This is a genomic window from Mesorhizobium sp. B2-7-3, assembly GCF_006440715.1.
GTDB lineage: Bacteria > Pseudomonadota > Alphaproteobacteria > Rhizobiales > Rhizobiaceae > Mesorhizobium > Mesorhizobium australicum.
In genome coordinates, this window is record NZ_VFTY01000005.1 from 336652 (window position 1) to 451020 (window position 114369).

A 114369-nucleotide genomic window follows, 5' to 3' on the forward strand; every position below is an offset into this window, starting at 1 on the left:
GAGGTCGTTCGAGAGCCCGCACATGGCCGAAGAAGCGGCAAACACCAGCAAGGCAAAGCAATAGACGTTGCGCAGGCCGAAACGGTCGGCCGCCCAGCCGCCGAGTGGCATCGAGATGATCAGGCTGGCGACGTAGACGGTGATCAGCAGGCCGAGCTGGCTTGGCGGACGGCCAAGGCTTTCGCTGATGCCCGGCAGCGCCGTCACCACGACATTCTGGTCGAGGCTGGTCATGAACACGCCGCAGGCGACCGTCAGCGGCAGCAGGAGCACGGCTCTGGCCGGCACATCGGCGCGATCGGTAGCGCCGGTGGATAGTTCAGCGGTCATGGGGATGTTCGAACCAAATATGCCGACTCTAAACGGGGATTTTCACCCCTCGGGCCGGTTGGACGACCACGTTTTCCACCTTGGGCGCCTTCGGCAGGATTCTCTAGCGGCAGAACCAGCCGGCATTGAGGCCAGAGGCCGCGGCTCTAAGACCGCATGCCTACTGCACCTCGTAACCGACTTCCTCGCTGGCGTGGCAGAGCGCCTTCCAGAACGAGCGCGCGAAGGAGCGAAAGACATAGATGTCGAACTGGTCGGTGCCGGTGCGCTGGATCTGGGCGAAGACATCGTGATGCGTTGTCGAGCGGCCGGCGCCGACCGGAAAGGCAGGCAGGGCGAAGTCGATGGCGAAGAATTTCGACAGCACCCATTCGGCTTTCGGCCCGGCAATGCGGATCGCGGTGCGGCCATGCGACAGGTCCGTCACCGTGCCGATCGCCGGCGTTACCGCCTTGGTCAATGCTAGGGCCAGTCCTTCGGCTTCATCGGTCACCGTGAATTTTCCCGGCGCGAAGCCGAATACCGCTTTCACGCCGTCGCTCGAGCCGCCGCCGGCGCCATCGGGCAGAGCAAGCCCGGTGACGGTGCGGATGGCCTCCATCAGTTTCTTCTCCTCGCCTGGCCATGCCGCGAGTTGCACGATCGAGCCCGGCCTGGTTTCGGTGAGCAGGATCTCGACGCCATGTTCGAAATTGCCGTGCGAGCCGACATGGAACTCCGGCTCGAGGGGCGATTGACGCTCAGCCATGCATGCGGGTCCCTTCCGGATCGTAGAAGTGGTTGGAGACGATCTCCACGGGCCCGAAGCGGTTGCGCAAGGGATCGGAGACATGCGCACGCGTGCCGTTCCTGGCCTTGCCGCCCTTGACCAGCGCCAGCGCGATATGCTTGCCGAGCGCCGGCGAATAGCAGCAGGCGGTGATGTGCCCGATCGAGCCGTGCGGATTGGCTTCGTCGACGTCCTCGACAATGTGCGCGCCGCCATTGAGCGGCCGGTTGTCGAGCGCGATCAGGCCGACCAGTTCCAGCCGCTCGGACGCGACGAGACCTTCCCGATCCATCATCGCGGAGCCGATGAATGGCTTCTTCTTCGACAGCATCCAGTCGAGATGCAGGTCTCGCGCGGTGGTGCGGCCATCAATCTCGGCGCCGGTGACATGGCCTTTCTCGATGCGCATCGTGCCCAGCGCCTCGAGGCCGTAGGTAACCAGCCCGAACGGCTTACCGGCCTCGACCAGTGCTTCCCAGACATGGGTGCCATGGCCGGCGCCGGAATAGACTTCGAAGGCCATTTCGCCGGAGAAGGAAAGCCGGCAAATCATCACCGGAACGCCTGCGATCTCGCCGTGCACGATGCCCATGAAGGGCAAGGTGGCGTTGTCCACGGCAGTGCCGGTGACGCAGGCTGCCAAAATCTGCCGCGCTTTCGGGCCGCCGATGGCGGCTCCCGCCCATTCGTCGGTCACCGAGGTGACGTGGACCTTGAGTTCCGGCCAGATCACGTCGAGAAAATATTCCAGATGCTGCATCACCTTGCCGGCATTGGCCGTGGTGGTGGTCATCAGGAAATCCTGTTCGCCCAGGCGCCATGTGGTGCCGTCGTCGAAGGCAAAGCCGTCCTCGCGCAGCATCAGCCCGTAGCGCGCCTTGCCGACGGCGAGCGTCGAAAACATGTTGGTGTAGACACGGTCGAGGAATGCGGCGGCGTCGGGACCCTGCACGGCGATCTTGCCCAGCGTCGAGACATCGACGATGCCCGCGGTTTCGCGCGTCGCCTTGGCTTCGCGCACATAGGCCTGTTCGACGGTTTCGCCCGAAAGCCCGTAGATCATCGGCCGGTACCAGAGGCCGGCGGAGTACATGGTCGCGCCATTGTCGACATGCCAGTCATGCATCGGGGTCAGCCGCTCGGGCTTGAGATCGCCGAAGCGCTCCGCTGCCAGCGAGCCGATCGACACCGGCGCGAAAGGTGGCCGGAAACGGGTGGTGCCGACTTCCGGGATCGGTTTGCTCAGCGCTTCCGCCATGATGGCGAGGCCGGGGACGTTGGAGCTCTTGCCCTGGTCGGTGGCCATGCCGAGTGTGGTGTAGCGCTTCAGGTGCTCGACAGAGACGAAGCCTTCGCGATGCGCCAGGCGGACATCCTCCGCCGTGACGTCGTGCTGGAAGTCGACGAAGCTCTTGCCGCTGCCCTTGACTTCGAACACAGGCGCGGGATCTGGATCTCCGGGAGCTGCCTCGACAGTGGGCAGTGCCGTCGGCGTGGCGGTGCCGCCACTCGCGGCAAGGCCTGCGGCGCGCCCTTCGGCGATTGCCTCTCCCGTCGAAAAGCTGCCGGTGAACGCGCCGGCGCCGATCCAGCTTTGCGTCGGCTTGGGCGGCAGGAAGGCCTGCCGGGCCGCGTTCCATTCAGCCTTGGCGCCGGCCTGGCTGGCCAGATGGATGGTCGGCGACCAGCCGCCGGACATCAACAGGCAATCGGCATGGATGCTGCGCGCGTCGCCGCTCAGCGCGCCCGCGACCATGTCGAAGCGCTGAACCTTGAGGCCGGACAAGGCCTTGCCGCCTTCCGTGGCGACCACCGCATGGCCGGAAAGCAGTTCCGCCTCGGCTTCGCCGGCCAGGACGCCCATCTCGGCGGATGGTTGCGGGCGCACGTCGACGATGGCAACGATCGCCGCACCCGCCTGCTTCAGCGCCAGCGCCGAGCGGTAGGCGCTGTCATTGTTGGTGAACAGCACGACCCGTTGGCCCGGCAGCACGCCGAATTCGTTGGCGTAGCGCTCCGCCGCATGCGCCAACATCACGCCGGGCCGGTCATTGCCGGGAAACACCAGCGGCCTTTCGAAGGCGCCGGTGGCCAGCACGACGGATCCGGCGCGGATCGCCCAGTAGCGATGGCGCGGCTCCCCCTTGGCGGGCTGCGCCTTGTGGTCGCTGACCCGCTCGAGCGCGGCAAGCGTATTGTTGTCGTAGTAGCCCCAGACAGTGGTGCGCGGCAGAAGCCGGACATTGTCTCGCGCCTCAAGCTGGGCCACGGTGCGCCGCACCCAATCAGCGGCGGGTGCGCCATCGATGGTTTCACCGGACCAGTTGGCCGATCCGCCGAAACGCGGCTCGAGATCGGCCAGGATGACGCGGGCGCCCTGGTCGGCGGCTGCCTTGGCGGCCATCAGGCCGGCCGGTCCGGAGCCGACCACAAGCACGTCGCAAAAAGCGTTCATGCGCTCGTAGCGGGCCGGGTCCTTTGCCGATCCGGCGCTGCCGAGGCCGGCGGCGCGGCGGATGAAATGCTCGCAGAACATCCAGAAGCGCGTGCCTTTCAGCGGGCCGACAACCGGTCCCATGAAGGTCTTGTAGTAAAACCCGGCCGACAGCAGTTTTCCGCCGAGCTGGTTGACGGCATGGATGTCGAAGGCAAGCGAGGGCAAACGGTTCTGGCTGACGGCGACCAGCCCGTCATGGATCTCGACCATGGTTGCCGGAATGTTGGGTTCGCGCACTTCGCCCTTCAGCACCGTGACCAGCGCGTTGGGCTCCTCGACGCCCGCGCTCAGCAGGCCGCGCGGCCGATGGTATTTGAAAGAACGCCCGAACAAGGTGACGCCATTGGCCAGCAGCGCGGACGCCAGCGTGTCGCCGCCATGCCCGGTATAGGCAACGCCGTCGAAGGTGAAGCGGATCGTCTTCAGCCGGTCTATGCGGCCGCCCGTGTCGGTGCGTCGCGGGCTCATGGCTTGTCCTCCGCCTTGCGGTGCGCGGCCGAGCTGTGATCGCCACGCGCGAAGGCGACACTGGAAATCTCATGCGTCAGCGTGTTGCGCACCACCCTCAGGTGAGCCCGGCAGCCGCCGGAATGCTGCCAGATCTCGTTGTGGTCGCCGGCCGGGTTCAGCCGGTCGTAGACATAGGCATTCCAGGCCTCGAAATTCTGCGAGGCGGGGTCGGGACGTTCGCGGTTGCCGTCACCCTGATAGGTGAACTCGATGACATCGCGCGGGCCGCAATAGGGGCAAGTGATCAGCACGGAATGTTCCTAATGAAGCCTTGTCTAGTGGAGCCTCGGGTTTGCACCCTGGCCCTTGTCGTCGATCACCAGCCCGCGATGAAAGCGGTCCAGCGTGAACGGGGCGTTGAAATCGTGAGGCTGATCCTTGGCGATGGTCCAGGCAAAGCACCAGCCGGAAGCGGGCGTCGCCTTGAAGCCGCCATAGCACCAGCCGCAATTGAGATACATGCCAGGTAGGGGCCCCATGGTGATGATCGGCGAGCCGTCCATCGACATGTCGCAGACGCCGCCCCAGGAGCGCAGCATGCGCACACGCGCAAGGCCCGGGAAAAGCGCCAGCATCTCGCTCATCACCTCATCGACGATGGGCAGGTTTCCGCGCTGGGCGTAGCTGTTGTAACCGTCGATGTCGCCGCCATAGACAAGGCCGCCCTTGTCGGACTGCGACATGTAGAAATGGCCCATGCCGAAGGTCACGACCGTGTCGATGAAGGGTTTCAGTGATTCGGTGACGAAGGCCTGCAGCACATGGCTTTCGATCGGCATCGTCTCGACGCCGGCCAGTTGCATGACCCGTCCGGTGCTGCCAGCCACCGCGACCGCGACCTTCTTGGCCCTGATATCGCCGCGCGAGGTGGCAACGCCGGTAACCCGGTCGCCGTCGCGCAGGAAGCCGGTGACCTCGCAATTCTCGATGATGTCGACGCCGCGCCGGTCGGCGCCGCGCGCATAGCCCCACGCGACGGCGTCGTGCCGGGCGGTGCCGGCCCGCCGCTGCATCAGGCCGCCGACCACGTTAAAGCGTGCACCGTTGGAGATGTCGAGCGCCGGGATCAAGCGCTTGATCTCGGCTGGTGTCATCAATTCCGCATCGACGCCGAGATGGCGCATCGCGTTGCCGCGTCTTGCGTAGTCGTCGAACTGAGCCGGCGTGTGCGCCAGGTTCAGGCAGCCGCGCTGCGAGAACATGACGTTGTAATTGAGCTCGTGCGACAGGTTTTCCCACAGCTTCATCGAATGTTCGTAGAAGCGGGTGTTGGCGGGCAGCAGGTAATTTGAGCGAACGGCCGTGGTGTTGCGGCCGACATTGCCGGAGCCCAGCCAGCCTTTCTCCAGCACCGCGACATTGGTGATGCCGTGTTCCTTGGCTAGATAGTAGGCGGTCGCCAGCCCATGCCCGCCGCCGCCGATGATGATGACGTCGTAGGATGCCTTCGGATCCGGCTTGCGCCAGGCCGGCTTCCAGTCCTTGTTTCCCTTGAGCGCGTTCGCAAGCAGCGAAAAGGCCGAGTACTCTGCCATCATTGTCATCCGGTTCGGGCGATGCGGCAGACTATAGAGCAGGGGGCTGATACAAAGCCAATATTGCGCCATCGCCTTTCGACTGGCCGACGCTCGATGAGCGCGATCGTCGCGGTGACTTGCCCCATGATATGGCCGTCTTTATCAAGGACAGGCTTTTTGAATGCCTTTGCCGTCCGCGAGTCGCCAATCCATCATGTTTTTTCGATTGCTTCGCCTTATCCTGGTCCTGGCGCTTGTCGTTTCGGCGCCGCTGTCGTTCGAGGCGGCGGCGCAAGGCGTTGGCCAGGCGCCCGCCGGATTGGTCGCCGATCAGCAAAAGATCATTCAAGGCCTGACGACCAAGGCCGACAATTTCGAGAAGCAGATACAGCAGGATGGCGAGGACGACAGCAACCTCGTCGACATCCGCCTGCAACTCGAGGAATTGTCACGGCAATCGCTGACCAGCGCGCTGGCGTTCCGCACACGCCTGGGCGAAATCAACAGCAGGCTCGAACAGCTCGGGCCGCCGCCCGCCGCCGGCCAACCGGCTGAGCCCGACATCGTCAGCGCCGAACGCGAGGGGCTGACGTCCGAAAAGGCCGAGATCAACGCGGTCATCGCGCAAGCTCAATCCTTGTCGATCCGCATCAGCGGGCTGATCGACAAGATCGGCAACATGCGCAGCGCGCTGTTCCGCAATCTTTTGACGAAGCGCTACGTGCTCTCGGACGCGCTGAGCCCGCAGGTGTTTTCCGATGCGCGCGACGAGTTCGGCAATTTCTACAAGGCGGTGTCGTCCTGGCTGAGCTTCGCCATCAAGTTCAAGTTTCAGGCTATCCTGGCCGCCACCTTCATGGCGCTCGGCCTGGCGCTGGTGCTGCTGGTCGGCGGGAGGCGCCTGTTCGGGCGGGTGTTCGAGGCCGATCCGACCAATGAGGACCCATCCTATCTCAGCCGCCTGTCCGTGGCCTTCTGGTCGACCTTGCTGCCGACGCTGGCTGTCGCCGCCTTTCTCGGCTCGACGATCTTCTTTTTCAATTATTACAACGTGCTGCGCGGCGATATTGGCCTCTTCCTCAATGCGTTGGCCACGGTCATCGGCGTGGTGTTCTGTGTCAATCGGCTGACCAACGCTGCACTCGAGCCGCGTTTGCCCAACTGGCGGCTCATCCCCGTCGAAACCGGGCCGGCGCGCTGGCTGGTCCGCCTGACCACCGCCATGGCCGTGGTCATCAGCTTCAACACCTTCCTGTCGGTCGTCAACGACAAGATGGGGTCGCCGCTGTCGCTGACCATCGCGCGCAGTTTCGTGGCCACCATCATCGTCGGCGTCATCCTGATCCTCATGGCGATGCTGAGGCCGTTCAGGGCGCGTGACGGAAGCTGGCGCCCGTGGCCGGCCTGGCTGCGCTACACCTCGCTCGGGCTGGGGCTTTTCACCATCATAGCGGCGCTGCTCGGTTATATCGGCCTTGCCCTGTTCGTCTCGCTGCAGGTCGTGGTCACCGGCACCGCGCTGATAACGGCCTATATCGGCTTCCTGTCGGCGCAGGCGATCGGCGAGGAGGGCGCTTTCGCCAACACCTCGGTCGGGCGTTGGCTGTCGGCCAATTCCAGCTATGAAGATACCGCACTCGACCAGCTCGGCCTTGTCGTCAGCATCGCCATCAACGTGATGATCATGCTGGTGTTTCTGCCGTTGATCCTTTTGATGTGGGGCTTCCAGCTCGGCGACATCGAGGCGTGGGCGTACAAGCTCGCAACCGGAATCAATATCGGTTCGGTGACCATTTCGGTCACTGGCATCCTGTCGGGCATCGTCGTCTTCGTTATCGGCTATTTCCTGACGCGCTGGTTCCAGGGCTGGCTCGACGGCTCGGTCATGGCGCGCGGCAAGGTCGACACCGGAGTGCGCAACTCGATCCGGCTGGCGGTCGGCTATGCCGGCGTTGCGCTCGCCGCACTGGTCGGCATCTCTGCGGCCGGCATCGACCTCTCCAGCCTGGCGCTGGTCGCGGGTGCGCTTTCCCTCGGTATCGGCTTTGGCCTGCAGAATGTGGTGTCGAATTTCGTCTCCGGCCTGATCCTTCTGGCCGAGCGGCCGTTCAAGGTCGGCGACTGGATTGTGGCCGGCGACGTCAGCGGCACGGTCAAGAAGATCAGCGTGCGTGCCACGGAGATCGAGACTTTTCAGCGGCAGTCGGTGATCCTGCCCAATTCGAACCTGATCAACAACGCCGTCGGCAACTGGACGCACCGCAACAAGCTCGGCCGCATCGACATCAAGGTGGGCGTCGCCTATGGCAGCGATGTCAAGCAGGTCCACGCGGTGCTGCTGGATATCGCGCGCAGCCATCCGCTGGTGCTGAAGAACCCCGAGCCTTTCGTCTTGTTTTCCAATTTTGGACCCGCCGCGCTCGAATTCGAGATCCGCGTGTTCCTGGCCGATGTGATGAACGGCAACATCGTGCAGAACGACGTCCGCTTCACCGTGCTGGAAAGATTCGACGACCAGCATATCGAAATCCCGTCCACGCCGCGCGCGGTCGTCGAGGCCAAGAAGCACGTGGCATGGCCGACCGACGACGACAAGATCGAGGTCGATTTCGCCGAACGGGAAGAGGCCAAGGCGCAAGCCGAGGCCGAAGCGAAAAAGCTGCCGAAGCAGCGCAAGTCGAAGAAACCCGATCCGGACTAGGCTCTGGATCCTCCTACCGGGCTGCCATTGCCGAGACGCATTGCCGCGCGGCCAGATTGACAGGGTGGGTATGTGCGAAAGCCAAAGCCAATTGCGGCATGAATGCGGCATTCAGTTGCGGTTCAGCTTCCATCTCATATAAGCTCCCATGCAAAGGCGAGAATGCCTTGTGGAAATGCAACAGAGGCGGTGGGAACACCGATATTGCAAATGTGGAAGTCTCTCGTCGCTGCCGTGGCCTTGCTAGCCGTGAGCGGCTCGGCCCATGCCGCCAGCGCGGTCAACAAGGACGCCGAGACGCGCACGCTGGTCGTGACCGAGGGCGGCAGCAAGACCGAGCTTGCGCTGGCTGGCGGTGAAACCGTCGAGTTCTGCCAGAATGGCTGTTTTGTCACCTTGCCCAATGGCGACCTTGAAGCCCTGACCGGTTCGGAAACCGTCGAGATTTCAGGCGGCGTCGCCCGCATCAAGTAATCTCGGTGTGATGATTGGAAAGGCCGGGCGTTTGCTCGGCCTTTTATTGTTTCCGGTAGCTGTTGTTTAACAATGACGATGGAAATACCGCGGCGGCAGCCCTTTGCAACCGTACGTTTTAATGTTCGCTAGGCGATCCCCCGCTATACCAGCATCAAGACGCCGAAACACGGCGCCCAACGGGTTCCGGTTTCCGGATCAGACGCTGGCAGGGCAGGACGGGCATGGACGCGCGGTCGGACAGGAACGCAATACCGCTTGCGGTCGATCTCGACGGCACGCTGATCGCGACGGACCTTTTGTGGGAAGGATTGTTCATCCTCCTCAAGAAGAACCCGCTCTATTTCTTCCTGGTGCCTTTCTGGGCGGCCGGCGGACCGGCGCGGCTGAAGCAGGCGATCGCCCAACGCATCGACATCGACCCCGCCACGCTGCCCTATCGGGCGCCCCTGCTCGACCGGCTCCGCACCGAGCACGCCGAAGGCCGCAAGCTCGTGCTGGCCACCGGCACGCCGCGCAAGTTCGCCGACGCCATTGCTGTCCATCTCGGCATTTTCGACCGGGTACTGGCCACCGACGGTCTCGACAATCTCACTTCGGGAAAGAAGCGAGCCTCCCTCCTTGCGGCCTATGGCGATGCCGGTTTCGACTATGCCGGCAACAGCCGCCATGACCTCCAGGTGTTCGACGCGGCACGCAGCGCGATCGTGGTGGCCCCGGACCGTCATGCCGCGCGCTGGCAGGCGGCGCATGGCGCCGAAACGATGCCGGCGCCCAAGCCGACGTTGCGGACCATCGTCAAGATGCTGCGCGTCCATCAGTGGCTGAAGAATTCGCTGATCGCCGTGCCGATGATGCTGTCGCACGAATATTTCAATTCCAACATGATCTGGGAATGCCTGCTGGCGTTCGTCTCGTTCAGCGCGGTGGCGTCGGCGATCTATATCCTCAATGATTTCTTCGACCTTGCGCTCGATCGCAAGCATCTGACCAAGCGCAACAGGCCGTTCGCCAGCGGTGCGCTGTCTATTCCGTTCGGCCTTGGCGCGATCGCGGTGCTGCTGGCGATCGGCGTCGGCACCGGGCTGTTCCTGTCGCCTGAATTCCTGGCTGTGCTCGGCGGCTACATGGTCGTTACCACGGCCTATTCGCTGTCGTTCAAGCGCATGCTTCTGGTCGACGTGCTGACGCTTGCCGGCCTCTACACCATTCGTGTGCTCGCCGGCGCGGCCGCCACAGGCGTCGACGTCTCGTTCTGGCTGCTCGCCTTCTCGATCTTCTTCTTCCTGTCGCTGGCGCTGGTGAAGCGCTTTGTCGAATTGCGCACCACAGCCATTCCGCCCGGCGAACGCATTGCCGGCCGCGGCTATCGCACCGAAGACCAGGAGATTGTCGCCCAGGCCGGCATGGCTTCGGCGTTCTCCTCGGCGCTGGTGCTGGCGCTCTACATGGACAGCGTCGCGGTGCGCGAACTCTATCCGCATCCCTGGCTGATCTGGCCGCTGGCGCCGATCGTGCTTTATCTCACCATGCGTGTCTGGATCCTGGCGCGCCGCGACGAAATGCATGACGACCCGGTCGTCTTCATCATTCGCGACTGGCGCAGCCAGATCGTGGTGGCGATCGGCGCGGTGCTGCTGGTCATCGGAGGCTGGTAGGCATGGCGGAACGCTTCCAGAGCTTTGGCCTTGCCACGCCGCCAGCGGCAAGGGCGATCCACGCCGATGACGCCATTGCGCTGCTGAAGAGCGGCCAGGCCAGGCAAGCGTCGCTGCTTGCCTATGGCAACGGCCGATCCTACGGCGATTCCTGCCAGAACCAGCTCGGCACCGTCATCGACATGCGGCCCCTGAACCGCATTCGCGGCTTCAACGCCGAGAGCGGTCTGCTCGAAGCGGACGCCGGGGTGCTGCTCGCGGATGTCATTGCACATGCCGCGCCTCACGGCTTCTTCCCGGCGGTGGTGCCCGGCACACAATTCGTCACGCTCGGCGGCGCCATTGCCAACGATGTCCATGGCAAGAACCATCACCGGCGCGGCACGTTCGGTTGCCATGTGGAAAGTTTCACGCTGCTTCGGTCGGATGGACACAGCTATCGCTGCTCTGCGACCGACAATCCGCGCCTGTTTCGGGCGACCGTCGGTGGCATGGGGCTCACCGGACTGATCCTGTCGGCTACGATCCGGCTGATGCGGGTTCCGTCGCTCGATATCGTGGAAAAGACGACGCGGTTTCGCGACCTCCGCGAATATTTCGACCTTGCCGAAGCGGCGGACCAGGCCAATGAATATGCCGTCGCCTGGATCGACCAGCTCGCCGGTGGCCGCAACAGCGGACGGGGGCTGCTGTTTACCGGCAACCACGCCGAGCACGGTTCGCACGCGGCCGCGCCTGCGAGCGCGAAATTCTCCGTTCCGCTCCAGCCGCCTTTCAACGTGCTCAGCCGGCCGTTCCTGACTGCTTTCAACGCCGCCTACAGGTGGAAAAAGGGGCAGGCCAAGGCGCCGCGCAAGGTCGAATACCAGGGCTTCTTCTTCCCGCTCGACGGTGTGCGCGACTGGAACAGGCTCTATGGACCGAAGGGGCTGTTCCAGCATCAGAGCGTGGTCCCGGAAGAGGCCGCGCGCACAATCGTGCCGGCACTGCTCACGGCGGCTAGGCAGGCCGGGCAGGGGTCGTTCCTCACCGTCTTGAAGCGCTTCGGTGGGGTCCGCTCGCCGGCGCTGCTGTCGTTCCCTCGTCCGGGTTACACGCTGACGCTGGACTTCCCCAACAGGGGAGCGGCGACACTTGCCCTGCTCGGCGAACTCGACCGCATGACGATCGCGGCTGGTGGGGCGGTCAACCCTTACAAGGATGCGCGCATGAGTGCTGCAACCTTCGTTGCTTCGTTCCCAGAGTGGCCGAGGCTGGAAGCGCTGCGCGATCCCGCCTTCATGTCCGACTTCTGGGCGCGCACGGCCGGGATTGTCGACCCGCGGCGGCGCGATGCAGAGGCAGCCGAATAGGTAAACTTAGAATGAATCGTGGTTTACGAAAGTTTAACATCCAGATTTACCCAAAAATGTCTTGTGGGTTCACGAAATCTTTTCAGATTTGTATTAGCTGATATCACAGGGTGGCGGGCTACATGAAATATATCGTCTTCATTTTGTTTACGGTCATGACAAATGCCGCTGCGCAGCTGATGCTGAAGCAAGGCATGATGTCGCTCGGACCGATTTCATTCGAGGGCACCAATCCGCTGATCAAGCTGTTGCAGATCGTCTTCAGCCCCTGGGTCTTCCTTGGCCTGTGCACCTTCGTCATTTCGATGGCCTCGCACCTCTACGTGCTTTCCAAGGTCGAGCTTTCCTTCGCCTATCCGTTTCTGAGCCTGGCTTATGTCGCGGTCGCGATCTTTGCCTATTTCGTCTTCCGAGAAGACCTGAATGGCTGGCGCATCGCCGGCATTGCCTGCATCTGCGTCGGCACGGTGCTGATCGCGCAAAGTGGGCGAGGGCATGAAGATCAGAGCGCTTCCATCACGCCCGACAAGATACAAGCAAACGAGATCGTTCGATGAGACATGTGATTTTCGGGGGTGACGGCTTTGTTGGCCGTCACCTAGCGCCGAAGCTTGTGGCCGACGGTGAAGAGGTTGTCGTCGCCGACATCGTCAGGAGCGACCTTGCGCATTACCGCACTGTCCGCTTCATCAAGTGCGACGTCACCGACCAAGGCTCGGTTGCCGCGGTCGGGCTGAAGGCCGACGACATGGTCTACAATTTGTCGGCCAAGATGCTGTCGCCGATCCAGGTGCGGGCGAAGCGGCACGACTTCTTCTTTCCGGTCAATTTCCACGGCACCGAGCACATCCTGGAGGCCATGGACAAGGCTGGTGCCCACAGGCTCGTCCACTATACGACCGATATGATCTATGGCCACACCGTCACCCAGCCGATGACCGAGGAGCACCCGGTCGCGCCGCTCGGCGAATATGGCTGGTCGAAGCAGAAGACCGAGGAACTGGCCGGCGAATGGCGCAAGCGCGGCATGTCGATCTCGCTGTTTCGCCCGCGCCTGATCATCGGGCCCGGCCGCCTCGGCATCCTCGAAAAGCTGTTCAAGCTGATCGACTGGAACTTTCCAGTGCCGATGATCGGTTCGGGCCGCAACCCTTATCAGTTCATCTCGGTGTTCGACTGCGCGGAGGCGGCGCGCGCCGCGTGGAAGGCCGGTGTGCCGAACGAGGCTTATAATCTCGGGTCGCTCAATCCGCCGCCGGTGAAGAAATTGCTTGGCGACCTGATCCGGCATGCCGGCTCGAAGTCGATCCTGCTGCCTACCCCCGGCTGGGCGGTCAAGCGCACGCTCGACCTGCTCGACCTCTTCAACATGCCGATCATGGATCCGGAGCAATATCTGATCGCCGACGAGGACTGCGTGCTCGACGTGTCCAAGGCCGGGCGGCAGCTCGGCTGGGTGCCGCAATACCGCGACGAGGACATGCTGATCGCCGCCTACAGCGAATACCGCGCCAAGAAGGCCGGGCAAGCCGTCGCCACCAAACATGTGCCCGCCGAATAGGGGCGCGCCGAACAGTTTATTGCGCACGACGCCAGTCGCGGGCGCGAACAGGAGATTGAAATGACCGTCATGGCCAAGCCGGAACAGACGAATACGCGCACCCTGGTCAGCGCGCCGACACTGTCGCCCGCCACCATCGCCAAGCCCGACCTGATCGCCGTCGAGCAGGCCAAGGCGATGGATATCGCGGAGATGACCGAGCTGTTCAAGGCGCATCTCAACCCCGGCCAGCTGCATTTCATGAAGCTGCTCGGCTTCCACAAGATCAAGATCGAACGTGCAGAGGGCATGTTCTACATCGACCAGAACGGCCGCAAGATCCTCGATTTCTTCGGCGGCTTCGGGTCGCTGGCCTTCGGCCACAACCATCCGCGCATTCTGGAAGTGCGCAAGAAATTCCAGGAGGAGAAGCGGCAGGAAATCGCCATCGCGTTCATGTCGCAATATGCCGCCGCGTTGGCGCACAACATCGCCAAATGTTCGCCTGGCGATCTCGACATGGTGTTTTTGGGCTCGTCGGGCTCGGAAGCGATGGAGGCGGCGGTGAAGCTTGCCGAGCGTGCCGCCGGCCCGAAGCGGTCGAAAATCGTCTATGCCGAGAATTCATTCCACGGCAAGACCAAGGGTGTGCTGGGCATCACCGACGGCCAGCTCTACCGCGCCGACTTCAGGATGGCCGACAATACCGTCCGCATTCCCTTTGCCGATATCGAGGCCGTCGAGCGCCTGTTCCGCTCCGATCCGGAGATCGGCGTCATCGTGCTGGAAACCATCCAGGGCGGCGGTGGCATCATCCAGGCGCCGACCGAATACTGGCGGAAGCTGCGGGCGCTGTGCGACCAGTATGGCGTGCTGTGGGTCGCCGACGAAGTGCAGTGCGGCTATGGCCGCTCGGGCCGCTTCTATGCCTTCGAGCATCACGGCGTCGTGCCCGACGTGACGGCACTGGCCAAATCGCTGGGCGCCGGCAAGGCCGCTGTCGGCGCGATGATTGCGCGCCGCGAAATCTACATGAAGGCCTACGGCACGCCGAAGACGGCGATGATCCACGCCATGGCCACTTTCGGCGGCATGGGCGAGGCGTGTGCCACGGCGATCGAAGGCATCAACGTGCTTTACGACGAGGGGCTGATCGACAACGCCGCCGTCACCGGCGAGTACCTGCTGCAGCGGCTGCAGGCACTCAGGGAAAAATACCCGAAGATCATCAAGGACGTGCGCGGCAAGGGTTTCATGGTGGGGCTGGAGTTCCACGACTTCTCGCAGACCTTGCCGATGGTGCTGCGCCCTATCGTCAGCGTGCTCGACGACAAGCTGAAGGGTTCGCTGTCCGGTTTCGTCGGCGCGCTGCTGCTGCGCGACTACGACGTGCTCGTCGCCTTCACCGAATACAACCGCAACGTCATCCGGCTCGAGCCGCCGCTGATCTGCCAGCGCGAGCATGTCGATCGCTTCGTCGATGCCTTCGACAGTCTCTTGTCGCGTGGCATCGTGGCGATCGTGAAGGATTTCGTCAAAAGCCAAGTCCGTTGAAACGAACGTTCGCCGAGAAGACATGCTGACCAAGTCGCCCGCTCCGCAAAGTCCACTCGACCGGCTCGCCGAGGCCGGTCTGGCGTGGGGCGAGGGGACCTACGCGTGGCTGGCGGCTCCGATCGGTGCGGCTGCCTTCGCCCTCTATATGCTTTTGACGGCGTTCACGGCCTGGGTGATGCCCGACGCCAACTGGGACATGCTGCCCTATCTCGCCATATCGGAGGAGGGCACCTACCCCGATGCGCAGGCACTGCATGACTATGCCTACAACACCGTCAAATCGGGTGTCTCGGCGGGCGACTACAAGGCGCTGACCGACGATGGCGGTGGCTTCCGCAGCCACATGACGCAGAACGCCGCCGACTTCCATTCGTTGCTCGGCATGTACCGGATCAAGTTCCTCTATGCCGAAATCCTGTCGACGCTGAGTTCCGTCATGTCGCCGGTCGAGGCGATGCGGCTGGTGCAGGTGTTTTCGGTCCTGCTGTTCGGCGCGATCACGCTGCTCTGGCTGCGTGCGGAAAAGGCACTGGCGTTGGCACCGGTGGTCGGCGCGGTGCTGATCATGGCCGATTTCGGCGACGCCGCGCGCGCTTCGACACCGGACCTGCTTACCTCGGCACTGCTGCTAGGCGGTCTCTTCGCTTATGTCCGAGGCCGCGAGGTGGCGACGGCGATCCTCCTCTTCCTCGCCTTCATGGTGCGGCCGGACAACATAGTTTTCCTCGCCGTTTTCGCTGTGCTGCTGGTCCTGTTCCGGCAGAAGGCCTGGGGCGTGCTGGTCGGCTTTGCCGCTTCGCTCGCCGCGTATTTTGCCATTTCGCACTGGGCCCATCATCCCGGCTGGTGGCCGCATCTGTGGTTTTCCAGCATCGGGCAGCACTACAATATGGACGGGTTTGAGCCGGCTTTTTCCGTCATTGCCTATCTCCGGGCGTTTGCCGCCTCGCTGCTGCGCGCCGTCAACCTGAACAGCTGGGTCGGGGTCTCGGTTCTGGCGCTGGCCGGGTGGTTTGCGGCCAACCGCGCCGGCTTCAGGCTCGGCCGCCGCGCGGGCATTCTGTTTGCTGCGCTGGTGCTCGGTGCGCTCGCCAAATTCAGCGTCTTCCCGATCCACGACACGCGCATTTATTTCCCGCATCTGATCCCGCCATTCCTGCTGCTGGCACCGCCCTTCATGGCGTTGTGGGCGGCGGTCACCGGCCAGCACCGCGCCGCCCTGCACGTCATACCAGGAGACAAATCATGAGTTCAGTTTCCAACCTGGCGCGCATTGCCCTGTCGCTCGGGCTTCCCGCCGGCCTGCTCGATCGCGGGCCGTCGCTGCGCGGCACCAAGTTCCTCGCCAAGGCCGCGCTGAAGGCACGCTTCGGTGATAGCGGCCGGCCATTCCAGATGGTCAATGTCGGCGCCTGCGATGGCGCGCTGTTCGATGACGTGACGCCCTGGCTGCACCGCATTCCGAAGGCCCGCGCCATGCTGGTCGAGCCGATCCCGTACAACCAGAAACGGCTGCGCGCCAATTACCCTGACACGGACCGCTTCGTCATCGAACCCGTCGCGGTGACGAGAACAAAAGGCACGATCACCGTCCACACCTTTGACGCTGCCGCACTCGAAGCCGGCACGCTGCCGATCGAGTTCATCGGCTGCTCGTCGGTGACCGACACCAACCTGATGTCGGGCAAGAATGCCTGGGGCGAGGCCGACGCCAATTTCAACAAGTTCGCGCCGCATCTGAAAGACATCGAGGTGCCGTCGGAGACCTTGCAGACATTGCTCGACCGCAACGGCATCACCCATATCGACGCCTTCCTCGTCGATTGTGAAGGCGCCGACTGGATCGTGTTCGAGCAGCTCGACCTCAAGCGCTATCGTCCCGGCATGATCAAGGTCGAGGTTGGTGCGCTGCTCGCGCCGGAGATCGGACAGGTGGTGGTCAAGCTGAAGACGGCGGGCTACCAGGTCGGCTTCCAGGCCGAGGACGTCTGGGCTTTCGCCTGACGGGTAGATGTTTTCCTGATTTGGGGAGGGGTCGCGCGGCATCTGTGGCGTGTCGCAAACAGGCGGTAGCGCCGTCCCCGTCGCCTGCATATTGTGCGCCGATCAGACGGGCGCCGACGCCGCCCGCAACAGCATTCTGGAGTCGCGGGCAATGGCAGAGTTTCCGAAAAAGGCGAAGGTCGTCATCATTGGCCTCGGCGGCATTGTCGGCGCATCGATCGCCCATCATCTGATCGAGCGCGGCTGGGACGACATTGTCGGCATCGACAAGTCGGGCATCCCGACCGATATCGGCTCGACCGCGCACGCTTCCGACTTTTGCTACACCACCAGCCACGATTTCCTGTCGTGCTGGACGACGCTCTATTCCATCGATTTCTACGAGAAGATGGGTCATTACGCGCGCGTCGGCGGCCTCGAGGTCGCCCGTGTCGGCGACGACGGCCGCATGGATGAGATCAAGCGAAAGATCGCCTCGGCCAAGGCTTTCGGGACGCGCGCCCGTTTGATCGACCCCGCCGAGATCAAGGAAAAATTCCCGCTCATCGAACAGGATCTGGTGCAGGGCGGCCTGTGGGATCCGGACGCAGGCCTCGTCATTCCGCGCTCGCAGACCGTTGCCGGCAAGCTGGTCGACCAGGCGGAAGCGTCCGGCAAGCTCAAATCCTTCGCCAACACGCCGGCGAAGTCGCTCGTGGTCAAGGACGGCCGCATCAGTGCCGTGGTGACCGACCGCGGCACGATCGAGGCCGACTATGTCATCGTCTGCGCCGGCATCTGGGGCCGGCTGATCGCCGAGATGGTCGGCGAGGACCTGCCGGTCATGCCGATCGACCATCCGCTGACCTTCTTCGGCCCCTATACCGAGTTCGCCGGCACCGGCAAGGAGATCGGTTGGCCTCTGCTGCGCGACCAGGGCAACTCGGCCTATATGCGCGACACCGGCGACCCCAAGACCGCCGAAGGCGGGCAGATCGAATGGGGTTACTACGAAGAGACCAATCCGCGCCTCTGCCATCCGCGCGACCTGCTGGAGAAGGACCAGGCACGGCTGTCGCCGTCGCAGCGCGATCTCGACATGGAGCAGATCCTGGCGCCGCTCGAACGCGCCATGGAACTGACGCCGATCCTGGGCGAACTCGGCTATAACGAAAGCCATTCCTTCAACGGCCTGCTGCAGGTGACGGCCGATGGTGGCCCGTCCATGGGCGAGAGCCAGAAGGTGAGGGGCCTGTGGTACGCCGTCGCCATCTGGGTCAAGGACGGCCCCGGCATGGGCAAGCTGATCGCCGACTGGATGACGGATGGCCGCACCGCGATCGACCACCACGCCATCGACTATGCGCGCTTCTATCCGCACCAGACCAAGGAACAATTCATCTGGGATCGCTGCACCGAGACGGCGATGAAGGTTTACAACCCGGCGGTGCATCCGCGCGAACCCTTCTCCAAGGCCCGCAACATCAGGCGCTCGCCGTTCTGGGAGCGTGAAAAGGAACTCGGCGGTTATTTCATGGAGCTGGGCGGCTGGGAGCGTGCGCACGGCTATGCCGCCAACGAGCATCTGCTTGAGAAGTATGGAAACCGCGTGCCGGTGCGCGAGAACGAATGGGACAACCGCCATTTCTGGCGCGTCTCCAACGCCGAGCATCTGGCGATGAGCGAGGATTGCGGTATCGTCAACCTCTCGCATTTCTCGATGTATGACATCGAAGGACCCGACCATGTCGCGCTGCTGGAATGGCTGTGCGCGGCCAAGATCGGCGGCGACAACAACATCGGCAAGGGCATCTACACCCACTTCCTCGATGAGCAAGGCATGGTGCGCGCCGACTTCACGGTGATCCGCATGGCCGACCGCTGTCGGCTGATCGACGGCGCCGACGCCGGGCCGCGCGACTACCAGTACATGCGCCGCACGGCTCAGGACAAAGGGTTCGACGTCACCATCACCGACGTGACCGAGAAGTACGTCACCATCGGCATCTGGGGGCCGAATGCCCGCACGACGTTGCAAAAGGTGGTCGAGAACCCGGATGGGCTTTCGCCGGAGAATTTTCCGTTCGCGGCGATCAAGCCGGTCCGGATCGGCGGCAAGGATGTCACGGCGTTCCGTATCTCCTATGTCGGCGAGCAGGGCTGGGAACTGCATATGCGCTACGAGGATGGTCTCGCCGTCTGGGACGCGCTGCGCTCGACCGGTGTCATGCCATTCGGCGTCGAGACCTACGCCAATACGCGCCGCATGGAGAAGAGCCTGCGGCTGCAGAACGCCGACCTCTTGACCGAGTATAATCTGCTGGAAGCCGATCTCGCCCGCCCGAAGGTCAAGGAGAACGATTTCTGCGGCAAGGCCAAGCACTTGGAGTATCGTGAGCGCGCGCACCAGCCGGCGATGCTATGCACGCTGGTGATGACTGAGAACAGGGATTCCAGTGGTGTCGCCCGCTATCCCGTCGGCATCATGCCGGTGATGGACCCCGAGAGCGGGGAAACACTGGTCGACGAACTCGGCCGCCGCTCCTTCACGACATCGGTCGCCTATGGCCCGACGATCGGCAAGAACATCGCGCTCGCCTATCTGCCCTGGGCCTATGCCCAGGAAGGCCGCAGGCTCAAGGTCGAGTATTTCGGCGAGACCTATCCGGTCGAGGTCGCCAGTGTCGGCTACAAGCCGCTTTACGACCCGGAGAATCTCAAGCCGCGGAGCTGAGCCTTCGCCAAGAATTTCCCGCGTGTTCGGATGAGCCCGGCCCAGGTCGGGCTTTTCTCTTTTTCAGCTGTCGATTCTGGCTTACCCTCGCGGCATGTCTGGTTTTGGCACTGCAAGACATCTGCTTTCGAGCGTCGTCGCGCTGGCGCTGACGCTCTGGCCGACGACAATGTCTCGCGCAGACGAGCCGGTGGATGTCGAACTGGTGCTGGCGGTGGACGTGTCGCTGTCGATGTCAGCCGACGAGCTCGAGATCCAGCGTCATGGCTACGCGGCGGCGCTGACGCACGACAATGTGCTGCAGGCGATTACCGATGGCGCCTATGGCAAGATCGCCGTCACCTATGTCGAATGGGCCGGCACCAACTGGCAACGCGTCATCGTGCCGTGGACAGCGATCGCGACCCGGGCCGATGCGGAGCGGGTGGTGGCGCAATTGTCGGCTCAGCCGCCCAACAGCGCGCGGCGCACCTCGATCTCCGGCGCGCTGGAGTTCGGCAGTGACCTTTTCGCCGAAAGCGGCTACCAGGGAACCAAGCGCGTCATCGACATTTCGGGCGACGGGCCAAACAACCAGGGCGCGCCGGTCAATCTCGCCCGCGACGGGGTGGTCAGGCAAGGCATAGTCATCAACGGCCTGCCGCTGATGACCCGAGGCGGCTTTTCCGGCGTCTATGACGTCAACGATCTCGATCGCTACTACAGCGACTGCGTCATCGGCGGTCCCGGCGCCTTCATGATCCCGGTCAACGACTGGAGGCAATTTCCCGAAGCCATCCGCCGCAAGCTGGTGCTGGAGCTCGCCGGCCCGGCGTCACGGCAATGGGCGGCGGAGGCGGCGGATCATCCGCCAGTGGTGCTGGCGCAGGACAAGCCCATCGCCGACTGCCAGGTCGGCGAGAAAATGTGGCGCAACCGCAACTGGATGCCCGACGCCAGATAGCGCTATCCCAAACCGGATTGCCGGCTGCTTTGCGCGCAAACACGGTCCTGTTGATTGACAAGCCCGTCGGCCTCTGTGAACAATTTCCCGCAGAAAAACAAAAGGGGAACCGATATGAACAGAATAGTCGTCCTTGCCGCGACATTGACACTTGCCGCGGGCTTGTCCGCGCCGGCGATGGCCGCCACATCGCTCACCATCGGCATCAGCGGATGGACCGGATTCGCGCCGCTGACACTCGCCAAGCAGGCAGGGCTGTTCGAGAAGCATGGGCTCGACGTGACCTTGAAGAAGGTGCCGCAGGCCAGCCGTCCGCTCGCCATCGCCAGCGGCGACCTGCAATGCGCCGCCACCACGGTCGAGACCTGGCTGGTCTGGAACGCCAGCGGGGTGACCACCAAGCAGATTTTTCAGCTCGACAAATCCTATGGCGCCGACGGCATCGTGGTGCGCAACGACATCAAGACAGTCGCCGATCTCAAGGGCAAGACCGTCGCTTCCTCGGCGCCTGGAACGTCGCCCTACTTCCTGCTGGCTTGGGTGCTGAACAAGAACGGCATGTCGACCAAGGATGTCACGGTCGTCAATCTCGAACCCGACGCGGCGGCGCAAGCCTTCCTCGCCGGCCAGAACGATGCGGCCGTCACCTACGAGCCCTTCATCTCGGCCGTGCGCGACAAGGCCGACCAGGGGCATATCCTGGCGACCACGCTCGACTATCCGATGGTTCTCGACACGGTCGGCTGCACGCCCGAATTCCTCAAGGCCAATCCCGACGCCGCCAAGGCGCTTGCCGACAGCTATTTCGACGCCCTCGACATGATCAAGAAGGAGCCGCAGAAATCCTATGAGATCATGGGCGCTGACGTGAAACAGTCGGCCAATGAATTCGAGGATTCGGCAAAGTACCTGAAATGGGCCGACAAGGCCGAGAACAAGCAGTTCTTCACCAAGGAATTCCAGGACTTTTCCAAGACCGCCGGCGATCTGCTGCTGCAAATGGGGCTGATCAAGGAGGCACCCGACGTCGCCACTCTGGCCGACACCAGCGCCGTGGCGAATTGACGGTTCAACCCTTGGGCACCGTGCGGTGGCGCAGAGCGCCGCCGCCTTGCCGCTGACAAAGGACGAAGATGCGCCCCTTGCATCCTGTCTCTCCGAGCCTGCGAACAGTGCTCGGTATCTCCTTCTTCGTGCTGTTCGTGGCCTTCTGGGCCTGGATCACGCTTGGCGGCCACGTCAACCGCATCTTCCTCGCCGATCCGCTGTCGATGCTGCGGGATGGCTGGCGGCTGCTGGTCGAGGATCGTTTCTGGCTCGACATACTGATCACCATCTGGCGGGTCTTCGGCGGCTTTGTACTGGCCTCGGTCGTCGCGGTGCCGCTCGGCATCGCCATGGGCGCCTGGAAGCCGGTGGAAGCGTTTCTGGAGCCCTTCGTCTCCTTCGCCCGCTATCTGCCGGCGTCGGCCTTCATTCCGCTGCTCATCCTTTGGGCCGGCATTGGCGAGCTGGAAAAACTGCTCGTCATCTTCGTCGGCTCGGTGTTCCAGATCATCCTGATCATTGCCGTCAAGGTTGGGGCCACGCGGCGCGACCTGGTCGAGGCCGCTTATACGCTGGGCTCGACCAACAATGGCATCGTCAGGCGGGTCATCATGCCGGCCAATGCGCCCGAGATCGCCGAGACGCTACGGCTGGTGCTCGGCTGGGCATGGACCTATGTCATCGTGGCCGAATTGATCGGCTCATCGTCGGGCATCGGTTACATGATCATCAACAGCCAGTCGCGGCTGGCGACCGGGCAGATCATCTTCGGCATCATCGTCATCGGCCTGATCGGGCTGTTGTCCGATTTTGCGTTCAAGGCGTTCAACCGCTGGCTCTTTCCATGGAGCCTGGCGTGAGCAAGCTTCTTATCGAGGGTGTCTCGCGAACCTTTGCCGGCGTGCGGGGTGGAGAACCCGTCAAGGCGCTGATGCCAATCGACCTGGCGGTGGCGGCCAACGACTTCATCACCGTTTTGGGACCGTCAGGTTGCGGAAAGTCGACACTGTTGAGGATCGTCGCCGGGTTGGAGGCGCCAAGCGAAGGCCGCGTTCGGCTAGACGGCAAGACGGTGACGCGGCCCGGGCCGGACCGCGGTATGGTCTTCCAGTCCTACACGCTGTTTCCATGGCTGACGGTCGCCGAAAACATCGGCTTCGGCCTGCGCGAACGGGGGATGGCCGAAAAGGAGCGGGACGACATTGTCGCTTCCTATGTCGATCTCGTCGGGCTGAAGGGGTTCGAGAACCATTGGCCGAAACAGCTTTCAGGGGGCATGCAGCAGCGCACGGCGATTGCCCGGGCGCTGGCCAACGATCCCGAAATCCTGTTGCTGGACGAGCCGTTCGGGGCGCTGGACAACCAGACACGCGGGCTGATGCAGGAATTGCTGCTCGGCATATGGGAACGGCGCAAGAAAACGGTGCTGTTCGTCACCCACGACATTGAGGAGGCGATCTTTATGGCCTCGCGCGTGATCGTGATGACGGCGCGGCCCGGCCGCATCAAGTCGGATGTCTCCATCGACCTGCCGCATCCCAGGCACTACACGCTGAAGACCAGTGCCGAATTCTCGGCGTTGAAGGCGCGGCTGACCGAGGACATCCGCGTCGAGGCGATGCGGACGGCGCAAGTTCGGTCGGCCGAGACCTGATCCGGGATCAGGCTGCCAGCAATTGCTTGCGGTCGACGCGTTCCTGCTGCGGCGAGCGGGCGTAGAGCTCGCGGTAACATTTCGAGAAATGCGAGGCCGAGACGAAGCCGCAGGCGACCGCCACCTCGACCACCGGCAGCGACGATTGGATCAAGAGATGCCGGGCGCGGTCGAGGCGGATTTCGAGGTAGTAACGGGCAGGCGACCGTCCCATCTCGGTGCGGAACAGGCGCTCGATCTGGCGGCGCGACAGGTCGACATGGTCGGCGATCTCGATCAGCGACAGCGGCTCGGATAGATTGGCCTCCATCAGCTCGATGATGGTCAGTACTTTCGAGTTCTGCACGCCGAGGCGGGCGCGCAGCGGCAGGCGCTGGCGGTCGGTCGGACTGCGCACACGATCGGTCAGCACCTGCTCGCACACGCGGTTGACGAGGTTCTCGTCGAAATCGTCGCCGATCAGCTTCAGCATCATGTCGAGCGCGGCGGTGCCGCCGGCGCAGGTGTAGATGTTCTGGTCGATCTCGAACAGGTCGGCAAAGACATTGGCCTTCGGGAACGCTTCGGAAAAACCGGGCAGGTTTTCCCAATGGATGGCGCAGCGCTTGTTGGACAGGAGCCCGGCGGCGGCGAGGATATGCGCACCGGTGCACAGGCCGCCAACGGCAACGCCGCGATTGTATTCCTCGCGCAACCAGGCAAAGGCCGACTTGTTCTGGTAGCGCTCGACATTGGTGCCACTGCAGACGATGGCCATGTTGGGGCGATCCGGCCCCGCCATCTTCTTGCGTTCCTCCTCCAGCGAGGTGTTGACCGCACACTCGACGCCGTTCGAGGCGCGCACCGGCTTGCCGTCGATGCTGGCGAGGCGCCAGCGATAGGCCTCGTAGCCGAGCATCCGATTGGCCGAGCGCAGCGGGTCAAGCGCTGTCGCAAAAGCGATCATGGTGAAATCGGGGATAAGGAAGAACACAAACGATCGCTTGATCGGATGCTTGACGGCGTTCACGGGGAACCTCATCTGGCCATGACGCGAACAGGATGTCGCGAATAGCATAGCGTCATCAGGAAAAACCATTCCTGTCAATCGTCTAGACGGCTTTGGGAAGATTAAATTTGCGACATGGGTCGCAAATGGGCAATCGCCGCGTGGTGCTGCTCGAACCAGGCCACCGTCAGGTTGTGAAAGGCGATGGAAGCGCAACAAAATAAACGCCGCCTCGGCGGGGGACCGAGGCGGCGGCAGTCAACCCTGAAGCCGCGGCAGGGGCGCGGCTCTGGAGGTGTCTTATATTTTCGATTTCTACGCAGTTCCGGCCGGGAAAATACGGTTTTCCTGGAACCGCGCTCGTTCAGGCGACGAAGCCGAGACGTGCCGCGGCCATGGCGCCGGTCTGGCCGGGCATGGTGTTGGCAAGACGCTGACGCTCGAGAGCGGTGGTCAGGTTCATTTCGCGGCGGGCGAAGAGGCGGGCAAAAAGCTTCATGATCATCTCCAATCGGTTGCTCGCGCATTGGCCCGAAAATCGAATTGATTTTCGGAAAGCACGATGCGCAGACTCAAAGTGTTAGAGCGTACTTTGTGCGTCCAATAGGACGCACGTCGCTCTAAACGGGTCGCCTTCGCTTGATGGAGTGGGGCAGCTCGTTTGCTGACGGTGATATAGGCTTGTGTGAGCAGGAACTAAATCGCAAAAGCGAAGCGCTTGATATGAAAAGCGACACCGGATGCGACATATTTTGGCAAGCTACGAGCAATATGCCTAGGATTTATGAATATTTACAAAGAGTTAATCAAAAAATCGAGCTGCTATGCGGCTTGCTCATATGCGCCATGCAGCGGCGGCATGGCTCATGAATTCGTTTGAATACAAATAAAATAGAGAAGGCCTGCCGGGCGGGCTGCGCGGCAGGCCTTCAGCACGGGGTACACACGATTTACTTTGCTCCAGCCCAGGATCCGACGCCGCTGCGAATGCCGGTCTTGGCGTCGGAAGCTTCCGGCCAGCCGATATCCTTCTGCAGCTCGATCGGCAGTGAACGGATGGCGCGTTCGGTCTGGTAGCGGGTGCGGGCCGCGTTGAATTCGGTCGCGATGCGGCCGAGGGACGATAGGATAGACATTTCGATCTCCTTTGCTACGGCACGGCAAGCGCCGGCAATGCGTTACGTCAGGTCTGTTTCAGCTTCATTTCACGTCGATGCAGGTCTGCGCCGTGGTCGTTTCGTGGCCGCTTTTGGCAGCATACTGCTTCGATGGAGTTGACTATGCTCCCGGTCTGATGTTCAATCAAACGAAATGGAATGATGTTTTGTATCAGAAAAATTGAAGGTCGATCGTCATGAACGCCCCACTCAATCACCCGCTGCCGCTGCTCGACCTCGACGTTTTGCGCACCTTCGTGGCGATTGCCGAGACCGGCAGCTTCACCACCGCGGCCAATGCGGTGTTCCGGACGCCGTCGGCCGTCTCCATGCAGATCAAGAAGCTGGAGGATATTCTCGGCCGCTCGGTGTTCGCGCGCGACGCGCGTTCGGTGACGCTGACCACGGACGGCGAAATGCTGCTCGGCTATGCCCGGCGGCTTTTGTCGATCAACCGCGAGGTGGTGTCGAAGTTCATCATCCCCGATATTGTCGGGGTGGTGCGGCTCGGCTCACCTGACGACTATGGCGAGCGCGTGCTGCCGCATGTGTTGAAGCGTTTCGCGCAGTCGCATCCCTCGATCGCCGTCGACGTCACCATCGACCAGAGCAGCAATCTGCGCCGGCGCATGGATGACCGGGCGCTCGACATCACGCTGTTGACCAATTCGTACAAGACCAGCGCGCTCGGCGCCGAGGTGCTGTTGACCGAGCCGATCGTGTGGGCCGGCGCCAAGGGCGGCTGCGCGCATCTGCGCGAACCGCTGCCGGTTTCGCTTTGGGAAGAGGGCTGTGCCTGGCGGGCCGGCGCGCTCGAGGCATTGGGCCGCGAGGGCCGCAACTATCGCGTCGCTTATATGAGTGCCCATACCGCAGGCCAGCGCGCCGCGATCATGGCCGACCTCGCGGTCGCGCCGCTGCCGAGATCGTTCCTGGGCAACGACATGGTCGAACTCTGCCCTAAGGACGGAATGCCCGATATCGGCACTTACAATCTTGCCATGGTGGTGGCGCCGGACGCCAGCGCGCCGGTCAAGGCCGTCGCCGACCACATCCGCGCGACCTTCGAAGTGTTCAGGGAAACCGGCAAGTTCTGATCGATGTCGTGGGGCCGAGTTTCAGTGCTCGGCGATCTCGTCACGTTCGCCGAGCCGATTGATCGTCTGGCCGAAATGGTTGGTGTGCTGGGATGAAGCTTTGGTCGACGACTTGACCGTTTCCCTTTCAGCCCGAGTGTAGGCGTCGTCGGTGAGAAACGCGACGATGTGCTGACGCGCGCGCCGCGCTTCCGGCATGTCAATCAGCGGCCAGACGTGGAACATGCCTTCCTCGTAGATCAGCTCCACCTCGACACCGGCGGCGCTGGCTTTTTGTGCAAAGATGAGATTGTCGGGCGTGAGAAGATCGCGGGAGCCCGTCAGGAGCAGTGTCTTCGGCAATACCGACAGATCGCCATAGACCGGGCTGATACGCCAGTCTGTCGGATCCAATCCGGCACTATAGAGCCGGATTGCCTCACGCCCGCCGGCGATGCCCAACCATGGATCATTCCGCTCCGCCTCAAACACTTCGGGGTTCGCGAGCGAGACGTCGAGGCCGGGTGAAATCAGCACATGGCGCGACGGCACCGGCAAACCCTCGTCCGCCGCCATCATGGTCAGCACCACGGCCATGTTGCCGCCGGCGGAATCGCCCATGAAGACGATATCTTCCGCCTCTGTCTCATCGAGCATCTGGCGGTAGACAGCGCCGACCATGCCGAACATGGCGTGGAAATCGTGTTCCGGGGCGATAGGGTAGATCGGCACGGTGATGCCGTAGCCCAGCCGGTCGGCCATGTCGGCGATCAGATACCAGTGATAGGGCGTGATCTCAAAGACATAAGCGCCGCCATGCAGGTAGAGTATCCGCTTGTGCTCTCCGGCCTTGGGGGCGATTTCGTAGACCGGAAAACCGTCCACGCTGCGCGTCTGGATTTCGAAACGCTGATGCAGCGCGGCCGGCGGATGGTGATCCTCTGTCTTGCGCGCGGCGGCGATCCAGCGCTGCAGGTTTTCCGGGCTGGAAAAGGCTTGCTTGCGGCTGTGCCTGAGCACGAAGGACACAACGTGGCTTTTCAAACTTGGCATGCGAATACACGAACTTCGGCTGCAGCCGACTAAGAGAACTCCCCCTTGTAACGAAGATCGTGCCTTGGCCGAGAATGTCAAGATTTACGGCGTGCCCACACGCTGGTGTGATCCGCGCGTCGTCGGCGCCGCGGCAAAAGTGCCGTGCGCAATCGGTTGCTGGTGGCCATCGGGGATGTGTGGGATCCCCGGTGGACGCCGAGCAATTTGTATTTGTCGGCGAACGTCGTCACCGCGTAGAGCCTAGCAGCAGCGAGGCGAGTGTGGCCTGCGGATCGTTCGGCGGCGATGCCGGCCAGCCGATGTCCTTCTGGACATGCGCCGGCAAGCTGTTCAGCGCGCGGATCGATTTGTTCCTGGCGTGGGCTTGCCTGATGGCCACACCCAAGCGGCCGAAATTTTCGAACATCGTCATTGTCATCTCCCCTGAAGAACGGCGATGGCCAAGGACTGTCCTCAGCCGCCGTTCGATGTGCGGGTAAATGCGCTGTGCATGTATCTGCTGGATTTCGCGAAAACAGCGTTTCGGTTTCCGGATCGGACGATCCGGAAACATTTGCATACAAATAAATCGAGGGAGTGGCCGGCGCGTCTATTCGCGGCTGCGCCGAGCAGCATGGCCTTCGCGGGAGCGCCGGCGCGGTGCTGCATCTCCGGCGATGCCATCCTCGCTCACCGTCTTGCGCGGCGGCAGCTTCACCGCCGCCGCCAGTTTCGGGAACGGGTCGACCTTGTTGGGCAGCGCCATGGCGTAGACGAAGTGCTCCTGGAATTTCGGCTCGAGCGCCGTCTCGATCTTTTCGATCTGGCTCACCGTCTCCTCGATCTCGCGGCGATAGCCGCGATTGAGCAGCGCCATGCGAGCACCCGCGCCGGCGGCGTTGCCCACGGCCGAAACCTTGTCGAGGTCGCAATCGGGGATGAGACCTAGCACCATGGCGTATTTTGGATCGATGAAGGAGCCGAAGGCACCGGCGAAGTGGATGCGGTCGACATGCTCGGTGTTCTGTTTTTCCATCAACAGCTTGGTGCCGGCATAGAGCGCCGCCTTGGCCAACTGAATGGCACGCACGTCTGTCTGGGTGATGGTGATCTTGGGTTCGCCTTCCTTCAGCACGTAGGAGAAGGTGCGGCCGTTGGCGACGACACGCGGCGAGCGCGCGGCAAGCGATCCGTCGACGACGCCATCCTCGGAGATGATGCCGGCGAGATACATTTCGGCGACGATCTCGATGATGCCGGAGCCGCAGATGCCGGTGACGCCGGTCGCCTGCACGCTGTCGAGGAAGCCGGGCTCGTCGGACCACAGTTCCGAGCCGATGACGCGGTATTTCGGCTCCAGCGTGTCTGGATCGATGCGCACGCGCTCGATGGCGCCGGGCGCGGCCCGCTGGCCACCGGAGATTTCGGCGCCTTCGAAGGCCGGACCGGTCGGCGAGGAGGCAGCAACGACCCGTGTACGGTTTCCGAGTACGATCTCGGCATTGGTGCCGACGTCCACGATCAGCATCATCTCGTCCTGGCGATGCGGCCCTTCCGAGAGCGTCACAGCGGCCGCGTCGGCGCCGACATGGCCGGCGATGCAAGGCAACATGTAGAGCCGTGCGCCCTGGTTGAGCTTCAGCCCGATGTCGGAGGCCTTGATGCGAACGGCGCCCGAGACGGCAAGCGCGAAGGGCGCGCCGCCGAGTTCGGTCGGATCGATGCCGAGGAACAGGTGATGCATGATCGGATTGCCGACGAAGACGGAATCCAGGATGTCGTTGCGCTGGACATTGCCTTCCGCGCAAACCTTGTCGACGAGGCCGGAGATTGCCTCGCGGACAGCAACCGTCATGCCTTCGCGGCCATCCGGGTTCATCATCACATAGGAGACGCGGCTCATTAGATCCTCGCCGAAGCGGATCTGCGGGTTCGACGTTCCGGACGAGGCGGCGACGCGGCCCGACAGCAGCGACACCAGATGCATGGCGATGGTGGTCGAGCCGATGTCGCAAGCCAGGCCATAGGCCTCGTTCTTGAGGCCCGGCCACAGCGCGATGACGCGCGCTGTCTCGGTGTCCGTATCCTTGTAGATGGCGGCGGTCGCCGTCCAGTTGCCCTTGCGCAAAATACCTTGCACCTGCGGCAGCAGATAAAAATCGAAGTCCAGGCTTTTGAGGTTCCAGTCCTTCATCAGGGCGATCTTCAGGCGGTCGAGATCGCCAAGCGGCTTGTGCATGTCTGGTTCTTCGATCTCGACGTAGCACATGCGGATCGCAGAATCGCGGGCGATGACCCTGGTGTCGGCATCCTTGCGGATGGTCTGGGCGTTGATGACCGTGTCCTGCGGCACGTCGATGACGAGATCGCCGAGAATCTGGGCGGAGCAGGAGAGGCGGCGCCGTTCGGGCAGGCCGCGCACACGTTCATAGCGCTCTTCCTTGGGGCCTTTGGGCGATATGTGGTCGTTTGAGGAGGTGATCTTGTGCTTGGCGAAATTGCCTTCCTGCACCTCGATCTGGCAGCGCCCGCAAGTGGCGCGTCCGCCGCACACGCTCTCGACATAGACGCCGAGCTGGCGCGCGGCGTCGAGCACGGGCGTGCCGACAGGGAACCGCCCGCGCTTGCCTGACGGCATGAACAGCACGAGCGGATCGGTTATGTTTGCAGGCGAATTCACGATTGCGCGCTTATCCCCGGCCCATGCGGGCTTCACGGCCACCGCGTCGGCGGCCGCCATTGCCGCCGCCTTCGCCCGGTGTATTGACCGCTGTCGGCGCCGCCACCGCGTGGCCGCCTTCGGCCGGCTTGTAATCCTTGTAGGTCTTGATCCATTTGGTGCAGTTCTCGTCGGTGCCGTTCAGCACGTTGGCGCCGCGCACCGCTTCCATTTCCTGCGGGCGCACCGGGTTCATGATCGCCGAGGTCATGCCGGCGCCGATCACCATCGGGATGAAGGCGGCGTTGATGCCGTGGCGGTGCGGCAGGCCGAAGGAGATGTTGGAGAGGCCGCAGGTGGTGTTGACCTTGAGCTCTTCGCGGAGCCGACGCAGCAGGGCGAACACCTGGCGGCCGGCATCGCCCAGCGCGCCGATCGGCATCACCAGCGGATCGACGACGACGTCATGCGCCGGGATGCCGAAATCGGCGCAGCGCTGCACGATCTTCTTGGCGACGGCAAAGCGCACGTCCGGATCCATCGAAATGCCGGTCTCGTCGTTGGAGATGGCGACGACCGGCACATTGTATTTCTTGATCAGCGGCAGGATGGCCTCGAGCTTTTCCTCCTCGCCGGTGACGGAATTGACCAACGGGCGGCCCTTGGCGACTTTCAGCGCGGCCTCGATCGCGGCGGTGACGGAACTGTCGATCGACAGCGGCAGATCGACCAGGCCCTGGACGATCTCCAGCGTCTGCACCAGAAGGCCAGGTTCGGTTTCGTTCGGGTTGACCGAGGTGACGCCGGCATTGACGTCGAGCATGGTGGCGCCGCAGGCGGCCTGCTCCAGCGCGTCCTTGATGACGGTCTCGAAATTGCCAACCACCATCTCGGCGGCGAGCTTCTTGCGGCCGGTCGGGTTGATGCGTTCGCCAATCACGCAGAAAGGCTGGTCGAAGCCGATGATGATTTCTCGTGTCGCCGAGGCGACGATGGTCCGGGTCATGAAATCTCTCCGTCGTGATATAAAGAGTTCTTTATATCGTTATCTCTTGTCGATCAAGCGAATGGTCGCTCTCCGCGCAAGTCAATGCGCGGTCTTCACCATGTCCACCTGGGTTTCGGTAATGTCGTCGTGCAGGATGCGGTCCAGCCGGTCGGCGACCATCTGGTCGTCGCGGCGGATCTCGCGCTTCCACGGCTGGCGGCCCTTCAGCACGCCCGATTCATCGACGATCTCGGCGACATATTCCTCCTGGCGATAGGCCATCACATGGATGCCGGAGACACCGGGAATTTCCTTCACCTCGTTGATGATGTCGGTGCAGAGCTGCTTGCCTTCCTTCTTCTGGTCCTGGGCACCCTCCAGCCGCTTGATGATAGCGTCAGGGATATGAATGCCCGGCACGTTGGAGCGGATCCATTTTGCCGTCTTGGCGGAAGCGAGAGGGCCGACGCCACACAGGATGAACACTTTCTCGGTGTGGCCGAGATCACGTGCCTTCTGCATGAAGGTCTTGAACATCGGCACGTCGAAGCAATACTGCGTCTGCACGAACTGCGCGCCGGCGGCGATCTTCTTGCCGAGATGGATCGGGCGAAAGTCGAAAGGCGGCGCGAACGGATTGACGGCAGCGCCCAGGAACAGCTGCGGCGGCGTCGTCAGCTTGCGGCCGGACAGAAACTTGCCGTTGTCTCGCATGATGCGGCAAGTTTCCAACAGCGACATGGAATCGAGGTCGAACACCGGCTTGGCGCCCGGCTGGTCCCCGGCCTGCACGCCGTCGCCGGTCAGGCACAGCATGTTGGCGACGCCCATCGCGGCGCCGCCCAGCACGTCGCCCTGGATGGCGATGCGGTTCTTGTCGCGGCAGGCGATCTGCATGATCGGGGCGTAGCCCATGCGGGTCAGAAGTGCACAGATGCCGACCGACGACATATGGCAATTGGCGCCGGACGCATCGACGGCGTTGATGGCGTCGACCCAGCCGTCGAAGATCTTCGCACGGTTGTAGACATCCTCCGGATCGGCGCTGTCGGGCGGGTTCAGTTCGGTCGTCACCGCAAACTCGCCGCGCCTGAGCACGCGCTCCAGCCGGCCGCGCGAGGTGTGGCCGGGCAGGGGATCGAGCGGCAAATGGATGCCGGCCGGATTTTCGTCGAGCTGGCGGCCGGTCACGCGGAGGCTCCGGTCTTCGCGGCAGCGGCGGCTTCACGGGCTGCCGCAGCCTGCGCGGTCACCCGCAGCCAGGCAGAGGTTTCGCGCAACGACTGGTCGACCGGCTTCTGCACGGTGAGGATCCTGTCGGAGTTGACCATGTTCTGCGAACCTTCCCAGGCCTTGACCCAGACGCAGGGCATATCGGGTTCGACCTCGCAATTGCCGTTGGCGCGCACGCCGCCGCAAGGGCCGTTGCGCAACTGCTTGGGGCAGTTCATCGGGCAAGACATGCCGGTCGAGGACAGGATGCACTGACCGCACATGCGGCAGTCGAACATGAAGCCTTTTACGCGCTTTTCGACGAACTTGATTGGAGCCTCGACGCGGCCATAGCCGATACCCTTCCACAACGGGTGCAGCAGCAAGAAGGTGTCGGCGAAGCGGGCGTAAAACCATTCGAGCAAGCGCGAATGCCTGATCGACCACAGCCGTATCGCGAAGGAGCGCTGTACGCGCCGCTGCGGCGAGACATCGGCCGGCTTGTAGTCGGACTTCGGCGCCGCCTTCTTGACCTGAGTGGCCTGCGTAATGGCCACGCCTTCCTTGCTGACGGGAGTGGTTTCAGACATTTTCTTTGCCGCCGGCCTTGACCAGAGCGACCAGCCGCTCGCGGTCGTATTTCGCGTCGATCTCGTTGAAAGCCTTTTCGACCTCGGCTTCGAGATCGTCACCGACCGGAACTGGATCAGCCTTGCGCCATTCGGCCAGATAGTCGTCCGTGCCGCCGGCGCCGGTGCGCATGGCGCACATGTCGATCGCCTCGGTGAAGCGCAACGGCAGTTCGCGCTTGGCGTTCTGCCGGCCCTTCTTGACGATGACCTGGGCAGGAATGTCGCGCCAGTAGACGACGATAAGATCGGCCATGAATTCTCGCTCCTCGATCCCCGAGCATTGCCGCAAGCGCAGTTGGCCCGCTTGTTATGGGACGACGCGCGCGCATTCAAAAGCGACGCATTTGGATGTCGTAAAATGAAAGGTGCGTTTATTCGTTTGCGACCCATGCCGCGACGGGGTCACTGCAGCGGTAATGGCGGCGGAATTTGCGCTGTTCCGGACACTGGATGCGTTACCAAATGCCGGTTCTCAGCCCTGTCCAGACGTAGAACCAGATCGTCGGGTGGTACCACTGCTTCGATGGCAGCCCTGGATCGAACGTTGCAAGTTTTCCGGCCAGCGCGTCGCTGACCGCCTCGACGCAGATGTCGCGCGAAAACGCCGCCTGGCGCAGCGCATAGCTTGAGATGGTGTCACCTTGTTTCGGCTTGCCGCGCACCTGCTTCAGCACGCCACCAGTGTCGACGCCCGCATCGACCAGATGGACGGTGGTGCCGAAATTCTGCGGATCGCCTGAGGTCAACGCCCAATAGCCGCCATTCATGCCGCGATATTTCGGGGTGATGCCGGCATGATAGTTGAGCACCGGACACGGCATTTTGGCCAGCATCTCCCTGGAAATCAGCCGGCAGCCGTTCAGCAGCACGACGCCGGGCTTGATCGTCTCGATTGCCTGCAGACATTCCGGCCCGTTGGCGGATGCCACATGGATGATGACCTGGCCTTGCCGCGGTTCCGTTTCAAGCTTCTCCTCGGCAATCAACCGGGCGGCGTGTTTGACATTAAGCCGTTTGCCGAGCCTGCTCAGCACCATCGTGCCGAGCTGGCCGATGGCAGAGATCCAGCCCTGGCGTCGGGCGCGGCCCCGCAGCAATTGCTTTTTAGATTCAGGGGTTTCGAGGATGACGCTGACAGGGCCGACGCGGTCGGCGAGGTCGTTGATCATGGCCCAGACATGCGCGCCGCCACCGGTGACGACCACAATAGGTCGCGGATTTGGTTGCGACGCTGCCATTGATCTTTCCGTGCTCCAAGGACCGGCTGATGTGGCCGGACCTTAGGGCGGGCGGGTTAATCCTTGGTATGCCGGAAGCCTTACCAACCCATGAAGACCCCCGGTCAGCGCATGAAGACTTGGTCAGCGCTTGAACTCCATGATGTCGAGCTTCGATTCATAGTAGGGCGCGGGGAACTCGATGCGCCATTCCTTGGCGCTGTTTCGGAAGGCGTAACCAACCTGGTCGGTCTGCGGGCCGCTGCCATAGGGCTTTGCCCGATCGTCGTTGACGGAGCCGGAGCCAAGATAGATCGAGAGCTTGTCGCCGTCGTCGAAGAAGCGGCCCTGGGTGCGCTGAGAACCGCTGATCTTTTCCAGCCGCCAGCCGGAGCCATCATCGGTGACCCTGCATTTGAACCAGCCATAGACAACGAGCGGGCTCAGTCCGCCGACCTTGATCGTGCGGCACCGCCAGTTGCCGGTGAGATCCTTGTCGGAGAAGGCGACCAGCGGCTTGGCCAACAGCGTGTCGAGCTGCTTGAGCTCGGCGGGGTTGGCCGCCTTTGCTTCGGCGAGCGCCGCCTTGCGGGTGTCGCCATATTTGTCGAGCCGCGCCTTATCGGCAGGCGTGATCAGTTTTTGCACTTGTCCGTCGGCAAGGGCGGGCAAAGTACAGCAGAGGAGACCAAGGGCGGCGATCAATGAGCGAAGGATCATCAAAGAATTCCCTGTTTTGTCTGGAACGGCGCTGCCGCCGCCTGGCGCATAACTTACCGGGTCGCTGGCGCCTGTCATCCGTGCTTAACAGCGTCTCGGTCAAAACTCATGGTGTGACGCATGCGAATCTTGCTTACGGGATCGTCGGGTTGGCTGGGCAGCGCGCTGGCGCCACTCCTGCGTGAGCTTGGACATGACGTGACCGGCCTCGATCCCGTTCCATCGGCCGAAACGCGGATCGTCGGTTCGATTGCCGACCGTGACCTCGTCATGCGTGCCGTCGGAGAAAACCGGATAGAGGCCATTATTCACAGCGGCGCGCTGCACAAGCCCAACATAGACAGCCACGCCAACAGCGATTTCATCGCGGCCAACGTGCAAGGCACGCTAAACCTGCTCGACGCGGCGGTGGCGGCCAATGTGCAACGCTTCGTCTTCACGTCAACGACCTCGCTGATGATCTCGCAGGCGATACGCGACGGCTTCAAGGGCGGTGCGCGCAAGGCGGCGTGGCTGACGGAAGCGATGTCGCCCGAGCCGCGCAACATCTATGGCGTCACCAAGCTATCCGCCGAGCATCTCTGCCGTCTCTACCACCTCCAGCACGGCCTGCCGGTGGTGGTGCTGCGCACGGCACGTTTCTTCCCCGAGGCCGACGACATGGCGCATGCCATCGAGCAGTCGGACGCCAACACCAAGGCGAACGAACTGCTGTTTCGGCGGCTGATGGTGGAGGACGCGGCGCAGGCGCATGTCGCCGCCTTGGAGAAGGCACCGGAGCTCGGCTTCGACACCTTCATCATCTGTGCGCCGACGCCGTTCCAACCCGAAGATTGCGAGGCGTTGATCAGGGACGCGCCGTCCGTGGTGGCGCGGTATTTTCCTGAATTTCCCGCTCTCTACGCGAGGAAGGGCTGGACGATGTTTTCCTCGATCGACCGGATCTATGACGCGTCGCGGGCGAGGGACAGGCTGGGTTTTGCCTGCAGGACGAGCTTTGCCGACGTGCTGGCGGCGCTGGCAGCCGAAGACCCGGCCTGAAGCCGTCAGGCGTTCGCGGCCGCCCGCGCCAGGCCTGGCGTCAGGTCGCCAAAACCGGTGGAGCGGCGCTCATAGGCGAGGCCGAGCAGGGCGGCGGCCTTTTCCGCGACCTTGTCGAGCTCCGGATCATCGGTCTGCGCCAGATAGATCAGCTTCTCGTAATTGCCGAAATAGTCCTTGATCAGCTCCGGGTGCTTATCCAGCCCGAGCGGCTTCATGAAGAAGGCATCGAACTGGCGGCACAGGAAGTCCGTCATGTAGAAGGACATCATGTCGTCGTCGGCGACCTTCGCATAGGCGTCCATGCCTTGATAGAACGCGAAGCAATGCGGGCCGGCCATGCGTTCGACGCCATGCTTCTCCAACACGCGGTCAAGCAGGCCGCCAGTGCCGCAATCGGCATAGCCGACGAAGATATGTTCATAGCCTTCCGCCCTGGCCTTTTCGATCGCCTTGTCCATGGCCGGCGCGATGCGGTCGGGATGGAAATGAAACTCCGCCGGCAAACACGTCAATTCGAGGTGATCCAGCCCGAGCTGTTCCTTGACGGCCAACACCTCGCGCGCAATCATCCCGCAGGCGATGACGAGCAGCCTGTCTGTCTGATTCGGTTTTGTTTTTTTCGTCTTGACCAAGTCGAGCCGGCTTTTCGCTGCGGGGCTAATTTATCTGTCGAGGGAGACACCGTCCATGAAACTGCTACGCATAGCGCCGATGGCTATCCTTGCCTGCGCTCTTGCACTTACGGCCTGCGCCAACACCGTTCGGGGTGTCGGCAAGGATGTCAAATCGACGGCGAGGGCGGTCAAAGACACCGTCGCCAATTGATCGGTGGCCGTCTCTCATCTGGGGACAAAAAAGCCGCGCTGCAAGGCGCGGCTTCTTTTTCGTCGCCCTGATGCCTTGGGTCAGGCCGAAGCACGCACGTTGTGCTTGCGCTTCATGAAATCCTTGGCGGTCTCGACCGCTACCGCCGCGTCGCGGCAATAAGCGTCGGCGCCGACGGCCTTGCCGAATTCCTCGTTGAGCGGCGCGCCGCCAACCAGCACGACGTAGTCGTCGCGAATGCCCTTTTCCTTCATCGTGTCGATGACGACCTTCATGTAGGGCATGGTGGTGGTGAGCAGTGCCGACATGCCGATGATGTCGGGCTGGTGCTTTTCGATCGCGTCGAGATACTTCTCGACCGCGTTGTTGATGCCGAGATCGATGACGTCGAAGCCAGCACCCTCCATCATCATGCCGACGAGGTTCTTGCCGATGTCGTGGATGTCGCCCTTGACGGTGCCGATCACCATCTTGCCCTGTTTCGGCGCGCCGGTGGCGGCGAGCAGCGGACGCAGGATGAACATGCCGGCCTTCATGGCGTTGGCGGACAAAAGCACTTCCGGCACGAACAGGATGCCGTCGCGAAAATCCTCGCCGACGATACGCATGCCTTCGACCAGCGCCTCGGTAAGCACCTTGTAGGGCGCCCAGCCGCGCTCAAGGAGGATGTTGGTGCCTTCCTCGATCTCTTCCTTCAGCCCGTCATAGAGATCGTCGTGCATCTGCTGCACCAGCTCGTCGTCGGAAAGCTCGGAAAGGATGATCTCGTCGTCGGACATTTTTATCCAGCTCCTCACGGCATCGCGACTGTGTCGCAAGGCACAAAATAATGGTGTTCATACCTAACCCGCAACGGGCGGGTATCCATAGCTGATTTGCGACTTCCCGCAAAAGGAAAGCGACTGGAAAATCTATCGGTTTTCTTGTCGATTTTGCGACAGGCGTTGGCGCGGACGGGCCGTTTCGAATAGGGTGCATGGCTACGATCCGGGCAAAGCCGCGTCATGCGGCCGCAACGGTTACGGACCAGCCATAGTCAGGCGGGCCATATTCAGGGAAGAGCGATCATGAGTGAACACGCGGCAGTCGACCAGGAAGCGTCAAACGCGCGGCGTGGGCGCGGCGCCAGTGGCGGAGCGGCGGCCAGGCGTGCGGCGCGCTCAGGCGGCGGCCCCGGCACCCAGCTCACCTATATCAAGCGCAAGATCAACGTCTACGAGGTGCTGAACGAGGAAGGCCTGGCGCTGATCGAGAAGAACACCGACACGGTGCTGGAAGAGATCGGCATCATTTTTCGCGATGACGCCGAAGCACTGCAGCTCTGGAAAGAGGCCGGCGCCGACGTCAAGGGCGAGCGCGTGCATTTTCCCAAGGGGCTCTGCCGTTCGCTCTTGAAGACCGCGCCGCCCATCTACACCCAGCATGCCCGCAATTCAGAACGCTCGGTGCAGATCGGCGGCAATGCGACGGTGTTCGCGCCGGTCTATGGTCCGCCCTTCGTGCGCGATCTCGACGGCGTCAGGCGCTACGCGACGATCGAGGATTTCCAGAATTTCGTGAAGCTTGCCTATATGGCGCCGTCGATCCACCATTCGGGCGGCACGGTGTGCGAGCCGGTCGACGTGCCGGTCAACAAGCGTCATCTCGACATGGTCTACGCGCACATCAAATATTCCGACAAGCCGTTCATGGGTTCGGTGACCGCGCCGGAGCGCGCCGAGGACACGGTGGCGATGGCCAAGCTGGTGTTCGGCGACGACTTCGTCGAGAACAACACGGTGCTGACCAGCCTGATCAACGCCAACTCGCCGATGGTGTTCGACGAGACCATGCTTGGCGCCCTGAAGGTCTATTCGCGTCATAACCAGGCCTGCATCGTCACGCCGTTCATCCTGGCCGGCGCGATGAGCCCGGTGACGGTCGCCGGCACGCTAACGCAGGTCCTGGCCGAAGTGCTGGCCGGCGCCTCGTTCACGCAGCTGATCCGCCCGGGCGCGCCGGTGCTGTTCGGCACCTTCGCCTCGTCGATCTCGATGCAGTCGGGCGCGCCGACCTTCGGCACGCCGGAGCCGTCGCTGGTCTCCTATGGCGCGGCACAACTGGCCCGCCGGCTTGGCTTGCCGTTCCGTACCGGGGGCTCGCTCTGTGCTTCGAAAGTTCCGGACGCACAGGCAGCTTACGAGAGCGCCAACACGCTGAACTCGACCATTCTCGCCGGCACCAATTTCGTCCTGCATTCGGCAGGCTGGCTCGAAGGCGGGCTGGCCTCCTGCTACGAAAAATTCATGATGGATATCGACCAACTCGGCATGACCCAGAAATTCTCCGAGGGCGTCGACCTGTCGGAGAACGGTCAGGCGATGGACGCCATCCGCCAGGTCGGCCCGGGCAGCCACTATCTCGGCTGCGACCACACCCAGGCCAATTTCCAGACCGCCTTCTACCGCTCATCGATCGCCGACAACAACTCCTACGAGCAGTGGCTGGCCGAGGGCCAGAAGACCGCACCGCAGCGCGCCAACGATCTGGCGCGGCGCTGGCTGGAGGCTTACGAAGCGCCGCACCTTGATGAAGGCATCGATGAAGCCTTGAAGGATTTCATCGCCAAGAAGAAGGGGTCGATGCCCGACGCCTTCACCTGAAAGGAGCCCGAGTCAGGCGGGGCTAAAGTCGCCAACATCATCCACAAGGAAGTCTGGCGGAGCGCCTTCTCCGATCCGGACAAGAAGGGATGATTGCGTGCGCGGTATGATCGAGGAGATCACGGCCGCGCTTGGCGCCAACGGCCTCATCCTGCGTGGAGGTCTTCTTTTTCCCGATGACGAGGGTGCTCCTGATGGCGCCTCGGGCGCGCCGGCAAAGTCTGTCCTGCTGGTAGGGCAGGCGGGCGCCGCGCCTTGGCCGCATTTCCTGCGCTGGCGGGACCAGCAGCCACAGGCGATCGCCGATCCGCTCGACACCTGGTCGCGGGAGGTCATCGGCGAGGTGGCGCAAGAGTTTGGTGCCCGCGTCGTTTCGCCGTCGGACAAACCTTACCTGCCGTTTCAGCAATGGGCTGTTCGGGCGGAAGGGCTGAGGCCGTCGCCGCTCGGCATCCTCATGCATCCGCAATACGGGCTTTGGCATGCTTATCGCAGCGCGCTGCTGTTCGAGGACGAGATAACGCTTCCGGAATTTCGGGAGACGATCCATCTTTGCGACACCTGCGTCGACAAACCTTGTCTGAAATCCTGTCCGGTCGCCGCTTATTCGACGGATGGTTTCGCCTACCAGGCCTGCCTCGCGCATGTGCGGGGGGCGAATGGCGAGCCGTGCCGGGCCGGTGGTTGTCTTGACCGCAATGCCTGCCCCTATGGCGCGCAGTATCGCTATCCGCCGGAGGTCCAGGCCTTCCACATGGCTGCGTTCGCTGGTCCTTAGCGCATCACGCGATCCCGCACGAAATGTTGACCGCCGGGCTCAGGGAGCGCCTTGCCGTGGCGGCTTGCGCGGATATGTATCGCGCATCTGGCAAACGGAGCACGCAATGATGAAGCAGGACCTTCACATCAAGACCCGTGACGGTGTGGCGAAGGCAGGCCTGTTCCGCTCGGCCAAGGTTTCTTCAGCCAAGGCTGGCGTCATTCTCTACCAGGACGCCTTCGGTCCGCGCCCGGCGCTTGACCTGATGGCGGAACGGCTGGCGGGCGAGGGCTATGCGGTGCTGGTGCCCGATCTCTTCTACCGCAATGCTCCTTATGGCCCGTTCGACGCCAAGACCGCTTTTGTCGAAGAAAGGACCAGGGCGCCGCTGATGGCGCTGGTCACCGGCACGACGCAGGAAATGACCATCAGCGACAGCGCCGCCTTTGTCGACGCGCTCGCCGGCGAAGGCGTCACGGGACCGATCGGCACTGTCGGCTATTGCATGGGCGGGGCGCGGGCGCTCAACGCGGCCGCGACCTACCCCGACAGGATCAAGGCCGCGGCCAGTTTTCATGGCGGCAACCTTGCTAGCGACGCCGCCGACAGCCCGCACCGCAAGGCGGCTTCCATCAAGGCGCGTGTGTATGTCGGCATGGCGGGCGTCGACCGGAGTTTCCCACCGGAGCAGTCGACCAAGCTGGCCGAGGCGCTGAGGACGGCGGGAGTCGACTATCTGCTGGAGAATTATGTCGGCATGGCGCATGGCTGGTGCGTGCCCGACCACAGTGTCTACGACGAAGGGGGAGCCGAGCGTCACTGGAAACGGCTGACGGCGCTGTTTGCCGAGACACTGACCTGAGTCTCGCGCGGCTATTCCCGCCTGTTGGCTGCCCGATCCGTTCGCGGTATCAGGGCGGTCTCGCTGAATGAGCGGGAGCCGCGCGGGAACGATCAACCTGATGCAATCCTATGATGTCGTGATCATCGGCGCCGGCGCCGCCGGAATGATGTGCGCCGTGGAAGCCGCCAAGCGCGGCCGTTCGGTGCTGATCCTCGATCACGCGGCGGCACCTGGCGAAAAGATCCGCATCTCCGGTGGCGGCCGGTGCAATTTCACCAATATTCATGCGAGCCCGAAGAATTTCATCTCGAGGAATCCGCATTTCTGCATCTCGGCGCTCAGCCGCTATACGCAGCGCGACTTCATTGCGCTGGTCGAACGCCACGGCATTGCCTACCACGAGAAGACATTGGGGCAGCTGTTCTGCGACGGCTCGGCGCGCCAGATCATCGATATGCTGGTCTCGGAAATGCGGGGCAGGGGCGCCGAGCTGGTATTGTCGACCCGCGTCGAGGCTATCGGCAGAACCGAGGAAGGGTTTGAACTCGCCCTCTCCACGGGCTCGGTTTCCTGCCAGTCCCTGGTCGTGGCCTGTGGCGGCAAGTCGATCCCCAAGATGGGCGCGACGGGCTTCGGCTACGAGCTTGCCGAACGGTTTGGCCTTGCCGTCGTCGAAACACGGCCTGCCCTGGTGCCGCTGACCTTCGACGCAAAAACGCTTGAGCGGCTTTCGCCCCTAGCCGGAAACGCGGTCGACGCCGAGATTGCCTGCGGCAAGACGCGGTTTTCCGAGGCGATGCTGTTCACGCATCGCGGCGTCAGCGGGCCATCCATCCTGCAGATCTCCTCCTATTGGCGCGAGGGCGATGAGATCCGCATCGCCATGCTGCCGGGCACGGATGTGGCTGAGCTCGTCCGCGCCGCCAGGCGTGGCAATGGCCGGCAAGCGGTGCAGACCGTGCTGGCAAATCATTTGCCGAAACGACTGGCTCAGGCGATAGCCGAGCAAACCGGGCTGGACGGCAACCTCGCCGATCTTTCCGAGGCCCAGATCAAAACCGTCGAGGCCGCGGTCAACGACTGGCGCATCAAGCCAGCCGGTTCGGAGGGCTACCGGACGGCCGAAGTGACGCTCGGCGGGGTAGACACCAACGGCCTCGACCAGAAGACGATGCAGGCGAAGCTGGTGCCGGGCCTGTTCTTCATCGGCGAGGTCGTCGACGTCACCGGCTGGCTCGGCGGCTATAATTTCCAATGGGCGTGGTCGTCTGGCTGGGCTGCGGGCCAGGCGTGTTGACGTTCAGGTGAGACCGGCCTGACCTCACTCGCCACGCCCTACACGCGAACGTCCAAATTCGAGAAAAATCTTTCCATCACCCCAAGGATTAGCCATTAGCCTTCGTCCAACAGGCAAATGATGGCGATGATGCTGGATGAGAGCGAAGCCTCCGACGCCGAACTGATCGGGCGGGCGAAGGGCGGAGACAGGGGGGCCTTCGGCAAATTGCTGGAGCGTCACTACGACTTCGTCTATCGCGCCGCCTATCGCTGGTGCGGCAGGAAGGCCGATGCCGAAGACATCGCCCAGGAAGTCTGTGTCAGGCTGGGCAAGGCGATCCGCGATTATCGCGGCGGCGCCGCATTCACGACATGGCTCTACACCATGACGATGAACGCCGCGCGCGACACGATGCGCAAGACCCAGCGCGAGACGGTCAAGACCGAGGCCTATGGCGTCCACGCGCTGATTTCGAGCGAAGGCCCGGCCGAGGGTGAAGACCCGACCGAGGCGTTGTGGGCGGCGGTGCGGCAATTGCCGGACAAGCAGCGCGGTGCCGTAATGCTTGTCTATGGCGAAGGCTTGAGCCACGCGGCCGCCGCCGAGGCGATGGCGATCTCGGAGACGACGGTTTCCTGGCACATCCATGAAGCGAAGAAACGGCTGAAGACGTTGATGCGTTCAGCCGGGGAAGTGTGACCATGGTCGACGACAACGAACTCAGAAAGCTGCGCAATGCAGCGGTACCGGCGCCGGGCGAGAGCGCGAAGGCACGCGCCTTCGAAGCTGCCCTGCGCGCCTATGATCAGGAAAATATTTCCGCCGTCACCCAAGGATCGGTTGGCGGCCTTCGTCTCACGGAGCGAGCACAAAAGCTCTGGAGCGAGATCATGCAAAAGAAACTCATTGCCACGCCGGCCCTTGCCGGGCTCGTCGCCCTGCCGATCGCTGGGTACGCCACCTTCCATTTGCTGAGGGAACAGCCGTCGCCGTTCGGCGGCGACGAGAAGATCACCGAGACGCTGGCCGACAAGCCGGCGACGCAGAAGCCAACCGTCGCCGAGCCGAAACAGGCTCCGACGGCGCTGGAGAAGGACAAGAAGGCAGACTTGGATGTGGAAAGCCGCGACGCCAGCAATGCTCTTGCGCCGGCCGCACCGCCGAACTCCGAATCGGATGCCGCCGGTGGCGCAGCACAACCGGGCGCGCCGGTGAGCCCCACTGTATCGTCGAGGTTTGACCTAAAGACCTACAGCGGCAAGGAGGTGGAGTATGGAACTTTGCCAACCTCCAGGCCGGCCCCCGCACCCAGTGGTGAGGTTTCACGGGAGAGTGCCGGCCTCATGCCAAACGCGCCTAATGCCGCGCGGGCCAGTCGCGTCCAGGCTGCCGAGCCCAAGCTTATGGCCCCGCAGCAGCCGGCGGCCATCCCGGCCGACCAGATCGCGCCGCAGGAGGAAAACCGCGATCGCGTCCAGGATTTCAAGACCAATCCCGTGCATGCGGCACTGCAAGACCCGGTCTCGACCTTCTCGATCGATGTCGACACCGCGTCCTATTCCTTCGTGCGCGGCTCGCTGAAGCAGGGCTACCTGCCGCAAGCCGACGCGGTCCGCGTCGAGGAGATGATCAATTACTTCCCTTATGACTGGAAGGGGCCGGAATCGGCCTCAACGCCGTTCAACTCGACCGTCAGCGTCATGCCGACGCCGTGGAACGCGCACACCAAGCTGATGCACGTCGCCATCAAGGGTTTCGACATCAAGCCGACCGAGCAGCCGAAGGCCAATCTGGTCTTCCTGATCGACGTGTCGGGCTCGATGGACGAACCGGACAAGCTGCCGCTGCTCAAGTCGGCGTTCCGGCTGCTGGTCAGCAAGCTGAAGGCCGACGACACCATCTCGATCGTCACCTATGCGGGCGATGCCGGCACCGTGCTGATGCCGACAAAGGTTGCCGAGAAGGACAAGATCCTCAATGCCATCGACAATCTGCAGCCCGGTGGCTCGACGGCAGGCGAGGCCGGCATCAAGGAAGCCTACAAGCTTGCCCAGCAGTCCTTCATCAAGGATGGCGTCAACCGAGTGATGCTTGCCACTGACGGCGACTTCAATGTCGGCCAGACCGATGATGACGACCTGAAGCGGCTGATCGAGAGCGAACGCAAGACCGGCGTGTTCCTGTCGGTGTTCGGCTTCGGCCGCGGCAATCTGAACGATGAAATGATGCAGACCATTGCCCAGAACGGCAACGGCACCGCCGCCTATATCGACACGCTGGCCGAGGCCGAGAAGGTGCTGGTCGAAGATGCCTCCTCGACGCTGTTCACCATCGCCAAGGACGTCAAGATCCAGGTCGAGTTCAACCCGGACAAGGTGTCGGAATACCGGCTGATCGGCTACGAGACCCGGGCGCTCAACCGCGAGGATTTCAACAATGACCGCGTCGATGCCGGCGATATCGGCTCGGGCCATTCGGTCACCGCGATCTACGAGATCACGTCCAAAGGCGGTGGCGGCGAGCAGATCGATCCGCTGCGCTACGGCCAGGCGACGGTCAACAATGGCGGCGTCGCCAATGCGGACGAATATGCCTTCGTCAAGATCCGCTACAAGCTGCCCAACGAGGACGTCTCAAAGCTGATCACCACGCCGGTGACCTCGGCCAACGAGGTCGCGTCCTTCGATCAGGCCAGTACCGACCAGCGTTTCTCCGTCGCCGTCGCGGCCTTCGGCCAGAAGCTGCGCGACGAGGATGCGACCGCGAAGTTCGGCTACGACAAGATCATGGAGATTGCCACTGCCGCCCGAGGAGCCGACCCGTTTGGGTACAGGTCCGAGTTCCTTTCGCTTGTGCGCCTTGCCTCGGCGCTGGGCGGCAACCGGTAGTGGCGATGACGGCCGGTTTCTTTCAGATGATGGGATCGTTCTGATAACCGGCCCACGGGCGGGTGAGGCAGGCCGGCGAGGGATCTTTGCCCTTGCCGGCCTTTTTTCGGATCGGTCGATAATCAGGTGAGACCGGCCTGCAAACAGTGGCTTCCTGCGCTTCCGGTGCTCACGTACTTAAGTACGCTCCGCTCCGGTTCTCGGAAGTCACTGTTTTCGGCTCGGCCTGACCTGAATCTCAACCGATCCAGGAGCAGCGCGCAGGATCGTTAAATTGCTCGGCATTTCCGGTACCGGATCGCAATTTCCTCTCGCTACACCGGTCATGTCTAAGGCTTGAGGGAGCCGGAATTGAAAATCACAACCATCGCCAACCCGACTCCGCCGGCACGTGATGCTTCGGCGGGTTTATCAGCCCCGTCAGCCGAATCCAGACGCATCAGCGACGATGTCGCGCAGGCGCGCCACACCGCCATGTCGGCGCTGACCAATGACCGCTTCCGTGTCATGCTGGAGCAGATTTCTGATCCGAGCGCATCCGGTGCGCTGGCAACAATGCGCGGCGACAACGTGGTCGATTTCAAGTCGGCGCAGTCAAGCTACGCCGACAATAGTGAATAACCGCAAAAAGAAATCGCCTCAGGCGCGGCTGCGCCGCCGCTCGCGGCGGGCTTCGCTGGTCTCGGCGGTGTTTGCCGTCGCCACCTTGTTGCGCATCGGGCCAATGCGCTCGACGATTTTTTCGACGGTCGGACGATCCGCCCTGGTGTGGGCGTCGAGCGCCTTGCGCATCGCGGCCAGATGCTGGAACGAGGTGCCGCAGCAGCCACCGATGATCTTGGCTCCGCCATCCACGGCGAGCCGGACATAATCGGCCATCAGTTCCGGCGTACCGGAATAGTGGATCTCGGTGCCACGGAATTCGGGAATGCCGCAATTGCCCTTGACGATGACAGTCGCCTCCGGCTTGGCCTCGGTCATGTCGAGCAGCGAGGCCAGGATGTCGGAAGCGCCGACGCCACAATTGGCGCCAACCCCGAGCGGCGCTTGCGACAGGCCGTCGGCGACGCCGTGGATGTCTTTCGGCAGCAGGCCCATCATGGTGCGGCCGGCGGTGTCGAACGAGCCGGTATAGGTGTAGGGCAGGCCAACGCGGATGGCGGCTTCGGCCGCCGCGCGGATCTCGTCGGGCGCCGACATCGTCTCGATCCAGGCGACTTCGGCGCCACCTTCCTTGAGACCCTCGATCTGCTCGGCAAAGGCGTCGACCGCTTCGTCATAGGTCATGGCGCCAAGCGGCACCAGCAATTCCCCTGTCGGACCGACCGAGCCGGCGACGATCACCTTGCGGCCGGCCTTGTCGGCGACAGCGCGGGCGATCTCGGCTGCGCGCTTGTTCAGCGCGTGCACGCGGTCCTGCGCATGGTGCAGTTTCAGCCGGTGGCGGGTGCCGCCGAACGAGTTGGTCAGGATGATGTCGGCGCCGGCGTCGACGAAATTCTGGTGCAGGCTGGTGATGGTGTCGGGCGCGGTTTCGTTCAGCAGTTCCGGCGCCTCGCCGGCCTCCAGACCCATGGCGAACAAATTGGTGCCCGTGGCGCCATCGGCCAGCAGCACACCCTTTTCAGCCAGCAGCGCATCGATCGGATTGCTCGTCGTCATCGGATTGGCTTTCGTGTCCTGAACATGTCTTAGAATTCGAATAAGGATATAAAGAAGTCTTTATGTCTAGTCAATGAAAATGCGGTGCTGAGCGCTCAGGTAGAGCCTGATGCGAACGACATGCCGGCCAGGTTGCGCGCGAAGGCGGCCGCTTCGTGCGGATTGATGTCGGCGGCGCGGATCAGATTGTCGAAATGTTGGGTCAGGGCCTGGACCGGCTGGGTGGCGTTCAGCACCACATACATGTCGCCGACATAGATCGCCGCGCGATAGGGGCCGAATATGGTCAGCGGGATCGAATAGCGCATGCGGCCATCATAAAGGAACAGGCGGAAGGTCGGGTAGAGGTCGTCGAGCAGCGTCGCCATATGGGCAAGCTGCTGCTGGCGGTCGGCCGCCGGGAAACGGTCCCACACACCGAGGCCGCGGGCGAAGATCTCCAGCGTGTGGCGCGGCATGCAGACTTCCATGTCGGTTTCCGGCCGCCGGTTGTACTCGATGCGGTATTGCGTTTCGCTGGCCTGCGCCAGTCGGCTCCTGTTGGTGATGTTGGCTTCGTAGTCGACGAGCGCGTGGGTGCGCAGGAGATCGGGAATGCCAGCCGGCACATAGCGGATCTTGGTGCCCGCCGCTTCCGCGAACCATTTGGCGAGCAGCGTGCGGTCGAAACCGTCGGGCGCTTCCTCGATCTCCAGGCTCTCGCGGATTTCGCCGGTCACGCCCTCGTCCTGGCTAAGACCAAGCAGCCAGTCTAGCGACACTTTGAATTCGGCGGCGATGTTGAGCAAGGTTTCGGCGCGCGGCAGGCGGGTCGAGGCACCTGACATCAGTTGCGACAGCGCCGACCTGTCGATGCCGACTGCTGACGCGAAAGCCGATTGGTTGAGGTCGGAGCGTGTCAGGAGGAGCTTCAGACGCTCCCGGAAGATTGCCGACAGGTCGCGCTTGTCCATCATCTCACTCCTTGGATCGGGAGGAAAATTTTTCGCCGAAGCGGCCGAAGAAGCGCTTCAGGCGTAAACGAATCCCTAAGACTGTTTACAATGTATAACATATGCAGCCAAGAATGCGCAGACGCAACATTTTGTGCACTTTGTCGCGTTGAGTGGAATCATATCTCCTGACACAATGCTGTCAGGAACCGGTTGGGGTTCCGGCGACTGAGGACAGTGGTCGATAGCATGACTGGCAAGAGCATCCGTCGAAGCAGCAGATCGGCCATCGAATGGCCGACCGTGGTTCTCGCTTTCTTCTGCTACGGCACATGGTTGGCCGCCGGCTTCTTCCTCTGGCCGTCATATCCCATAGCTGCACTGATCGTCATGGCCGTCACGCTGGCTTTGCAATCCTCTATCATGCACGAGGTGCTGCATGGTCACCCGACCCGCAACGGCCTCGTCAATGAAGCTTTCGTCTTCCTGCCGATCGGCCTTGCCTGGCCGTTCCGCCGTTTCAAGACCATTCACCTGCGCCACCACGCGGACGAGCGGCTGACCGATCCGCTCGACGATCCCGAGAGCTATTACCAGGCGCTCTGGATGCACGAAGAAATGCCGCCGCTGATGAAATTCGTGCTGAAGGTCAACAACACCATGGCCGGTCGCCTCGTCCTGGGGCCATGGCTGTCCTGCATCGGCTTCTTCATCGATGACGCCAAGCACGTGATTGCCGGAGACAAGGCGATCCGCAAGGCCTGGCTGCTGCATGCGATAGGCCTTGCCGTGGTGCTGCCGGTCGTGCAGTTCGGCTTCGGCATGCCGGTTTGGCTCTATGTGCTGGTGCCGGTCTGGCTCGGCCAGTCGCTGATCTCGATCCGCACCTATGCCGAGCACCAGTGGTCGGAGCATCCGGAAGGCCGCACGGTGATTGTCGAGCGCTCACCGCTGTCGTTCCTGTTCCTCAACAACAATCTGCACTTCGTCCATCACAAGAGCCCGACCATCGCCTGGTACCGGCTGCCGAAGCTGTTTCGTGACCGGCGTGAGGAATGGCTGCGGATGAACAATGGCTATGCCTATCCGAACTATTTCGCGCTGCTCAGATCCTATGCCTTCAAGGCCAAGGAGCCGATCGTGCATCCGGTTCTGCGGCGCGCGCCCGAGCCGGGCAGGGCGTTCAAGCCGCGCGTCAGGGCGCGCAGCATCAGTGGGCTTGGCAGCGCGCCGGTTCCCGCCGAACCGCCCAAGGAATAGTATCCGCGTGTAGAGTGGATAACGTGTCGGCCAATTCTGATTGGGCGCCGCGTTTTTGCGATCCTTTGTCCCGGCATGGTGGTTTGATATCGGCATGAGCGAATTGATTGCGGCGTTGCCGATGTATGACTGGCCGGAGGCGCGCGACGAGGTCGACGCCCAATGGGCGTGGTTGCGCGATTCATTCCGGCGAAGGGGTATCGATGCGCCGCAATCCATCGTGCGCCGCAATGGCGACCTGCCGCCGGTGCCGGGCGGCATTCGGGACGGTGAAGGTAAACTCGTCGCGCCCGATCCGGCGACGCTGCCGCCGGACGAACTCGATTTCCACAAGCTCTGGATGCATCCGGCGCTGCTGTTCGCGCAGACCTGCTGGGGGCCGATGGAACTCGGTCTGTCCCGGCATGTGCAGGTGGTCGGTCAGCCAAGCTATGACGCTTATGAAGGCGGGCAGGGCGAACTTTATTCGAGCGCGCTGGTGATGCGGTCGGGCGAGGGGCCGGAGGTTCGGTCGCCCGCCGATGGCAAGGCCTTGCTGCCGCTCGACCTTATCCGGGGCAGGCGCTTCACCTTCAACAGCCTCGATTCCATGTCGGGCATCATCGCGCTGACGCGTGACCTGAAAGCGGCCGGCGAAAACCTGGACATATTTTCATCGTACAGCGAAAGCGGCGGCCATCGCGACTCGATCGTGGCGGTCGCGGAAGGCAAAGCGGATATCGCCGCGATCGATTGCGAAAGCTGGGCGCTGGCACGGCGTTTCGAGCCGGCGGCGCGCAAGATCGTGATCGTCGGCTGGACGGGAAGGCGCAAAGGCTTGCCGTTCATCACCGCGATGACGACGCCGGAAAAGACCGTGCGGGCGATGCGTGAAGCCCTTGCCGGGCTAGCCGAGCAGCCTCGAATCCAACGGGTAGGTTGAAAGCTTTTCGTTGCCGGTGTCGGTGATCAGGATCTGTTCCTCGATCTTGACACCCTCGCGACCGCCAAGCCGGCCGATATAGCTCTCCACACACAGCACCATGCCCGGTTCCAGCACGCCGTCGGGTGTATCGGATGTCCAGTCGCTGGCATGCGGCAAGGTCGGATATTCGTCGGCCAGTCCGACGCCGTGGTAGAGCACGCCGTAGCGGGTTGGGAAGCAGTCTCCAGGCGGTACAGCCGAGCGTTCGACCAGTTCGCGAAACGAGACGCCGGGCTGCATCAAAGCGGTGTTGTACTCGATCTGGTCGGCGGCGATGCGGAACAGGTCGCGCTGTTCGTTGGTCGGCTTTGTATCGCCACACAGCCAGGTGCGCGAGAGATCGGCGCAGAAGCCGTAAGGGCCGATCAAATCGGTATCGAAGGCGACGAGATCGCCCGCCTCCATGATCCGCGACGAGCATTCCTGGAACCACGGATTGGTGCGCGGCCCCGACGTCAGCAGCCGCGTCTCGATCCATTCGCCGCCGCGCGCGATGTTGCCGCGATGGAGTTGCGCCCACAATTCGTTTTCGGAGATACCGGGCTTGAGCGCCTGTTCCATCTCGCCCATCGCCGCCTCGCAAGCGACGATGGCGCGGCGCATGGCCAGGATTTCGTCCGGCGACTTGAGCAGCCGCGCGTTCTCCATCACCGCCTCGCCATTGCCGATAGAAATGCCGAGGCGGTGGAGTTCTTCAACGCCTTCCGGATTGATGTGATCGACGGCGATGCGGTTGTTGCCGCCGCCATGCTCCCTGATCAAATCGGCGATACCGGCGGCCCAACGGCGGACTTTCTGCTCGGTCAGCTCGCCGCCATAAAGATACATCCACGACACGGCCGGCCGAACTTCGTCGACGATGCCGGAATGATCGGACAGGTGCTCGCAGGAAAAGTAGTCGAACAGCACCACCGGACCCTCGGTTGCGACGAAGCAATGCCGCGTCGGATTGTGCGCGACCCAGAGCTGCATGTTGGTCGAGTCGGTCGCATAGCGGATGTTGACAGGATCATAGAGCAAGGCGCCGGTGTAGCCGCGGCGCTTCAGCTCGGCGCGGATGCGCTCGAGCCGGTATTTCCGCATTGCCGGCAGGTCGGGCGCGCTAACACCCGCCGCCGCCCATTCCGCTTCGGCTTGCGCGCCATAGCCCAGCACATGCTGGTTGAGCGAAGCCGCCTTCTCGCGGGAGGCGTCGCGCAGCGCCTCGATCGAGCCTGATACAAACGGCATGATCTTGCGGTGCCGGCCGAAGCTTCCCTTTGGCGCCCCGCTGTCCATCCGGTCCTCAGGTCCGCATCTTCTCGCCGCTTGGGTCGAAGGGTGCCTCGACATTGATGCGGGCCGGACGCCGAGACCCAAGAATCTCGATCTCGAACAGGCCCGCGCTTTCATCCTCGGCAAGGGCGGCCGGCACATAGCCTTGCGCCATCGACTTTTGCACGTAGTGCGCATAGCCGCCCGACGTCACCCAGCCGACCACGCGCCAGTCGCCGTCGACGATGCCGCGCACGGCTGACGCACCTTCGGCGGCCTTAGAGCCACGTATTTCCTTGCCTGATGTGTCGAAGCGCGGCGCGCCATAGCCATGCGGCTTTTCAACCGTGCCGTAATCCTTGCTGACCTTGGCCCAGATCGGTTCGTCCCCCATCACGTCGGCATCGGCGGCGTCGACGATGAAGGAGACGCGGCGCAGTTTCGGCCCTTGCGCCTGTTCCTTGGCGGCCGCTTCACGGCCGATGAAGTCGTTCTTCTCGAGCTTGATGAAGCGGTCCATGGAGCCTTCGAACGGCCCGTAGATCGGCCGCAACTCGCGGAACCAGGTCGGGAAATTCTTTTCCAGGCGCATCGACAGCAAGGCGCGCATGCCGAAATCGACGATGCCGAATTCCTCGCCGGCGTCCTTGATCGCCTTGTAGACTAGGCGCTCATAGGCTGGCGCCATCCAGATCTCGTAGCCGAGGTCACCGGTATAGGTGATGCGGTTGACCAGGCAGGGCGCGCCGCCGACCGCCATCTCGCGGAAATCCATGAAGCGGAAAGCCTTGGTCGAGATGTCGACATCGACCAGCTTCTGCAGGAGGTCGCGCGATTTCGGGCCGGCGATCGACAGGCCGACCAGTGTCTGGTCGAAACGGTGGATGCGGACCGATCCATCCTTGGGCAGGTGCTTTTCGAACCAGCGCATGTGGTATTTCTGCGCTGCCGACGAGCCCCAGATCATGAAGCGGTCTTCACCGGCCTTGGCGATGGTGAAGTCGCCGATCAGCTTGCCGAACTCGTTGATCATCGGTGTCAGCACGATGCGGCCGGTCTTCGGCATGCGGTTGGTCATCAGCCGGTTGAGGAACTCTTCCGCGCCCGGCCCCGACACTTCGTATTTGGCGAAGTTGGCGATCTCGGTGACGCCGACGCGCTCGCGCGTGGCGCGCACTTCCTCACCGATCGGTCCAAAGTCGTTGGAGCGGTGGAAGGAGACGACGTCTTTCGGCTCGCTGCCCTTAGGCGCGAACCAGAGCGGGGTTTCGAGACCCCAAGAGTCTCCCATCACGGCATTGTTGGCGAGCATGGTGTCGTAGAGCGGCGTCGTCTGCGCCGGGCGGGCAGCCGGCAGTTCCTCGTTGGGGAAGCGGATCGAGAAGCGGCGCGAATAGTTTTCGCGCACCTTGGCGTTGGTGTAGCGCAGCCCAGCCCATTCGCCGAAGCGGGCGACATCCATGCCCCAGACGTCGAAGCCCGGATCGCCATGCACCATCCAGTTGGACAACGCCAGGCCGACGCCGCCGCCCTGGCTGAAGCCGGCCATGACGGCGCAGGCGCACCAGAAATTGGTCAGGCCCTGCACCGGGCCGACCAGCGGATTGCCGTCGAGCGCGAAGGTGAAGGGGCCGTTGATGATCTGCTTGATGCCGGCCTTTTCGATGCCGGGGAAATGCTTGAAGCCGATTTCCAGCGACGGCGCGATGCGGTCGAGATCGGGCGGCAGCAGTTCATGGCCGAAGTCCCACGGCGTGTTGACCGGCGACCACGGCTTGCAGGCCTTTTCATAGGTGCCGAGCAGGATGCCGTTGCGCTCCTGGCGGGTGTAGATCTCGCCCTTGAAGTCGAGCACACCGATCATTTCGCGGCCGGTCGACTTGTTGAACTCCTCGACCTCCGGCATCGGCTCGGTCAAGAGATACATGTGCTCCATGGCCAGCACCGGCAGCTCGACGCCGACCATGCGGCCGATCTCGCGCGCCCACAGGCCGCCGCAGTTGACGACATGTTCGGCGTGAACCGTGCCTTGTTCGGTGACGACGTTCCAGGTGCCGTCCGGCTGCTGTGTCAGGTCGACGACGCGGTTGCGCAGCACGATTTCGGCGCCGAGTTTTTTGGCCGCCTTGGAATAGGCAATGGTGGTGCCGGAGGGGTCGAGATGTCCTTCGACCGGATCCCACATGGCGCCGACGAAATTAGTCTCGTCCATCAGCGGGAACATCGCCTTGGCCTCGGACGGCGTGATCAGTTCGGTGTCCATGCCGAGATAGCGGCCCTTGGCGTGGGCAAGGCGCAGGAAGTCCATGCGCTCGGGCGTATCGGCCAACATCACGCCGCCGGTCAGGTGCAGCGAGCAGGACTGGCCCGAAATCTCCTCGATCTCCTTGTAAAGCTGGACCGTATAGGCCTGCAGCTTGGCGACGTTCGGATCGCCGTTCAGCGTATGGAAGCCGCCGGCCGCATGCCAGGACGAGCCGGAGGTGAGCTCCGAGCGCTCGATCAGCATGATGTCGGTCCAGCCGGCCTTGGCCAGGTGGTAGAGCACCGAGCAGCCGACGACACCGCCGCCAATGACAACCGCTTTTGCATGGGATTTCATGAGGATAGTTCCGTTTTTGAAGAGATTGAATCGGAGGAATGGGACACGAAGACAAAGCGGAGGTCGGATACAGCGATGTTTTCGATCAGCTTGCCGTCAAGCGCGGCAAGGATGGTTTCACAGACGGAAGTGCGATGTTTCACGACGTCATGGCTCCAAAGGCGCAGGATCGAATAGCCCTGAGCGCGCATGAAGTCGTCGCGGCGGCGGTCATAGGGACTGTCCGCATGCTGGTGTCCGTCGACTTCGACAACAAGCCATTTTTCGCGGCAGGCGAAGTCAGCGTAGTAGGTTCGATAGAGAACTGTCGCGTGAACTTGTAGCCGCCAAGCTTGCGGGCTTTTAGTTCGAGCCAAAGCAGTGCTTCCGCTTGATTGTCGCCTTGCCTGAGTTTTCTGGCTCTTTGGGTTGTGCCTGTTTTTCGGCGACTGCGCGTTTGAGGAGCGCCTTCCCCCACTCCGTCGCTGCTTCGCAGCGCCACCTCTCCCCCCTCCGGAGGGAGAGGAAGGGAGCCAACTGGGCTAGGCTCGCGCTTTTCCTCTCCCCCGTCGATCGGGGGAGAGGTGTCGAGCGAAGCTCGACGGAGTGGGGGTCGACTATTCATCGAATCCATACGAATGATCGGCTCATCAAAACGAACACTGCCGCTCAAAAATCGGTCGGCGCGCCGCCTTCGGCTGTGCGCTTCGCAACAAAGGCGTTGAGCTCCTCACGGATGGCGGGATCCATGTAAGGTTCGTCATAGGACGCCAGCCGCTCCTTCCACACCTTGTTGGCCTTTTCCATTGCCGTTGGCGAGCCGGCTTCCGCCCAGGTCTCGAAATTGCGCCAGTCCGAAAGGATGGGCGAATAAAACGCGGTCTTGTAGCGGTCCTGCGTGTGCTGGGTGCCGAAGAAGTGGCCGCCGGGGCCGACCGACTGGATGGCGTCGAAGCCGAGCGCTTCATCGGAAAGGTCAAGCGGGGTCAGGAATTCGGCCACCATCTGCAACAGGTCGATATCCAGAATGGTCTTCTCGTAGGAGCAGCGCAGGCCGCCTTCCAGCCAGCCGGCCGCATGCATCATCAGGTTGCCGCCGCCCTGCACCGCGCCCCACAGAGAGAACACGCTTTCATAGGCTGCCTGCGCATCGACGGTGTTGGCGGCGCAGGTGTTGGAGGTGCGGTAGGGGATGTTGTAGCGGCGGGCGAGCTGGCCCCCGACGAGCTGTGCCTTCATGTATTCGGGCGTGCCGAAGGCCGGCGAACCGGACTTCATGTCGACGTTAGAGGTGAAGCCGCCATAGCCGACCGGCGCGCCCTTCCTGACCATCTGGGCGAAGGCAATGCCGGACAGCGCCTCGGCATTCTGCTGCACCAGCGCGCCGGCGATGGTGACGGGCGCCATAGCGCCCGAGAGGGTGAAGGGCGTGACGATGACGACCTGGCCCTTGCTCGACATCTGGATGATGCCTTCCATCATCGGCACGTCGAGCTTGAGCGGCGAATTGGTGTTGATGATGGTGAAGACGGACGGTTCCGCGAGCAATTGCTCATGGCTGATGCCGCGCGCGATGCGGGTGATCTCGATGCCGTCGACATTGCGCTCCTTGCCGAGCGAATAGATGTGGAACACCTTGTCGGTCAGCGTGGCGAGGTCGCGGATGCATTCGAGATGGCGCACCGACGGGTGGATGTCGGTCGGCTCGACTGGATAGCCGCCCGTGCAATTCAGGATGTTGTGCATCTGCGCCAGCCGCAGGAAATTGCGATAATCCTGCTGGTTGCCGGGCCGGCGGCCACGATCGATGTCGGAGCAATTGGGCGCCGAGGCCATCATCGAGATGATCAGATTGTCACCGCCAAAGCGCACATTGTGCTCGGGGTTGCGGGCATGGATGGTGAATTCGGACGGGCAGTTCGACACCAGCTCCAGGATCATGTCGCTGTCGAAGCGCACGCGCTCCGAGCCCTCGCGTACGTCGGCGCCGTGAGCCTTCATGATGCTGCGGGCTTCGTCGTGCAGGACGTCTACGCCAATCTCGCGCAACACCTGCAAGGAGGCGAGGTGGATCGATTCCAGCTCGTCCTCGGACACCAGCTTGGTCGGCGTCAGCGGATTTTTCAGTTGGCGGAAAGCCGGCTGCTCGAACGCGGCCGAGCCACCGGCGCGCTTGCCGGCGCGACCGCCGCGGCGGGCACGGTCGGGCGCCAATGCCGGTTCTGAGGGTTGTAGGGCGGCGGTCATGATGGTCCTCGTAGGATGCGATAACTGGCGGCATAATGGACCGGCGCCCCTCCGGCCATTGCGGAGGCGGCGACCACTAGAGCGAGGGAAGCGACATGCCGGAACGGCAGCCAGGTGGCCGCGACTCCGCCCTGGCCACACCGGCGCGCCGGCAGGGTCTCCGTGAGGCTGTCGGATGGTGCAGATTTAAAGAGGCGTTACAGTACCGTCTTTTACTTCTGACATACTTGCGCGTTGAACTGCTTTTGGAGGGACGCCATGCCTGACGTCGTCAAAGTGCGTGCCGCGACAAACAACGAAGTCGCGTTCCTTTCCTGGGATCTTGACGGGATGATCCAGGCTGCCTCGGTTTCGAGATCGTGCGCCTCTATCCCGATACAGGCGAGGAGCGTTGCCTTGCGTCCTGGGTGCCCTTCAAGGGTCAGCGCAATCCCCGATGGATTCCTCAGGATACCGGTGTCTGGCCGGTGCAGAAGACATTCTGGCGCGATCTGACTGTCAGGCGCCGCCGCGACAGCATAGACGTCAGGCCGGACGGCGAAATGATCGCCTACCGCGTGCGTCCCGTTGGCGACATGAAGGCGGGCCTCGATCCCGTGCCGGTGCGCCCCGATCAGGTCGTCGACGGCAAACCCGCCTATACCGGACCGGCGCGGCCCCTTGGCTATCTTGGGCAGGGCGCGGTCAGTCCGCCAATCTTCCTGGGCCAAATGTTCGGCAAGGCACGCGTTGCCTTCACCAACGGCGTGCTTTCGACGCAATGGATGTCGCATGCGCTGGCGGAAGCCGGCATCAAGGTCGGCCAGCGCGACAAGATCAGGGCGGTGCTGCAAGACCCGACCAGCAAGATCCGCGCCTATCTGCATGGCGACGTGCCTGACGTGCTGACCAGCCTGTTGAAACGGGCCAAGGCCGAAGGCGGTACGGTCAGGCTTGCGCTCTATGAGCTCGGCGACGACGAATTGTGCGACGCCATCATCGCGGCCAGGGATGTAGTCGAAGTCATCCTCTCCAATTCGGGCAGGGATGACCAGACCAAGGCCTGGGATGCCGGCAACGCACCCTACAGGAAGCGTTTGCACGATGCGGGCGTCGTGGTGACGGACCGCCTGTTCAACAACAACCATATCGGCCACAACAAGTTCGCCGTCTACCGCGACATCCAGGGCAACCCGCAAGCGGTCATGACCGGCAGTACCAACTGGACGTCGACCGGCATATGCGGCCAGTCCAACAACGCTTTTGTCCGCGACGATCCGGCGATGGCGGAGGTGTTCGACGGCTATTGGGAACGCATGAAAGCCGATGGGTTTCCGCCACCGGCTTCGGAAAGTGCTGCCGGCCACGTCGCGCAGACGCAGGGCGTGCCGTTCCGCAAGGAGAACCACATGCCAAACCCGCTCAACGGCGCCTCGGCGGTGTTGGACGGCATGACGGTGTGGTTTTCGCCCAACGACCCGAACCGCAACAAGAAGGACATTTCGGTACGTCCGGTCGACCTCCAGGACGTCTTTGCCCGCATCAAAGCGGCGAAGCGGGCCGTACTGTTCCTGGTGTTCAACCCTTCGCTGCTCGGCGAAAATTCGATCGTAGACCAAGCGGTTGCGGCGGCGAAAGCCGATCCGAACCTCATCGTGCAGGGCGCGATCAGCGACGAAACGGCCATGCCCAACTATGTCGCTCCCACCAAGGATCCGGTCACCCACAAGTCGAACAAGGACGGCAAGTCGCCCTTTGTTTATCCGGAGAAGGTCTGGGAGGCCCCGAATGTCTCCATTGTACGGACGGCGAACCTGACCGGGGCCACGATCGCGACGGATTTCCAGGCCGAAGTGCTCACCGTCGGCTACGCGATCGTGCACGACAAGATTGTTATCATCGATCCGATGGAGGACAACGCCACCGTCATTACCGGCAGCCATAACCTCGGTTACAAGGCGTCCTACGAAAACGACGAGAATTTGGTCATCGTGGAAGGCGACAAGACCTTTGCCGTGCACATGCTCGACGTCTTCGACCACTACAAGTTCCGGGCCTGGCGCAGGACGATCGGCAAGGGGCCTTCCGACGCTGACGGGATTGCCATCGACGACAAGTGGCTGAAGCCCTATGCGGACGGCAAGAAAGGCGCAATCGCCCGCTACTTCCCGTAGCCGTCGCGTTCTGCATCCAAGTTCATTCGGGACCGATTGGCGTCGGCCGGTCGGTCGATTTCCTTGGTGCAAGCGGATCTCCGGTTCGGCTCTTCCTTTCCTCTGGTCGAACCAGTAGCTAGTCGTGCTTGCTGGCCGATGGCCGCATTGACATGGATGACGGGATGGTCGCGACCGGCTCGAGCGAAGGCGAAGCGGGAACGCAATGGGCGGCGCTCGCGGGCGTCACCGCCGCATTAGCCATGTTCGGAGCGGCGCAAGGGTTGAGCTCGCCGCTGTTTACGCTCCTGATGCAGAAGCAAGGCATGTCGCCCGCCCTGATCGGCTTGTCGGCGGCGATGATGCCGGTTGGCCTGATTCTGTCGGCCTCTTTCGTGCCGGCTGCCGTGCGGCTGGTCGGGGCGCGAAACCTGGCGGTTGGCTGCTCGCTGATCGGGGCGCTGTGCTTCCTGGGCATCGGTTACCTCCAGAACTGGGTGGCCTGGTACGTCATCCGCTTCACGATCGGCATCGTCATTAACCCGCTCTATGTGCTGGGCGAAGTCTGGGCGCTCTCGCTGGCGCCGCCGTCTCGGCGCGGGCGAGTGATGGGCGTGTTCAACACACTGATGGGCGCCGGCTATGCCGCAGGTCCGTTTACGCTGACCTTTGTCGGCATCGAGGGCTGGGCACCTTTCAGTGTCGGCATTGGCGGGTTTGTGCTTTGCGCCGTCATTTTGCGCCTTGTCTCCTCGAAGCTCGCCGGTTTCGAAGATGACGGCCAGCCTGCCGGCAGCTTTGTCGGTTTTGCCCGGTTGGCGCCGGCGCTGCTGCTGGCGGTGCTGGTCTCGGCCGCCGTCCAGCAAAGCACCTATGCCCTGGTTCCTGTGTTTGGGGCCGGCTATGGCTTGCCCGAGGCGGTGCTCGCCGCGCTGGTGATGTCGCTGTCGCTGGGCAACATCCTTCTGCAGATCCCGCTCGGCCTGCTCGCCGAACGCTTCGGTGGCCGACCGATGATCCTGGCCTGCGCAGTGGCGACGACCGTTTGCGCTGTTCTGCTCCCGCTGCTGATTACCACACCGCTGATCTGGGGCGTGCTTCTGGTGATGGGCGCGGTGGGCTACGGTGTCTATACGATGGCGCTGGTCGAACTCGGCAGCCGCTTCAGAGGTTCGCTGCTGGTCACCGGCAATGCGGCGTTCGCCTTGCTATGGGGTGTCGGCGGTATCGTTGGTCCGCCGGGCGCGGGCCTGCTGATGCAGGCGATCGGGCCGGTGGGTTTGCCAACCGTGATCATTGGCCTCGACGCTTTGCTGGTCGCCTTCGCGCTCTACAGATCGGCCAGCCGCGGAGGCTCCTGACAGGGTTTGGCTGGAGCCGGGCATCCGTCCGGGCCGCGGGGCTTACCGCCGCCGGGCCGAACCGATAAGTCTGCAACCGCGACAGCATTTATGGATCATGGACCTGGTGGACATGAGAAGCGACGAGACGATGCAATGGGCGGCGATCACCGGTGTGATCGCGACCGTGTCCGTTTTCGCCATCGCGCAGGGCCTGTCCTATCCGCTGCTGAGCTTCATCCTGCAGCGCCAGGGTGTCTCGCCCGCGATGATCGGCCTGTCGGCGGCGATGACGCCGATCGGGTTCATCGTCTCGTCGCCAATTATTCCAGCGCTGGCGAGGCGGTTCGGAGCAGGGCGCACGGCTCTCACTTGCGCGGCGCTTTCGGCTGTCGTGCTGGCGCTGATCGGCTGGACGCAGAACGTCTATCTCTGGTTTCCGCTGCGCTTGCTGATCGGCGCCGTGACCAACCCGCTCTATGTGCTCAGCGAAATCTGGGTGATCGCCATGGCGCTGGCCCGGCGCGGCCGCATAATGGGCCTCTATTCGACGATCATTTCGGCCGGCTTCGCCGCCGGCCCGCTCTGCCTGCTCGCCGTCGGCACGCAGGGCTGGCCCCCGTTCCTCGTCGGCATTGGCGCCTTCGTGCTCTGCGGCTTCTGCCTGGCGTTGGTAATCAAGCGCCTGCCCAGGGTGGACGAGGCCGGGCACCAGGTTTCGGTAATGGGTTTCATGCCTCTCGCCTGGCTGCTCCTGTCGGCGGTGGTCGTGGCCGCCGGCTTCGAGCAGGCGGTGCTGGCGCTGCTGCCGGTCTACGGCACGCATCATGGCATCGCGGAGGCTCGCATGTCGGCGCTGCTGTCGGTCATGATCGCCGGCAACATCGCCATGCAGGTTCCGCTTGGCCTGCTGGCCGAGCGGCTGACGGCCCGTCTCGTGCGCTTCATCTGCGTCCTGCTGACGCTGTTTGGCTGTGTGCTTTTGCCGATGCTGATCGACACGCCGCTGATCTGGCCTTGCGTCTTCGTCTGGGGAGCTGTGTCCTACGGCATCTACACGATGTCCATCATCGAACTTGGCGAGCGCTTCACCGGTTCGGCGCTGGTTGCCGGCAATGCGGCATTCTCCCTGATGTGGGGTGTCGGCGGCATTGTCGTTCCGCCGCTAGCGGGCGGCATAATGGATGTGACCGATGCGAGCGGCCTGCCGCTGACGCTCGGCGCGATCTGCGCCATGCTTGCGTTGGCGACGATTATCCGTCGGCGGGTGCGGTGAAGCAACGCCGCGAGGGCCGCAAAAGACCGTATCGCACCTTGAATGTCAGCGCCGCCAACGCAATGTAGGCGAAGCCGTTCAAAATCCCGGAGACCTGCATGACCGCTTCGACGACCAGAGCCCAGCCCTTTCAGAAGACCGGCGATCCGTTCCTCTGGCTGGAGGACAGGACAAGCAAGGAATCGCTCGACTGGGTGCATCGCCAGAACGAGGTCACGGTGGCGGAATTGCAGGGCGATCCATCCTATCAGGCGTCGTTCCAGACGGCGCTCGACCTGATGACGGCCGAGGACAATATCGCGGTTGGCGCGGCGATCGCCGGTCATGTCTACAATTTCTGGCAGGACAAGACCAATGCGCTCGGCCTGTGGCGCCGCACGACGGTCGCTTCCTACAAGACCGACAAGCCCGACTGGGAGACGATCATCGACTTCGACCAGCTGGCTGGGAAGGAGGGGATAAAATGGGTGTTCGGCGGCGCGGTCAGGCTCTACCCCGATTTCAACCGCTGCCTGGTATCGATGTCGCCCGATGGCGGTGACGCCAGCGCGATGCGCGAGTTCGACATCGCGGCCAAGTCCTTCGTGGAAGGCGGTTTTCAGGCACCGGCCTCGAAATCGGGCTTCGGCTGGCTGGACGAGGATACGGTCATCGTCTCGGCCGCTTTCGAAGAGGCCGACAAGACAGAATCCGGATATCCGCGTGTGGTCAAGCTCTGGAAGCGGGGCACCAGGCTGGGAGAGGCGACCCCGATCTTCGCGGGAGAGATCGAGGATCTTGCCGTTGGCGCCGGTGTCGAGTTCGACGGCGAGAAGCGTCACCTGTTTCTGGCGCGGACACTCAACTTCTTCGCATCGCACAGTTTCCTGCGGCTGCCTTCGGGCGAGAACCGCCGTATCCCGCTGCCCGACGACGTCACCGACACCTCGCTCTTTAGGGATCAACTGGTGTTCGGGGTGCGCACGCCATGGACGGCGCCGGACGGCACCGCATGCCAGCCGGACGGGCTTTACTCCTTCGACTTCGCGCATTGGATCGAAAACGGCGATTTTGGCGCCATCGAAACCTTGTTGGCGCCGGCGCATCGGGTTTCCATTGCCGGGCTCGCCAGAACGCAGGACCGCCTGTTCATCAGCTTGATGGACAATGTGCGCGGCAAGGTTCTCGTCTGCGAGCGCGAGCGCGGCGCCTGGTCGCTGAAACCCGTCGTGCTGCCTGAAAACGGCACTGTCGGCATCAGCCATGCCGAGCATTTCGGCTCCACCGTCTCCTTTTCCTTCACCGATTTCCTGACGCCAAGCTCGATCATCTGGTCCGATGACAATGGCGAGACGCTGGCGACCGTGAAATCGCAGCCGGCCCGCTTCGATGCCTCGCCGCTGATCTCGGAGCAGTTCGAGGCGCGCTCGAAGGACGGCACGATGATCCCTTATTTCGTCGTCAGGCGGCGCGACCAGAATGGTCCGGTACCGACATTACTCTACGGCTATGGCGGTTTCGAAGTGCCGCTGTTGCCCGGCTATGCCGGCGTGCGCGGCAGGCTGTGGCTGGAGAAAGGCAATGCCTATGTGCAGGCCTGCATTCGCGGCGGCGGCGAGTTCGGACCGGCCTGGCACCAGGCGGCGCTGAAAGGCAAGCGCCAGAACGGGTTTGATGATTTCGCGGCAGTGGCGCAGGACGTCGTCGAACGCGGCATAGCAACGGCTCAATCGCTCGGCATCCAGGGCGGCTCCAATGGCGGCCTGCTGACCGGCGCTTCCCTGACGCAGCATCCCGAGCTTTTCGGCGCCGTCATCATCGAGGTGCCGCTGCTCGACATGCTGCGCTACACCGAATTGCCGCCGGGCGCTTCGTGGATGGCCGAATATGGCGATCCGTCAAAGCCGGAAGACGCCAAGTGGCTTTCCGCCTATTCACCCTATCAACATGTCAAGGCCGATGCCGCCTATCCGCCGGTGCTCTTGACGACCTCGACCGCCGACGACCGGGTCCATCCCGGCCATGCGCGCAAGATGGCGGCCCGCCTGCAGGAGGCAGGACACGGCAAGACGCTGTTCTTCGAGGAGACCGAAGGCGGACATGGCGGGCGCGGCGACCGCCGGCCGCAGGCGGCGCAGACGGCGATGAAGTATGTCTTCCTGCAGCGCGCACTGAGCGGAAAAGCCTGATCTCATTCCATGGCACCCCTGAGCAAAGGGTGGTTCACCTCGACCGCCCTTTGCTCTAAGGTACCTTCATGGCTCTCGCTACACTATCAGCTCGCGCATTCCGGGTCGCGGTGACACCGTCGTCACGCACGCTGCGCGCCGAGCTTTTGCGGCTGTGCGCCCGCATCGGCTATTCGCCGCCTGCCGTCCTCTGACGAATTCGCCCCGGCACCGCCGGAATGATTTCAGAGGAAAGACCAGATCAATGACCTACCAGAATTATTCGCTGAAGCAGCTTCAGCAGATCGACGCCGCGCATCACCTGCATCCCTTCACCGATCATAAGGAGCTGCGTGAGGCAGGCGCCCGCGTCATCACCCGCGCCAATGGCCCGTTCATCTACGATTCCGAAGGGACGGAACTGCTGGACGGCATGGCCGGCCTGTGGTGCGTCAATATCGGCTACGGCCGCGACGAGCTGGCCGAGGCCGCCTATGCACAGATGAAGGAACTGCCTTACTACAATTCCTTCTTCAAATGCTCCACGCCGACGCCGGTGCTGTTGTCGAAGAAGCTGGCCGAGATCGCACCACGCAACGTGAACCAGGTGTTTTACGGCTCGTCCGGTTCGGAGGCCAACGACACCGCCTTGCGCCTGGTGCGCCATTACTGGGTGCTTGAGGGCAAGCCGGAGAAGAACCGCGTCATCTCGCGCAAGATGGCCTATCACGGCTCGACCATTGCCGGCACTTCGCTCGGTGGCATGGATGCCATGCACAAGCAGCTCAACGGTGCGGTGCCCAACATCGTCCATGTGATGATGCCCTATGCCTACGAGCTGGCTCTGCCGGGCGAAAGCGACCACGATTTCGGCCTGCGCGCGGCAAAGTCCGTCGAGGACGCCATCCTCGAGGCCGGTGCCGACAAGGTCGCGGCCTTCATCGGCGAGCCGGTGATGGGCGCTGGCGGCGTCAAGATACCGCCGACGAGCTACTGGCCCGAAGTGCAGCGCATCTGCCGCAAATACGATGTGCTTTTGATGCTGGACGAGGTCATTACCGGCTATGGCCGCACAGGTGAGTGGTTCGCGGCGCAGACCTTCGGCATCGAGGCGGACACCATCACCACGGCCAAGGCGCTGACCTCGGGCTATCAGCCTCTTTCGGCGCTGCTGGTTGGCGACCGCATTGCCTCGACGCTGGTCGAGAAGGGCGGCGAGTTCAACCATGGCTACACCTATTCGGGGCACCCGGTGGCTTGCGCCGTGGCCTTGAAGAACCTGGAGATCATCGAGAGGGAAGGGCTGGTCGACCGTGTCAGGAACGACACCGGACCTTATTTCGCTAGCGCGTTGCAGGAGCGTATTGCCGGGCATGATCTGGTCGGCGAGGTGCGCTCGATCGGCCTGATGGGCGCGATCGAGATCGTCAAGGACAAGGCGACGAAGGAGCGCTTCCTGCCGTCGGGGAGTGCCGCGGTGACGGTGCGCGACCACGCGATCGCCAACGGCATGATGCTGCGCGCCACCGGCGACACGATGATCCTGTCGCCGCCGCTGATCTGGACCCGTAATACGATCGACATGGCTTGCGAGCGCATCGGCAAGGCGCTCGACCTGGCACAGGCGGACCTGCGCAAGCGATAGGAGCAAACCTCGATTGGGCGTTTTTGCGAAGAAACGCCCAATCCCGGAAATATGCGCTATGAGCGGGAACGAATTTCGCCTTCGGCGCGTAATGTAAGGGGCGGCCGATCCGGCCGCGACAGGGGATTGCCCACATGAGAAAGACCGGCAAAAGCCGACGCGTGCAAGAGGCGGCCAGCCTTGGCGCGGACCTGATGCTGGCGCCGCTGGTGGTGATGATGCGGCTGCCGCTGATGGCCATGGAGGCGCGAAGCGGCGAGCCCTGGAGCGCGGAGACGGCAATGGCTGTCAGCGAGAAGACCGTCGCCATGGCCGAGGGCGCGCTTGCGGCGCAAATGTCTTTCCTGCAATCGGCGTCACGTTTCTGGCCGGAGGTTCTCTCGGGTCGAACGCCGTCGCTGTTCAACGGCGTCGCGGCCGAACGGTCGATCAGCGCAGCGCTGAAGCCGGCCGGCCGCGCGGTGAGGGCAAATTTTCGCCGCCTTTCCACAAAGGGTTGAGGCGGAAGCCCCGGAACTTTTTTGCGCATCGTCGAAGTCTTGCGCTAGAACCAATCGGCATACACGCCGATGGGGAACAACATGGCCGGACAACCGCTCAACCAACCGGCTGAAATTCCAGCCGAACTCGATCGCTGGAACTGGGGCGCCTTCTTCCTCAACTGGATTTGGGGCATCGGCAACAGCACCTTCATCGCGCTGCTGGCGCTGATCCCCGTCGTCAACCTCATCATGATCTTCGTGCTCGGCGCGCGCGGCAGCCGCTGGGCTTGGCAAAACCGGGCTTGGCGCGACGCCGAGCAGTTCCGCAAGACGCAGCGCAATTGGGCGATTGCCGGCCTTGCCGTATGGGTGGTCAGTATCGGCGGTTGTGCGACGATGGTCGGCAGCATCCCTTTCGTGCTCAAAGGCAGCGACGCCTACCGCATGACCATGGACGCCGTCCGCACCGATGTTCGGGTCAAGGCCGCCATCGGCGACGCTTTGGCCGACAATTTCTGGGTCGGCGGTCATCTCAACGTCAATGCAAATGGCGCGGGCGACGCCCAGTTCAGCATTCCCGTCCACGGCGCCAAGGGCAAGGGCACCGTATATTCCCATCTGGTTCGCAATGCCGGCACATGGAGCACGCGCCTGCTCGTGGTCCGCGTCGACGGCGTCGATGCACCGATCGTGCTGACCAATGAAGACCATGTGCCGATCCCGGGTGCGGCGATCGGAATATAGACGGATCGTCGGTAATAAAGGGGCCGGAAATGCAAAAACCGCGCCCCATCGGGAACGCGGCTTTGCCAGATACGCATGGCGTTTCGCTACCAAGACACTTGCGAAACTTACGGGCTCCGGTACGCGAGACCTGATCCGGAGCGCCGGGCGGATGCGATATGTCCGCCTCGCAATCTGTTTTATAGGGACATCGTTACCGCGGAGTTATCGAGAGCTTAAGCAAATCTAAATTTGCGGCCCTTGGTCCGAAGAACCCGAAAAAAACTAAACCAAATCCGCTGCTTACGCCGAGTTGCCGCGCAGAAAATTTATTATGCCGGAGAAATCGGCGCCGCCATGGCCCTGGGCGTTGAAAAGGGCATAGAGCTGCGCCGCTTCTGCGCCAAGCGGTGTCACCGCGCCCGCGCCAAGCGCTGCTTCCTGCGACAATTTCAGGTCTTTCAGCATAAGAGCCGCCGCAAATCCGGGCTTGTAATCCCTGTTGGCGGGCGAAGTGGGAACCGGGCCAGGCACGGGGCAATAGGTGGTCAGCGACCAGCACTGGCCCGACGAGGTCGAGGCGACGTCGAACAGCGCCTGATGCGACAGGCCGAGTTTTTCCGCCAGCACGAACGCCTCGGCGACGCCGATCATCGAAATGCCGAGGATCATGTTGTTGCAGATCTTCGCCGCCTGTCCGGCGCCGTCACCGCCGCAATGGACGATGCGGCCGGCCATCGGCTTCAGGATCGGCTCGGCGGCCGAGAAAGCATCGTCGGCTCCCCCAGCCATGAAGGTCAATGTACCGGCCGTGGCACCACCGGTGCCGCCCGAAACCGGCGCGTCGATGGACAGCAGGCCGTGCTTTGCTGCAATCGTATGCGCCTTGCGCGCCGATTCGACGTCGATCGTCGAGGAATCGATGAACAGCGCGCCGTTCCTGGCCTTGGGAGCAATGTCCCCATAGACCGACAGCACGTGCTTGCCGGCCGGCAGCATGGTGATGACCACGTCGGCATCCTTCACCGCCGCGAGCGCATTGGCCATAACGACGACGCCATGTTCGCGCGCGACCGCGAGGTTTTCCGGCATCAGGTCGAAACCGTGCACGGCATGCCCAGCCTTGACCAGGTTTGCGGCCATCGGATTGCCCATATTGCCGAGGCCGATGAAGGCGATCGTCGTCATAGTCTCTCTCCCGGAGTTTGCTGGCGTCAGCGGCCGATCAGGGCGCGCGCGATGATGACGCGCATGATTTCATTGGTGCCTTCGAGGATCTGGTGCACCCTGAGATCGCGCACCAGCTTCTCGATGCCGTAATCATGCAGGTAGCCGTAGCCGCCGAGCAGTTGCAGCGCGTCGTTGGCGACGTTGAAGCCGGTGTCGGTGACGAAGCGCTTGGCCATTGCCGACCATTTACCGGCGTCCGGCGCCTTGCGGTCGAGTTTGGAGGCCGCCGCATAGAGGAAGATGCGCGCCGCCTGCAACTCTGTCTCCATGTCGGCCAGCCTGAACTGCAGGGCCTGGAACTGGTTGATCTTCGAGCCGAATGCCTTGCGCTCGGCGGTATAGGACAGCGCCTTGTCGAGCGCCGACTGGGCGCCGCCCAGCGAACAGGCGGCGATGTTCAGCCGGCCGCCGTCGAGCCCGGCCATGGCGATGCCGAAGCCGGCGCCTTCGCCCGACAAGAGGTTCTCCGCCGGCACCTTGCAATCCTCGAAGATGACCTGGCGGGTCGATTGCATGTGCCAGCCCATCTTGTGCTCATTGGCGCCGAAGGAGAGGCCGGGCGCATCCTTGGGCACGACGATGGTGGAGATGCCTTTCGGGCCGTCGGCGCCGGTGCGCACCATGACGGCATAGACATCGCTGTCGCCGGCGCCGGAGATGAACTGCTTGGAGCCGTTGAGGATGTAATCGCCGCCGCTTTTCGCCGCGCGCGTCTTCAGCGCCGCCGCATCCGAACCCGAGCCAGGCTCGGTCAGGCAATAGCTCGCCAGCCATTCCATGGAGGTGAGCTTCGGCAGGAAGCGCTGGCGCTGCTCATCATTGCCGAACCGGTCGATCATCGAGGCCACCATGTTGTGGATCGAGATGAAGGAGGAAAAGGCCGGGTCGGCGTGCGACAGCGCCTCGAAGATCAGCACGGCGTCGAGCCGGCCGAGCGCGGAACCGCCGACATCGTCCCTGACATAGATGCCGCCGAGGCCGAGCGGCCCCGTCTCGCGAATCACATCGGCGGGGAAATGTCGCCTGCGGTCCCAGTCGAGCGCATTGGGCGCCACGCGATCGGCGGCGAAGGCCCGCGCCATCTCCTGGATGGCACGCTGTTCCTCATTGAGTTCGAACTGGCTGGTGCTCGCATCGACCGCGGCGTCCATGGCGTGCTCCCTGTAGGCTGGCCAGCTAGCCCGCTGGCCTGTCGTTTTTGGCTTTGCGCGCGCATCAATCTAGACCAATGATGCCGCCGCGCAACCCGACCTATCGCGGAGCGGCTGTGCACCAATGCATGCCCGGAGCAAGATGTGACGACAAAATTCGATGAGCTGCTGGAAAAGTTCCACGCCTATCTCGCTTCCGTCCATGACGCTCTGGTGCGCGACGCCGTGGCACGCACAGGTTGGGACATGCCGGCCCGAAAGTTGGAGCCGCATGCGCTTGGCTGCCTGCGCCATCTTGATCGCGGGGCCGGACTGGCACCGCCGGATGCGAGGCCGCTGGTGCGATTGCTGGCCGAGCAGCGCAACGAACTGCATTGGGGACAGACCTACACCGAGGCTGATTTCGGCAGGGCCTTCATCGACAATTACGGCTGGCTGGAAATCTTCGGCACGCGTGGGCACTTCGTCAACGAAGAGGCTGCCGCCGGGCTGCTGATTCTTGGACCCGGGATCGTCTACCCCGACCATCATCACGTCGCCGAGGAAATCTATATTCCGCTGACCGGCGGTACGGAATGGCGCATGGGCGAAAGCGGTTTTCGCAGGCGGGAGGCCGGCGAGGTCGTCCACCATGCCTCCAACGTCAACCATGCCATGCGAACGGGCAAGGAGCCGCTGCTGGCGCTCTATATCTGGCGCGGCGGGCCGTTGGCGCAAAAATCCACGATCACCGGCACCGCGACGCAGGTCAGAGGCTGATGGCCAGGGCAATCATGCTGCAAGGCACAGGGTCGGATGTCGGCAAGACGGTGCTGGTCGCAGGCCTTTGCCGCGCCGCGAAAAAGCGTGGCCTGAAGGTGCGGCCATTCAAGCCGCAGAACATGTCGAACAACGCCGCCGTCGCCGATATCCCCGGCGACAACAACCATGGTGGCGGCGAGATCGGCCGCGCGCAATGGCTGCAGGCGATCGCCTGCGGCGTGCCGCCATCGGTGCATATGAACCCGGTGCTGCTCAAGCCGCAGACCGATGTCGGCGCGCAGGTCATCGTCCAGGGCAAGGTGTTCGGCGAGGCGCGGGCGCGCGACTACCAGGCGCTGAAGGGCCGGCTGATGGATGCAGTGCTGGAGTCCTGGGGCAAGGTCGGCGAGGGCGCCGACCTCGTCATCGTGGAGGGCGCCGGCTCGCCGGCCGAAATCAACCTCCGCAGCCGCGATATCGCCAATATGGGCTTTGCCACGCGCGCCGATGTGCCGGTGGTGCTGGTCGGCGACATCGATCGCGGTGGCGTCATCGCCTCGGTCGCGGGCACGCATCTGATCCTGCCGCAAGAAGACCGGCGCATGATCGTCGGCTATCTCATCAACAAGTTCCGGGGCGATGTCTCGCTGTTCGATGACGGCATCAAGGCGATCGAGAAGTTCACCGACTGGCGCTGTTTCGGCGTCGTGCCGTGGCTGAAGGCTGCGGCACGGCTACCCTCGGAAGATTCCGTGGTGCTGGAGCGGCTGGCATCCGGCGAGGCGCGCGCGCTCAAGGTGGCGGTGCCGATGCTTGGCCGCATTGCGAATTTCGACGATCTCGACCCGCTCAAGGCCGAACCGCAGGTCGAAGTGGTGTTCGTGCCGCCGGGAAAGAAGCTGCCGCCCGATGCCGGGCTGGTGGTCATTCCCGGCTCCAAGTCGACGATCGGCGATCTCCTGAAGTTTCGCGAGAATGGTTGGGATCGGGATCTTGCGGCGCACCGCAAGCGCGGCGGCCATGTCGTCGGCATCTGCGGCGGGTTCCAGATGCTCGGCCGCATGGTACGCGATCCCGACGGCATCGAAGGCTCCGTCATGGAAGCCGAGGGGCTCGGCCTGCTCGATGTCGAGACGGTGATGGAGCCCGAAAAGACGGTGCGCAATGTCAGCGCGCGCTCGATCCAATTCGACCTGCCGCTCGAAGGCTACGAAATCCATCTCGGCAGCACCACGGGCCCCGACACCAGGCGGCCGTCGGCGATCATCAATGGCGCCGAGGATGGCGCGATCTCGGCAGACGGCAAGGTGATCGGCACTTACATGCATGGCCTGTTCGGCGCCGACGGCTTTCGCGGGAAATTCCTCGAAAGCCTAGGCATCAAGGGCGGTGGCCTCGACTATCGTGCCGAAGTCGAGCGGGCGCTGGACGAAGTCGCGGCCGAGCTGGAGACCCATCTCGACTGCGACGCGATTTTTTCGCTGGCGCGTTGAAGGTCAGGCCTTCTCGCTGGCCTTCGGCCAGTACGTGCCGAACGACCAGACATCTCGATTGGCATTGCCCATCCTTCCGCCAAGCGAATCTAGCAGAGCCCGCATTAGAATCAAAAACGCCCGGCTTGGCCGGGCGCTCTCAGTCCCCGCTTGTCGAGGGAAACTTGTCAGGCGCCGCGCATCAGGCAGCCGGCGGCCAGCACGATGTAGGCGATAAGCACAATCCACACCGATGCGATCGGAATGAACGCAAGGACGCCAAGCGCGGCAAGAATGCCGATGATGGCGATGACAACGGAGATGATGAAAACAATCTGGGTAGGCGCGCTGAGATTCATGTCTGGCTCCTCCAACATGATTCGAACATCAGCATTGTAACAGGCGCGTGATTACAGACCAATCATGACGCGCAACGGGTTGGCCGGATCGGCAAGCAGCTTCACCGCCAGAGCCACGCAGACGATGACCAGCAGCGGCTTGATCAGCTTGGCGCCGATGCGCATGGCCAAGCTCGCGCCGACGCGGGCACCGAGGAACTGGGCGACGCCCATCATCAGGCCAATCTTCCAAGATATGACGCCGACGGCGGCGAAGATGATGAAGCCGCCGATGTTGGAGGCGAAATTGAGCAGTTTGGTGTGCGCCGTTGCCTTGAGCACGCCGTAGCCGGCGAGCGTCACGAAGGCCAGCATGTAGAAGGAACCGGCGCCCGGCCCGAATACGCCATCATAGAAGCCGATGGCCGGCACCACGGTCACGCCGAACAGGAAGGGCGACAGGCGCTCGGCCCGGTCGACATCGTTCATGTTGGGCTTGAGCGCGAAGTAGAGCGCAATGGCAATCAGCACCAGCGGCAGGGCCGCGCGTAACAGGTCGCCGGGCACGATCGTGGCCAGCAGTGCGCCGATGGCGCCGCCAGCGAGGGCAAGCAGCGCCGATGGCAACTGCCGGCGCAGGTCGACATGGCCTTTCGAGGCATAGTGGATCGTCGCCGACCCGGAGCCGAACATGCCTTGCAGCTTGTTGGTTCCAAGCGCCTCGACCGGCGAAAAACCGGCGAGCAGCAGCGCCGGAATGGTGATCAGCCCGCCGCCGCCGGCAATCGAATCGACAAAGCCCGCGGCAAAGGCGGCGAAAGCGAGCATGGCGATGGTCTGGGCGGTGAGGTCGATCATCTGATATGTCGAGATGTCCGTCGGCTGCAGCGCGCGTTCGACCACGGCCACCCCGTTTGCGCAAGGCCGATTCCGCGCTAATTCTGTTGACGAGGAATCGGAAAGGGGCCGTTCATGGCATTCGCATTGCTGGACCAGATACGCTCGATCTTCGACGGCGACCCGGGCGTGCGCAAGGTCGCGGACGATCCCGTCCTGTCGGCGGAACTGCTGATGCTGTTCCGGATGATCCTGGCCGATGGCACGGTGAGCGAGAGCGAGATGATCGCCTTCCGGCGCATCTGCAAGGATGCTTTCGGCATTCCGGAAACCAGCATCGACGCGGTCATCGAATATCTCAACGAATTCGGCTACGAGACCAACGGCTCGCAGGCGATCGCGCTGTTTCGCGACCTCGACGTCGGGCGGCGCAAGCAATTGGCGCAGCACATGGCGGAAATCGCCAAGGCGGATTCGCAACTGGCCGAGACCGAGGTGCGCCTGTTGCGCCGCACGCTCGATTTGCTCGACATCAGCCCGGTCGATGTGGTGAAGCCGGAAGAGTAGCGGGCGGATCGGCAACTCACCCTTGTTCCTGCATCCGTTTCGCGATCGCCCGGCGCAGATCCGGCGCCGCAGCGACAAGCGCCTTGGCCGCCTCTGATTGTGGCTGATCGAGCACTTCGCTCGTCCTGCCGCGCTCGACGATCTTGCCGTCATGCATGACAAGCACCTCATCCGTGATGGCGCGGGCGACGGCCAGGTCGTGAGTGATGAAGAGATAGGCGATGCCGAGTTTCTGGTTGAGTCCGGCGAAGAGGTCCAGGATCTGTGCACGAATCGAAACATCGAGCGCCGAGACCGGCTCGTCGGCGACAACGAGCTTGGGGCGTGTGATGATGGCGCGGGCGATCGACAGGCGCTGGCGCTGGCCGCCGGAAAATTCGTGCGGATATTTGTCCATGTCGCGTTGGTCGAGGCCAACCTCGTGCAGCGCATGCGCCACCATCTCGCGGCGCTCGGCGCGCGTCGGTTTTTTCTCCAGGACATGCAGGGGTTCGGCGACCAGTTTTTCGACCTTCTGGCGCGGATCGAAGGAGCCGTAGGGGTCCTGGAAGACAACCTGCATATCGCGCCTGGCCGGCTTCAGCTCGGCCTCGCTCCTGCCGGTGATGGGTTCGCCGCGAAAGCGGATCACGCCCGAACTCGGCCGGTCCAACGCCAGGACCATGCGGGCAAGGGTCGACTTGCCGCAGCCGGAGCGGCCGACCAGCGCCACCGACTGGCCCGGCGCCATCGACAGGGAGACATCGTCGACCGCACGTATGTCGGGCGCGCGCCTGAACAGCGCGATGCGGCGGCCGGGGTAGTCGCGGCTGACGCCCTCAACCTGCAGCAAGGGTTGGTCCATCCCGACACGATGAGGCTTGGCGCGCGCCGGAACATGCATCGAGGCCTGCGCCAGCTGGCGCGTATAGGGATGGAACTGTTCGGAGAGCGTGCGCGCCGTGTCGCCGGCGTCCATCACCTCGCCATGGCGCAGGATGGTGATGCGGTCGGCCATCTCTGTTACGACAGCGAGATCATGCGAGACCAGCAGCAGACCCATGCGGTTCTCCTCCACGAGATCGCGCAGGAGGTCGAGGATCTGTGCCTGCAGCACCACGTCGAGCGCCGTCGTCGGCTCGTCGGCGATCAGCAGCTTCGGCTTCAGCGCGCAGGCGATGGCGATGACGACGCGCTGGCGCTGGCCGCCCGACAATTCGTGCGGATAGCGCGACAGCGGGAATTTCGCTTCGGGCAGGCCGACGCGGTCGAGCATTTTTCGCGCCCGCTCCTCGGCGTCGGCACGGCTTGCCCTGGTGTGCCAGCGTATGCCTTCGGCGACTTGTTCGCCGATCGTCTTGACCGGATTGAGCGCCGTCATCGGCTCCTGGAAAACCATGCCGATGTCGTCGCCGCGCAAGGCACACATCTGGTCCTCGGTCGCGCCGAGAATATCGATGCCGTCGAATGTAATGCGCCCGGTGGCGCGTGCGGCATGGGGCAGGAGCCGCATCACCGTCAGCGCGGTCATCGATTTGCCGGAGCCGGATTCGCCGACCAGCCCCATCACTTCGCCGGGCGCGACGGAGAGCTCCATGTCTTTCAGGATCTGTGTGTCGCCGATGACCAGCGACAGATTATCGACTTCGAGCAGGCTCATCGCTGCCGCCGCGATTTCGGGTCGAGAATGTCGGCGATGCCGTCGCCCAGAAGATTCAGGCCGAGCACGGTGACGACGATCGCCATGCCGGGGAAGATCGCCATCCACGGCGCCACCACCATGCGCGTCTGGGCGTCGAACAGCATGCGGCCCCAGCTCGGCATCGGCGGCTGAGCGCCGAGGCCGAGATAGGAAAGCCCGGCTTCGGCCAGGATGCCCAGCGCGAACTGGATTGTGCCTTGCACTAGGAGCAGCGTGGCGATGTTGGGCAGCACGTGTTCGATCGATATCTGCGTGCTGCTCTTGCCGGCGGCGCGCGCGGCAAGGATGAATTCACGCGGCCAGACGGCCAGCGCGCCGGCGCGGGCGACGCGGGCGAACACCGGAATGTTGAAGATACCGATGGCTATGATCGCGTTGACGGCGCCCGGCCCGAAGATGGCTGTTATCATGATGGCCGACAGCAGCGCGGGGAACGCGAAGACGAGGTCGTTGATGCGCATCAGCGCCTCGTCGGCGAGGCCGCCGCGCGCGGCGGCGAAGGCGCCAAGCGGCACGCCGACACCCATGCCGATCCCGACGGCGACCAGCGCCACGGCGATCGAGTTGCGGGCGCCAACCATGATCATCGACAGGATATCGCGGCCGAAATGGTCGGTGCCGAACCAGTGCGCCAGCGAGGGACCTTGCGTCTTGTCCGCTATGACGAGCCTCGTCACATCGAAGGGTGTCCAGACATAGGAGACGACAGCCATCGCCAGGATCAGCACGGTGATGACGAAACCGGTAACGAAAGCGGTGTTCCCAAACGCCTTGGCCAGGATGCCGCGGAACGTCTCGTCGGGGATGTCGATGCGCAGCGTCATTGCCGGGTCCTCAGGCGGGGATCGACCACCGCATAGGAAAGGTCGACGACGAGGTTGACGGCAATGACGGCGGCGACCAGCAGCATGACGACGCTCTCGACGACGATCAGGTCGCGCTGGGTGATCGCCTGGAACACCAGCCGGCCGAGTCCGGGCAAATAGAAGACATTTTCGATGATGATGGTGCCGGCGAGCAGGAAGGCGAACTGCAGGCCAAGGATGGTCAGCACCGGGATCATGGCGTTGCGTAGCGCGTGCCGCCACAGCACGGCTCGATAGGGCAGGCCCTTGGCGCGGGCGGTGCGGATGTAATCCTCGTTGAGCACCTCGATCAGCGCCGAGCGGGTGACGCGCGCCAGGATCGCCGCTTGCGGCAAGGCAAGCGCCACCGCCGGCAACAGCAGCGATTTCAGTGCCGGCCAGGCGCCGGCGCCCCAACCAGGAAAACCACCGGCCGGGACCAGACGCAGCCAGACGGCGAAGACATAGATCAGCATCAGCGCGAACCAGAAATTGGGCACGGCAACGCCAAGCTGCGCGACGCCCATTGAAATCGTATCGCCGGCCCGTCCGCGCCGGCTGGCCGAAAACAGGCCGACCGGAATGGCGATCAAGGTGGAGAGCGCGAGCGCGATAAGCGCCAGCGGCAGCGAGACGGCCAGCCGTTCACGCACGAGATCGATGACCGGGACCGAGTAGGTATAGGAGCGGCCGAAATCGAGGGTGAGCAAGCCGCCGGCCCAGTGCAGATAGCGCAGTACGATCGGCGCGTTGAGGCCCATCTGGTTGCGCAAGAGTTCCACTTGGTCGGCACTGGCGTTCATGCCCAGCATCAGCCGCGCCGGATCGCCGGGGAGGATCTCCAGCACGGAGAACACCACCATCGAGGCAAGCACCAGCGTGGCTAAAGCGACGGCGAGGCGCTTGAGGAGGTAGGCGCTCATGGAAGGCGAGGAAGTGGCGCGCGCACCACGAACCTCACTCGCTCCACTTCACCTTGGTCAGGTCATTGGCCTGGATCGGCGCATTTTCCCACAGGCCTTGCAGCTTGGCGTCCCAGACACCGACCTTGGGCAATTCGTAGAGGAAGCCGACCACGGCGTCGTCGGCCAGGATCTTCTGCGCCTCGCCAAGCAGTTCCTTGCGCTTGGCCTCGTCGGAGGTGAGGTTGAGGTCGGCGATCACCTTGTCGAAGGTCGGATTGTCGTAGTTGAAGTAATAGTCCTTGCGCGCATAGATATCGATGTCGTTGGGCTCGGTATGGGAGACGATGGTCAGGTCGTAATCCTTCTTGGTGAACACCTGGTCCAGCCACTGCGCCCATTCGACCGGGATAATCTCCAGGTTGATGCCGACATCGCGAAGTTGCGAGGCGATGATCTCGCCACCGAGCCGTGCATAGCTGGGCGGCGGCAGTTTCAGCGTTGCCTTGAAGCCGTTCTCCAGCCCGGCCTCCTTCAGCAGTTCCTTGGCCTTGTCGACATTGTGCGGATAGAGGCCGGTGAGGTCGACATAGTCCTTGTTCGCCGGCGACATATGCGAGCCGATCGGCAGGCCAAGGCCGGCCGAGGCGCCGTCGATGATCGCCTTGCGGTCGAGCGCGTAGGAGATCGCCTGCCTGACCTGCAGCTTGTCGAAAGGTGGCTTCTTGTTGTTGATCGAGAGGATGGTCTCGCCTTCGGTCGAACCGATCACCACCTTGAAACGCGGATCGTCCTTGACCTGTGCGAGGCTGTCGGGATCGAAGAAGGGGAAAGCCTGGATGTCGCCGGACAAAAGGGCCGGCACATAGGCCGCGGCATCCGGCACGATGCGGAACTCGACCTTGTCGAGGAACACGGGAGCGCCCCAGTAATGGTCAGATTTGACCAGCGTGATCGATGATCCCTTGGCCCAGTTCTGGAACTTGAACGGGCCGGTGCCAACCGGATTTTCCTTGTTGGTGTCGGCGGATTTCGGCGACACCATCACCGCGTCGCCCCAGCCCATATTGTAAAGGAAGGATCCTTGCGGGTTTTTCAGCGTGACTTTCACCGTCGCCTGATCGATGACATCGACCTTGTCGATGGCCGCGAACAGGCCCTTCTGCGCGTTGACCGAATTGTCGGCGCGGGCACGGTCGAGCGAGAATTTCACGTCATCGGCGCTGAAATCGGCGCCGTCGTGGAATTTGACGCCGGTGTGTAGCTTGAAGGTGTAGACCTTGCCATCATCGGAAATGGTCCAGCTTTCCGCCAGATCAGGCAGCACCTCGCCATTGGGTCCGATCCGGGTCAGGCCCTCGAAGACATTGGCGTAGAGCACTTCCTTGATCGCCGCAGCGGCACCAGCGGTTGGGTCGAGATGCGGCGGTTCGAGCGGAATACCGATGACCAGGTCGGTTCGGGCCGCAAACGCGGATGTTCCAGCGGCCAATGCGAGAACCGCGGCGGCCAGAATGGTTTTCCACAATCTCATCGTGCAACTCCCCATGCGTTCAGGACACGTGCTCAAGCCGGGCGATAGAAGCGTGATTTCGCGTGGGAGTAAATTGCGTTTCGTGCTGCCAGGCGGGATGGCGGGGAATGTTTTTGCCGTGCCAGCCCTGTCGGCGGGCCGAAGCTTATCGCGATGCAGGCTTATCCCGTGGCCGTGCCGCGCAGCAGCACGTTCAGCCCGATCGCCATCACCTTGGCCGATTCCACCATGTCCGATATGCCAACCCACTCGTCCGGCCGATGGGCGAGGTCGAGAATGCCCGGGCCATAGGCGATGCAGTCGTGGATATGCCCGATGCGGGCGATGTGCTTCTGGTCGTAGGTGCCGGGCGAAATGACGTAGTCGGGCTCGCGGTCGAAGATCGCATGAATGCCTTGCGCCACCGCCTTGACGACGGGCGCGTCGCGCTCGGTCATCAGCGGCAGTACTTCCATCAGATCGCGGATCTCGTAGTCGAATTTTTTGCGCTCGCGCTTCAGCCGGTCGAGAATGCCGGTCACTTCGGCTTTGACGGTTGCCAGATCCTCCTCGAGAAGGAAGCGGCGGTCGATGGTCAGACGGCAGGAATCGGGCACGTTGGGCGAGGGCAGGCCGGGGCGGAAATCCTCGGTCTGGCCGCCATGAACGGAATTGATGTTCATGGTCGAGCGCCTGGCGCCTTCCGGCACCACCGGCATGCGCGTGACCTTGAGGTCGAGTGCCGGGAACAGTTCGTCCTCGAATGCCTGCAGCACCGCGCCCATATGGCGCACCGCATTGTCGCCGAGAAACGGCATCGAGCCGTGCGCGATTTCACCCTTGGTCTCGATTTCCGCCCACCAGACGCCGCGATGGCCGAGGCAGATGCGGTCCTTGTTGAGAGGCTCGGGAATGATGACGTGATCGACCCTGGGTTTCGAGAAATAGCCGAGGCCGGCCAGGTGGGCGACGCCGCCGAAGCCGCCGGATTCCTCATCGACCGTTCCCGAGATCTCGATGGCGCCCGGAAAGTCGGGAAAGACTTCCAAAAAGGCTTCGACAGCGATGATGGAGGCGGCGAGGCCGCCCTTCATGTCGCAGGCGCCGCGTCCATAGACCTTGCCATCCCTGACGATGCCGGCGAACGGATCGACGGTCCAGCCGTCGCCGGCTTCGACAACGTCGATATGCGAATTGAAATGGACGCAGGCACCAGGTGACCGTCCATCAAACCGCGCAACGACATTGATGCGCGGATAGCGATCGGTGTCGCCGGGCGTGCCGTCGGCGCGGATGAACTCGGTCTCGAAGCCGCTCTTCCTTAGCCGCGCACCGATATAGTCGGCGCATGGCCCGTAGGCTTCGCCGGGTGGATTTATGGTCGGAAAGCGGATCAGGTCGGCGGTCAGCGCCACCAACTCGTCGCGCCTGATGTCGATTGCCTTGAGGAGTCGCCCGTTCATGCCGCGAGTTGAGCAGCGATCCCAGTGGTTTTGCAAGCCCGTGATCAAACCCGTGCAACGTGTCGTTGTGGCAACTATCGCGGGAAATCGTTCAAATTCACTGCTTTGGATTGGCGAATTGGTCAAAGACTGTGTGTTATCTGTTCACCGCCATTAAAAAGGTGAAAAACAACGTGATGGCGAGCAGGCAAGGGCAATCAAAGGGGTTTGATCGCATGAAAATGTCATTTCTCAAGGCAGCAGTATTGGTCGTTGCGCTGTTTGGCGCATCGGCGGCAAGTCAGGCGGCCACATTGGTGGCGAACATCGACGTGTCGTCGCAGACGATGACGGTTCGTTATGGCGATTCTGTCTATAGGTGGGCCGTCTCGACCGCCCGTCCGGGCTATTTCACGCCGCGCGGCACCTACCGGCCGCAGCGCACGGCGCGGATGTGGTATTCGCGCAAATACGACATGTCGCCGATGCCGTACTCGGTGTTCTTTCGTGGCGGCTATGCCATCCATGGAACGGGCGCCGTCAGGCAGCTCGGCCGTCCGGCTTCGCATGGTTGCGTAAGGCTGCATACGGCCAATGCCGCGGCCTTCTATTCGATGGTCCGCGAAGTGGGCTTCGGCAATACGCGCATTGTCGTCACCAATTAGACACTTGAAGATTGTTGGTACTGGCTTTGTTTGCTGGCGGAGGAACTCACGTTCCCGCCAGCGGCTTGCTCATGTGTTTGAGACGGGAGCCGGCTTGGTGCGGTTTTTCCGCCGCCACTTGCTGATCTCCCACCTTTTGTGGAACCACATCCATTGGCCTGGATCCTCTCGGACCCAGCGCTCGACGACGTCGTTCAGCATCTGGGTGGTGGCGTGGACATCGACGCTGCCGTCGGCGGTACGCGGCAGCACCAACTTGTCCTCGATCTCGAGCCGGAAGCGGTTGCCCGGCAACCTGATACAACGCGCCGGATAGACGTCGCAGTCATAGTGGCGGGCAAGGGTGCCGAGCACGCGGTTGCTCTGACAGGGACGGCCGAAGAAGGTCGTGTCCAGGCCGTTGGAGAATTTCTGGTCGACGAGAACGCCGATATTGCCGCCATTCTCCAACACCCCCGCCAGCGCGAACGAGGCACCGGCCATCGAAGGCAGCAAGCCTCCCATGGTGGATCGCCTTGTCGAAAGGATGTAGTCGGCGAGGTAGGGGTTGTTGGGCGGCCGAAACAGCGCCGTGATGTTCATGCCGAAGGTCGCGGCCGCCACCGGCAGCAGCTCGAAATTGCCGAGATGGCCGGTGAAGACGATGTGCGGCTGCTTCTCGGCCGCGATCTCCACGAAATGCTCTGTTCCCTTGACCTCGATACGGCCGGACTTTCCGGCCGCTGGATCATAGTCGAACAGGGCGTCGAGGAAGATGTATTCAGCGGCAAGGCGGGCCATGTTGCCCCACATGTCGGAGGCGATGGCCCGGATTTCGTCCTCGCTCTTTTCCGGATAGGCCTTGCGCAGATTGTCGAGGGCGACCTGGTGGCGTCCGACCCTTGGACCGATGAGGCGTGCGGTGCGGTCGGCAAAATTCAGCGCGCTGTCGACCGGCAGCAGGCGCAGCAGCGACATGATGACCATCGCGAGACGCGCAACAAACCAGTAATTCACCTGGCGCAATTGTCTGCCATAGCGAAATTTCAGATCGCGGCGAAGCTTCTTGAGCACGGAAATCGAGGCTCTAGAGCATGATGCCGAAAAGTGTGAAGCGGTTTTCGGATGACATCATGCTCTATTCCTTGATTTAGAGGCGGATTCAGATTTCAGGTCAATTCGACCTGAAATCATCCGACTCTAGGCGACGCGCAGGATGATCTTGCCGAAAACGTCGCGGCCTTCCATGCGCTTCAGCGCGGCATCGATATCGTCGAAGCCGACCTCGGTGTCGATCACCGGAGCGACCTGTCCAGCGGCCATCTTCTGCATGGCGTTGGCCATGTTCTCCATCCGGCAACCGAAGGATCCGAGCAGTTTCAACTGCTGCTGGAAGAGCTGCATCAGGTTGATCTGAGTCGACACGCCGGAGGTCGAACCGCAGGTCACAAGGCGACCGCCGCGCTTCAGGCACAGCATCGAACCGGCAAAGGTGTCGGTGCCCACATGCTCGAACACCACGTCGACGCCTTTCTTCTTCGTCAGCTTGCGCACGACGCCCTCGAAACGATCGTCGCGGTAGTTGATGACATGGTCGGCGCCGAGCGCCTTGGCCTTGTCGATCTTGTCGTTCGAGCCGACCGTGGTGATGATCGTGCAGCCCATCCGCTTGGCCAGCTGGATGGCCGCCGAGCCGATGCCGGATCCGCCGGCATGGACGAGGATCGTCTCACCGGGTTCCAGCCTGGCATTGTCGAACAGCATGTGCTCGACGGTGCCGAAGGTAACGGGCGCCACGGCGGCCCCGATGTCGGTCACACCGGGCGGGGCGGGGACCAGCAGGCGCGCCGGCAGGTTGATTTTCTCCTGCGCGAATCCGTCGAGATGGAAGCCGTGAACGCCCGAAACATGCTCGCACAGATTGTCGCGGCCTTCGCGGCAGGCACGACAGAGGCCGCAGGTGCGCGCGCCGTAGATCGATACCAATTGTCCGGGCAGCAGGCTGGAAACGCCGGGACCGACCGCCTCTACCTCGCCGGAGGCCTCGGCGCCGACGACCAGCGGCAGCTTGCGCTTGGCGAAGGCCATGCCGCGCCAGCCCCAGACGTCGATGTGGTTCAGCGCCACCGCCTTGATGCGCAGCGTCACTTCGCCAAGCGCGGGAGGCGGCGGGGGTGGCAGGTCCACCGTTTCAAGGCGGCGGTCCTCGATAAGTTGCAGTGCGCGCATGGAGCCTGTCGGTTCTGTTAAGCGGAAAGGGCTCGCTTAGACCGGTTCCCGCGCCATGACAAGGCAAGTGTTCTGGCCGCCAAAGCCGAAGGAGTTCGACAGAACGGAGCGAACCTGCGCATCGCGCTTCTTGTTCGGCACGACGTCGAGCACGATCGCCGGGTCAGGATTGTCATAGTTGATGGTCGGAGGTATGACGCTTTCGCGCATCGTCATCAGCGAAAACGCCGCTTCGACAGCGCCCGCCGCCGACAGCGTGTGGCCGATCATCGACTTGTTGGACGAGATCGGCATCGAGCCGATGCGCTCGCCAAACACCGTCGACAGCGACAGGTGTTCCATCTTGTCGTTTTCCGGCGTCGAGGTGCCGTGTGCGTTGACATAGTCGATCTCGTCTTCGCCGAGACCCGCATCGGCAAGTGCGGCCCGGACAGCGGCAATCGCCGGCGACCCATCCGGCTTGGAGCGCGTGCGGTGGAAATCGTCGGCCTTTTCGCCACAGCCGCTGAGGATGCCGAGAACGGCGGCCCCACGGGCAAGCGCCGCCTCCAGCGATTCCAGCACCAGGGCGCCGGATCCCTCGGCCAAAACGAAGCCGTCACGGTCCTTGGAAAACGGCTTGGAAGCCTTTTCCGGATTGTCGTTGTGGGTGGAGAGCGCCGACAGCAGCGAGAAGCGGATCAGCGCCTCGGCGGTCGCCGAGCCGTCGGCGCCGATCGACAGCGCGCGGTCGCATTCGCCACGGCGGATCGCCTCGACGCCGAGCTGGATGGCGGTGGCGCCCGAGGCGCAAGCCGTCGAGAGCGTGATCGGCAGGCCACGCGTACCGAACCGGTCGGCGAGCCGGTCGGCGATCGAGCCGAACTGGGTGGTTTCGAAGAGATCGAGTTCCTTCAGGCCGCGCGCCACGCGCAGCAGCCTTTCGGCGCCGGAATCCTGCTTGTCGGAATTGTAGAGCGAAAAGCGGTCGTGCCAGTCGAGTTCGACCGGCGGCGAGGCGAGGAAGAGAGGGCCGCCGAAATCGCCGGAATTCAGGCCGGCTTCGCCGACAGCCTCCTGCGCCGCGGTTTCCGCCAGTTCATAGGTGAGGAGGCTTGCTCCCTTGGAGCTCGACGGCAGAAAATCGACCATGCCGGAGATCCGTGTGTTGAGGTGATCGACCGGAAAGCGGGTGATCGGGTGGATGCCCGACTTGCCCGAGGTCAGCGCGCCCCAATTGTCTGATTTGCCGACGCCGAGCGAGGTCACCACCCCGATACCGGTAACGGCAACGACGGGCCTGCCCATGTGATCTCTGAAATTGGCCATCCGGGAGCCCTCTTATCTCTGCAGTGCGTTCGCCAGACGCCGCCTCAAGCGGCGTTGACCAGCGCCACGCCCTCGAATTGGTGATAGCCGATCGCCGTTGCAAGGACGCTCGCGGGAATGCCTTCAAACGGCTTTTCGGCCGTGGCGTCAAAGACAGGGTAGGCGGCCTTGCGGTCGACCGCGAGTGCCGCCAGCGCTACGGCGAAGGGAAACTGCGCTTCCTTCATGTGCCCGGTCAACGTTGTAAAACCGCGCGCCGATATCGCCGGATTGGCGTCGAGCGCCGCCTTTTCGGCCGATGTTGCCGCATGCGCGCCCGATGCTCCCGACATGGCGAGCAGCTTGCCGTTCGGCAGCAGCGCCCGTTTGAGCAGGAGAGCGATCTCGGCGTCGAGTTCTCCGCGCGCGCGCCTGGCGCGGCCGGAGACGACGGGGCCGAGTTCAGCGTAGATCTTGCGTCCGCGGCTTGCCGCGTGTTCGCGCTGCTCAAGCACCAGGAAGGCACCGCCGGAACCTGAGACCACGCCGCCGCCCTCGGCGCCCTGCCTTTGCCAGACGGGCTTCCACGGGCCGCGATGCAGGTAACCGGCCAGCTCGTAGCCGAGCAGCATGTCGGAATGTTCCGTCTGGAAGGCGCCGCCGACCAGGATGTGCGTCGACTGGCCGGAGCGAATGCGCGCGGCTGCCGTCTCGACGGCGGCGACGCCAGCGCCTTCCTCGCCCATGAAGGTCCTGGACGAGCCGGTCACCTTGTGGACGATGGAGATGTTGCCGGCGAGCAGATTGGAAAGCTGCGCCAGGAAAAGCGTCGGTCGCAATTCGGTGGTCAGCTTCTCGTTGAGCAGCACGTCGCGGTCGTTGCGGTTTTCCGAAGCGGCTAGAATGTCGGCGTCGACCGCTTCGTCGCGCTCGCCGCCGCCGGCCGCCACAACCATGTCCATGGTGGTGCAGAGTTCGTCATTGCCCTTGATGCCGGCGTCGTCGAGCGCGAGGCCCGCTGCATAGGTGCCGAGCCTCTGCCATGTCTCCATCTGCCGCTGATCGCCGCGCTTGGCGATCTGCAGGTTCCAGTCGATCTCGGGCAGTGGATGAACCGTGTAGGGCGCGAAGCGCCCGGCCTCGAGCACCGGCTCCCGGCCCGGTTGCGCCAGCTTTTGCCAATGGGCGTCAGGACCTTCCCCCAGCGAGGAAACAAGGCCGATACCTGTGATGACGACGTCGTGGGGGCTGCTCATGAGCGGCTTTGTGGGTCAGGTGACGGAGCGCGTCAAGTCACGCGCCCTGATGACCTCAGGCGGTCTTGGCGGCAACCAGCGCGTCGATCTTGGCGCACAGGTTCTTCATGACGAAGTAATCGTCGGTCGAAGCCTTGCCGTCATTGACTTCCTGGGTCCACTTTTCCAGCGGCACCTTTATGCCGAATTCCTTGTCGATGGCGAACACGATGTCCAGGAAGTCGAGGCTGTCGATGCCGAGATCGTCAATGGTGTGGCTCTCGGGCGTGATGGTGTCGATATCGATCTCGCTGGTGTCGGCAATGATCTTGGCGACTTTGTCGAACGTTGTAGACAAGGGGCTTTTCCTTCTTTGCGGGCGGAATCTGTCCGCATTCGTTTGGGCGCTGTCTAATCGGTTTTTCCCGGCAGGAAAAGGCCTGTTAAGCCGGGCGCAGATGGGTAGGATGCCCAGGAAACGCAAGAAGGGCCGCCGGTCGACCCGGTGGCCCTTCCGTTGACGCTACGTAAGCTCAGCTGTCGCGGAGCTTGACAAGGTCGTTCAGCAGCCCGCCCGTTCCGTTGTGGACGGTCAGTCGCTCGACCTTGCCGGCGATGGTTTCCAGAGCTTCGAGCTCCTTCAGCCGCAGCATCACCGGGTTCTCCGCCATCACCTTGGCCGTGTTGAGCAGGGAACGCGTGGCGTTCGTCTCCTCGCGGCGGCGGATGACGTTGGCCTCGGCCTGCTTTTCGGCCGAAACCACCTGGTTGAGGATCTCGCGCATCTCACCCGGCAGGATGACATCCTTGAGCGTGATATCGCTGACCTCGACCCCGATCTCGGCCATGTCGGCACGGACCTTGGCCGCCGCTTCCTCGTCGACCGTCACCTTCTTTTCGAGGATCTGGTCGAGCGTGAGCGCGCCCAGCGTCTTGCGGAACGCGTACTGCAGGGCGCGGTAGAGGGACTCGGAGAAGTCCTTCACCGCGCTCACCGCCTTGACCGGATCGATGACCCGGTATTCGGCCGCGATGTTGACGCGGATCGTGACGCGATCCCTGGTCAGCACTTCCTGCCCGGCGACATCGAGCGACTGGCGCTTGAGGTCGACGACCTTGATCTGCACCATCCGTCCGACGTTCCAGAAGCCGTGCACGCCAGCGGCAAGCGTCCGCACAAGGACACCGTCGATGAACAGCAGCCCGGCCTGGCCGTCGACAACCGGGTGAACGGACATCAATTCCGCCTTCCGGGCCTGGCCGAGCCGGCGCATGACAGCCGGATCGATGGCAAGATCGGCCGAGGTGTCGATCACCGTCACCTTCCACGGTCCGGCATCGGTCCACAGTACCAGCTTACGGTCGGGGGCCTGCACGGAATGCAGGTTGCCGTCACGCTCGATGACGGCAACTTCCGTGCGCCCCGTGCGCACGACGGTGAAATGACGCGCGGCCACGTCCGGGAGCTTGTCGAACAACGCCTTCTCGTACGCCGAAACGAATTCCGGGCTCTTCAGATCGTGCCGGGACACCTCAAGGCTCTGGTTCCGGTTGGCGAGCCAGTGCTCACCCGGCAGCAGGACAGCCTTGATCTCTCCCTTGTAGAGAGTGAGGGCACGTTCGTTTTCCCTAACGAGGACGCGCTCGCGCCCAAGAACTGTATCGAGAATAGTCATTGTCTTACTCCTGTCGGGCATGGCCCCATGCGAGGCGTCACGTCATGCGTCGATCTTCCCTTCGTTTCTCGTTTCGCTTCCAATTCCGGACACGAATGATCCGGGGACTGGTGGCATCGATGCGCGGCGGGCCTGCGGGAGCGGATCGCGGGGCAGCGAAGCGGGCGCCGGAGGCGAGCCTCCCTTGCCGGCGACACTGCGCCTTGACCATCACCGCGAGCCTGGCCGCGAGCCGATGGCATCGGACCTTTCGATACGTCCTGGCCCGAAGGCCTCGGCCGTCCGTCACGTCTTCAGCATTCCAGTCCCCGGACCGTTTCAGATAACACCTGGCAGGGTGCTGGCTTATCGAGCCAATGGAGGAGGAATCGAACCTTCGACAATCAGATTATGAGTCTGATGCTCTACCAACTGAGCTATCCGTGGTGCAGACGACGGGACTCGAACCCACAACCTCCGGATTATGTCCGGCGCTCTCCCAGTTGAGCTACATCCGCGATCCCAATCCCCAAAGCGGCGCCGTATACAGGGCGGCAAAGCCGTCTGCACGGGCGGAGACGAAAGCTCCAACCGTTGTGCTCGCTTCGGTTTTCGTGACCGGGAGCGCGCCTATAGCCCCTGCGACGGGTTGTCGCAAGCGACATTGTCGTGCCGAATTCGCGGCTTCTTTCGGCGGTGGCATTTCGGCAACACTCATTGCCGCGCCCGCGTTCGGGAGCAGTTGTCTCAGAAGGTGACGCGGCCGAGTACGCGCAAGCCGTCGCCTTGCGGCTCGACCACCACTGCTTCGCCTTCGCGCGGCGACACGCCGGTCAGCGCCACGATGTTTTCGAGATGGGTGACCAGGACCAGATTGTCGGAGCCGGAATAGGCGCGGATTTCCTTCATGATGGCGGCGATCTGCGCTGCTTTCTGCGCATCGTCACCCTTCAGGAGATCGAGCGGTGCGAACAGCTCCGGCTCGGCCTCGAAGGCGGTGCGCGCGGTGTCGAGGCAGCGGCAATAGCGGCTGGACAAAATGCGCTCGATGGGAGCCGCGCGGGCGGCAAACAGGGCGCCGATCTTGCTTGCCTGCTGCTTGCCGCGCGCCGATAGATTGACCTGGGTGGCGCAATTGCCGATGTCGAAATTGGCCGGGTCGGTGGTGCCGGTGACCATAGCGTGGCGCAGCAGCACGACATGGCCGCCATCGCGCAGCAGCGCCCAGCCGGCGTCCGTCGCGTGCGCGGCGGCGGGGACGACAAGCAGGAACAACGCCAAGGCTAACCGGATCATCGCCACCCTTCCATGCTCCCGTGTCGGGCTCCAACCATTCGCATATAAGGATTGGAAAGCAGGCACAAAGACAAGCCGGGCGTCAGCCGCGTCTCAAGCCTCACTTTTTGGCGAGCTGCTGCTTCACCAGATCGATCACCGAGCGGAACTCGGTACCTTTCATCGCCGCGAGATGATGCGGCAGAGCCGCCGCGTAGGGCTGTTTTCACCAGCGGCGCCATACATCGCCGAACGGTCGGTTCCGCGGCGAAGCCGATCACAATGCCGAGGCTCGCATCGGCCTTTGCCCGTTGCCGAGGGCCTTGGCGCCGCGCACCGGTTCCAGCCCGCCAGCTCCGATCGGCTCGGCCGAGGCGGTTTGGCGCGCGCCGCACGATGGCATCGGCAGGAAACGGATTGGTGCGGCAGGCATCGAGCAGCATGATCGGGCGCGATTGCGCCGCGACCGTGGCTCGCCTATCCCTGAAAAATGTCTCCGCTTACCGAAACCGTCCTGTTCGTCTTCAGTCTTGTCGCGCTCGGCTATCTCGCCGGGCTCACGGGCTATTTGAGACCGGCGAGCGGCGAGGCAATATCCGACTTCGCGGTCTCGGTGGCAATGCCGCTGCTCCTGTTCCAGACCATGGTCAATGCCGATTTTCATGGCGTGGCGCCATGGCCGCTATGGGGTGCCTATTTCACCGCCGTGGCGATCACCTGGGCCGCCGGCCATGTCGTCACCACGCGGATCTTCGGTCGCGATGCGCGCGCCGGGGTCGTCGGCGGGGTGTCGTCTGCCTACTCCAACGTCGTGCTGCTCGGCGCTCCCTTCATCCTTGGCATATTCGGTCCGAGCGGCTTCGAAGTGCTGTCGCTGCTGGTCTCGGTGCATCTGCCGATCATGATGATGGCTTCGATCGTGCTGTTCGAGATGTTCGGGCGCGGCAGCGGCGAACACGTGCATCCCTTGCGCGTTATCAGAAGTTTCCTCAGGCGGCTGTTCATGAATCCGCTGATCATCGGCATTGTCCTGGGGCTGGCATGGCGGCTCAGCGGCGTGCCGCTGCCTGGTCTCGCCATGCGCCTGGTGGATGCATTGGCCGATACGGCCGGGCCGGTGGCGCTGTTTGCCATGGGGCTCAGCCTGCGCCGCTTCGGGATATCAGGCAATGTCCGGCCGGCGCTGGCGCTTTCGGCGCTCAAACTGTTCCTGATGCCGGCACTGGTTCTTGCCTTCGTCTGGCTGCTCGGCCTGCCGCCCTTGACCGCCAAGGTGGCGGTCGTGGTGGCGGCGCTGCCCTCCGGCATCAATTCCTATCTCATCGCGGTGCAGTTCAACACCGGCCAGGCGCTGGCATCGAACCAGATGACCATCGCCACGGCCTGCGCGGCGATCACCACCGCTTTCTGGCTGACGGTTGTCCTGCATGTTTTCGGATAAGGTTGGCGACGCCGTACGCCAACGCGCTCTCGTCTTGTGCTGGTCCAACCCCTATATGCCATCTTGTGATTGCTTGCGGGGCTTTCCCTAGGTTAAGAGCAATGGCTCCAGCGCGCGGCCCTGCCTGCGCTTTACCGAAGACATCCAGATAGCGGCCCGTGAGCGCCGAACGGAGGCTAGACCATGCTTCAGAAAACCAGCCATTTCATGCGGCAGGCCAATCTCATCAACGGCGAATGGGTGCAGGCCGACAGCGGCCAGACGGTCGATGTGAACAATCCGGCTACAGGCCTCAAGATCGGCACCGTACCGAAGTCGGGCAAGGCAGAAACTCGCCGCGCCATCGAGGCCGCCGATGAAGCTTTCAAAACCTGGCGCAAGACGACCGCGCTCGAGCGCTCGAAGCTGCTGCGCAAGCTTCATGACGCGATGATGGACAATCAGGACGTGCTGGCCGAACTGCTCACCATCGAGCAGGGCAAGTCGCTGTTCGAATCCAAGGGCGAGATCGGTTCGGCTGCCGCCTACATCCTGTGGTTCGCCGAAGAAGGCCGCCGCACTTATGGCGATGTCGTGCCCTCGCCATGGGCGGACCGCCGCATCCTGGTGACGAAAGAACCAGTCGGTGTCATCGCCGCCATCACGCCGTGGAATTTCCCCTCCTCGATGCTGGCCCGCAAGCTCGGTCCCGCACTTGCCGCAGGCTGCACCGCCGTCGTCAAGCCGGCCTCGCAGACGCCGTATTCCGGCCTTGCCTGGGGGGCGCTTGCCGAGGAAGTCGGCTTTCCCAAGGGCGTCGTCAACATCCTGACCGGCGCCGCCGGTGAGATCGGCGACGAGATTTGCGCCAATCCGCTGGTCAAGAAGATCACCTTCACCGGCTCCACCGAAGTCGGCAAGATCCTGATCCAGAAATCGTCGGTGACCGTCAAGAAGGTATCGATGGAACTCGGCGGCAACGCGCCGTTCATCGTTTTCGACGACGCCGATATCGAGCGTGCCGTGGCCGGCGCGATCACTGCCAAATATCGCAATTCCGGCCAGACCTGCGTCTGCACCAACCGCTTCCTGGTCCAGGCCGGCGTCTATGACAAGTTCGTCGAGAAACTCGCCGCGGCCAGCAACGGGCTGAAGGTCGGTTCCGGCCTGGAAGAGGGCGTCCAGCAGGGGCCGCTGATCGACGAGAAAGCGGTCGAGAAGGTCGAGGAGCTGATTGCCGACGCCACGGCAAAGGGCGGCAAGGTCGTCGCCGGGGGCAAGCGCCACGCGCTCGGCGGTTCGTTCTTCCAGCCGACGGTCATCGCCAACGCGACGCCGAAAATGCGCTTTATGAAGGAAGAGATTTTTGGGCCGGTCGCACCCGTGTTCAAGTTCGAGACCGAGGAAGAGGCCGTGGCGCTCGCCAACGACACGGAGTTCGGCCTTGCCTGCTACTTCTACACCGGCGATCTCGGCCGCGCCTTCCGGGTCATGGAAGGCCTGAAATACGGCATGGTTGGCGTCAATGAAGGGCTGATCACCACACCTGAAGCACCGTTCGGGGGCGTCAAGGAATCCGGACTTGGCAAGGAAGGCGGACATCAGGGCATCGAGGATTACCTCGATACCAAATATGTGTGCATCGGCGGCCTCGGCCTCTGATAGGCTAGTCCGGAGGCAGGCTCGTACACCTGCCTCGAGGCTGAAGAACCAGCCGAAGTCCTTTGGATCCACTGACGTTTGCGGGCATGATGATGAAGGACGGCGAGGTTTTCGGCACGACGCAGGCAGGCGAACCGGTCCGCCGCTTCACGATCAGGGGCGGCGGCCTCACCGCCAACATCATCGGGCTCGGCGCCATCGTCCAGGACCTGCGCCTGGCCGGGCATGACGCGCCGCTGGTTCTCGGCTACAGCACTCTGGAAGCGTATGAGACAGATACTGCCTTCTTCGGGGCGGTGGTTGGGCGCTACGCCAACCGCATCGGCGACGCTCGTTTCACAATTGGCGGCAACCGCTATCAGACCGAGCGCAACTTCCTGGACAAGCATACGCTGCATGGCGGCTCGCAAGGCTATTCCCACCGGCCATGGACGGTTTCGCTGCATGGCAGGGACTTCGTCACGCTGACGCTGCATGATCCCGATGGCGCGATGGGCTTTCCCGGAGCGCTCGACGTTACCTGCACCTACCGGCTGAAAATTCCCGGCACGCTCAGCGTCGAACTGACGGCGACCTGCGAGGAGCCGACGCCGTGCAATCTCACCCAGCATTCCTATTTTAACCTCGACGATGGCGGTGCCGGCGACATTCTCGACCATAGGATGATGCTGAACGCCGGCGCCTATCTGCCTGTCGACGGCGACATGATCCCGACCGGCGTGGTCAAGCCGGTCGACGGCACGCCCTTCGATTTTCGCCAGGCGCGGCCGCTGCGCATGGAGACCGAGGGCGAACAGTTACCCTACGACCAGAATTTCTGCCTGGCCGCGGCGCGCGGTCCGCTCAAGCAGGCAGCTTGGGTGCAAGGGGCGAGTTCCGGCATCGAGATGGAAGTCTGGACCACCGAGCCCGGCGTCCAGCTTTATACCGGGCAATATGTGACGCCACGCACCGGCCTGGAAGGGCGGGGTTACAAGGCCTTCAGCGGCTTCTGTCTGGAGCCGCAGATATGGCCCGACGCGCCGAACCGGCCGTATTTCCCGCAGGCGACGCTATGGCCTGGCGCGATCTACCACCACGTGACGGAATATCGGTTCCGGCAGGGCTGACTTTTTCAGGACTGGCCGAACGCCGCCCGTAGCGTCTCGAACGGCGCCAATGCGCCGCGGACCTGCACGACGGCGGCGGCGACGCGGTGCGCACGCTGGACAGCGTCCGCCGGGGCAATCCCGCCAAGCCGTGCGGCGAGATAGCCGCCGTTGAAGGAATCGCCGGCACCGGTCGTGTCCACGGGCGCAGGCACGTGGATTGCGGCGACCTCCCGCAGCGCTCCACCCTTGCCAATCAACGCCGGTGCCTCGCCGTTCTTGACCACGACCTCCTTGACCAATTGCCCGAGGCGCTCGGCGGTCGCCTGCGGTGTGTCATCGCCGAACAGCATCTGCTCGTCCGGGAACGTCGGCAGCGCGATGTCGGTAACCGCAAGCGCCCGGGCAATCGCTGCTTGCGCGTCCTCGCGGTTACGCCAGAGCCGCGGCCGATAGTTGGGATCGAAGGCAATCAGCGAGCCCGCCGCGCGCGCCTTTGCCACTGCGGCCAGCAGCGTCTGGCGCGCGGCCTCATCGAGAATTGCCAAAGTGATTCCGGAGAAGTACACAAGCGCCTGATTTTCCAGGTTTTTCGCCAGTGCCGCCGGGTCCGAGGCGAGCTGCCTGGCGGCGGCGTCGCCGCGCCAGTAGGTGAAGGAGCGCTCGGCGCCGGTCAGCGCGATGGCATAGAGGCCGGGGCGCGCGCCCGGTATGACCGGACTGGAGCCGATGCCGATGCCGTTTTCGGCTAAGAAGTCGATCTGGCCCTGCGAGAAAGGGTCGTCGCCGAAGGCCGAGACATAGGTTGCCGGCCGGTCAGCGCTTAGGGCATGCAGCGCCCACAGCGTGTTGAACGTGTCGCCGGCAAAGCCCATGCGCCAGTTCGGCCCGGTCTGGCCCGACAGTTCCAGCATGCATTCGCCGATCGAGGCGACGCCGTTTCCCACCATCTGCAATCCTCCAGTGCTTTCGGTGCTGTAGCTTTTTGCCGAACGCAGCGCCATGCTTGGCAAGCAGGCTTTTTTCCGCCACAGCGTTTTCCCACAGGCTGGCGGGATGCGATCCGCCCGGCAGGACGTTATCTGCGAAAGAGGAACCGGTTTGGCATCGTTATGGCGTTATCTCCTGGCAGGTCTTGGTCTGGCTGCTTTGCTGGTCGGCGTTCTCGCGGCCGTTTATCTGACCGCGCCGCATTCGGCACAGCCCGCCGGCCCGGATGTCTCGCGGACGAAAAAAACCGACAACGGGTTGTACGTAGCGAGTTTCGTGCCGGAACGGGGCGTCGTGCGGCAGGGCGAACTGGAATCCTGGCTTCTGACGCTGAAGACAAAGACGGGGGCCTCGGTGGAGCGAGCCGCGATTGCCATCTCCGGTGGCATGCCGCAACACAATCACGGTCTGCCGACCAGCCCGCAGGCGACCGACTATCTAGGCGAGGGACGCTACCGCATCGAAGGGGTGAAATTCACCATGAGCGGCTGGTGGCAACTGCGTTTCGCCATATCGTCCGGCGCGGGCTCCGACACTGTGCTGTTCAACGTGGTGCTGTGAGCGGTCGATGAGGCGCTTTTTCTGCTTTTTGGCACTGACGGTGGCAGCCATCCTTGCCGGTTGCGGCAAGCCGGATTTTTCCGATGCCGAGAAGAAGACGATTGCATCGCTCGCGCTGAATACGCTGCCGGCGCTGAAGCCTGATACCACCAACCGCTTCGCCGATGAGCCGGCCGCGGCGGCGCTCGGCTCGACGCTGTTCTTCGACGTCGGGATGAGCCGCGACGGTACGGTGTCCTGCTCGACCTGCCACAAGATCGACCGGCAGTTCCAGGACGACCTGCCGCAGGCGGTCGGAGTCGGCCACACCAACCGGCGCACCATGCCGCTGGCCGGCGTGGCGCGCGACCCCTGGTTCTTCTGGGATGGACGGCGCGACAGCCTGTGGGCGCAGGCGCTGACACCGCTCGAAAACCCGTTGGAACAGGCGGGAAACCGTGCTGCCTACGCGCATTACATGAAGGCGCGTTTCGGCGAACGCTATGAGCGCATCTTCGGGCCATTGCCTGATTTGTCCAGCATTCCGCCAAATGCCAGCCCGCTTGGAAGCGATGCCGAAAAAACCGCCTGGAACGCGATGAGCGATGCGCAGCGCGACGCAATCAACGGCGTCTATGCCAATATCGGCAAGGCGATCGCCGCTTTCGAACGCTCGATCGAGCCGGCACCGACACGCTTCGACCGCTTTGCGCTGGACCTTGCGACAGGCGCCGAGCCGAAAGGCGATGCCGTCTTTTCCACGGAGGAAATCCTTGGGTTGAAACTGTTCGTCGGCAAGGCCAATTGCGTGAGCTGCCACAACGGCCCGCGCTTCAGCGACAACGGTTTTCACAACACGGGTGTACCGCCTGCTGCCGGCCTGCCGGCGGATCGTGGGCGCGTCGATGCGGTGGCCCAGGTCAAGGCCGACCCGTTCAACTGCTTCGGAGCCTATCGCGATGGCGAGGCCAGTGCCTGCGGCGAGCTGCGCTTCATGGTCAAGGATGCGCCGGAACTTGTGCGCGCCTACAAGACGCCGTCGCTGCGCGGTGCGGCGACGCGGCCGCCTTACATGCACGCCGGGCAGTTTTCATCGCTCGACGAGGTCGTCGCTCACTATGCCAAGGCTGCGCCAAGCGTCGAGGGCAGTTCTGAAATTCACCCGCTGGAGCTCTCGGACCGCGAGCGCGCCGCACTGGTGGCGTTCCTGAAGACGCTATCGGAATAGGTTACCTGTCCTTGACCGTCTCCATCGCCACGAAGGTCGAGGTCTGGGCGACGTGGGGCAGGGCGGAGATGCGCTCACCGAGCACGCGGCGATAGGCGGCGATGTCCTTCGTGCGGACCTTAAGGAGATAGTCGAAGCTCGACGCCATCATGTGGCACTGCTCGATTTCCGGCACGGCTTGTACGGAGCGGTTGAAGGCATCGAGCGCGGCGGATCGGGTGTCCGATAATTTCACCTGCACGAAGGCGACATGGCCTTCGCCCATGCGTTCGCGGTCGATGATCGCCTGGTATCCCCTGATATAGCCGTCCTTCTCCAGCCGCTTCACCCGCGCCTGCACCGGTGTCTTCGACAGGCCGACCTTGACCGCCAGTTCCGACATGGAAAGCCGGCCATTGCCGGCCAGTGCCGACAGGATGTTCCTGTCGATGCGGTCCAATTGATCTTCTGTCATCGAAACTGCAGCCCGAATGAGCAATTTTTCGGCAACATGATAGATCAATTGAGCTGCCCTGTCGATTTTTTCAGACCGCCTGAAATCTGGCACTTGTGCTAGCTTGCGCCATTCGGTCCGGTGACCGCCGGCCCGTTCCCTTGTGCTTGCTCATAGGACCGCCATGCCGCTCGACGCCATCCGCCAGCAGATCCGCGCCAATTATTTGCCCGACGAAGACGCAGCGGTTAAGCGATTAGCCGAGGCGGCCGGGCTTTCGGCCGGAGACCGTAAGGCGATCTCGGCGCGTGCGGCCGACCTGGTGCGGGCGGTGCGCGGTTCGTCCGATCCCCGGCTGATGGAAGTCTTCCTCTCGGCCTACGGCCTCTCCACCAAGGAAGGCGTGGCGCTGATGTGCCTGGCCGAGGCGCTGCTGCGCGTACCCGACACAGAGACGATGGACGATCTCATCGCCGATAAGATCGCGCCGCACGACTGGTCGGCGCATTCGGGCGGTTCGAGTTCGATCTTCGTCAACGCCTCGACCTGGGCGCTGATGCTAACCGGCCGCGTGCTCGATGAAGGTGAGGGCGGTATCGAAGGCACGCTGCGTTCGATGGTGCGCCGGCTGGGCGAACCGGTCATCCGCAAGGCAGTGGCCGCCGCCATGCGCGAGATGGGCGAGCAGTTCGTGCTTGGCCGCACGATCGCGGAAGCCGTCAAGCGCGGCCGGCCAATGACGCAGAAGGGTTACCTCTACTCCTTCGACATGCTGGGCGAGGCGGCCCGCACCGAGGCGGACGCGCTGCGCTATCACAAGGCCTATGCCGACGCCATTTCCTCGCTCGATGCTGGCTCGAACGGGCCAGATATCCGCCAGAACCATGGCATCTCCGTCAAGCTTTCGGCACTGCATCCCCGCTACGAAGAAGCGCAAAAGGAAGAGATGCTGCCTGTGATGGCCGAGCGGCTGTTGTCGCTGGCCCTGGCCGCACGGCATTCGCGGATGGGGCTCAACATCGACGCCGAGGAGGCGGATCGTCTCGACCTGTCGCTCGACGTGATCGAGCGGGTGCTGGCCGAGCCGGAACTCGCCGGCTGGAACGGCTTTGGCGTCGTCGTGCAGGCCTATGGTCCGCGCGCGGCTTTCACCATCGATTGGCTCTATGCCCTGGCCAACAAGCATAATCGCAACATCATGGTCCGGCTGGTCAAGGGTGCCTATTGGGACACGGAGATCAAGCGGGCGCAGACACTCGGGCTTGCCGGTTATCCCGTGTTCACGCGCAAGGCCAACACCGACGTCTCCTACATGGCTTGCGCGAAAAAGCTGCTTGGCATGACCGACCGCATCTATCCGCAGTTCGCCACCCATAACGCGCACACCGTCGCCGCCATCCTGTCGATGGCTGACAGTCGCGACACCTTCGAATTCCAGCGCCTGCATGGCATGGGCGAGGCTTTGCACGAAACGGTGCGCAAGGCCGAAGGCACGCGTTGCCGTATCTATGCGCCGGTCGGCGCGCATTCGGACCTGCTGGCCTATCTGGTCCGCCGGCTCCTGGAAAACGGCGCCAACTCCTCCTTCGTGCACCAATTGACCGACGAGGAGGTCGAGCCGGAGGATATCGCACGCGATCCGCTGGAAACGGTTGAAAGCCAGGGTCCCGCCGCCAATCCGGCGATTGCCCGGCCTTCCCAGATCTTTGGGATCGGGCGCCGCAACTCGAAGGGATTCGACATCACCGACACGGTGACGCTGGCGGCGATCGAGCAGGCCAGAGCGGCATTTGCGGGTCCCGATCGCTGGCACGCCAAGCCGATCACGCGCGCCGCCGGCTACGGCAAGCAGCGCCCGATCCTCAATCCGGCAAAGCCTTCCGAGGTGGTCGGCACGGTTCACGAGGCCGCCGCCAAGCAGGTCGCAACCGCCGTGCGCATCGCTGTCGAGGCGCAGCCGGCGTGGGCAAAACGCCCGGTCGCCGAGCGTGCCGCTATCCTCAACCGTGCCGCCGATCTTTACGAGGCCAATGCCGTCGAGTTCTTCGCGCTCGCCACGCGCGAGGCCGGCAAATCGCTGGCCGACGGCGTCGCCGAAGTGCGCGAGGCGGTCGACTTCCTGCGCTATTACGCCACCGAGGCGGCGAACGCCGAAACGGGCACGCAAGCGCGCGGCGCCATCGTCTGCATCTCGCCGTGGAATTTCCCGCTCGCCATCTTCACCGGCCAGATCGCGGCAGCACTTGTCACTGGCAATTCAGTGATCGCCAAGCCAGCCGAGCAGACCCCGCTGATCGCCTTCCGCGCCGTCGAGATGCTGCGCGAGGCCGGCGTGCCGGAAGACGTCATCCAACTCCTGCCCGGGGACGGCCCGTCGGTCGGTGGTCCGCTGACAGCGGACCCGCGTATTGCCGGCGTCTGCTTCACCGGCTCGACCGAGGTCGCCAAGCTGATCGAAAAGCAATTGGCCGAGACCGCGGCGCCGGACGCCATGCTGATCGCCGAGACCGGCGGCCTCAATGCCATGATCGTCGATTCCACGGCACTTCCTGAGCAGGCGGTGCGTGACATCCTCGCGTCGGCCTTCCAGAGTGCCGGCCAGCGCTGCTCGGCGTTGCGCGTGCTCTATGTCCAGAAAGACGTCGAGAAGAAGATGCTGGAGATGCTGAAAGGCGCCATGGAGGCGCTCAATGTCGGCGATCCCTGGCGGATTTCGACCGATGTCGGTCCGGTGATCGACGATGACGCGCAAAGTTCGATCCGCGATTATTGCACGACGATGGGCCTGCAGGGCCGGCTGATCGCTAAACTTGAGGCGCCCAAGGATGGCCGCTTCGTCGCGCCGCATGTCTTCCGGGTCAAGGGCATCGAGGAGATGGAGCGCGAAGTGTTCGGTCCGGTGCTGCACGTCGCGACCTTCGACGCCGACCAGATCGACAGCGTCATCGCCGCCATCAACCGCAAGGGCTACGGCCTGACCTTCGGCCTGCACACCCGTATCGAGGGCCGGGTGCAGCATTTCGTCGACGGCATCCATGCCGGCAACATCTATGTCAACCGCAACCAGATCGGCGCTGTCGTCGGTTCGCAGCCATTTGGCGGCGAAAGCCTGTCCGGCACCGGGCCAAAGGCCGGCGGGCCGCACTATCTCAGGCGTTTCCGCAAAGGGCCTGAAGCGGGCACGGAAGTCGGCGAAGGCCATAAGGTGACGGCGACCGAACTGGCCGACAATCTGCCCGATCCCGCTCTCGGCGGCTGGTCGACGCGGCCGGACCGGGTCGCCATCCTCAGGAAGCATCTTCGCGGCAAGGGCGCGGCCGCGATCGGTGCCGCCGCCAGCATTGATTTCGGCCAGGTCGATCTGCCCGGGCCGACCGGCGAGGCCAACACGCTGTCGCTGTCGCCGCGCGGCCGGGTGCTGTGCTTGGGGCCGGACGGCGACACGCTGCTGGCGCAGACCATCCAGGCGCTCGCCGCCGGCAATGCGGTGCTGGCTGTTGCGCCGGGTGCACCGGCGGCGCTCTCGGCATTGACCGGCAAAGGCCTGCCGCTGGCGGCCATCGACGGCCGCCCCGATCCTGTCGAGGCGCGCTCGCTGCGCGTCGATGTGGTTGCTTTTTCAGGCACGCCCGAGGCGGCGCGCATCGTGCGCAAGGTCATCGCCGAGCGCAGCGGGCCGATCGTCCCGCTGGTCAGCGAGGTGCTTTATCCGGCGGCTTATGCGCATGAGCGGGCGGTCTGCGTCGACACGACCGCCGCGGGTGGCAATGCCAGCCTCTTGGCCGCCGCATAGGTCGGCATCTACGCGCCCTCGACGACGGAAAAGCCCTCGAATTGCGGGTGGCCGAGATAGTGGACTTTCGTCGTGCCGACATTCCGGTGGGCGGCGCGGAAGTTCTCCGACTTGGTCCAGGCGACGAAATCATCGTGACTTGCCCACGCCGTGTGCGACGCGAACAGCGTGTAGCCCTCGGTCTCGTTGACCGGGCCGCGCAGCAGGTGAAATTCGCGAAAACCCTTCATCTCGGCCAGGCTGGAGTCGCGGTTCTTCCACATGGCTTCGAAGTTGCCCTCCGAGCCGGTCTGGACCTTGAAGCGGTTCATGGCGATGTACATGGGGTCCCTTTCACGCGGATGTTGATGGTTGCGCCGCAACGTTTGTCCCGGGCCTAGTCAAAACGGGCCGATGCCGACCTCGAACTCCAAGCTCGGGTTCGATGCCTGTGACGGAATTGGAGGGAAGGGAGCGGCCTTGCGCACGATGCCAAGCGCGGCCTCGTCGAAAGTCGGCGATCCTGAGCTTTCCAGAATGCGCAACTGGTCTATGTCGCCCTTCCTGCCTATGGCGAATGCCACAACCGCATTGTTACGCGCGGCCAGTTGCAGCGAAGGCGGGAGAGTACGATTGACGCTGCCGAGTTTTCGAAAGACGTTGCCGCGGTAGCTGTCTTCCGCGGCGCTGCCTTGGTCTTTTTGCCTTTTGCCCTTGCTGGCCGCTTCCGCCAGCCGGTCCTGGCCATCGGCCGTGCCGCTCCGTTCATTCGCTGCTCCAGCAGTGGCAGGGGCAGCCGCCGGAGTTGGCCTTGCAACGGGGATCGGCGGTTGGTCCGGAACGGTGACAGGAATTTCGGTGGTTTCGGCCTGGGCGTTCGGCTGTGCCGGCGTTTCTGTCCTGGCAGCCACGCTCTGGTCATCCGGGCGCGGGGTTGCCGCCACCAGTATGTCCGGCGTGGCCACGGGCTGTTTGACCGGTTCCGCCGAGGGCTCCGAAGCCTGCTTCGCGGCGTCACGGGCAGGCTCGGGAGCGTGTGTCACCGGTTCCTGCGCGGGCTGTGAAGGTGCGGTCGGCGCCGGTCTGGCCGCCTTTGCCGGATGAGGCTTGGCCGTCGGCGGGGGCGGCACCAGCGTGACATTCATTGCCGCCGGGTCCTTGTCCAATGCACTGCCGGCGACCTTGTCACCTTTGTGATCGCCGCCTTCCGGCTGCTCTGTCTCCCTCGAATCGAACTTGCCGGCGGACGAGATCAGAAAAGCCGCCGCCACGCCGGCATGGACCAGGCAGGAGATGGCGATCGCAGCCTGCCACTTGCCGTTGCTGGCTTGCGGTCGTGCCTGGGCAAGTCGCTCTGCCGGCGCTATTGCCAACTCGCTGCCAGCGTCGGGGAGTGGACTGATTTCCTGCATGTCGCGGGGGCGAAATTGCAGCGATACGCGCAGACTTGTCAAATCAAGATCGGCTGCCTCAACCGGTAAGCAATCGAAGCCGGCCAGCGGCCCTGCCACGGTCTTTTCTTATGCGGTCCCACTTCAGACGCCGAAAGCGATGCCGGTCCTGGTGTCCGTCTTCAGCTTGCGCATGCAGGCAGTTGGTTCGACGCCCGTGCCAGCGCAATCCGTTCCGCTGTTGACCAGCACGCGGCTGACCTTGGTGCAGTCGGTGCCGGCCAGGTCAAAGCGTGTCACCTTGGTTTTGCCGGCCGGCAGGTCCTTGAAGTCGAGCACTGTCAGCCGGTCGACGATGCCGGCCTCGTTGAACAGGGCGATCTCGAACGCCGCCTTGGTCAGGTCGGCGCCGAGATTGTTGCTGACCAGGAAGGTCAGCCGGCAGCCCTTGTCGGAAGGCTGCGCGGCATTGAGTTCGAGGGTCAGGACCGGCGCGGACTGCTCAGCCCACGCCGGAATTGTCGTCAGCGACATCGCCAGCGTCGAGGTCAGCAGACGAAGGGATGCCGTCAAGGGCGTCATGGTCAGCCTCCAAAGCGCATGGTTGCCGCCAGCTTCAGCGTGATACCGGGTTCGTAGACCGCAACCGTGGTGCTGCCGTTCAGCGGATTGGCGTATTTGACGTCGAACAGATTGTCGGCGCGGAAATCGACTTTCAGATTGTCGGTCGCCTGATAGCTGGCGAAAGCATTGATCAGCGTGTAGTCCGTCGCGACGGCATTGCCCTTAGGCTTGCCGTTATACTGCACCTCACCGCCGACGGTCAGCTTGTCCTCGAGGAAACGCAGGCCAAGCTGAGCGGTGACCTGAGAGGAGGGGATAGTGGCGAGGTCGGCTTCCACACCCTTGTAGGAAACGGTGTGGCCATCCGTGATCGAGGCCGAGAGGCCGGCATAGCCCCATGCCGCGTCATAGACGCCCTCCAGCTCGAAGCCGTTGATCTTGGCCTTGGCGAAATTTTGATACTGGAAGCAGATCGGGATTCCGGGGCCGAAGGGGCAGCCACTGCCTGGAGCGAACGGCGACAGCGTTACGCCGTCGATATAGTCGTCGACATCGTTGTTGAAATAGGCTGCTTTCAGGCGCAAGGCGTCGCCCGGCTCGAAGATGTCGTTCTGCTTGTAGTTGACGCCGAACTCGGTCGTCTTGCCGGTTTCGGGCCGCAGATTTGGATTGGGCAGGAACGGGAAGCTGACGCCGGCGGGATGATTGCCGCTGATCAGCGTTTCCGTGATCGAGGGCGAGCGGTAGCCTTCCGCATAAGTGCCGTAGAATTGCAGGCCGGCAAGCCCGGCGCTCTCGAACGGCGAGACACCGACGGTGACGCGCGGGGATAGCCTGTCGCCGGAAATATCATGCATGTCATCCTTCAGGCCGTAGCTGTCGTAGCGCAGGCCAGCGACGACTTCGAGCCAGTCCCAGGTGAGCTTGTCCTGGACGTAGGCGCCGGACACGTTGCGCTTGCCCGACGGCGTGTAGAAACTGTCGCCCCCGGCCGCGCCACCCGTCTTGACGTTGTCGCCGACCCAATCGCCGCCATAGGTCAGTTCATGCGCGATGCCGTTCGTTTCGAACCGCGACGTGTTCCAGATATCGATGCCGGTCGTGCCGACATCGAATGTCGACAGTGATCCTGCCGGCAGCACCACGGGAAGACCGGTCACCGGATCGAAGCGGTTCTGCGGCGCGAGACTGGTCAGGTCGAGATTGGTCTTGTTGTAGGACGTGTTGATGTGGAGATCGAGCCAGCTCTTGTCTTCGTCCGTGATGTTGTAGCGGGCCGTGAAGGTGTTCGACTTCAGGTCGACATCGTTGACCGGCACGCCGCCGCTGGTCTCGTCCCAGCCGTCGCTCGAACCGACCCAGCCGAGCTTGAGCTCACTGTTCTCGGTTGGCCGGATGGTCGTCTTGAACAGGCCGCTCTGCACGTCGAAGCCGGTGCCGTTGACGGTGTCGCCGTCGCCGTCCTTGTAGTTGTCGTAGTCGCGGTAAACGATGTTGCCCAACACGTCCCAGTTCTCATTGATGCGATAGGCACCGGTGGCGCTGGTGGTCCAGCCCTTGCCGTTGCTCTCGTAGCGTCCGGTGACGGAACCGGCCCAGGTCTCGTCGGGCATAAGGACATCGACCGCATCCTTGGTATCGAAGAAGACGACGCCGCCAATAGCGCCCGAGCCATAGGTGTTGGCGACGGGACCACGGATCACGTCGACGGATTTGACGAGCTCGGGATCGATGTAGAAGGTCGACTGGGTGCCGTGGTCGGAACGCTGGAAATTCTGGCGCGCGCCATCGACGATCACCGCGACGCGGCCGAAATCCTGCAGGCCGCGGATGTTGATGCTGGTGCTGACGCGCCTGGCGTCGGCCTGCGCAGCGACGCCAGGCACACCGAAAAGCATCTCGTTCGGCGTTGTCGCCATGCGGCGATCGAGCTGTTCCTGGTCGACATGGCTGGCCGAGGCCAGCGACTGTATCGCCGTTTCGCCGGTGCGGCTGAGCACCAGGATCCTGTCGAGCAACGTAGCGCCCGCGGGGGCTGCCTTTTGCTGGTCAGTCTTCTTCGATTGATCCGTCTGCTCGCTCGCCGCCTGCGTCGCAGGTTGCGCGTGCGCCGATGGCGCGGATAGAGCGATCGCCGCCACGCTTGCGAGCAAAGCCGCCGCACCGTTCGCCGCCCACCGACGGCGCCGTTCCCAACTTATCAACCCCATGCCCCAACTCCAAATCCCAGGTTCCATGCTGGCTGGCCCGGGGCTTGCTGGCATTTTGATCGTATCCGGCATCTTAAATGTTGACTCATTTAGTCCGGTATTGCACTGACTAGTAAACATGATTATTCAAGTCAAGAATGAATCGGCAATTCGCAACGCCTAGCCAGATGCCCGGCACAGGAAAGGGATCGACCCAGATGAACACGCACAATCCCAACGAGTTTCGCTATCGCGTCCGCCGTTCCGACGATACCTCCACCCGTTTCGATCGGGTCTCGCTGGCGGTGCGGACGCTGTCCAGCAACACGCTGTTCCAGGGCGAGCACGAAATCGGAATCGAGCATCATGGCGCGCTCTACCGGCTGAAGATCACCCGCCAGGGCAAGCTCATTCTCAACAAGTAAGGCAAGGCATCAGGGGTAAAGACATGGACCAGCGCGTAAAACCCGCTCCGCATGAAATCCGGCGGGCCCGGACCGACAATCCGAAAGCGCGCGAGCGTGACCTCGCCGCCCAGCTCGGCATTTCGGAGGCCGAGCTGGTGGCCGCGCATTGCGGCGACGGCGTCGTCCGCGTCGAACCGCGCGTCAACGACCTTCTGACCGGTCTCGAGGCCGTTGGCGAGGTGATGGCGCTGACCCGCAACGAAAGCGCCGTGCACGAGAAGATCGGCGTCTATGACAAGGTCGTCACCGGCAATCACAATGCCATGGTGCTCGGCGAGAACATCGACCTGCGCATTTTTCCGAAAATCTGGGCGCATGGCTTTGCCGTGGAGAAGCGCGACGGCGACGACATCCGCCGCAGCCTGCAGTTCTTCGATGCGGCCGGCGACGCGGTGCACAAGGTGCATCTGCGCCCGGCCTCCAGCCTCCATGCCTACCAGAAACTGGTCGCCTCGCTGGAATCGCCGAACCAGGAGCCGACGATCGACATTTCAGGGACGGTTCTCGATGAGGAAAGCGAGGCCGGGGCATCGACGGCGAGCCTGGACGACCTGCGTGATCGCTGGAGCCGGCTGACGGACGTGCACCAGTTCTTCGGCATGCTGAAGACGCTGAAGCTCAGCCGCCGCCAGGCAGTGCGCATGGTTGGCCAGGACTACGCCTGGCTGCTCGACAATGACGCGGTGCGCGCCATGTTCCATCACGCCGCCGAAAGCGAGATGCCGATCATGTGCTTCGTGGGCAACCGCGGCTGCATCCAGATCCACTCCGGGCCGATCAAATCGATCAAGCCCATGGGGCCGTGGATCAACGTGCTCGACGAGACCTTCCACCTGCACCTGCGCACCGACCACATCCATGAAGTCTGGGCGGTGCGCAAGCCGACCAAGGACGGCCATGTCACATCGCTCGAGGTCTATGCCGCCAATGGCGACATGATCATCCAGTTCTTCGGCAAGCGCCATGAAGGCGAAAGCGAGCGCGAGGACTGGCGTTTTCTGGCCGAGCACCTGCCGCGCATTCCGAACCCGACGGCAGCCTGAGGAGAGTGCGATGCGGTTTGTTTCGAGGCCGTCCGCCCTGCGCGGATCGAGGGTCGGTTATGCAATCGGCCTTTCCATGGCTTTCGCCGCGCTGCAACCAGCCGGCGCCACCGAAGGCGTTTCGGTGTTCGCCGATCCTTCGAAGATCGCCGCTATTGGCGGCTCCATCACCGAGATCGTCTATGCGCTGGGCGAGGAGAGGCATCTGGTGGCGCGCGATTCCACCAGCCTCTATCCAAAGGCCGCGCTCGACCTGCCTGATGTCGGTTACATGCGCCAGCTGTCGCCGGAAGGCGTCTTGTCGGTCAATCCGACGGGCATACTGGCATTGCACGGCAGCGGTCCCAGGGAAGCCGTCGACGTGCTGAAGAAGACGAGCATTCCGTTCATCGAAGTGCCCGAGCAGTACAACCGCGAAGGCATCCTCCAGAAGGTCCGCATTGTCGGCAAGGCGATCGGGGTCAAGGCCAAGGCCGAGGTGCTGGCCAGGGCGCTCGATGCGAAACTCACAGCCGCCGAAAAGCGGACAGCCTCGATCAAGGAGCGCAGGCGCGTGCTGTTCATTCTCTCGACGCAGGGTGGCAAGATCCTGGCGGCCGGCAGCGAAACCGCGGCCGACGGCATGGTCAAGCTGGCGGGCGGGGTCAATGCGGTGGAAGGCTTTTCCGGCTACAAGCAAATGTCGGACGAAGCGATCATCACCGCAAGGCCGGACGTGATCCTGATGATGAGCAATGCCGGGCCGCCGGTCTCGGACGACGAAGTGTTCGGCAATCCATCCATCGCCTCAACGCCGGCCGGAACGGCGCGCAAGCTGATCCGCATCGATGGCGCCTATCTACTCGGCTTCGGGCCGCGCACGGCCGACGCGATCTATGATCTCGCCGTTTCGCTTTATGGCGCACAGGTCACGGACTGAGCATCATGGCCGACCAGTCGATCGCAGGTCCGGCGAAGGCGATTAGGGCATCCGACGGGGATCGTTCCGGCCGCGCCCGTGCCGTCATCCTTCTGCTGTGCCTGGGCTTGGCGATCGCCATCTTGCTTTCGCTCACATCCGGCGCATCGGATGCATCCGCCGTGACCGTCTTCAGGGATTGGCTCTTTGGCTCCGTCCCCGGCGATGCGGCGCTCAACGCCCGCGACAGCTTGATCGTCCATGACATCCGCATGCCACGCGTCATCCTCGGCATGTTGGTGGGTGCGGCGCTCGCGGTTTGTGGCGCCGTCATGCAAGGACTGTTCCGCAATCCGCTCGCCGACCCCGGTCTGATCGGCGTTTCCGCAGGATCCAGCCTTGGCGCGGTGGTCATCATCGTTCTTGGCGGGACCGTGCTGGCGCCGGTGACCGCCTCGCTCGGAACGCTGGCGCTGCCGCTTGCGGCGTTCGTCGGCGGTCTCGTCACCACATTGGTGCTTTATCAGGTCGCCACGCGACGTGGGCAAACCTCGGTCGCCACCATGCTGCTCGCGGGCATAGCCCTGGCGGCACTTGCCATGGCGCTGACCGGAATCCTGATATTCATGGCCGACGATCGCCAGCTGCGCGACCTGACCTTCTGGTCACTGGGATCGCTCGGCGGTGCGACATGGGCCAAGATCGCTTCCGTAGGACCCATAATCGTCCTGGCACTGGCGGCGATGCCGTTCCTGGCCCGCGGCCTTAACGCGCTGGCGCTGGGCGAAGCGACCGCCGGCCATCTCGGCATTCCGGTGCAGCGGCTGAAATACACTGCCATCATCGGCGTTTCGGCGGCGGTCGGCGCCTCCGTCGCCGTCAGCGGCGGCATCGGCTTCGTCGGCATCGTCGTGCCGCATCTGCTGCGACTGCTGATCGGACCCGACAATCGTTACCTGCTGCCGGCCTCGGGGCTGCTCGGCGCCTCCTCGTTGCTGCTTGCCGATGCGGTCGCCCGCACCATCGTGGCGCCGGCCGAGCTGCCGATCGGCATCGTCACCGCGATATCAGGCGCGCCGTTCTTCCTGTGGATATTGCTGCGCAGGCGCGGCGTGATCGATTTGTGAGGCTGGAATGATCGAGGCGAGGAATGTTTCGGTCGATATCGCCGGCAAGAGAATTGTTGCCGGTGTCGATTTCGATGCGCGGCCGGGCGAGGTGGCGGCAATCGTCGGCCCCAATGGTTCGGGCAAGACGACCTTCCTGAGGGCATTGTCGGGGGACCTCGGCTATACCGGGAGTGTCGTCCTCAACGGCCGCGACCTCGCAGCGATGAAGCCGGTGGAGGTCGCCGTCCAGCGGGCTGTGTTGCCGCAGGCGACGACACTGTCGTTTCCTTTCACTGTGCGGGAGGTCGTCAGGCTTGGCCTGGTCGGTGGCCGTTCGGGCGCGCTGCCGGGCGAGGACGGACGCCTGCCGGAACGGGCGCTGGCGCGGGTCGATCTCGACGGCTTTGCCGGCCGCTTCTATCAGGAGCTTTCCGGTGGCGAGCAGCAGCGTGTCCAGCTTGCGCGCGTGCTGTGCCAGGTCTGGGCGCCGGTGCTCGACGGCAAGCCGCGCTATCTGTTCCTTGACGAGCCGGTGTCCAGCCTCGACATCAAGCACCAGCTGATCATCATGAACATCGCCCGCGACTTCGCCAGAAGGGGCGGGGGCGTGGTAGCGATCCTGCACGACCTCAATCTGACGGCCATGTACGCTGACCGCATCTTCGTGATGCATCGCGGCCGGCTGGCCGCCAGCGGCTTGCCCCGCGACGTGCTGAGTGACGACCTGATCGAGAAGGTGTTCGATTGCCGGCTCAAGGTCGGCGTGCTGCCGGCCGGCAACATGCCGTTCGTGCTCCCGCAATCGTCGGTCAGCTGATATTCAGCCGACACTGCACGATGCGGCAGGGATCAGGCCGCTGGGGCGCGGCGCTCCATCAGCATGTCGATGCCGAGCAGGGCGCGTACATTTGGCCTTGCCGCCACGAGGTCGGCGATCGTGTAGCGGGCAAGCACGGCGAAGAAGGCGTTGAGCGCTTCGCGCAATGCGGAGTTCAGCGCGCAGCTGTCGACCAGCGGGCATTCGGCGGCATCGTTCTCGAAGCACTCCGCCATGGCAAAACTTTCCTCGGTCACGCGCACGACGTCGAACAGGCTTATCGATTCGGCGGCACGGCCGAGCCGTACCCCTCCGTTCCGGCCGCGCACAGTCTCGACCATGCCATTCTCGACCAGAGGCTGCAGGATTTTGAACAGGAACAGTTCCGACACCGAATAGGCGGCCGCGATCTCCGGGATGCGGCTCAACCGGTCATTGTTGGCGGCGCAATACATCAGAATGCGCATGGCATAGTTGGTTTGGCGCGTAAGCCGCATCTCGTCCTCACTCGGCGCTGATATGATGCAACCACGCCAGATTCTAAACTTTGCTGGCGCGGCCTCGTCCGGAATCCGGATCGCTGCACTGGTCTCGGCGGAATATGGCCTATACCTTGGAATAATTCCAGACTAGCCGGGCATCATAGATGAATAAACTCGTCAACTTTATGTGCGCCGCCGGGCAAAAGCCGGGACAGACAAACCGGCTGCCACGGGCATTCCGGCGGCCGCGGCACTAGATAGGCCTAATAGACGAGGAGCGGCATGGCTCAATCGGACCAATCCCTGGCGCCAGTGCGGTTCGATGCCGACGCGGGCGCCAAGCTTTCCGCGTTGCGGCGGACAAAGTTCGTCGCCACGGCGGCATTGGCACTCTGCGTGGTGGTCTTTGCCTTGGCCAAGTCCTTCCAGAGCAGCTATCCATGGCTCGGCTTCGTCGCCGCCTTCGCCGAGGCGGCAACGATCGGCGGCCTTGCCGACTGGTACGCGGTGGTGGCGCTGTTCAAACGGCCGCTCGGGTTGCCCATCCCGCACACCGCCATCATCCCGGAAAACCAGGACCGTATCGCCGACAATCTCGGCCGTTTCATCGAGGCCAATTTCCTGGCGCCGGAACCGGTGCGTGAAAAACTCGCCGAGGTCGATTTTTCGGCGCTCGTGGCCGACTGGCTGGCCGATGCCGAACGCGCCGCCGGCCTGTCGCGCTTCGTCGTGCGGCTGGTGCCGCAGACGCTTGCCGCCGTCGAACAATCCGGTCTGCGCGGCTTCGTCACCAGCCGCATGCTCGAACAGATCGAAAAGGTGCCGCTGGCGCCACTTGCGGCCGAACTTCTGTCCGCGCTCACCGACGACCGCCGCCACCAGAAGCTGTTCGACGAGTTCATCAAGGTCATCGGCCGGTTCCTCAACGACGAACAGGCGCTGGCGACGATGCGCGACAAGATCCGCGAGGAACTCCCGTCGCTATTCAACCTGTTCCGGGCCGACGCCTATCTCCTGAAGAAGATCGTCGCTTCGGCTGGCTCCTTGCTGGACGAGGTGCGTGCCGATCCAGATCACCCGATGCGCGCCGAATTCGACCGTTTCGCGCAAAGTTTCGTCGAGCGGCTGCGCACGTCCAAGCAATATGCCAGGCGAGCGGAGAAAATGAAGCGCGACTTCCTCGCCAGACCGGAAATCAGGGCGCTGGCCGGCGACATGTGGGAGAGCCTCAGCCTGTTCATCGAGCAGGACGCCAAGGCGCCGAATTCGTTGATCAGGGAGCATCTGGCCAACATGTTTGTCGAAGTCGGCCGCCATCTTGCCGGAGACGCGCAGATCCGGGCCGACATGAACCAAGGCTTCGTGGTGGCGCTGGCCTCCTTCGTCGAAAGCCAGAAGAGCGGTGTGTCGAAATTCATCGCCGACCAGGTCAAGCGCTGGGACCTGGCCCAACTGACACGCCTGATCGAGATGAACATTGGCAGGGACCTGCAATATATCCGCTTCAACGGCATGATCATCGGTGGGCTGGCGGGCATCGTACTTTACACGATCGAGTTGCTGCTCCCGGTCAATTGATCCCTAGCGATCGCCTAGGCCCGTGTTCGAAATGGACACGAGGCGTTCGAGTGCTATTCTCCTCGATGAGGGCGTCCGCGACCGCGGCAAAGGGGAGATGACAATCATGGCCAGACAATCGGAATCCGATTCCTTCATGGAAATGTTCGGCAGGTTCGGCCGTGACCTGAAGGTGCCGAATGTGGATGTCGAAGCGATTCTTGCGCATCACCGCAAGAATCTCGAAGCCTTGGAGAAATCCGCGCGTGCCGGGGCGGCTGGGACGTCCTCGCTGTTGTCTAGGCAACGCGAAATGCTGCAGGACACGCTGCGCGAAATCGCCGACATGGCGCAGAGCTACCGCGCACCGGGCAATCCGCAGGAGTTGATGGCCAAGCAGACCGAGTTTGCCAGAAAATCCTTCGAGGTGGCGCTCAAGAACGCCGGTGAAGTGGCTGAGCTAGCCAGGAAATCAGGCACCGAATCGATCGACATCCTGCGCGCACGCATCAAGGAGGCGATGGAGGAGGTCCGCGCCGGTTACGGGCAGAAGTAGGTTCTCATGGGCTGTCGTTCCGCTCTCGGCCGGGCACACCCCGTTCCCGATACCGTAACCCTTCGCACAGTTGCATTAGCGCCACGCCATAAGCTCCCGGCAGTCTGAAAGGTCGGAAAAGTCCCAATTCGCCTGCCATCGCATGGCAAGACATGGCACGAGTGAGCGCGAATGCGCCGGAACGGATTTGCGAGGGACGAATTGACAGAGGCCGCCGGTTCGTGGTCCGGAAGCTTTGGAAGCGATCGGGAAAGCAGGCATGACGGAAGTACGGCCTAAAACGCCGCCAACCTACGAGCAGCTGAGAACGATGTCCGGACAGGAGCTCGGCGTCTCGGAATGGACCACGGTCGACCAGAACCGTATCAACCAGTTCGCCGAATGCACGGGCGACCATCAATGGATCCACGTCGATCCTGAACGGGCGCGGCGGCAAAGCCCGTTCCGCACCACGATCGCGCATGGCTATCTGACACTGTCGATCATCGGCGCGCTGGCCCTCGAAATGGGGATCGTGCCCGAGAATACGCAGGCCGCCTTCAACTATGGTTTCGACAAGGTGCGTTTCCTGGCGCCGGTCAAGGTCGGCGCACGCATTCGCTTGCGCACGAAGCTGCTTTCCATGGAAGACAAAGGCCCGGGCCAGTATCTGATGAAGGCAGCCAACACGGTCGAGATCGAAGGCGAGGAAAAGCCGGCGCTGATGGCTGAAACACTCGTCATGCTCTACGAGCGCCGCAAACGGGCAGGGGCCTGAACGGCGCCCGCCAGGCCCCTTGCGTCATTTCCTTCAGCTGTTCTTGTGCGGCAAGGAATAGGCCCAGATCTGGGTATGGCATTTCGGAAAGGCATGATTGAGCATCCGCGCAAATGGTGAGATTTGGCGGCGTTCTGCCGTTTCATGGATGGTCTGATTTGATGGGGCAGAAGGCCGCAACAACGAGGTGTTGTCGCGGCTTATTTGTCTGCTGACTTGGTGGTTCCCATATCAGCGAGTCATCGCCGTTTCGAGCGCCTTGAAAATCCGCTCGTCCGCGCACTGGGCGACGTTGAAGCGCAGGAAGCGGCTGGCGGACTGCGACAGGCTGAACGCATTGCCGGGCGCCAGCACGATGTTGTCGGCGAGCGCACTGCGGGCGATTTCGGCCGCGTCCACGCCTTCCGGCAGGGTGCACCACAGGAACAGCCCAGCCGGCTGCTCGATCCAGGGCGTAATGCCGATCGCCTTCAGCCGGGCGCTGGTCTCGCCCATGGCCCGCGAAAGGCGGGCGCGCAGCAAATCCATGTGCTTTCGGTAGCTGCCGTCTTTCAGCAGCGTCAGCACAAGTTCGGCCGCCAGCCGTCCGCCGCCGAACGTCGTGGCGATCTTGAGGTCGGTCAGCCCCTCGATCCAGTCACGGGGCGCGGCGATGAAACCGCAGCGGACCGACGCCGACAGCGTCTTGGAGAAACTGCCGATCTGGACGACGCGACTAAGGCCGTCGAACGCCGCTAGCCTTGGGGCGGGAATGTGCTCGAAATCGGCGAAGATATCATCCTCGACGATGGTCAGATCCGACTGGTCGGCCAGTTTGAGCAAACGATGGGCCGTCACCGGAGACAGGATCGCGCCGGTCGGGTTGTGGATGGCCGAGTTGGTGATGTAGAGGCGCGGCCGGTGTTCGGCCAGCGCCTGGGCGAACAGCTCGATGTCCGGCCCCGATGGCGTGTAGGGCACGCTGACGACCTTGGCGCGGTGGGCGCGCAGCAGAGCATGGAAATTGAAGTAGCAGGGATCGTCGACCAACACGGTGTCGCCCGGCTCGATCAGGAACCGGCAGAGCAGGTCGATGGCCTGGGTGCACGATTCCGTCAGCATGATCTGGTCGGGGGAGGCTTCGATGCCGTGCCCGGCCATGCGCCGCGCCAGCAATTGCCGCAGCGGCGGCAGCCCGAGCGGCGTGCCGTAATCTGCGAGAGCGACATCGTCGGCACGCGCAACCGTGCGCAATGCCCGGCGCAGCCCGGCCTGTGGCATCCATGAAGCCGGCAGCCAGCCGCAGCCGGGTTTCAGGACCTCGTCGCCAGCCTCCAGGGACTGGCGCGAGACCCAGAGCGGATCGACGGCACGGTCGAGCCGGGGACCGATCTCGGCGAGCGACAGCGGTGCCAGCGACCCGGCGGCATAGAAACCGGAACCGGGCCGCGAACGGATCGCGCCTTCGGCGGCAAGCCGTTCGTAGGCCTCGACCACGGTGGATTTCGACACCTGCATGGATTTGGCGAAAGCGCGGATCGAGGGCAACCTTGCTCCAGGCGTCAGGCTGCGCGCGGCAATCCGCTGCCGGATGGCGGCCATGACCCCTTCGACGAGAGTTCCGCCGCTGTCGAGCCTGACTGCTTCGTCCATCTGTACCTTCCAGAAAACCATGACAGTTTTATCGAATTGTACTGCATTGTCTCTGGTGGCGCCATAGCCGCGGGCCCCATAGAGGGGCGAAACAAACGGAGCCTGCGATGGACAAGACGGCGAGCGGCTGGGTGAGCGGATTTATCGGCGTGCTGATTTTCAGCGGTTCGTTGCCGGCGACGCGCGTGGCGGTGATGGATCTCGACCCGATATTCCTGACGTCGGCCCGCGCGGTTATTGCCGGCCTGCTCGGTCTCGCGCTGCTGCTTGTGTTCCGCGAGAAGCGTCCCGGGCGTCATGACTTGCTGTCGCTCGTCATCGTTGCGCTTGGCGTGGTCGTCGGCTTTCCCTTGCTGACGGCATTGGCGCTGAAGCATGTCACCTCGGCCCACTCCATCATCTTCGTCGGCCTGCTGCCGCTGGCGACCGCGATCTTCGGCGTGCTGCGCGGCGGTGAACGGCCCCGGCCGGCCTTCTGGCTGTTCTCATGCCTGGGCAGTGCGCTGGTGGCGGGCTTCGCGCTTGCGCAAGGCGTGACGGCTTCGCCGGTTGGCGATGGGCTGATGCTTGCGGCCATCGTCGCCTGCGGCCTTGGCTATGCCGAGGGTGCCGCGCTGTCGCGCAAGCTCGGGGGCTGGCAAGTGATCTGCTGGGCGCTGGTGCTGTCCCTGCCGGTCATGCTGGTGCTGACCTTTGCGACCCTGCCGCCATCCTTCGCCAGCGTAGGCTCCAATGCCTGGATTGGTCTTGGCTATGTCTCGCTGTTCAGCATGCTGATCGGCTTCGTGTTCTGGTATCGCGGCCTAGCGCAAGGCGGCATTGCGGCGGTGGGGCAGTTGCAGCTTCTGCAACCGTTCTTCGGGCTCGCACTGGCGGCGACGCTGCTGCATGAACAGGTCAGCCCGATGATGATCGTCGTCACGCTCGGCGTGGTGCTTTGCGTTTTCGGCGCGAAGAAGTTTGCCAAGCAGGATTTGCCGCGTCGTGCGGCTGCATAGCGATGCCGACCCTCACGAGAACTTCGTCACCACCCCAATGCCGATACCCTCGAAGCCGCCCATCGCCATCAAGGCCGCTGGCGCTTCGTCGAGGCTGATCTTCTTGCCGACCAGCAGTTCGGGTTTGAGCTTGCCGTGGCGGATCATCTCCATCATCGCGGGGTAGCGATAGGCCTGCATGCCGTGACTGCCGAGGATTTCGAGTTCGAAGGCGATCACCTTGTCCATCGGCACCTGCGGGCGGGCGTGTTCGCCCAGCATCAAGCCGACCTGCACGTGACGGCCGCGCCGGCGCAGGTTGGCGATCGAGTTGAAAGACGTCGTCGGATGGCCGAGCGCGTCCATCGACATGTGGGCGCCACCATTGGTGATCTGCTTGACGGCCTTGATAACGTTCGGCGTCGTCGAAGCGTTGATGGTCGCCACGGCGCCGATCTGTTTGGCGAAGTCCAGCTTTTCCTCGGTGAGGTCGATGGCGATGACGTTGGCGCCCATCGAACTGGCGATCATGATTGCCGACAGGCCGACGCCGCCGCAGCCATGCACCGCCACCCATTCGCCGGGCTTTACCCGGCCCTGATCGACAATGGCGCGGAACGATGTGACGAAGCGGCAGCCGAGGCTGGCGGCGGTGGCGAATTCCATTTCGTCGGGCAGGCGCACGAGATTGGTATCGGCGTGTTCGATAGCGACATATTCGGCGAATGAGCCCCAGGTGTTGAAGCCAGGCTGGGACTGGTGTTCGCAGACCTGGTGATTGCCTGATGTGCATTCGAAGCAGTGGCCGCAGCCGACGGCAAACGGCACGGTGACGCGTTCGCCCGCCTTCCAGCGGGTGACGTGCTTGCCGGCGGCAACCACGACGCCGGCCAGTTCGTGGCCCGGCACATGCGGCAGGCGGATATCGGCGTCATGGCCCATCCAGCCGTGCCAGTCGCTGCGGCAGAGCCCGGTCGCCTCGACCTTGATGACGACGCCATCGGCCGCCGGCTTGGGGTCTGGCACGGTCTGGATCGTCGGCGCTTCGCCGAATTTCTCGAAGACGACGGCTTTCATCGTTCATTCCACCCTAGAGACGACACTCACTGTGGGAAACGATAGCCGATTCCCTGTTCGGTCAAGCGGAAATCGACTCCGCCAGGCTGGCCAGCCTGCGGACCCTGCGGTCAGCTGTTTTCCTGGTTGCGGAAATCGGCAAGCCGGGTGTCACCGGGGGCAAGCAGGCGGCCGTCTTCTGCGTGCACTTCAAGACGCCTTATCGGCCGGCCACTCTCCGTGTCGACCATGAAGGTGTAGGGCTCGCCCGGACCGGAGAAATAGGTCTCGCCCCATTGCCGCAAGGCGATCAGCACGTAGAACAGGCCGCGTCCTTTTTGCGTCAGCACATATTCATGATGCGCGCTGCCGTCGGGGGCCGGGACGGTTTCGAGGATGCCGTGCGTAACCAGATTTCGGAGCCGCGCCGACAGGATGTTCTTGGCAACGCCCAGGCTCTTTTGGAACTCGCCGAAGCGTCGCAACCCGTCGAACGCGTCGCGCACGATGAGCAGCGACCACCAGTCGCCGATCGCATCCAGCGGTCGCGCGATCAGGCAATCCGCACTCTGGTGGCTCGTTCGTTTCACCATGGCTTTCGTTGGTCCAGATTGTTCATTTTGGTTGCAAGATAAAACTGTTTTGTTTATCCCACAAGTGGTTTCAAATTGAAACCTTTCGTGGAGAGCCTCATGAATATACAGGTGGTGAACGGCGCGGCAGCGAAGGCGGCGCAGCCCGAAGAGCCGAGGCAAGTCACACCGGGATTGTCCGGAATGACAGCGCTGGTCTTCGCCATCGCCTGTGGCCTGAGCGTCGC

At 63.2% G+C, this 114369-nt stretch carries 103 protein-coding genes, 2 tRNA genes and 1 pseudogene (2 of these 106 cut by a window edge); 53 read left to right on the plus strand and 53 right to left on the minus strand.

The annotated features are described in order from the left end of the window. From FJW04_RS14195 to FJW04_RS14215, 5 genes are all read right to left on the minus strand, one after another. A protein-coding gene (locus tag FJW04_RS14195; protein WP_140714806.1) for an MFS transporter crosses the window boundary here: on the minus strand, nucleotides 1-330 show its 5' portion. The gene continues 1113 nt to the left of window position 1, outside the view; the window shows 330 of its 1443 coding nt (coding positions 1-330); the start codon lies at nucleotides 328-330; the stop codon falls past the left edge of the window. Nucleotides 331-490: 160 nt separating this feature from the next. Beyond that, entirely contained in the window at nucleotides 491-1078 is a 588-nt protein-coding gene (locus FJW04_RS14200) for a sarcosine oxidase subunit gamma (RefSeq protein ID WP_140714808.1), read from the minus strand. Further along, nucleotides 1071-4064 (minus strand): sarcosine oxidase subunit alpha, encoded by a 2994-nt coding sequence (locus tag FJW04_RS14205; RefSeq protein ID WP_140714810.1) that lies wholly within the window; start codon nucleotides 4062-4064, stop codon nucleotides 1071-1073. Before FJW04_RS14205 ends, FJW04_RS14200 begins: the two co-directional genes overlap by 8 nt. Next, nucleotides 4061-4357 carry a sarcosine oxidase subunit delta gene (locus FJW04_RS14210; RefSeq protein WP_140615891.1) on the minus strand — a complete coding sequence of 99 codons (297 nt, stop codon included), beginning with the start codon at nucleotides 4355-4357 and terminating at the stop codon, nucleotides 4061-4063. Before FJW04_RS14210 ends, FJW04_RS14205 begins: the two co-directional genes overlap by 4 nt. 24 nt (nucleotides 4358-4381) lie before the next feature. After that, on the minus strand, nucleotides 4382-5641 hold the full coding sequence (locus tag FJW04_RS14215; protein WP_140714812.1) for a sarcosine oxidase subunit beta: 1260 nt from the start codon (nucleotides 5639-5641) through the stop codon (nucleotides 4382-4384). Between the two features lie 196 nt (nucleotides 5642-5837). On the opposite strand from FJW04_RS14215, the gene FJW04_RS14220 reads away from it, so the two are divergent. From FJW04_RS14220 to FJW04_RS14285, 14 genes are all read left to right on the plus strand, one after another. After that, nucleotides 5838-8324 carry a mechanosensitive ion channel family protein gene (locus tag FJW04_RS14220; RefSeq protein ID WP_140714814.1) on the plus strand — a complete coding sequence of 829 codons (2487 nt, stop codon included), beginning with the start codon at nucleotides 5838-5840 and terminating at the stop codon, nucleotides 8322-8324. 210 nt (nucleotides 8325-8534) lie between these two features. Beyond that, entirely contained in the window at nucleotides 8535-8798 is a 264-nt protein-coding gene (locus FJW04_RS14225; protein WP_027145877.1) for a hypothetical protein, read from the plus strand. Nucleotides 8799-9022: 224 nt separating this feature from the next. Then, nucleotides 9023-10456, plus strand: a complete 1434-nt coding sequence (locus tag FJW04_RS14230) for a UbiA family prenyltransferase (RefSeq protein WP_140714816.1) — start codon at nucleotides 9023-9025, stop codon at nucleotides 10454-10456. 2 nt (nucleotides 10457-10458) lie between these two features. Continuing rightward, entirely contained in the window at nucleotides 10459-11808 is a 1350-nt protein-coding gene (locus FJW04_RS14235; protein ID WP_140714818.1) for an FAD-binding oxidoreductase, read from the plus strand. A 122-nt stretch (nucleotides 11809-11930) separates the two neighbouring features. After that, nucleotides 11931-12365, plus strand: coding sequence for an EamA family transporter (locus FJW04_RS14240; protein ID WP_015317404.1), 435 nt, complete (start codon nucleotides 11931-11933; stop codon nucleotides 12363-12365). Continuing rightward, nucleotides 12362-13369 (plus strand): NAD(P)-dependent oxidoreductase, encoded by a 1008-nt coding sequence (locus FJW04_RS14245; protein WP_140714820.1) that lies wholly within the window; start codon nucleotides 12362-12364, stop codon nucleotides 13367-13369. The genes FJW04_RS14240 and FJW04_RS14245 overlap by 4 nt, the downstream gene beginning before the upstream one ends. 69 nt (nucleotides 13370-13438) lie before the next feature. Next, on the plus strand, nucleotides 13439-14902 hold the full coding sequence (locus FJW04_RS14250; protein ID WP_181172943.1) for an aspartate aminotransferase family protein: 1464 nt from the start codon (nucleotides 13439-13441) through the stop codon (nucleotides 14900-14902). Nucleotides 14903-14924: 22 nt separating this feature from the next. Next, entirely contained in the window at nucleotides 14925-16154 is a 1230-nt protein-coding gene (locus FJW04_RS14255) for a hypothetical protein (RefSeq protein WP_140714824.1), read from the plus strand. After that, nucleotides 16151-16909, plus strand: a complete 759-nt coding sequence (locus tag FJW04_RS14260; RefSeq protein WP_140714827.1) for an FkbM family methyltransferase — start codon at nucleotides 16151-16153, stop codon at nucleotides 16907-16909. The genes FJW04_RS14255 and FJW04_RS14260 overlap by 4 nt, the downstream gene beginning before the upstream one ends. Nucleotides 16910-17060: 151 nt before the next feature. Then, a complete protein-coding gene (locus FJW04_RS14265) occupies nucleotides 17061-19622 on the plus strand; it encodes an FAD-dependent oxidoreductase (RefSeq protein WP_140714829.1) in 2562 nt (853 codons plus the stop codon). Nucleotides 19623-19716: 94 nt separating this feature from the next. Then, nucleotides 19717-20565, plus strand: coding sequence for a DUF1194 domain-containing protein (locus FJW04_RS14270; protein ID WP_140714831.1), 849 nt, complete (start codon nucleotides 19717-19719; stop codon nucleotides 20563-20565). 114 nt (nucleotides 20566-20679) lie between these two features. Further along, nucleotides 20680-21630, plus strand: coding sequence for an ABC transporter substrate-binding protein (locus FJW04_RS14275; RefSeq protein WP_140714833.1), 951 nt, complete (start codon nucleotides 20680-20682; stop codon nucleotides 21628-21630). A 68-nt stretch (nucleotides 21631-21698) separates the two neighbouring features. Beyond that, on the plus strand, nucleotides 21699-22472 hold the full coding sequence (locus FJW04_RS14280) for an ABC transporter permease (RefSeq protein ID WP_015317412.1): 774 nt from the start codon (nucleotides 21699-21701) through the stop codon (nucleotides 22470-22472). After that, nucleotides 22469-23266, plus strand: a complete 798-nt coding sequence (locus FJW04_RS14285; RefSeq protein ID WP_140714835.1) for an ABC transporter ATP-binding protein — start codon at nucleotides 22469-22471, stop codon at nucleotides 23264-23266. The genes FJW04_RS14280 and FJW04_RS14285 overlap by 4 nt, the downstream gene beginning before the upstream one ends. 7 nt (nucleotides 23267-23273) lie before the next feature. On the opposite strand, the gene FJW04_RS14290 is transcribed toward FJW04_RS14285, so the two are convergent. From FJW04_RS14290 to FJW04_RS14305, 3 genes are all read right to left on the minus strand, one after another. Continuing rightward, on the minus strand, nucleotides 23274-24212 hold the full coding sequence (locus FJW04_RS14290; protein WP_263485819.1) for a GlxA family transcriptional regulator: 939 nt from the start codon (nucleotides 24210-24212) through the stop codon (nucleotides 23274-23276). A gap of 406 nt (nucleotides 24213-24618) precedes the next feature. Continuing rightward, entirely contained in the window at nucleotides 24619-24753 is a 135-nt protein-coding gene (locus FJW04_RS30565) for a hypothetical protein (RefSeq protein WP_013894968.1), read from the minus strand. A gap of 451 nt (nucleotides 24754-25204) precedes the next feature. Further along, nucleotides 25205-25390 carry a hypothetical protein gene (locus FJW04_RS14305; protein WP_140615918.1) on the minus strand — a complete coding sequence of 62 codons (186 nt, stop codon included), beginning with the start codon at nucleotides 25388-25390 and terminating at the stop codon, nucleotides 25205-25207. A gap of 218 nt (nucleotides 25391-25608) precedes the next feature. Here FJW04_RS14305 and FJW04_RS14310 point away from each other — a divergent pair, with 218 nt between their 5' ends. Further along, entirely contained in the window at nucleotides 25609-26508 is a 900-nt protein-coding gene (locus FJW04_RS14310; RefSeq protein ID WP_015317416.1) for a LysR substrate-binding domain-containing protein, read from the plus strand. Between the two features lie 21 nt (nucleotides 26509-26529). Here the strand turns inward: FJW04_RS14310 and FJW04_RS14315 are convergent, their stop codons facing one another. The 9 genes from FJW04_RS14315 to FJW04_RS14355 form a co-directional block, all read right to left on the minus strand. Beyond that, nucleotides 26530-27540: an alpha/beta hydrolase gene (locus FJW04_RS14315; RefSeq protein ID WP_015317417.1), complete on the minus strand. Its 1011-nt coding sequence runs from the start codon at nucleotides 27538-27540 to the stop codon at nucleotides 26530-26532. 229 nt (nucleotides 27541-27769) lie between these two features. Continuing rightward, the gene (locus FJW04_RS30290; protein WP_015317418.1) at nucleotides 27770-27955 is read right to left on the minus strand and encodes a hypothetical protein; all 186 of its coding nucleotides are present in this window, start codon (nucleotides 27953-27955) and stop codon (nucleotides 27770-27772) included. Between the two features lie 177 nt (nucleotides 27956-28132). Beyond that, nucleotides 28133-30262 (minus strand): ASKHA domain-containing protein, encoded by a 2130-nt coding sequence (locus FJW04_RS14325; protein WP_140661049.1) that lies wholly within the window; start codon nucleotides 30260-30262, stop codon nucleotides 28133-28135. Beyond that, the gene (locus tag FJW04_RS14330) at nucleotides 30213-31187 is read right to left on the minus strand and encodes a methyltetrahydrofolate cobalamin methyltransferase (RefSeq protein ID WP_140714837.1); all 975 of its coding nucleotides are present in this window, start codon (nucleotides 31185-31187) and stop codon (nucleotides 30213-30215) included. Before FJW04_RS14330 ends, FJW04_RS14325 begins: the two co-directional genes overlap by 50 nt. An 81-nt stretch (nucleotides 31188-31268) precedes the next feature. Further along, the gene (locus FJW04_RS14335; protein ID WP_015317421.1) at nucleotides 31269-32360 is read right to left on the minus strand and encodes a methylenetetrahydrofolate reductase; all 1092 of its coding nucleotides are present in this window, start codon (nucleotides 32358-32360) and stop codon (nucleotides 31269-31271) included. Then, on the minus strand, nucleotides 32357-32971 hold the full coding sequence (locus tag FJW04_RS14340) for a methylenetetrahydrofolate reductase C-terminal domain-containing protein (protein WP_015317422.1): 615 nt from the start codon (nucleotides 32969-32971) through the stop codon (nucleotides 32357-32359). Before FJW04_RS14340 ends, FJW04_RS14335 begins: the two co-directional genes overlap by 4 nt. Then, nucleotides 32964-33266: a virulence factor gene (locus tag FJW04_RS14345; RefSeq protein WP_015317423.1), complete on the minus strand. Its 303-nt coding sequence runs from the start codon at nucleotides 33264-33266 to the stop codon at nucleotides 32964-32966. The genes FJW04_RS14340 and FJW04_RS14345 overlap by 8 nt, the downstream gene beginning before the upstream one ends. Nucleotides 33267-33468: 202 nt before the next feature. Beyond that, on the minus strand, nucleotides 33469-34251 hold the full coding sequence (locus FJW04_RS14350; protein WP_140714839.1) for a formyl transferase: 783 nt from the start codon (nucleotides 34249-34251) through the stop codon (nucleotides 33469-33471). Between the two features lie 123 nt (nucleotides 34252-34374). Beyond that, on the minus strand, nucleotides 34375-34950 hold the full coding sequence (locus FJW04_RS14355; protein WP_140714841.1) for a DUF4893 domain-containing protein: 576 nt from the start codon (nucleotides 34948-34950) through the stop codon (nucleotides 34375-34377). 120 nt (nucleotides 34951-35070) lie between these two features. Between FJW04_RS14355 and FJW04_RS14360 the strand changes: the two genes are divergently transcribed. Next, on the plus strand, nucleotides 35071-35991 hold the full coding sequence (locus FJW04_RS14360) for an NAD(P)-dependent oxidoreductase (protein ID WP_140661053.1): 921 nt from the start codon (nucleotides 35071-35073) through the stop codon (nucleotides 35989-35991). A 5-nt stretch (nucleotides 35992-35996) separates the two neighbouring features. Here the strand turns inward: FJW04_RS14360 and FJW04_RS14365 are convergent, their stop codons facing one another. Continuing rightward, on the minus strand, nucleotides 35997-36626 hold the full coding sequence (locus tag FJW04_RS14365) for a DUF1638 domain-containing protein (protein ID WP_140714843.1): 630 nt from the start codon (nucleotides 36624-36626) through the stop codon (nucleotides 35997-35999). 55 nt (nucleotides 36627-36681) lie between these two features. On the opposite strand from FJW04_RS14365, the gene FJW04_RS14370 reads away from it, so the two are divergent. Further along, nucleotides 36682-36819 carry an entericidin A/B family lipoprotein gene (locus FJW04_RS14370; RefSeq protein ID WP_015317428.1) on the plus strand — a complete coding sequence of 46 codons (138 nt, stop codon included), beginning with the start codon at nucleotides 36682-36684 and terminating at the stop codon, nucleotides 36817-36819. A gap of 80 nt (nucleotides 36820-36899) precedes the next feature. On the opposite strand, the gene FJW04_RS14375 is transcribed toward FJW04_RS14370, so the two are convergent. Beyond that, complete coding sequence (locus tag FJW04_RS14375; protein WP_015317429.1) at nucleotides 36900-37598, minus strand: B12-binding domain-containing protein; 699 nt, start codon at nucleotides 37596-37598, stop codon at nucleotides 36900-36902. A gap of 288 nt (nucleotides 37599-37886) precedes the next feature. Here FJW04_RS14375 and FJW04_RS14380 point away from each other — a divergent pair, with 288 nt between their 5' ends. From FJW04_RS14380 to FJW04_RS29935, 7 genes are all read left to right on the plus strand, one after another. After that, nucleotides 37887-39461 (plus strand): trimethylamine methyltransferase family protein, encoded by a 1575-nt coding sequence (locus FJW04_RS14380; RefSeq protein WP_140615930.1) that lies wholly within the window; start codon nucleotides 37887-37889, stop codon nucleotides 39459-39461. A 97-nt stretch (nucleotides 39462-39558) separates the two neighbouring features. Further along, a complete protein-coding gene (locus FJW04_RS14385; RefSeq protein WP_181172936.1) occupies nucleotides 39559-40239 on the plus strand; it encodes a 4Fe-4S dicluster domain-containing protein in 681 nt (226 codons plus the stop codon). Between the two features lie 106 nt (nucleotides 40240-40345). After that, nucleotides 40346-41083: a dienelactone hydrolase family protein gene (locus FJW04_RS14390; protein ID WP_140714845.1), complete on the plus strand. Its 738-nt coding sequence runs from the start codon at nucleotides 40346-40348 to the stop codon at nucleotides 41081-41083. Between the two features lie 100 nt (nucleotides 41084-41183). Beyond that, on the plus strand, nucleotides 41184-42362 hold the full coding sequence (locus FJW04_RS14395) for an NAD(P)/FAD-dependent oxidoreductase (protein ID WP_140714958.1): 1179 nt from the start codon (nucleotides 41184-41186) through the stop codon (nucleotides 42360-42362). A 120-nt stretch (nucleotides 42363-42482) separates the two neighbouring features. Then, entirely contained in the window at nucleotides 42483-43043 is a 561-nt protein-coding gene (locus FJW04_RS14400) for an RNA polymerase sigma factor (RefSeq protein WP_140714847.1), read from the plus strand. Nucleotides 43044-43045: 2 nt separating this feature from the next. Beyond that, nucleotides 43046-45232 (plus strand): VWA domain-containing protein, encoded by a 2187-nt coding sequence (locus FJW04_RS14405; protein WP_140714849.1) that lies wholly within the window; start codon nucleotides 43046-43048, stop codon nucleotides 45230-45232. Between the two features lie 351 nt (nucleotides 45233-45583). Continuing rightward, nucleotides 45584-45853 (plus strand): hypothetical protein, encoded by a 270-nt coding sequence (locus FJW04_RS29935; RefSeq protein WP_181171379.1) that lies wholly within the window; start codon nucleotides 45584-45586, stop codon nucleotides 45851-45853. Between the two features lie 18 nt (nucleotides 45854-45871). On the opposite strand, the gene bmt is transcribed toward FJW04_RS29935, so the two are convergent. Further along, the gene (bmt, locus tag FJW04_RS14415; RefSeq protein ID WP_015317437.1) at nucleotides 45872-46894 is read right to left on the minus strand and encodes a betaine--homocysteine S-methyltransferase; all 1023 of its coding nucleotides are present in this window, start codon (nucleotides 46892-46894) and stop codon (nucleotides 45872-45874) included. A 95-nt stretch (nucleotides 46895-46989) separates the two neighbouring features. After that, nucleotides 46990-47847 carry a helix-turn-helix transcriptional regulator gene (locus FJW04_RS14420; RefSeq protein ID WP_140714851.1) on the minus strand — a complete coding sequence of 286 codons (858 nt, stop codon included), beginning with the start codon at nucleotides 47845-47847 and terminating at the stop codon, nucleotides 46990-46992. Between the two features lie 228 nt (nucleotides 47848-48075). Here FJW04_RS14420 and FJW04_RS14425 point away from each other — a divergent pair, with 228 nt between their 5' ends. Both FJW04_RS14425 and FJW04_RS14430 read left to right on the plus strand, forming a co-directional pair. After that, nucleotides 48076-49086 carry a fatty acid desaturase gene (locus FJW04_RS14425; protein ID WP_181166283.1) on the plus strand — a complete coding sequence of 337 codons (1011 nt, stop codon included), beginning with the start codon at nucleotides 48076-48078 and terminating at the stop codon, nucleotides 49084-49086. Nucleotides 49087-49180: 94 nt separating this feature from the next. Further along, nucleotides 49181-50008 (plus strand): PhnD/SsuA/transferrin family substrate-binding protein, encoded by an 828-nt coding sequence (locus FJW04_RS14430; RefSeq protein ID WP_140714853.1) that lies wholly within the window; start codon nucleotides 49181-49183, stop codon nucleotides 50006-50008. On the opposite strand, the gene FJW04_RS14435 is transcribed toward FJW04_RS14430, so the two are convergent. The 4 genes and pseudogenes from FJW04_RS14435 to FJW04_RS14450 form a co-directional block, all read right to left on the minus strand. Beyond that, the gene (locus tag FJW04_RS14435) at nucleotides 49973-51328 is read right to left on the minus strand and encodes a Xaa-Pro peptidase family protein (RefSeq protein WP_140714855.1); all 1356 of its coding nucleotides are present in this window, start codon (nucleotides 51326-51328) and stop codon (nucleotides 49973-49975) included. The two genes, FJW04_RS14430 and FJW04_RS14435, sit on opposite strands and share 36 nt — an antisense overlap. A gap of 7 nt (nucleotides 51329-51335) precedes the next feature. Beyond that, nucleotides 51336-53906, minus strand: coding sequence for an FAD-dependent oxidoreductase (locus tag FJW04_RS14440; protein WP_140714857.1), 2571 nt, complete (start codon nucleotides 53904-53906; stop codon nucleotides 51336-51338). Then, nucleotides 53903-54363 (minus strand): annotated as a pseudogene (locus tag FJW04_RS14445) (DUF559 domain-containing protein). Before FJW04_RS14445 ends, FJW04_RS14440 begins: the two are co-directional and overlap by 4 nt. A 191-nt stretch (nucleotides 54364-54554) precedes the next feature. Next, nucleotides 54555-56132, minus strand: a complete 1578-nt coding sequence (locus tag FJW04_RS14450; protein WP_140714859.1) for a trimethylamine methyltransferase family protein — start codon at nucleotides 56130-56132, stop codon at nucleotides 54555-54557. Between the two features lie 359 nt (nucleotides 56133-56491). Between FJW04_RS14450 and FJW04_RS14455 the strand changes: the two genes are divergently transcribed. The 7 genes from FJW04_RS14455 (at nucleotide 56492) to FJW04_RS14490 (ending at nucleotide 65898) form a co-directional block, all read left to right on the plus strand. After that, on the plus strand, nucleotides 56492-58285 hold the full coding sequence (locus FJW04_RS14455) for a phospholipase D-like domain-containing protein (RefSeq protein ID WP_246673824.1): 1794 nt from the start codon (nucleotides 56492-56494) through the stop codon (nucleotides 58283-58285). Nucleotides 58286-58449: 164 nt separating this feature from the next. Further along, nucleotides 58450-59625, plus strand: a complete 1176-nt coding sequence (locus FJW04_RS14460) for an MFS transporter (RefSeq protein WP_140714861.1) — start codon at nucleotides 58450-58452, stop codon at nucleotides 59623-59625. A gap of 97 nt (nucleotides 59626-59722) precedes the next feature. Next, a complete protein-coding gene (locus FJW04_RS14465; RefSeq protein WP_140714863.1) occupies nucleotides 59723-60880 on the plus strand; it encodes an MFS transporter in 1158 nt (385 codons plus the stop codon). Between the two features lie 98 nt (nucleotides 60881-60978). Then, on the plus strand, nucleotides 60979-63048 hold the full coding sequence (locus FJW04_RS14470; protein WP_140714865.1) for a prolyl oligopeptidase family protein: 2070 nt from the start codon (nucleotides 60979-60981) through the stop codon (nucleotides 63046-63048). Between the two features lie 244 nt (nucleotides 63049-63292). After that, the gene (locus FJW04_RS14480; protein WP_140714867.1) at nucleotides 63293-64672 is read left to right on the plus strand and encodes an aspartate aminotransferase family protein; all 1380 of its coding nucleotides are present in this window, start codon (nucleotides 63293-63295) and stop codon (nucleotides 64670-64672) included. A 134-nt stretch (nucleotides 64673-64806) separates the two neighbouring features. Continuing rightward, nucleotides 64807-65172 (plus strand): hypothetical protein, encoded by a 366-nt coding sequence (locus FJW04_RS14485; RefSeq protein WP_015317450.1) that lies wholly within the window; start codon nucleotides 64807-64809, stop codon nucleotides 65170-65172. Nucleotides 65173-65253: 81 nt separating this feature from the next. Beyond that, nucleotides 65254-65898 carry a cytochrome c oxidase assembly factor Coa1 family protein gene (locus tag FJW04_RS14490; RefSeq protein WP_140714869.1) on the plus strand — a complete coding sequence of 215 codons (645 nt, stop codon included), beginning with the start codon at nucleotides 65254-65256 and terminating at the stop codon, nucleotides 65896-65898. A gap of 282 nt (nucleotides 65899-66180) precedes the next feature. Here the strand turns inward: FJW04_RS14490 and mmsB are convergent, their stop codons facing one another. Together mmsB and FJW04_RS14500 are read right to left on the minus strand one after the other, a co-directional pair. After that, nucleotides 66181-67065, minus strand: a complete 885-nt coding sequence (gene mmsB, locus FJW04_RS14495) for a 3-hydroxyisobutyrate dehydrogenase (RefSeq protein ID WP_015317452.1) — start codon at nucleotides 67063-67065, stop codon at nucleotides 66181-66183. Nucleotides 67066-67091: 26 nt separating this feature from the next. Continuing rightward, nucleotides 67092-68258 carry an isobutyryl-CoA dehydrogenase gene (locus tag FJW04_RS14500; RefSeq protein WP_140615970.1) on the minus strand — a complete coding sequence of 389 codons (1167 nt, stop codon included), beginning with the start codon at nucleotides 68256-68258 and terminating at the stop codon, nucleotides 67092-67094. Between the two features lie 144 nt (nucleotides 68259-68402). Between FJW04_RS14500 and FJW04_RS14505 the strand changes: the two genes are divergently transcribed. Both FJW04_RS14505 and FJW04_RS14510 read left to right on the plus strand, forming a co-directional pair. Beyond that, the gene (locus FJW04_RS14505; protein WP_140661069.1) at nucleotides 68403-69017 is read left to right on the plus strand and encodes a dimethylsulfonioproprionate lyase family protein; all 615 of its coding nucleotides are present in this window, start codon (nucleotides 68403-68405) and stop codon (nucleotides 69015-69017) included. Then, nucleotides 69017-70492 carry a cobyric acid synthase gene (locus tag FJW04_RS14510; RefSeq protein ID WP_140714872.1) on the plus strand — a complete coding sequence of 492 codons (1476 nt, stop codon included), beginning with the start codon at nucleotides 69017-69019 and terminating at the stop codon, nucleotides 70490-70492. Before FJW04_RS14505 ends, FJW04_RS14510 begins: the two co-directional genes overlap by 1 nt. 167 nt (nucleotides 70493-70659) lie before the next feature. Here the strand turns inward: FJW04_RS14510 and FJW04_RS14515 are convergent, their stop codons facing one another. Together FJW04_RS14515 and FJW04_RS14520 are read right to left on the minus strand one after the other, a co-directional pair. Beyond that, nucleotides 70660-70830 (minus strand): hypothetical protein, encoded by a 171-nt coding sequence (locus FJW04_RS14515; RefSeq protein ID WP_023769888.1) that lies wholly within the window; start codon nucleotides 70828-70830, stop codon nucleotides 70660-70662. A gap of 51 nt (nucleotides 70831-70881) precedes the next feature. Further along, complete coding sequence (locus FJW04_RS14520; RefSeq protein WP_015317457.1) at nucleotides 70882-71667, minus strand: TSUP family transporter; 786 nt, start codon at nucleotides 71665-71667, stop codon at nucleotides 70882-70884. A gap of 114 nt (nucleotides 71668-71781) precedes the next feature. On the opposite strand from FJW04_RS14520, the gene FJW04_RS14525 reads away from it, so the two are divergent. Beyond that, nucleotides 71782-72213 (plus strand): TerB family tellurite resistance protein, encoded by a 432-nt coding sequence (locus FJW04_RS14525; RefSeq protein ID WP_015317458.1) that lies wholly within the window; start codon nucleotides 71782-71784, stop codon nucleotides 72211-72213. Nucleotides 72214-72229: 16 nt separating this feature from the next. On the opposite strand, the gene FJW04_RS14530 is transcribed toward FJW04_RS14525, so the two are convergent. The 5 genes from FJW04_RS14530 to FJW04_RS14550 all read right to left on the minus strand — a co-directional run bounded on the left by FJW04_RS14530 (nucleotide 72230) and on the right by FJW04_RS14550 (nucleotide 78617). Next, a complete protein-coding gene (locus FJW04_RS14530) occupies nucleotides 72230-73852 on the minus strand; it encodes a dipeptide ABC transporter ATP-binding protein (RefSeq protein ID WP_140714874.1) in 1623 nt (540 codons plus the stop codon). Then, nucleotides 73849-74718: an ABC transporter permease gene (locus tag FJW04_RS14535; RefSeq protein ID WP_140615978.1), complete on the minus strand. Its 870-nt coding sequence runs from the start codon at nucleotides 74716-74718 to the stop codon at nucleotides 73849-73851. Before FJW04_RS14535 ends, FJW04_RS14530 begins: the two co-directional genes overlap by 4 nt. Next, on the minus strand, nucleotides 74715-75662 hold the full coding sequence (locus FJW04_RS14540; protein WP_140714876.1) for an ABC transporter permease: 948 nt from the start codon (nucleotides 75660-75662) through the stop codon (nucleotides 74715-74717). The genes FJW04_RS14535 and FJW04_RS14540 overlap by 4 nt, the downstream gene beginning before the upstream one ends. Nucleotides 75663-75696: 34 nt before the next feature. Beyond that, nucleotides 75697-77175: an ABC transporter substrate-binding protein gene (locus FJW04_RS14545; protein ID WP_140714878.1), complete on the minus strand. Its 1479-nt coding sequence runs from the start codon at nucleotides 77173-77175 to the stop codon at nucleotides 75697-75699. Nucleotides 77176-77336: 161 nt separating this feature from the next. Continuing rightward, nucleotides 77337-78617 carry an acetylornithine deacetylase/succinyl-diaminopimelate desuccinylase family protein gene (locus FJW04_RS14550; RefSeq protein WP_140714880.1) on the minus strand — a complete coding sequence of 427 codons (1281 nt, stop codon included), beginning with the start codon at nucleotides 78615-78617 and terminating at the stop codon, nucleotides 77337-77339. A gap of 215 nt (nucleotides 78618-78832) precedes the next feature. Here FJW04_RS14550 and FJW04_RS14555 point away from each other — a divergent pair, with 215 nt between their 5' ends. Beyond that, nucleotides 78833-79261 (plus strand): L,D-transpeptidase, encoded by a 429-nt coding sequence (locus FJW04_RS14555; protein ID WP_140714882.1) that lies wholly within the window; start codon nucleotides 78833-78835, stop codon nucleotides 79259-79261. Between the two features lie 69 nt (nucleotides 79262-79330). On the opposite strand, the gene FJW04_RS14560 is transcribed toward FJW04_RS14555, so the two are convergent. The 9 genes from FJW04_RS14560 to FJW04_RS14600 all read right to left on the minus strand — a co-directional run bounded on the left by FJW04_RS14560 (nucleotide 79331) and on the right by FJW04_RS14600 (nucleotide 86942). Beyond that, nucleotides 79331-80314, minus strand: coding sequence for a lipid A biosynthesis lauroyl acyltransferase (locus FJW04_RS14560; protein WP_181171093.1), 984 nt, complete (start codon nucleotides 80312-80314; stop codon nucleotides 79331-79333). 126 nt (nucleotides 80315-80440) lie between these two features. Beyond that, nucleotides 80441-81469: a zinc-binding dehydrogenase gene (locus FJW04_RS14565; protein ID WP_140714884.1), complete on the minus strand. Its 1029-nt coding sequence runs from the start codon at nucleotides 81467-81469 to the stop codon at nucleotides 80441-80443. 36 nt (nucleotides 81470-81505) lie between these two features. Beyond that, nucleotides 81506-82777 carry a beta-ketoacyl-ACP synthase gene (locus tag FJW04_RS14570; RefSeq protein WP_140714886.1) on the minus strand — a complete coding sequence of 424 codons (1272 nt, stop codon included), beginning with the start codon at nucleotides 82775-82777 and terminating at the stop codon, nucleotides 81506-81508. Between the two features lie 44 nt (nucleotides 82778-82821). Next, the gene (locus tag FJW04_RS14575) at nucleotides 82822-84012 is read right to left on the minus strand and encodes a beta-ketoacyl-ACP synthase (RefSeq protein ID WP_140714888.1); all 1191 of its coding nucleotides are present in this window, start codon (nucleotides 84010-84012) and stop codon (nucleotides 82822-82824) included. Between the two features lie 55 nt (nucleotides 84013-84067). Next, nucleotides 84068-84349 carry an acyl carrier protein gene (locus FJW04_RS14580; RefSeq protein WP_010909964.1) on the minus strand — a complete coding sequence of 94 codons (282 nt, stop codon included), beginning with the start codon at nucleotides 84347-84349 and terminating at the stop codon, nucleotides 84068-84070. A 175-nt stretch (nucleotides 84350-84524) separates the two neighbouring features. Continuing rightward, a complete protein-coding gene (locus tag FJW04_RS14585; protein ID WP_181172937.1) occupies nucleotides 84525-85667 on the minus strand; it encodes a slipin family protein in 1143 nt (380 codons plus the stop codon). Between the two features lie 357 nt (nucleotides 85668-86024). After that, nucleotides 86025-86089 (minus strand) — tRNA-Met (locus FJW04_RS14590). 1 nt (nucleotide 86090) lies between these two features. Further along, nucleotides 86091-86164 (minus strand) — tRNA-Tyr (locus FJW04_RS14595). A 229-nt stretch (nucleotides 86165-86393) separates the two neighbouring features. Then, complete coding sequence (locus tag FJW04_RS14600) at nucleotides 86394-86942, minus strand: histidine phosphatase family protein (protein WP_015317470.1); 549 nt, start codon at nucleotides 86940-86942, stop codon at nucleotides 86394-86396. A 469-nt stretch (nucleotides 86943-87411) separates the two neighbouring features. On the opposite strand from FJW04_RS14600, the gene FJW04_RS14610 reads away from it, so the two are divergent. The 3 genes from FJW04_RS14610 (at nucleotide 87412) to FJW04_RS14620 (ending at nucleotide 91112) form a co-directional block, all read left to right on the plus strand. After that, on the plus strand, nucleotides 87412-88362 hold the full coding sequence (locus tag FJW04_RS14610) for an AEC family transporter (RefSeq protein ID WP_140714890.1): 951 nt from the start codon (nucleotides 87412-87414) through the stop codon (nucleotides 88360-88362). A 183-nt stretch (nucleotides 88363-88545) separates the two neighbouring features. Then, nucleotides 88546-90003 carry an NAD-dependent succinate-semialdehyde dehydrogenase gene (locus FJW04_RS14615; RefSeq protein WP_140661079.1) on the plus strand — a complete coding sequence of 486 codons (1458 nt, stop codon included), beginning with the start codon at nucleotides 88546-88548 and terminating at the stop codon, nucleotides 90001-90003. An 86-nt stretch (nucleotides 90004-90089) separates the two neighbouring features. Then, nucleotides 90090-91112 carry an aldose epimerase family protein gene (locus FJW04_RS14620; RefSeq protein ID WP_140616499.1) on the plus strand — a complete coding sequence of 341 codons (1023 nt, stop codon included), beginning with the start codon at nucleotides 90090-90092 and terminating at the stop codon, nucleotides 91110-91112. 5 nt (nucleotides 91113-91117) lie between these two features. Here FJW04_RS14620 and FJW04_RS14625 read toward each other — a convergent pair whose 3' ends face one another. After that, nucleotides 91118-92041: a sugar kinase gene (locus FJW04_RS14625; protein WP_140714892.1), complete on the minus strand. Its 924-nt coding sequence runs from the start codon at nucleotides 92039-92041 to the stop codon at nucleotides 91118-91120. Nucleotides 92042-92192: 151 nt separating this feature from the next. On the opposite strand from FJW04_RS14625, the gene FJW04_RS14630 reads away from it, so the two are divergent. Together FJW04_RS14630 and FJW04_RS14635 are read left to right on the plus strand one after the other, a co-directional pair. Further along, nucleotides 92193-92642 carry a FixH family protein gene (locus FJW04_RS14630; RefSeq protein ID WP_041163818.1) on the plus strand — a complete coding sequence of 150 codons (450 nt, stop codon included), beginning with the start codon at nucleotides 92193-92195 and terminating at the stop codon, nucleotides 92640-92642. A gap of 7 nt (nucleotides 92643-92649) precedes the next feature. Beyond that, nucleotides 92650-93849, plus strand: a complete 1200-nt coding sequence (locus FJW04_RS14635) for a cytochrome c peroxidase (protein WP_140714894.1) — start codon at nucleotides 92650-92652, stop codon at nucleotides 93847-93849. Nucleotide 93850: 1 nt separating this feature from the next. On the opposite strand, the gene FJW04_RS14640 is transcribed toward FJW04_RS14635, so the two are convergent. Continuing rightward, the gene (locus FJW04_RS14640) at nucleotides 93851-94303 is read right to left on the minus strand and encodes an Lrp/AsnC ligand binding domain-containing protein (protein WP_015317477.1); all 453 of its coding nucleotides are present in this window, start codon (nucleotides 94301-94303) and stop codon (nucleotides 93851-93853) included. A 163-nt stretch (nucleotides 94304-94466) separates the two neighbouring features. Here FJW04_RS14640 and putA point away from each other — a divergent pair, with 163 nt between their 5' ends. Further along, nucleotides 94467-98075: a bifunctional proline dehydrogenase/L-glutamate gamma-semialdehyde dehydrogenase PutA gene (gene putA / locus FJW04_RS14645; RefSeq protein WP_140714896.1), complete on the plus strand. Its 3609-nt coding sequence runs from the start codon at nucleotides 94467-94469 to the stop codon at nucleotides 98073-98075. An 8-nt stretch (nucleotides 98076-98083) separates the two neighbouring features. Here putA and FJW04_RS14650 read toward each other — a convergent pair whose 3' ends face one another. The 4 genes from FJW04_RS14650 to FJW04_RS14665 form a co-directional block, all read right to left on the minus strand. After that, nucleotides 98084-98398 carry an antibiotic biosynthesis monooxygenase gene (locus FJW04_RS14650; protein WP_015317479.1) on the minus strand — a complete coding sequence of 105 codons (315 nt, stop codon included), beginning with the start codon at nucleotides 98396-98398 and terminating at the stop codon, nucleotides 98084-98086. 57 nt (nucleotides 98399-98455) lie between these two features. Beyond that, complete coding sequence (locus FJW04_RS14655) at nucleotides 98456-99508, minus strand: TonB family protein (RefSeq protein ID WP_348641975.1); 1053 nt, start codon at nucleotides 99506-99508, stop codon at nucleotides 98456-98458. An 81-nt stretch (nucleotides 99509-99589) separates the two neighbouring features. Then, entirely contained in the window at nucleotides 99590-100027 is a 438-nt protein-coding gene (locus tag FJW04_RS14660; RefSeq protein ID WP_140714898.1) for a hypothetical protein, read from the minus strand. 2 nt (nucleotides 100028-100029) lie between these two features. Next, nucleotides 100030-102219 carry a TonB-dependent hemoglobin/transferrin/lactoferrin family receptor gene (locus FJW04_RS14665; protein ID WP_140714900.1) on the minus strand — a complete coding sequence of 730 codons (2190 nt, stop codon included), beginning with the start codon at nucleotides 102217-102219 and terminating at the stop codon, nucleotides 100030-100032. Nucleotides 102220-102416: 197 nt separating this feature from the next. Between FJW04_RS14665 and hemP the strand changes: the two genes are divergently transcribed. Genes hemP through FJW04_RS14690 form a run of 5 tightly spaced genes read left to right on the plus strand, consistent with a single transcriptional unit; the run spans nucleotide 102417 to nucleotide 106532 of the window. Next, complete coding sequence (gene hemP / locus FJW04_RS14670) at nucleotides 102417-102623, plus strand: hemin uptake protein HemP (protein ID WP_015317483.1); 207 nt, start codon at nucleotides 102417-102419, stop codon at nucleotides 102621-102623. A gap of 23 nt (nucleotides 102624-102646) precedes the next feature. Continuing rightward, the gene (locus FJW04_RS14675) at nucleotides 102647-103708 is read left to right on the plus strand and encodes a hemin-degrading factor (RefSeq protein WP_015317484.1); all 1062 of its coding nucleotides are present in this window, start codon (nucleotides 102647-102649) and stop codon (nucleotides 103706-103708) included. 10 nt (nucleotides 103709-103718) lie between these two features. Further along, entirely contained in the window at nucleotides 103719-104627 is a 909-nt protein-coding gene (locus FJW04_RS14680) for a hemin ABC transporter substrate-binding protein (protein ID WP_140714902.1), read from the plus strand. Between the two features lie 5 nt (nucleotides 104628-104632). Continuing rightward, a complete protein-coding gene (locus FJW04_RS14685) occupies nucleotides 104633-105733 on the plus strand; it encodes an iron ABC transporter permease (RefSeq protein ID WP_140714904.1) in 1101 nt (366 codons plus the stop codon). Nucleotides 105734-105740: 7 nt separating this feature from the next. After that, nucleotides 105741-106532, plus strand: a complete 792-nt coding sequence (locus FJW04_RS14690; RefSeq protein WP_140661088.1) for a heme ABC transporter ATP-binding protein — start codon at nucleotides 105741-105743, stop codon at nucleotides 106530-106532. Nucleotides 106533-106564: 32 nt separating this feature from the next. On the opposite strand, the gene rirA is transcribed toward FJW04_RS14690, so the two are convergent. After that, nucleotides 106565-107029: an iron-responsive transcriptional regulator RirA gene (gene rirA / locus FJW04_RS14695; protein WP_015317488.1), complete on the minus strand. Its 465-nt coding sequence runs from the start codon at nucleotides 107027-107029 to the stop codon at nucleotides 106565-106567. 267 nt (nucleotides 107030-107296) lie between these two features. Here rirA and FJW04_RS14700 point away from each other — a divergent pair, with 267 nt between their 5' ends. The 3 genes from FJW04_RS14700 (at nucleotide 107297) to FJW04_RS14710 (ending at nucleotide 109884) form a co-directional block, all read left to right on the plus strand. Next, on the plus strand, nucleotides 107297-108592 hold the full coding sequence (locus tag FJW04_RS14700; RefSeq protein ID WP_140661089.1) for a DUF445 domain-containing protein: 1296 nt from the start codon (nucleotides 107297-107299) through the stop codon (nucleotides 108590-108592). Between the two features lie 106 nt (nucleotides 108593-108698). Continuing rightward, nucleotides 108699-109127 carry a phasin family protein gene (locus FJW04_RS14705; protein ID WP_041163820.1) on the plus strand — a complete coding sequence of 143 codons (429 nt, stop codon included), beginning with the start codon at nucleotides 108699-108701 and terminating at the stop codon, nucleotides 109125-109127. Between the two features lie 259 nt (nucleotides 109128-109386). Then, nucleotides 109387-109884 (plus strand): MaoC family dehydratase, encoded by a 498-nt coding sequence (locus FJW04_RS14710; RefSeq protein ID WP_015317491.1) that lies wholly within the window; start codon nucleotides 109387-109389, stop codon nucleotides 109882-109884. 231 nt (nucleotides 109885-110115) lie between these two features. On the opposite strand, the gene FJW04_RS14715 is transcribed toward FJW04_RS14710, so the two are convergent. Further along, nucleotides 110116-111516, minus strand: a complete 1401-nt coding sequence (locus FJW04_RS14715) for a PLP-dependent aminotransferase family protein (RefSeq protein ID WP_140714906.1) — start codon at nucleotides 111514-111516, stop codon at nucleotides 110116-110118. Between the two features lie 107 nt (nucleotides 111517-111623). On the opposite strand from FJW04_RS14715, the gene FJW04_RS14720 reads away from it, so the two are divergent. After that, nucleotides 111624-112514 carry a DMT family transporter gene (locus FJW04_RS14720; RefSeq protein ID WP_140616032.1) on the plus strand — a complete coding sequence of 297 codons (891 nt, stop codon included), beginning with the start codon at nucleotides 111624-111626 and terminating at the stop codon, nucleotides 112512-112514. 12 nt (nucleotides 112515-112526) lie between these two features. On the opposite strand, the gene FJW04_RS14725 is transcribed toward FJW04_RS14720, so the two are convergent. Both FJW04_RS14725 and FJW04_RS14730 read right to left on the minus strand, forming a co-directional pair. Then, a complete protein-coding gene (locus FJW04_RS14725; RefSeq protein WP_140714908.1) occupies nucleotides 112527-113570 on the minus strand; it encodes a zinc-dependent alcohol dehydrogenase family protein in 1044 nt (347 codons plus the stop codon). A gap of 110 nt (nucleotides 113571-113680) precedes the next feature. Then, entirely contained in the window at nucleotides 113681-114142 is a 462-nt protein-coding gene (locus FJW04_RS14730; protein ID WP_015317495.1) for a helix-turn-helix domain-containing protein, read from the minus strand. Between the two features lie 99 nt (nucleotides 114143-114241). Here FJW04_RS14730 and FJW04_RS14735 point away from each other — a divergent pair, with 99 nt between their 5' ends. After that, nucleotides 114242-114369, plus strand: the 5' end (the start) of a protein-coding gene (locus FJW04_RS14735) for an MFS transporter (protein WP_140714910.1). It continues 1105 nt past the right edge of the window; 128 of the gene's 1233 nt are visible here — the first part of the coding sequence; it begins with the start codon at nucleotides 114242-114244; the stop codon falls past the right edge of the window.

Coding starts and splice junctions, on each gene's coding strand:
- FJW04_RS14585 (WP_181172937.1), bottom strand. CDS start 85,667: ATGACTATTCTCGATACAGTTCTTGGGCGCGAGCGCGTCCTCGTTAGG.
- hemP (WP_015317483.1), top strand. CDS start 102,417: ATGAACACGCACAATCCCAACGAGTTTCGCTATCGCGTCCGCCGTTCC.
- FJW04_RS14250 (WP_181172943.1), top strand. CDS start 13,439: ATGGCCAAGCCGGAACAGACGAATACGCGCACCCTGGTCAGCGCGCCG.
- FJW04_RS14465 (WP_140714863.1), top strand. CDS start 59,723: ATGGACCTGGTGGACATGAGAAGCGACGAGACGATGCAATGGGCGGCG.
- FJW04_RS14420 (WP_140714851.1), bottom strand. CDS start 47,847: ATGGACAAGCGCGACCTGTCGGCAATCTTCCGGGAGCGTCTGAAGCTC.
- FJW04_RS14485 (WP_015317450.1), top strand. CDS start 64,807: ATGAGAAAGACCGGCAAAAGCCGACGCGTGCAAGAGGCGGCCAGCCTT.
- FJW04_RS14450 (WP_140714859.1), bottom strand. CDS start 56,132: ATGACCGCCGCCCTACAACCCTCAGAACCGGCATTGGCGCCCGACCGT.
- rirA (WP_015317488.1), bottom strand. CDS start 107,029: ATGCGGCTTACGCGCCAAACCAACTATGCCATGCGCATTCTGATGTAT.
- FJW04_RS14380 (WP_140615930.1), top strand. CDS start 37,887: ATGAGTGAACACGCGGCAGTCGACCAGGAAGCGTCAAACGCGCGGCGT.
- FJW04_RS14230 (WP_140714816.1), top strand. CDS start 9,023: ATGGACGCGCGGTCGGACAGGAACGCAATACCGCTTGCGGTCGATCTC.
- FJW04_RS14570 (WP_140714886.1), bottom strand. CDS start 82,777: ATGGCCAATTTCAGAGATCACATGGGCAGGCCCGTCGTTGCCGTTACC.
- FJW04_RS14500 (WP_140615970.1), bottom strand. CDS start 68,258: ATGGACGCCGCGGTCGATGCGAGCACCAGCCAGTTCGAACTCAATGAG.
- FJW04_RS14390 (WP_140714845.1), top strand. CDS start 40,346: ATGATGAAGCAGGACCTTCACATCAAGACCCGTGACGGTGTGGCGAAG.
- FJW04_RS14235 (WP_140714818.1), top strand. CDS start 10,459: ATGGCGGAACGCTTCCAGAGCTTTGGCCTTGCCACGCCGCCAGCGGCA.
- FJW04_RS14700 (WP_140661089.1), top strand. CDS start 107,297: ATGGCTCAATCGGACCAATCCCTGGCGCCAGTGCGGTTCGATGCCGAC.
- FJW04_RS14680 (WP_140714902.1), top strand. CDS start 103,719: ATGCGGTTTGTTTCGAGGCCGTCCGCCCTGCGCGGATCGAGGGTCGGT.
- FJW04_RS14330 (WP_140714837.1), bottom strand. CDS start 31,187: ATGACCCGGACCATCGTCGCCTCGGCGACACGAGAAATCATCATCGGC.
- FJW04_RS14245 (WP_140714820.1), top strand. CDS start 12,362: ATGAGACATGTGATTTTCGGGGGTGACGGCTTTGTTGGCCGTCACCTA.
- FJW04_RS14540 (WP_140714876.1), bottom strand. CDS start 75,662: ATGAGCGCCTACCTCCTCAAGCGCCTCGCCGTCGCTTTAGCCACGCTG.
- FJW04_RS14690 (WP_140661088.1), top strand. CDS start 105,741: ATGATCGAGGCGAGGAATGTTTCGGTCGATATCGCCGGCAAGAGAATT.
- FJW04_RS14270 (WP_140714831.1), top strand. CDS start 19,717: ATGTCTGGTTTTGGCACTGCAAGACATCTGCTTTCGAGCGTCGTCGCG.
- bmt (WP_015317437.1), bottom strand. CDS start 46,894: ATGACGACGAGCAATCCGATCGATGCGCTGCTGGCTGAAAAGGGTGTG.
- FJW04_RS14615 (WP_140661079.1), top strand. CDS start 88,546: ATGCTTCAGAAAACCAGCCATTTCATGCGGCAGGCCAATCTCATCAAC.
- FJW04_RS14610 (WP_140714890.1), top strand. CDS start 87,412: ATGTCTCCGCTTACCGAAACCGTCCTGTTCGTCTTCAGTCTTGTCGCG.
- FJW04_RS14635 (WP_140714894.1), top strand. CDS start 92,650: ATGAGGCGCTTTTTCTGCTTTTTGGCACTGACGGTGGCAGCCATCCTT.
- FJW04_RS14340 (WP_015317422.1), bottom strand. CDS start 32,971: ATGTCTGAAACCACTCCCGTCAGCAAGGAAGGCGTGGCCATTACGCAG.
- FJW04_RS14405 (WP_140714849.1), top strand. CDS start 43,046: ATGGTCGACGACAACGAACTCAGAAAGCTGCGCAATGCAGCGGTACCG.
- FJW04_RS14640 (WP_015317477.1), bottom strand. CDS start 94,303: ATGACAGAAGATCAATTGGACCGCATCGACAGGAACATCCTGTCGGCA.
- FJW04_RS14430 (WP_140714853.1), top strand. CDS start 49,181: ATGAGCGAATTGATTGCGGCGTTGCCGATGTATGACTGGCCGGAGGCG.
- FJW04_RS14275 (WP_140714833.1), top strand. CDS start 20,680: ATGAACAGAATAGTCGTCCTTGCCGCGACATTGACACTTGCCGCGGGC.
- FJW04_RS14220 (WP_140714814.1), top strand. CDS start 5,838: ATGTTTTTTCGATTGCTTCGCCTTATCCTGGTCCTGGCGCTTGTCGTT.
- mmsB (WP_015317452.1), bottom strand. CDS start 67,065: ATGACGACGATCGCCTTCATCGGCCTCGGCAATATGGGCAATCCGATG.
- FJW04_RS14600 (WP_015317470.1), bottom strand. CDS start 86,942: ATGATCCGGTTAGCCTTGGCGTTGTTCCTGCTTGTCGTCCCCGCCGCC.
- FJW04_RS14350 (WP_140714839.1), bottom strand. CDS start 34,251: ATGGCAGCGTCGCAACCAAATCCGCGACCTATTGTGGTCGTCACCGGT.
- FJW04_RS14660 (WP_140714898.1), bottom strand. CDS start 100,027: ATGACGCCCTTGACGGCATCCCTTCGTCTGCTGACCTCGACGCTGGCG.
- FJW04_RS14575 (WP_140714888.1), bottom strand. CDS start 84,012: ATGAGCAGCCCCCACGACGTCGTCATCACAGGTATCGGCCTTGTTTCC.
- FJW04_RS14355 (WP_140714841.1), bottom strand. CDS start 34,950: ATGATCCTTCGCTCATTGATCGCCGCCCTTGGTCTCCTCTGCTGTACT.
- FJW04_RS14515 (WP_023769888.1), bottom strand. CDS start 70,830: ATGAATCTCAGCGCGCCTACCCAGATTGTTTTCATCATCTCCGTTGTC.
- FJW04_RS14685 (WP_140714904.1), top strand. CDS start 104,633: ATGGCCGACCAGTCGATCGCAGGTCCGGCGAAGGCGATTAGGGCATCC.
- FJW04_RS14565 (WP_140714884.1), bottom strand. CDS start 81,469: ATGCGCGCACTGCAACTTATCGAGGACCGCCGCCTTGAAACGGTGGAC.
- FJW04_RS14225 (WP_027145877.1), top strand. CDS start 8,535: ATGTGGAAGTCTCTCGTCGCTGCCGTGGCCTTGCTAGCCGTGAGCGGC.
- FJW04_RS14435 (WP_140714855.1), bottom strand. CDS start 51,328: ATGGACAGCGGGGCGCCAAAGGGAAGCTTCGGCCGGCACCGCAAGATC.
- FJW04_RS14460 (WP_140714861.1), top strand. CDS start 58,450: ATGGTCGCGACCGGCTCGAGCGAAGGCGAAGCGGGAACGCAATGGGCG.
- FJW04_RS14255 (WP_140714824.1), top strand. CDS start 14,925: ATGCTGACCAAGTCGCCCGCTCCGCAAAGTCCACTCGACCGGCTCGCC.
- FJW04_RS14240 (WP_015317404.1), top strand. CDS start 11,931: ATGAAATATATCGTCTTCATTTTGTTTACGGTCATGACAAATGCCGCT.
- FJW04_RS14545 (WP_140714878.1), bottom strand. CDS start 77,175: ATGAGATTGTGGAAAACCATTCTGGCCGCCGCGGTTCTCGCATTGGCC.
- FJW04_RS14305 (WP_140615918.1), bottom strand. CDS start 25,390: ATGTCTATCCTATCGTCCCTCGGCCGCATCGCGACCGAATTCAACGCG.
- FJW04_RS14715 (WP_140714906.1), bottom strand. CDS start 111,516: ATGGACGAAGCAGTCAGGCTCGACAGCGGCGGAACTCTCGTCGAAGGG.
- FJW04_RS14310 (WP_015317416.1), top strand. CDS start 25,609: ATGAACGCCCCACTCAATCACCCGCTGCCGCTGCTCGACCTCGACGTT.
- FJW04_RS14530 (WP_140714874.1), bottom strand. CDS start 73,852: ATGAGCCTGCTCGAAGTCGATAATCTGTCGCTGGTCATCGGCGACACA.
- FJW04_RS14280 (WP_015317412.1), top strand. CDS start 21,699: ATGCGCCCCTTGCATCCTGTCTCTCCGAGCCTGCGAACAGTGCTCGGT.
- FJW04_RS14205 (WP_140714810.1), bottom strand. CDS start 4,064: ATGAGCCCGCGACGCACCGACACGGGCGGCCGCATAGACCGGCTGAAG.
- FJW04_RS14730 (WP_015317495.1), bottom strand. CDS start 114,142: ATGGTGAAACGAACGAGCCACCAGAGTGCGGATTGCCTGATCGCGCGA.
- FJW04_RS14555 (WP_140714882.1), top strand. CDS start 78,833: ATGAAAATGTCATTTCTCAAGGCAGCAGTATTGGTCGTTGCGCTGTTT.
- FJW04_RS14400 (WP_140714847.1), top strand. CDS start 42,483: ATGGCGATGATGCTGGATGAGAGCGAAGCCTCCGACGCCGAACTGATC.
- FJW04_RS14535 (WP_140615978.1), bottom strand. CDS start 74,718: ATGACGCTGCGCATCGACATCCCCGACGAGACGTTCCGCGGCATCCTG.
- FJW04_RS14395 (WP_140714958.1), top strand. CDS start 41,184: ATGCAATCCTATGATGTCGTGATCATCGGCGCCGGCGCCGCCGGAATG.
- FJW04_RS14720 (WP_140616032.1), top strand. CDS start 111,624: ATGGACAAGACGGCGAGCGGCTGGGTGAGCGGATTTATCGGCGTGCTG.
- FJW04_RS14315 (WP_015317417.1), bottom strand. CDS start 27,540: ATGCCAAGTTTGAAAAGCCACGTTGTGTCCTTCGTGCTCAGGCACAGC.
- FJW04_RS14360 (WP_140661053.1), top strand. CDS start 35,071: ATGCGAATCTTGCTTACGGGATCGTCGGGTTGGCTGGGCAGCGCGCTG.
- FJW04_RS14525 (WP_015317458.1), top strand. CDS start 71,782: ATGGCATTCGCATTGCTGGACCAGATACGCTCGATCTTCGACGGCGAC.
- FJW04_RS14510 (WP_140714872.1), top strand. CDS start 69,017: ATGGCCAGGGCAATCATGCTGCAAGGCACAGGGTCGGATGTCGGCAAG.
- FJW04_RS14370 (WP_015317428.1), top strand. CDS start 36,682: ATGAAACTGCTACGCATAGCGCCGATGGCTATCCTTGCCTGCGCTCTT.
- FJW04_RS14725 (WP_140714908.1), bottom strand. CDS start 113,570: ATGAAAGCCGTCGTCTTCGAGAAATTCGGCGAAGCGCCGACGATCCAG.
- FJW04_RS14260 (WP_140714827.1), top strand. CDS start 16,151: ATGAGTTCAGTTTCCAACCTGGCGCGCATTGCCCTGTCGCTCGGGCTT.
- FJW04_RS14425 (WP_181166283.1), top strand. CDS start 48,076: ATGACTGGCAAGAGCATCCGTCGAAGCAGCAGATCGGCCATCGAATGG.
- FJW04_RS14490 (WP_140714869.1), top strand. CDS start 65,254: ATGGCCGGACAACCGCTCAACCAACCGGCTGAAATTCCAGCCGAACTC.
- FJW04_RS14290 (WP_263485819.1), bottom strand. CDS start 24,212: ATGATCGCTTTTGCGACAGCGCTTGACCCGCTGCGCTCGGCCAATCGG.
- FJW04_RS14710 (WP_015317491.1), top strand. CDS start 109,387: ATGACGGAAGTACGGCCTAAAACGCCGCCAACCTACGAGCAGCTGAGA.
- FJW04_RS14345 (WP_015317423.1), bottom strand. CDS start 33,266: ATGGCCGATCTTATCGTCGTCTACTGGCGCGACATTCCTGCCCAGGTC.
- FJW04_RS14215 (WP_140714812.1), bottom strand. CDS start 5,641: ATGGCAGAGTACTCGGCCTTTTCGCTGCTTGCGAACGCGCTCAAGGGA.
- FJW04_RS14620 (WP_140616499.1), top strand. CDS start 90,090: ATGATGATGAAGGACGGCGAGGTTTTCGGCACGACGCAGGCAGGCGAA.
- FJW04_RS30290 (WP_015317418.1), bottom strand. CDS start 27,955: ATGACGATGTTCGAAAATTTCGGCCGCTTGGGTGTGGCCATCAGGCAA.
- FJW04_RS14650 (WP_015317479.1), bottom strand. CDS start 98,398: ATGTACATCGCCATGAACCGCTTCAAGGTCCAGACCGGCTCGGAGGGC.
- FJW04_RS30565 (WP_013894968.1), bottom strand. CDS start 24,753: ATGAAGCTTTTTGCCCGCCTCTTCGCCCGCCGCGAAATGAACCTGACC.
- FJW04_RS14665 (WP_140714900.1), bottom strand. CDS start 102,219: ATGGGGTTGATAAGTTGGGAACGGCGCCGTCGGTGGGCGGCGAACGGT.
- FJW04_RS14480 (WP_140714867.1), top strand. CDS start 63,293: ATGACCTACCAGAATTATTCGCTGAAGCAGCTTCAGCAGATCGACGCC.
- FJW04_RS14550 (WP_140714880.1), bottom strand. CDS start 78,617: ATGAACGGGCGACTCCTCAAGGCAATCGACATCAGGCGCGACGAGTTG.
- FJW04_RS14375 (WP_015317429.1), bottom strand. CDS start 37,598: ATGTCCGACGACGAGATCATCCTTTCCGAGCTTTCCGACGACGAGCTG.
- FJW04_RS14675 (WP_015317484.1), top strand. CDS start 102,647: ATGGACCAGCGCGTAAAACCCGCTCCGCATGAAATCCGGCGGGCCCGG.
- FJW04_RS14705 (WP_041163820.1), top strand. CDS start 108,699: ATGGCCAGACAATCGGAATCCGATTCCTTCATGGAAATGTTCGGCAGG.
- putA (WP_140714896.1), top strand. CDS start 94,467: ATGCCGCTCGACGCCATCCGCCAGCAGATCCGCGCCAATTATTTGCCC.
- FJW04_RS14520 (WP_015317457.1), bottom strand. CDS start 71,667: ATGATCGACCTCACCGCCCAGACCATCGCCATGCTCGCTTTCGCCGCC.
- FJW04_RS14200 (WP_140714808.1), bottom strand. CDS start 1,078: ATGGCTGAGCGTCAATCGCCCCTCGAGCCGGAGTTCCATGTCGGCTCG.
- FJW04_RS14265 (WP_140714829.1), top strand. CDS start 17,061: ATGGCAGAGTTTCCGAAAAAGGCGAAGGTCGTCATCATTGGCCTCGGC.
- FJW04_RS14470 (WP_140714865.1), top strand. CDS start 60,979: ATGACCGCTTCGACGACCAGAGCCCAGCCCTTTCAGAAGACCGGCGAT.
- FJW04_RS14440 (WP_140714857.1), bottom strand. CDS start 53,906: ATGAAATCCCATGCAAAAGCGGTTGTCATTGGCGGCGGTGTCGTCGGC.
- FJW04_RS14625 (WP_140714892.1), bottom strand. CDS start 92,041: ATGGTGGGAAACGGCGTCGCCTCGATCGGCGAATGCATGCTGGAACTG.
- FJW04_RS14325 (WP_140661049.1), bottom strand. CDS start 30,262: ATGGCGGCCGCCGACGCGGTGGCCGTGAAGCCCGCATGGGCCGGGGAT.